Source organism: Clostridium estertheticum (assembly GCF_018861295.1).
Classification (GTDB): domain Bacteria; phylum Bacillota; class Clostridia; order Clostridiales; family Clostridiaceae; genus Clostridium_AD; species Clostridium_AD estertheticum_D.
This window is the reverse complement of sequence record NZ_JAHLDM010000014.1, coordinates 1-115,343: the sequence shown is the minus strand read 5'-3', so window position 1 is coordinate 115,343 and position 115,343 is coordinate 1. Positions and strand designations below refer to the sequence as shown.

At 31.0% G+C, this 115,343-nt stretch carries 106 protein-coding genes, 3 pseudogenes and 2 riboswitches (1 of these 111 running past the window's edge); of the genes and pseudogenes, 19 read left to right on the top strand and 90 right to left on the bottom strand.

The window, feature by feature from the left end:
• The 6 genes from KPL54_RS14665 to KPL54_RS14640 all read right to left on the bottom strand — a co-directional run.
• Positions 1-1,350, bottom strand: partial view of a glycoside hydrolase family 13 protein gene (locus tag KPL54_RS14665; RefSeq protein ID WP_216107256.1) — the 5' portion only. The gene continues 336 nt to the left of window position 1, outside the view; 1,350 of the gene's 1,686 nt are visible here — the first part of the coding sequence; it begins with the start codon at positions 1,348-1,350; its stop codon lies beyond the left edge, outside the window.
• Between the two features lie 15 nt (positions 1,351-1,365).
• Positions 1,366-2,193 (bottom strand): carbohydrate ABC transporter permease, encoded by an 828-nt coding sequence (locus tag KPL54_RS14660; protein ID WP_216107255.1) that lies wholly within the window; start codon positions 2,191-2,193, stop codon positions 1,366-1,368.
• Positions 2,193-3,041, bottom strand: coding sequence for a carbohydrate ABC transporter permease (locus KPL54_RS14655; protein ID WP_216107271.1), 849 nt, complete (start codon positions 3,039-3,041; stop codon positions 2,193-2,195). Before KPL54_RS14655 ends, KPL54_RS14660 begins: the two co-directional genes overlap by 1 nt.
• 114 nt (positions 3,042-3,155) lie before the next feature.
• On the bottom strand, positions 3,156-4,406 hold the full coding sequence (locus KPL54_RS14650; protein ID WP_216107254.1) for an ABC transporter substrate-binding protein: 1,251 nt from the start codon (positions 4,404-4,406) through the stop codon (positions 3,156-3,158).
• A 96-nt stretch (positions 4,407-4,502) separates the two neighbouring features.
• Positions 4,503-5,519: a LacI family DNA-binding transcriptional regulator gene (locus KPL54_RS14645; RefSeq protein WP_216107253.1), complete on the bottom strand. Its 1,017-nt coding sequence runs from the start codon at positions 5,517-5,519 to the stop codon at positions 4,503-4,505.
• A 215-nt stretch (positions 5,520-5,734) separates the two neighbouring features.
• The gene (locus KPL54_RS14640) at positions 5,735-5,953 is read right to left on the bottom strand and encodes an aminotransferase class I/II-fold pyridoxal phosphate-dependent enzyme (RefSeq protein ID WP_375372995.1); all 219 of its coding nucleotides are present in this window, start codon (positions 5,951-5,953) and stop codon (positions 5,735-5,737) included.
• A gap of 75 nt (positions 5,954-6,028) precedes the next feature.
• Between KPL54_RS14640 and larA the strand changes: the two genes are divergently transcribed.
• Entirely contained in the window at positions 6,029-7,327 is a 1,299-nt protein-coding gene (larA, locus tag KPL54_RS14635) for a nickel-dependent lactate racemase (RefSeq protein WP_216107252.1), read from the top strand.
• 56 nt (positions 7,328-7,383) lie between these two features.
• Here larA and larE read toward each other — a convergent pair whose 3' ends face one another.
• The 6 genes from larE to KPL54_RS14605 all read right to left on the bottom strand — a co-directional run bounded on the left by larE (position 7,384) and on the right by KPL54_RS14605 (position 15,813).
• Positions 7,384-8,223 (bottom strand): ATP-dependent sacrificial sulfur transferase LarE, encoded by an 840-nt coding sequence (gene larE / locus KPL54_RS14630; RefSeq protein WP_216107251.1) that lies wholly within the window; start codon positions 8,221-8,223, stop codon positions 7,384-7,386.
• Between the two features lie 195 nt (positions 8,224-8,418).
• Positions 8,419-9,702: an O-acetylhomoserine aminocarboxypropyltransferase/cysteine synthase family protein gene (locus KPL54_RS14625; RefSeq protein WP_216107250.1), complete on the bottom strand. Its 1,284-nt coding sequence runs from the start codon at positions 9,700-9,702 to the stop codon at positions 8,419-8,421.
• Between the two features lie 148 nt (positions 9,703-9,850).
• Positions 9,851-9,962, bottom strand: a riboswitch (SAM riboswitch).
• Between the two features lie 241 nt (positions 9,963-10,203).
• Entirely contained in the window at positions 10,204-12,276 is a 2,073-nt protein-coding gene (locus tag KPL54_RS14620; RefSeq protein ID WP_216107249.1) for a penicillin-binding transpeptidase domain-containing protein, read from the bottom strand.
• A gap of 135 nt (positions 12,277-12,411) precedes the next feature.
• A complete protein-coding gene (locus tag KPL54_RS14615) occupies positions 12,412-13,569 on the bottom strand; it encodes a DUF4041 domain-containing protein (protein ID WP_216107248.1) in 1,158 nt (385 codons plus the stop codon).
• A gap of 177 nt (positions 13,570-13,746) precedes the next feature.
• Positions 13,747-14,004 (bottom strand): hypothetical protein, encoded by a 258-nt coding sequence (locus KPL54_RS14610; protein WP_216107247.1) that lies wholly within the window; start codon positions 14,002-14,004, stop codon positions 13,747-13,749.
• A gap of 60 nt (positions 14,005-14,064) precedes the next feature.
• Positions 14,065-15,813, bottom strand: coding sequence for a GGDEF domain-containing protein (locus KPL54_RS14605; protein ID WP_216107246.1), 1,749 nt, complete (start codon positions 15,811-15,813; stop codon positions 14,065-14,067).
• A gap of 216 nt (positions 15,814-16,029) precedes the next feature.
• Between KPL54_RS14605 and KPL54_RS14600 the strand changes: the two genes are divergently transcribed.
• Positions 16,030-16,230, top strand: a complete 201-nt coding sequence (locus KPL54_RS14600) for a DUF1450 domain-containing protein (protein ID WP_216107245.1) — start codon at positions 16,030-16,032, stop codon at positions 16,228-16,230.
• A 49-nt stretch (positions 16,231-16,279) separates the two neighbouring features.
• Here KPL54_RS14600 and KPL54_RS14595 read toward each other — a convergent pair whose 3' ends face one another.
• Positions 16,280-18,412, bottom strand: coding sequence for an RNA degradosome polyphosphate kinase (locus KPL54_RS14595; protein ID WP_216107244.1), 2,133 nt, complete (start codon positions 18,410-18,412; stop codon positions 16,280-16,282).
• Positions 18,413-18,426: 14 nt separating this feature from the next.
• A complete protein-coding gene (locus tag KPL54_RS14590) occupies positions 18,427-19,968 on the bottom strand; it encodes a Ppx/GppA phosphatase family protein (protein ID WP_216107243.1) in 1,542 nt (513 codons plus the stop codon).
• A 225-nt stretch (positions 19,969-20,193) separates the two neighbouring features.
• Here KPL54_RS14590 and ppx point away from each other — a divergent pair, with 225 nt between their 5' ends.
• Positions 20,194-21,696: an exopolyphosphatase gene (gene ppx / locus KPL54_RS14585; protein ID WP_216107242.1), complete on the top strand. Its 1,503-nt coding sequence runs from the start codon at positions 20,194-20,196 to the stop codon at positions 21,694-21,696.
• Between the two features lie 96 nt (positions 21,697-21,792).
• Here ppx and KPL54_RS14580 read toward each other — a convergent pair whose 3' ends face one another.
• The 13 genes from KPL54_RS14580 to KPL54_RS14520 all read right to left on the bottom strand — a co-directional run bounded on the left by KPL54_RS14580 (position 21,793) and on the right by KPL54_RS14520 (position 39,165).
• Complete coding sequence (locus tag KPL54_RS14580; protein ID WP_216107241.1) at positions 21,793-22,809, bottom strand: LacI family DNA-binding transcriptional regulator; 1,017 nt, start codon at positions 22,807-22,809, stop codon at positions 21,793-21,795.
• A gap of 170 nt (positions 22,810-22,979) precedes the next feature.
• The gene (locus KPL54_RS14575) at positions 22,980-24,401 is read right to left on the bottom strand and encodes a glycoside-pentoside-hexuronide (GPH):cation symporter (RefSeq protein ID WP_253203481.1); all 1,422 of its coding nucleotides are present in this window, start codon (positions 24,399-24,401) and stop codon (positions 22,980-22,982) included.
• A gap of 459 nt (positions 24,402-24,860) precedes the next feature.
• Positions 24,861-28,289: a pyruvate carboxylase gene (locus KPL54_RS14570; protein ID WP_216107240.1), complete on the bottom strand. Its 3,429-nt coding sequence runs from the start codon at positions 28,287-28,289 to the stop codon at positions 24,861-24,863.
• A gap of 158 nt (positions 28,290-28,447) precedes the next feature.
• Entirely contained in the window at positions 28,448-29,488 is a 1,041-nt protein-coding gene (locus tag KPL54_RS14565) for a threonine aldolase family protein (protein ID WP_216107239.1), read from the bottom strand.
• 59 nt (positions 29,489-29,547) lie between these two features.
• Positions 29,548-31,248 (bottom strand): ABC-ATPase domain-containing protein, encoded by a 1,701-nt coding sequence (locus KPL54_RS14560; protein ID WP_216107238.1) that lies wholly within the window; start codon positions 31,246-31,248, stop codon positions 29,548-29,550.
• Between the two features lie 119 nt (positions 31,249-31,367).
• On the bottom strand, positions 31,368-33,077 hold the full coding sequence (locus KPL54_RS14555) for a sulfate adenylyltransferase subunit 1 (protein WP_216107237.1): 1,710 nt from the start codon (positions 33,075-33,077) through the stop codon (positions 31,368-31,370).
• Between the two features lie 18 nt (positions 33,078-33,095).
• Positions 33,096-33,896 carry a sulfate adenylyltransferase subunit CysD gene (gene cysD, locus KPL54_RS14550; RefSeq protein WP_071612711.1) on the bottom strand — a complete coding sequence of 267 codons (801 nt, stop codon included), beginning with the start codon at positions 33,894-33,896 and terminating at the stop codon, positions 33,096-33,098.
• A gap of 12 nt (positions 33,897-33,908) precedes the next feature.
• Complete coding sequence (locus KPL54_RS14545; RefSeq protein ID WP_216107236.1) at positions 33,909-34,223, bottom strand: 4Fe-4S dicluster domain-containing protein; 315 nt, start codon at positions 34,221-34,223, stop codon at positions 33,909-33,911.
• The gene (locus tag KPL54_RS14540) at positions 34,213-35,892 is read right to left on the bottom strand and encodes an adenylyl-sulfate reductase subunit alpha (protein ID WP_216107235.1); all 1,680 of its coding nucleotides are present in this window, start codon (positions 35,890-35,892) and stop codon (positions 34,213-34,215) included. Before KPL54_RS14540 ends, KPL54_RS14545 begins: the two co-directional genes overlap by 11 nt.
• Positions 35,893-35,936: 44 nt before the next feature.
• Positions 35,937-36,533 carry an adenylyl-sulfate kinase gene (gene cysC / locus KPL54_RS14535; RefSeq protein WP_216107234.1) on the bottom strand — a complete coding sequence of 199 codons (597 nt, stop codon included), beginning with the start codon at positions 36,531-36,533 and terminating at the stop codon, positions 35,937-35,939.
• A 28-nt stretch (positions 36,534-36,561) separates the two neighbouring features.
• On the bottom strand, positions 36,562-37,338 hold the full coding sequence (locus tag KPL54_RS14530) for an ABC transporter permease (protein WP_216107268.1): 777 nt from the start codon (positions 37,336-37,338) through the stop codon (positions 36,562-36,564).
• The gene (locus tag KPL54_RS14525; RefSeq protein ID WP_216107233.1) at positions 37,268-38,107 is read right to left on the bottom strand and encodes an ABC transporter ATP-binding protein; all 840 of its coding nucleotides are present in this window, start codon (positions 38,105-38,107) and stop codon (positions 37,268-37,270) included. Before KPL54_RS14525 ends, KPL54_RS14530 begins: the two co-directional genes overlap by 71 nt.
• Before the next feature lie 14 nt (positions 38,108-38,121).
• Positions 38,122-39,165 (bottom strand): aliphatic sulfonate ABC transporter substrate-binding protein, encoded by a 1,044-nt coding sequence (locus tag KPL54_RS14520; protein ID WP_216107232.1) that lies wholly within the window; start codon positions 39,163-39,165, stop codon positions 38,122-38,124.
• Between the two features lie 532 nt (positions 39,166-39,697).
• Here KPL54_RS14520 and KPL54_RS14515 point away from each other — a divergent pair.
• The 3 genes from KPL54_RS14515 (at position 39,698) to KPL54_RS14505 (ending at position 46,672) form a co-directional block, all read left to right on the top strand.
• The gene (locus KPL54_RS14515) at positions 39,698-40,414 is read left to right on the top strand and encodes an SGNH/GDSL hydrolase family protein (RefSeq protein WP_216107231.1); all 717 of its coding nucleotides are present in this window, start codon (positions 39,698-39,700) and stop codon (positions 40,412-40,414) included.
• Positions 40,415-40,627: 213 nt separating this feature from the next.
• Positions 40,628-45,148 carry a glutamate synthase large subunit gene (gltB, locus tag KPL54_RS14510; protein ID WP_216107230.1) on the top strand — a complete coding sequence of 1,507 codons (4,521 nt, stop codon included), beginning with the start codon at positions 40,628-40,630 and terminating at the stop codon, positions 45,146-45,148.
• 90 nt (positions 45,149-45,238) lie between these two features.
• Positions 45,239-46,672 carry a glutamate synthase subunit beta gene (locus tag KPL54_RS14505; protein WP_216107229.1) on the top strand — a complete coding sequence of 478 codons (1,434 nt, stop codon included), beginning with the start codon at positions 45,239-45,241 and terminating at the stop codon, positions 46,670-46,672.
• A 102-nt stretch (positions 46,673-46,774) separates the two neighbouring features.
• Here KPL54_RS14505 and KPL54_RS14500 read toward each other — a convergent pair whose 3' ends face one another.
• From KPL54_RS14500 to KPL54_RS26525, 11 genes are all read right to left on the bottom strand, one after another.
• Entirely contained in the window at positions 46,775-48,808 is a 2,034-nt protein-coding gene (locus KPL54_RS14500) for an alpha-amylase family glycosyl hydrolase (RefSeq protein WP_216107228.1), read from the bottom strand.
• Positions 48,809-48,978: 170 nt separating this feature from the next.
• A complete protein-coding gene (locus KPL54_RS14495) occupies positions 48,979-50,211 on the bottom strand; it encodes an O-acetylhomoserine aminocarboxypropyltransferase/cysteine synthase family protein (RefSeq protein WP_216107227.1) in 1,233 nt (410 codons plus the stop codon).
• A 16-nt stretch (positions 50,212-50,227) separates the two neighbouring features.
• A complete protein-coding gene (locus tag KPL54_RS14490; RefSeq protein WP_216107226.1) occupies positions 50,228-52,528 on the bottom strand; it encodes a sulfurtransferase TusA family protein in 2,301 nt (766 codons plus the stop codon).
• A 72-nt stretch (positions 52,529-52,600) separates the two neighbouring features.
• The gene (locus KPL54_RS14485; protein WP_216107225.1) at positions 52,601-53,008 is read right to left on the bottom strand and encodes a M67 family metallopeptidase; all 408 of its coding nucleotides are present in this window, start codon (positions 53,006-53,008) and stop codon (positions 52,601-52,603) included.
• 5 nt (positions 53,009-53,013) lie between these two features.
• Positions 53,014-53,844: a HesA/MoeB/ThiF family protein gene (locus tag KPL54_RS14480; protein ID WP_216107224.1), complete on the bottom strand. Its 831-nt coding sequence runs from the start codon at positions 53,842-53,844 to the stop codon at positions 53,014-53,016.
• Complete coding sequence (thiS, locus tag KPL54_RS14475) at positions 53,834-54,049, bottom strand: sulfur carrier protein ThiS (RefSeq protein ID WP_216107223.1); 216 nt, start codon at positions 54,047-54,049, stop codon at positions 53,834-53,836. The genes KPL54_RS14480 and thiS overlap by 11 nt, the downstream gene beginning before the upstream one ends.
• 483 nt (positions 54,050-54,532) lie before the next feature.
• Positions 54,533-55,444: a PLP-dependent cysteine synthase family protein gene (locus KPL54_RS14470; protein WP_216107222.1), complete on the bottom strand. Its 912-nt coding sequence runs from the start codon at positions 55,442-55,444 to the stop codon at positions 54,533-54,535.
• Positions 55,428-56,078 (bottom strand): class I SAM-dependent methyltransferase, encoded by a 651-nt coding sequence (locus KPL54_RS14465; RefSeq protein ID WP_216107221.1) that lies wholly within the window; start codon positions 56,076-56,078, stop codon positions 55,428-55,430. The genes KPL54_RS14470 and KPL54_RS14465 overlap by 17 nt, the downstream gene beginning before the upstream one ends.
• Positions 56,079-56,515: 437 nt before the next feature.
• Positions 56,516-57,694 (bottom strand): trans-sulfuration enzyme family protein, encoded by a 1,179-nt coding sequence (locus tag KPL54_RS14460; RefSeq protein WP_216107220.1) that lies wholly within the window; start codon positions 57,692-57,694, stop codon positions 56,516-56,518.
• Between the two features lie 216 nt (positions 57,695-57,910).
• Positions 57,911-58,681 carry an alpha/beta hydrolase gene (locus KPL54_RS14455; RefSeq protein WP_216107219.1) on the bottom strand — a complete coding sequence of 257 codons (771 nt, stop codon included), beginning with the start codon at positions 58,679-58,681 and terminating at the stop codon, positions 57,911-57,913.
• Positions 58,682-58,730: 49 nt separating this feature from the next.
• Entirely contained in the window at positions 58,731-58,871 is a 141-nt protein-coding gene (locus tag KPL54_RS26525; protein WP_309245389.1) for a DUF2325 domain-containing protein, read from the bottom strand.
• Positions 58,872-59,272: 401 nt separating this feature from the next.
• Here KPL54_RS26525 and KPL54_RS14445 point away from each other — a divergent pair, with 401 nt between their 5' ends.
• Entirely contained in the window at positions 59,273-59,644 is a 372-nt protein-coding gene (locus KPL54_RS14445) for an ABC transporter substrate-binding protein (RefSeq protein ID WP_253203479.1), read from the top strand.
• 270 nt (positions 59,645-59,914) lie between these two features.
• Here the strand turns inward: KPL54_RS14445 and KPL54_RS14440 are convergent, their stop codons facing one another.
• The 8 genes and pseudogenes from KPL54_RS14440 to KPL54_RS14405 all read right to left on the bottom strand — a co-directional run bounded on the left by KPL54_RS14440 (position 59,915) and on the right by KPL54_RS14405 (position 65,728).
• Complete coding sequence (locus tag KPL54_RS14440; RefSeq protein WP_216107218.1) at positions 59,915-60,817, bottom strand: fumarylacetoacetate hydrolase family protein; 903 nt, start codon at positions 60,815-60,817, stop codon at positions 59,915-59,917.
• Between the two features lie 145 nt (positions 60,818-60,962).
• A complete protein-coding gene (locus tag KPL54_RS14435) occupies positions 60,963-61,325 on the bottom strand; it encodes a P-II family nitrogen regulator (protein WP_216107217.1) in 363 nt (120 codons plus the stop codon).
• Between the two features lie 32 nt (positions 61,326-61,357).
• Positions 61,358-61,696 carry a hypothetical protein gene (locus KPL54_RS14430; RefSeq protein WP_216107272.1) on the bottom strand — a complete coding sequence of 113 codons (339 nt, stop codon included), beginning with the start codon at positions 61,694-61,696 and terminating at the stop codon, positions 61,358-61,360.
• A pseudogene (locus KPL54_RS14425) lies at positions 61,650-61,766 on the bottom strand (P-II family nitrogen regulator); the annotation flags it as partial. The gene KPL54_RS14430 and the pseudogene KPL54_RS14425, both read right to left, overlap by 47 nt.
• A 17-nt stretch (positions 61,767-61,783) precedes the next feature.
• On the bottom strand, positions 61,784-63,367 hold the full coding sequence (locus KPL54_RS14420; protein WP_216107216.1) for an ammonium transporter: 1,584 nt from the start codon (positions 63,365-63,367) through the stop codon (positions 61,784-61,786).
• A gap of 30 nt (positions 63,368-63,397) precedes the next feature.
• On the bottom strand, positions 63,398-63,658 hold the full coding sequence (locus tag KPL54_RS14415) for a hypothetical protein (protein WP_216107215.1): 261 nt from the start codon (positions 63,656-63,658) through the stop codon (positions 63,398-63,400).
• Between the two features lie 448 nt (positions 63,659-64,106).
• Positions 64,107-64,469, bottom strand: coding sequence for a P-II family nitrogen regulator (locus tag KPL54_RS14410; protein WP_216107214.1), 363 nt, complete (start codon positions 64,467-64,469; stop codon positions 64,107-64,109).
• A gap of 23 nt (positions 64,470-64,492) precedes the next feature.
• Positions 64,493-65,728: an ammonium transporter gene (locus tag KPL54_RS14405; protein WP_253203478.1), complete on the bottom strand. Its 1,236-nt coding sequence runs from the start codon at positions 65,726-65,728 to the stop codon at positions 64,493-64,495.
• Between the two features lie 588 nt (positions 65,729-66,316).
• Between KPL54_RS14405 and gdhA the strand changes: the two genes are divergently transcribed.
• From gdhA to KPL54_RS14380, 5 genes are all read left to right on the top strand, one after another.
• The gene (gdhA, locus tag KPL54_RS14400) at positions 66,317-67,654 is read left to right on the top strand and encodes an NADP-specific glutamate dehydrogenase (RefSeq protein WP_216107213.1); all 1,338 of its coding nucleotides are present in this window, start codon (positions 66,317-66,319) and stop codon (positions 67,652-67,654) included.
• Between the two features lie 198 nt (positions 67,655-67,852).
• Complete coding sequence (locus KPL54_RS14395; protein ID WP_216107212.1) at positions 67,853-68,650, top strand: amino acid ABC transporter substrate-binding protein; 798 nt, start codon at positions 67,853-67,855, stop codon at positions 68,648-68,650.
• A gap of 12 nt (positions 68,651-68,662) precedes the next feature.
• The gene (locus KPL54_RS14390) at positions 68,663-69,346 is read left to right on the top strand and encodes an amino acid ABC transporter permease (RefSeq protein WP_216107211.1); all 684 of its coding nucleotides are present in this window, start codon (positions 68,663-68,665) and stop codon (positions 69,344-69,346) included.
• A 13-nt stretch (positions 69,347-69,359) separates the two neighbouring features.
• A complete protein-coding gene (locus KPL54_RS14385) occupies positions 69,360-70,103 on the top strand; it encodes an amino acid ABC transporter ATP-binding protein (RefSeq protein WP_216107210.1) in 744 nt (247 codons plus the stop codon).
• Positions 70,104-70,151: 48 nt separating this feature from the next.
• Positions 70,152-71,288: a trans-sulfuration enzyme family protein gene (locus tag KPL54_RS14380; RefSeq protein WP_216107266.1), complete on the top strand. Its 1,137-nt coding sequence runs from the start codon at positions 70,152-70,154 to the stop codon at positions 71,286-71,288.
• A 72-nt stretch (positions 71,289-71,360) separates the two neighbouring features.
• Here the strand turns inward: KPL54_RS14380 and KPL54_RS14375 are convergent, their stop codons facing one another.
• The 3 genes from KPL54_RS14375 to KPL54_RS14365 all read right to left on the bottom strand — a co-directional run bounded on the left by KPL54_RS14375 (position 71,361) and on the right by KPL54_RS14365 (position 74,591).
• Positions 71,361-72,527 carry an amidohydrolase gene (locus KPL54_RS14375; RefSeq protein WP_216107209.1) on the bottom strand — a complete coding sequence of 389 codons (1,167 nt, stop codon included), beginning with the start codon at positions 72,525-72,527 and terminating at the stop codon, positions 71,361-71,363.
• A gap of 170 nt (positions 72,528-72,697) precedes the next feature.
• The gene (locus tag KPL54_RS14370) at positions 72,698-74,110 is read right to left on the bottom strand and encodes an aspartate ammonia-lyase (protein ID WP_216107208.1); all 1,413 of its coding nucleotides are present in this window, start codon (positions 74,108-74,110) and stop codon (positions 72,698-72,700) included.
• A 22-nt stretch (positions 74,111-74,132) separates the two neighbouring features.
• Positions 74,133-74,591: an Lrp/AsnC family transcriptional regulator gene (locus KPL54_RS14365; RefSeq protein WP_171297850.1), complete on the bottom strand. Its 459-nt coding sequence runs from the start codon at positions 74,589-74,591 to the stop codon at positions 74,133-74,135.
• 281 nt (positions 74,592-74,872) lie between these two features.
• Here KPL54_RS14365 and msrB point away from each other — a divergent pair, with 281 nt between their 5' ends.
• Positions 74,873-75,328 (top strand): peptide-methionine (R)-S-oxide reductase MsrB, encoded by a 456-nt coding sequence (gene msrB, locus KPL54_RS14360; RefSeq protein WP_216107207.1) that lies wholly within the window; start codon positions 74,873-74,875, stop codon positions 75,326-75,328.
• Between the two features lie 69 nt (positions 75,329-75,397).
• Here msrB and KPL54_RS14355 read toward each other — a convergent pair whose 3' ends face one another.
• The 16 genes from KPL54_RS14355 to KPL54_RS14280 form a co-directional block, all read right to left on the bottom strand.
• A complete protein-coding gene (locus tag KPL54_RS14355; protein ID WP_216107206.1) occupies positions 75,398-76,969 on the bottom strand; it encodes a hypothetical protein in 1,572 nt (523 codons plus the stop codon).
• A 210-nt stretch (positions 76,970-77,179) separates the two neighbouring features.
• Complete coding sequence (locus tag KPL54_RS14350; protein WP_216107205.1) at positions 77,180-77,884, bottom strand: ABC transporter ATP-binding protein; 705 nt, start codon at positions 77,882-77,884, stop codon at positions 77,180-77,182.
• Positions 77,877-78,650, bottom strand: a complete 774-nt coding sequence (locus KPL54_RS14345) for an ABC transporter ATP-binding protein (RefSeq protein ID WP_216107204.1) — start codon at positions 78,648-78,650, stop codon at positions 77,877-77,879. The genes KPL54_RS14350 and KPL54_RS14345 overlap by 8 nt, the downstream gene beginning before the upstream one ends.
• On the bottom strand, positions 78,628-79,593 hold the full coding sequence (locus KPL54_RS14340; protein WP_216107203.1) for a branched-chain amino acid ABC transporter permease: 966 nt from the start codon (positions 79,591-79,593) through the stop codon (positions 78,628-78,630). The genes KPL54_RS14345 and KPL54_RS14340 overlap by 23 nt, the downstream gene beginning before the upstream one ends.
• A 9-nt stretch (positions 79,594-79,602) precedes the next feature.
• Positions 79,603-80,481, bottom strand: a complete 879-nt coding sequence (locus tag KPL54_RS14335) for a branched-chain amino acid ABC transporter permease (protein ID WP_071612678.1) — start codon at positions 80,479-80,481, stop codon at positions 79,603-79,605.
• Positions 80,482-80,581: 100 nt separating this feature from the next.
• On the bottom strand, positions 80,582-81,727 hold the full coding sequence (locus KPL54_RS14330; protein WP_216107202.1) for an ABC transporter substrate-binding protein: 1,146 nt from the start codon (positions 81,725-81,727) through the stop codon (positions 80,582-80,584).
• A 405-nt stretch (positions 81,728-82,132) separates the two neighbouring features.
• Positions 82,133-82,681, bottom strand: coding sequence for a hypothetical protein (locus tag KPL54_RS14325; protein ID WP_171297846.1), 549 nt, complete (start codon positions 82,679-82,681; stop codon positions 82,133-82,135).
• Between the two features lie 93 nt (positions 82,682-82,774).
• Positions 82,775-82,921 (bottom strand): hypothetical protein, encoded by a 147-nt coding sequence (locus tag KPL54_RS14320; protein WP_216107201.1) that lies wholly within the window; start codon positions 82,919-82,921, stop codon positions 82,775-82,777.
• Between the two features lie 156 nt (positions 82,922-83,077).
• Positions 83,078-83,950 (bottom strand): hypothetical protein, encoded by an 873-nt coding sequence (locus KPL54_RS14315; protein WP_216107200.1) that lies wholly within the window; start codon positions 83,948-83,950, stop codon positions 83,078-83,080.
• Positions 83,951-83,966: 16 nt separating this feature from the next.
• A complete protein-coding gene (locus tag KPL54_RS14310; RefSeq protein ID WP_216107199.1) occupies positions 83,967-84,335 on the bottom strand; it encodes a response regulator in 369 nt (122 codons plus the stop codon).
• A gap of 235 nt (positions 84,336-84,570) precedes the next feature.
• Entirely contained in the window at positions 84,571-85,077 is a 507-nt protein-coding gene (locus KPL54_RS14305; protein ID WP_216107198.1) for an amidase domain-containing protein, read from the bottom strand.
• 34 nt (positions 85,078-85,111) lie between these two features.
• The gene (locus KPL54_RS14300; RefSeq protein ID WP_216107197.1) at positions 85,112-85,837 is read right to left on the bottom strand and encodes a VCBS repeat-containing protein; all 726 of its coding nucleotides are present in this window, start codon (positions 85,835-85,837) and stop codon (positions 85,112-85,114) included.
• A gap of 149 nt (positions 85,838-85,986) precedes the next feature.
• Positions 85,987-86,292: a LiaI-LiaF-like domain-containing protein gene (locus KPL54_RS14295; protein ID WP_171297840.1), complete on the bottom strand. Its 306-nt coding sequence runs from the start codon at positions 86,290-86,292 to the stop codon at positions 85,987-85,989.
• Positions 86,285-86,809, bottom strand: a complete 525-nt coding sequence (locus tag KPL54_RS14290; protein ID WP_216107196.1) for a hypothetical protein — start codon at positions 86,807-86,809, stop codon at positions 86,285-86,287. Before KPL54_RS14290 ends, KPL54_RS14295 begins: the two co-directional genes overlap by 8 nt.
• Entirely contained in the window at positions 86,790-87,239 is a 450-nt protein-coding gene (locus tag KPL54_RS14285) for a hypothetical protein (RefSeq protein WP_216107195.1), read from the bottom strand. The genes KPL54_RS14290 and KPL54_RS14285 overlap by 20 nt, the downstream gene beginning before the upstream one ends.
• Positions 87,236-87,748: an RNA polymerase sigma factor gene (locus KPL54_RS14280; RefSeq protein ID WP_216107194.1), complete on the bottom strand. Its 513-nt coding sequence runs from the start codon at positions 87,746-87,748 to the stop codon at positions 87,236-87,238. Before KPL54_RS14280 ends, KPL54_RS14285 begins: the two co-directional genes overlap by 4 nt.
• Before the next feature lie 199 nt (positions 87,749-87,947).
• On the opposite strand from KPL54_RS14280, the gene KPL54_RS14275 reads away from it, so the two are divergent.
• The gene (locus tag KPL54_RS14275) at positions 87,948-88,274 is read left to right on the top strand and encodes a hypothetical protein (RefSeq protein WP_216107193.1); all 327 of its coding nucleotides are present in this window, start codon (positions 87,948-87,950) and stop codon (positions 88,272-88,274) included.
• A gap of 107 nt (positions 88,275-88,381) precedes the next feature.
• On the opposite strand, the gene KPL54_RS14270 is transcribed toward KPL54_RS14275, so the two are convergent.
• From KPL54_RS14270 to KPL54_RS14250, 5 genes are all read right to left on the bottom strand, one after another.
• Positions 88,382-89,737 (bottom strand): PFL family protein, encoded by a 1,356-nt coding sequence (locus KPL54_RS14270; RefSeq protein WP_268037890.1) that lies wholly within the window; start codon positions 89,735-89,737, stop codon positions 88,382-88,384.
• 10 nt (positions 89,738-89,747) lie between these two features.
• A complete protein-coding gene (locus tag KPL54_RS14265) occupies positions 89,748-90,017 on the bottom strand; it encodes an ACT domain-containing protein (protein ID WP_216107192.1) in 270 nt (89 codons plus the stop codon).
• A 63-nt stretch (positions 90,018-90,080) separates the two neighbouring features.
• A riboswitch (glycine riboswitch) is annotated at positions 90,081-90,173 on the bottom strand.
• Between the two features lie 210 nt (positions 90,174-90,383).
• Positions 90,384-92,771, bottom strand: coding sequence for an endopeptidase La (lon, locus tag KPL54_RS14260; protein ID WP_216107191.1), 2,388 nt, complete (start codon positions 92,769-92,771; stop codon positions 90,384-90,386).
• Between the two features lie 49 nt (positions 92,772-92,820).
• Positions 92,821-93,384, bottom strand: coding sequence for a TetR/AcrR family transcriptional regulator (locus KPL54_RS14255; RefSeq protein ID WP_216107190.1), 564 nt, complete (start codon positions 93,382-93,384; stop codon positions 92,821-92,823).
• A 122-nt stretch (positions 93,385-93,506) separates the two neighbouring features.
• The gene (locus KPL54_RS14250) at positions 93,507-94,862 is read right to left on the bottom strand and encodes an MATE family efflux transporter (RefSeq protein WP_216107189.1); all 1,356 of its coding nucleotides are present in this window, start codon (positions 94,860-94,862) and stop codon (positions 93,507-93,509) included.
• A gap of 322 nt (positions 94,863-95,184) precedes the next feature.
• On the opposite strand from KPL54_RS14250, the gene KPL54_RS14245 reads away from it, so the two are divergent.
• Positions 95,185-96,303 carry an NADH-dependent flavin oxidoreductase gene (locus KPL54_RS14245; RefSeq protein ID WP_216107188.1) on the top strand — a complete coding sequence of 373 codons (1,119 nt, stop codon included), beginning with the start codon at positions 95,185-95,187 and terminating at the stop codon, positions 96,301-96,303.
• Positions 96,304-96,395: 92 nt separating this feature from the next.
• Here the strand turns inward: KPL54_RS14245 and KPL54_RS14240 are convergent, their stop codons facing one another.
• The 4 genes and pseudogenes from KPL54_RS14240 to KPL54_RS14225 all read right to left on the bottom strand — a co-directional run.
• Entirely contained in the window at positions 96,396-97,382 is a 987-nt protein-coding gene (locus KPL54_RS14240; protein WP_253203476.1) for a glycosyltransferase family 2 protein, read from the bottom strand.
• A 61-nt stretch (positions 97,383-97,443) separates the two neighbouring features.
• On the bottom strand, positions 97,444-97,848 hold the full coding sequence (gene tagD / locus KPL54_RS14235) for a glycerol-3-phosphate cytidylyltransferase (protein WP_216107186.1): 405 nt from the start codon (positions 97,846-97,848) through the stop codon (positions 97,444-97,446).
• Between the two features lie 29 nt (positions 97,849-97,877).
• Positions 97,878-99,038 (bottom strand): CDP-glycerol glycerophosphotransferase family protein, encoded by a 1,161-nt coding sequence (locus tag KPL54_RS14230; protein ID WP_216107185.1) that lies wholly within the window; start codon positions 99,036-99,038, stop codon positions 97,878-97,880.
• A gap of 446 nt (positions 99,039-99,484) precedes the next feature.
• Positions 99,485-100,027: pseudogene (locus tag KPL54_RS14225) on the bottom strand (glutathione peroxidase); the annotation flags it as partial.
• Positions 100,028-100,297: 270 nt separating this feature from the next.
• Here KPL54_RS14225 and greA point away from each other — a divergent pair.
• Positions 100,298-100,765 carry a transcription elongation factor GreA gene (gene greA / locus KPL54_RS14220; RefSeq protein WP_071612655.1) on the top strand — a complete coding sequence of 156 codons (468 nt, stop codon included), beginning with the start codon at positions 100,298-100,300 and terminating at the stop codon, positions 100,763-100,765.
• A gap of 99 nt (positions 100,766-100,864) precedes the next feature.
• Here greA and KPL54_RS14215 read toward each other — a convergent pair whose 3' ends face one another.
• Both KPL54_RS14215 and KPL54_RS14210 read right to left on the bottom strand, forming a co-directional pair.
• Positions 100,865-101,560, bottom strand: coding sequence for a hypothetical protein (locus KPL54_RS14215; RefSeq protein ID WP_216107183.1), 696 nt, complete (start codon positions 101,558-101,560; stop codon positions 100,865-100,867).
• Positions 101,561-102,011: 451 nt separating this feature from the next.
• Complete coding sequence (locus tag KPL54_RS14210) at positions 102,012-102,482, bottom strand: methylated-DNA--[protein]-cysteine S-methyltransferase (RefSeq protein WP_216107264.1); 471 nt, start codon at positions 102,480-102,482, stop codon at positions 102,012-102,014.
• Between the two features lie 189 nt (positions 102,483-102,671).
• Here KPL54_RS14210 and KPL54_RS14205 point away from each other — a divergent pair.
• Positions 102,672-105,063, top strand: a pseudogene (locus KPL54_RS14205) (GxGYxYP domain-containing protein).
• 90 nt (positions 105,064-105,153) lie between these two features.
• On the opposite strand, the gene KPL54_RS14200 reads toward KPL54_RS14205, so the two are convergent.
• From KPL54_RS14200 to KPL54_RS14175, 6 genes are read right to left on the bottom strand one after another with little or no spacing between them, the layout of a single operon-like run.
• Positions 105,154-105,351 (bottom strand): DUF1657 domain-containing protein, encoded by a 198-nt coding sequence (locus KPL54_RS14200; protein WP_071612653.1) that lies wholly within the window; start codon positions 105,349-105,351, stop codon positions 105,154-105,156.
• Positions 105,352-105,396: 45 nt separating this feature from the next.
• A complete protein-coding gene (gene spoVAE, locus KPL54_RS14195) occupies positions 105,397-105,750 on the bottom strand; it encodes a stage V sporulation protein AE (RefSeq protein WP_071612652.1) in 354 nt (117 codons plus the stop codon).
• 22 nt (positions 105,751-105,772) lie between these two features.
• A complete protein-coding gene (gene spoVAD / locus KPL54_RS14190) occupies positions 105,773-106,774 on the bottom strand; it encodes a stage V sporulation protein AD (RefSeq protein ID WP_071612651.1) in 1,002 nt (333 codons plus the stop codon).
• Entirely contained in the window at positions 106,775-107,254 is a 480-nt protein-coding gene (gene spoVAC, locus KPL54_RS14185; protein WP_216107182.1) for a stage V sporulation protein AC, read from the bottom strand.
• Between the two features lie 11 nt (positions 107,255-107,265).
• Complete coding sequence (locus tag KPL54_RS14180) at positions 107,266-108,126, bottom strand: DUF421 domain-containing protein (protein WP_216107181.1); 861 nt, start codon at positions 108,124-108,126, stop codon at positions 107,266-107,268.
• A gap of 13 nt (positions 108,127-108,139) precedes the next feature.
• Positions 108,140-108,346: a DUF1657 domain-containing protein gene (locus KPL54_RS14175; RefSeq protein ID WP_216107180.1), complete on the bottom strand. Its 207-nt coding sequence runs from the start codon at positions 108,344-108,346 to the stop codon at positions 108,140-108,142.
• Between the two features lie 156 nt (positions 108,347-108,502).
• Between KPL54_RS14175 and KPL54_RS14170 the strand changes: the two genes are divergently transcribed.
• Complete coding sequence (locus KPL54_RS14170; RefSeq protein WP_216107179.1) at positions 108,503-109,603, top strand: DNA alkylation repair protein; 1,101 nt, start codon at positions 108,503-108,505, stop codon at positions 109,601-109,603.
• A 193-nt stretch (positions 109,604-109,796) separates the two neighbouring features.
• Here the strand turns inward: KPL54_RS14170 and KPL54_RS14165 are convergent, their stop codons facing one another.
• Complete coding sequence (locus tag KPL54_RS14165; RefSeq protein ID WP_171297822.1) at positions 109,797-110,183, bottom strand: thioesterase family protein; 387 nt, start codon at positions 110,181-110,183, stop codon at positions 109,797-109,799.
• Between the two features lie 114 nt (positions 110,184-110,297).
• Positions 110,298-110,762: an Lrp/AsnC ligand binding domain-containing protein gene (locus KPL54_RS14160; protein ID WP_216107178.1), complete on the bottom strand. Its 465-nt coding sequence runs from the start codon at positions 110,760-110,762 to the stop codon at positions 110,298-110,300.
• A 266-nt stretch (positions 110,763-111,028) separates the two neighbouring features.
• On the opposite strand from KPL54_RS14160, the gene KPL54_RS14155 reads away from it, so the two are divergent.
• Entirely contained in the window at positions 111,029-111,985 is a 957-nt protein-coding gene (locus KPL54_RS14155) for an asparagine synthetase A (RefSeq protein ID WP_216107177.1), read from the top strand.
• Between the two features lie 55 nt (positions 111,986-112,040).
• On the opposite strand, the gene KPL54_RS14150 is transcribed toward KPL54_RS14155, so the two are convergent.
• From KPL54_RS14150 to KPL54_RS14125, 6 genes are all read right to left on the bottom strand, one after another.
• Positions 112,041-112,265, bottom strand: a complete 225-nt coding sequence (locus KPL54_RS14150) for an alpha/beta-type small acid-soluble spore protein (protein ID WP_216107176.1) — start codon at positions 112,263-112,265, stop codon at positions 112,041-112,043.
• Between the two features lie 188 nt (positions 112,266-112,453).
• Positions 112,454-112,657 (bottom strand): cold-shock protein, encoded by a 204-nt coding sequence (locus tag KPL54_RS14145; protein WP_216107175.1) that lies wholly within the window; start codon positions 112,655-112,657, stop codon positions 112,454-112,456.
• 214 nt (positions 112,658-112,871) lie between these two features.
• Positions 112,872-113,555, bottom strand: coding sequence for a hypothetical protein (locus KPL54_RS14140; protein WP_216107174.1), 684 nt, complete (start codon positions 113,553-113,555; stop codon positions 112,872-112,874).
• Positions 113,556-113,704: 149 nt separating this feature from the next.
• Complete coding sequence (locus KPL54_RS14135) at positions 113,705-114,088, bottom strand: DUF4280 domain-containing protein (RefSeq protein WP_216107173.1); 384 nt, start codon at positions 114,086-114,088, stop codon at positions 113,705-113,707.
• Positions 114,089-114,188: 100 nt separating this feature from the next.
• A complete protein-coding gene (locus KPL54_RS14130; protein ID WP_216107172.1) occupies positions 114,189-114,719 on the bottom strand; it encodes a hypothetical protein in 531 nt (176 codons plus the stop codon).
• Between the two features lie 16 nt (positions 114,720-114,735).
• Positions 114,736-115,343 (bottom strand): hypothetical protein (locus KPL54_RS14125; RefSeq protein ID WP_253203474.1); only part of this gene is annotated, 608 nt, incomplete at its 5' end.

The window sequence follows — 115,343 nt, the reverse complement described above, 5'->3', positions numbered from 1 at the left end:
ATTAATATATTTGTAGTTTGGGTTTACCTTTATCCATGGAGTTCCATCAGTAAACCCTGCATTATTTTTGACATTCCACTGAAATGGTGTTCTTGCATTATCTCTACCCCTTTTATAAATAGCATTCAAGATCTCATTATGAGTTTTTTTACCATTTTTAGTAAAACTTTTATAAGCATTTAGAGTTTCTATATCTTTATAATCATTAATGCTTTCAAATTTTACATTAGTCATGCCTATTTCCTCGCCTTGATAAATGTATGGAGTGCCTGTAAGCATATGAAGAAAGGTCGCTAACATTTTTGCAGATTCAATTCTATATTTATTATCATTGCCAAAACGAGAAACCATTCTTGGTTGATCATGGTTATTTAAATAAAGACTATTCCAACCCTTGCCTTGGAGCTTACTTTGCCATTTTGATATAATGGTTTTAAATTCACCAAGGTCAAAAGTTGTTTTGCCCCATTTCCCTTCAGGTCCATCCCCCACACTCATATGTTCAAACTCAAACACCATATTTAGCTCATTTCTATTTTCCCCAACATATTCAATTGCTTGCGAAGGTGTAACATTTGGAGCTTCACCAACAGTTATGATATCATACTTACTTAGTACTTCTTTGTTCATTTCTTGCAAATAATCATGAACTTTTGGATGGTTTCTACTTAAATTACCTGGATCTGCATAGACGCTAGTTTCATTAATAATACCATCAGGATAACTTTGCTCTTTTCCAATCATATTAATAACATCCATACGAAAACCATCAATTCCTTTTTCTAACCACCATTTCATCATACAAAATATTTCTTTTCTTAGAGTTTCATTTTCCCAGTTTAAATCAGGTTGTTTTTTTGAAAACAGGTGCAAGTAATACATTTGTGATTGCGGATCTAATTCCCAAGCAGACCCACCAAAACAACCGCCCCAATTGTTTGGTGGTAATCCATCTTTTCCGTCCCTCCAAATGTAATAATCTCTATATTTATTTGTTTTAGATTTCTTACTTTCAATAAACCATTGATGTTCATCAGAGCTGTGATTTATAACAAGATCCATCATTATCTTTATTTTTCTGTTATGTGCCTCTCCAAGCAATAAATCAAAATCTTTCATTGTTCCAAATTCTTTCATTATTCCCTGGTAGTTACTTATATCATAACCATTATCGTCATTTGGAGATTCATAAACAGGAGATAACCAGAGTACATCAATTCCAAGGTCCTTAAGATAATCAAGTTTTTCAATTATCCCCCTCAAGTCTCCGATGCCATCTCCATCACTATCTTTAAAACTTCTTGTGTAAATTTGATAAACTATACTTTCTTTCCACCAATATTTATTCATAAAATCTCCTTCTTTCTATTGTTTTATAGCTCCATTAGTAACACCGCTTATAATAAACCTCTGAGCAAATATATACACTATTATAATTGGTGCTAAGGCTAAGAGATAAGATGCAAAAGCTAAATTATAATTTGTGCTAAATTGTCCTTGAAAAACATACTGAACTAGAGGTAATGTTGCCTGTACAGGGTTACTTAATATAATAAGCGGAAGCATAAAATCATTCCAGGTTGATAAAAATGCTAATATTCCTATAGTAGCATTTATTGGTTTTAATAATGGAAATATTATCTTAAAAAATATTTGCCAAATTGAAGCGCCATCTATAGTGGCAGCCTCTTCTAACGACCTCGGAAGTGACTTTAAATATCCTACGTACAAGAAAATATTAAATGGTAGGCCATAAACGATGTACAGAACTATAATACCTGGTATATTATCTAGCTGAAATGAACTTACTTGTTTTACAAGTGGTAACATTATTATTTGAAATGGTACAAACATAGCACTTACAAAATAATAGTAAAGAATATTAAAGAACCTTAATTCTCTATTTCTTGCTATTGCATAAGATACCATTGAATTTGAAATTATAATAAATAGCACAGAAACGCATGTTATTATTGCACTATTCCCAAATGCACCAAAAAAATTAGTTATTTTGATTGCCTGCGTAAAATTATCAAAATGTAATTTCGTAGGTAATGAGAGTGTAGAATTAATCATATCTTGAGGTGATTTCAATGCAGTACTTAATAGAATATATAGTGGAAATAATATAAATATTGCTGCTAAGATTATCATTATTAAAGTAAGAACCTTACTAATTTTCTTTTTCTTCATTATAAATCAACCTCCCGTTTTGCAAGTACTCTCAATTGAAAAAGTGAAATTGCTACAATTACTATAAAATATAGCACTGCATTTGCAGATTGATATGCAAAATTGCCCCCTGAGAATCCAAAATGAAAAATCACATAAGAAATTGATTGAGTCGCATTACCAGGTCCTCCACCTGTCATTGCAATGATTTGATCAAATACCATTAAAGAATTCTTTAAACTTAATACCATATTTATTGTAAAGAAAGGAGCTATCAGAGGAAATGTTATTTTTTTAAATGTTTTCCATTTGCTGGCGCCATCAATTTCACCTGCTTCATAAATATCTTGATCAATTGTTTGAAGTCCTGAAATATATATTATAGTGCTAAATGCTATCGACTGCCATGATGCTACAAATACTATCCCAAGCCAAGCAAGATTTGGATTTCCAAGTATATTAGAACTTAAAATAGGAATGTTCAAGTACGTACCGAACTGTGGTAATAATTGAGCAAATACATAATTAAATATATAACCTACTATTAAGACTCCTAGTATATTAGGTAGAAAGTATATAGCCCTCAATACATTTTTGAATTTAATAGCTGAATTTAAAGCAATGGCTATAGCTAAGCTTATCACGTTAACAATTATAGTTGTAAGTATTGCGAATTTAAAGGTAAAGCCATAAGCGTTTCTGATAGTATCGTCTTGAAATACATTTATAAAATTTTTAAAGCCTATAAACTTCCAATCACTATAGCCATTCCAGTCAGTAAAACTATAAAAAATTCCTTTTATTAATGGTAAGGTATGAAAGGTAAAGAATAATATCAATGCAGGAATTGTCATAATATAAAAAGCCATTTTATTGTTCTTTTTCAAAAGAATTCACTCTCCTTTTTCTTTGCAGTACTTACACCGTACAACAATTATAATTATAGAGTAATAACATGTACGTTATTACTCTATAATTAATATCTACTTTTTATTATTTTTATTATACTCAGTATCAAGCTTCTTTAAAAAGGCTACTTTGTCTTTTTTGTTAAGAAAACCTTGCACAATTGAGGCTGTATCCAACCCAGTTGGATAATAGTGATCTGCAAAACTTCCAATTTCTCCTTTTTTAAAACCATCTGCTAAATCTGTAACACTATCATCCTTTTGTACAACATCTTTAACAGCTGAAAATGCAAACTGATTATTTATATATTTTTGTGCATTCTCCTTTTGCAACATGTATTCAATAAATTTTTTAGCTTCTGCAGGGTGTTTAGAGTTTTTTGTTATTGCTAGTGCTACATCTACACCTGAAGTAATCTTATTCTTAGCGATATCATTAGTTGCGGGTAACGCAAACATTCCCATTTTAATATTTGGATTTGTTTTCTTAATGTCTGAAATTGCCCAATTACCTTGAAGGTACATTACTGATTTTCCTTGAGCAAACGCTTTGTTACCATCGTTATACCCCATTCCATATATATCCTTTTGACCATATTTAATAATTTCTAGCATTTTATCTGCTATCTCTGAATGAGTTGCTTCAAATGTAGTTTTATCAGCTTTTCTATCAGCAAGAAATGTTTTTGGAGCAATATCCGAAGCTAATATATTCCAAAAACACATACCTGTCCATGCATCTTTAAGTGTTAGATAAAAAGGAGTCTCACCACTAGCTTTTATTTTTTCAGAAATCGTAACAAATTCATCCCACGTTTTCGGGATTTTTAAACCTAGCTTTATAAATTTTTCTTTGTTATACAAAACTCCGCCAGCATTTGTTGCATAAGGTACTCCATATGCGTTTTTATCTCCATTTGTTAAAAGATCATTCATTTGCTTGATGTAGGCCGTTTGTATATTACTCATAAAGCTTTCCTTACTAAGGTCTAGAAGAACCCCATTAGTTGCAAGTTCACCATATAAATTGTCACCGCCCATGCTTAGTATATCAGGCATATCATTTTTAGTAAGTCTTGTTTTTAAGACTGTTCCAGCATCTGGTGGAACATTAAGAACAATTTGAATATTTGGGTTTTTAACTTGGAAATCACTAACCATTTTTTGATATATATCCTTATTTTCTGTTTTTGTAGAGAATAGCTCTAATTTAACTTTTCCATTGGTACTAGAACTGCTATCTGATGATGAACAGCCTGCTAATAAAGAAGAACCTAATGCTATTGCAAGCACTATTGATAATAAAGTTTTTGAATTTTTAATCATTTTATACCCCCCTAAAATTTTTATTAATAATATTTATATTAATTATACTGTTTATTATCATTATGTTAATCGATTACGTAAACAATATAAAAACTATCATAGTTTTTTAACACTTTCTCTTTCAATAATTTCAAAAGGCATTATTATGCTCTCACTTTTTTTATTAGTTGTAATGGTTTTAATTAACATTTCAACTGATTTATGACCCATCTCATATAACGGTTGAGATATAGTAGTTAACGGTGGATAAGACATTTCTGATACTTTCGTGTTATCATAACCTATTATAGACAAATCATCTGGAATTAAAATACCCCGTTTATGGGCTATGAACATTGCACCAACTGCAATGTCATCACAAGACGTAAAAATTGCAGTAAATTTTTTATTTTCATTTAAAAGTGCCTCCATAGAACATTTACCTCCTTTAAAACTAAAATCACCATGTTTTATAAGAGATTCATCAATCTTAAGATTATATTCTTTTAGTGCCTGTCTATACCCTTTTAACCTCGGTATACCAGCAATTGGGTCCTCTTTCTCTCCACCTATCATTGCTATTTTAGTATGACCATTTTCTATTAAATAACTAGTAGCCGCATAAGCAGCTTGAAAATCATCCACTTTAATATATGGAATAGTAAAACGAGGAGAAAATGTTGATACAAGTATACACGGTATTTTAATGTCGTTAATGTTTTTATCATACATATCTTTAGGTGATAGACTACATGCAATAATACCGTCCACCTGTCTTTCAGATAATACATCTAGATAATAAGGCATTAAATGGGAACTAGCGCCTGTATTACAAATAAAAACGCTATAATTATTCTTATGTGCCATCTCTTCTATGCCATTTAGAATTTCTACATAAAAAGTAGTTTCAACCTTTGGTAACAATACACCTATAGTATGACTAGTTTTTGTCTTTAAATTTCTAGCAATAGCATTTCTTCGATATCCCATATTCTCAACGACAGTAGTTACCTTTTCCCTCGTTTCTTCAGAATAGCCACCTAGATCATTAAGAATTCTAGATACAGTAGCTACTGAGACATTAGCTTTCTTTGCAACATCCTTGATAGTTGGTTTTTTAATTGTTCTATCCATAACTTTATTTTCCCCTTCAGTAAACGATTAACATAAGCTTATTTTACCATATATATATTAGTATATGGTTTTAATGTATTTATAAGTATTTATACCTAATATTTCTATTTTTGTTTTGTAACTGTATTCCTTTCGCTTTTCCTTTTAGCAACTAAAAGATCCTCTTCTAAAGTATCCGTCTTCTCAGTATGCTTATAAGGAGCATACTTTATGTGTTAATAAACCTCATCTGTAATTACAAATACATCATATTTTTCTGATAAATCAGCTATCGTTTTAATGTCCTCGAATGTAAATGCTTTTTCAGTTGGGTTTGATGAATTAAAGAGTATTAGAGCTTTAGGATTTTGTTTAAAAGCTGCTTCTAATTCTAAAACATTAAAATCGAAACAAGGTGGCCTTAGCGAAACAAATATAGATTCTGCTACTGACAAAATAACATCTGCATTGACATAATTTAAAATTTCATGTTTAATGTATAGAAACAGAAAATATGGGAGGAACTAATCATGAAAGAGTTTGAATTAAAGCAAGGAAGACGCACTGTTAAGTTTTCCATTAACGAAAAAGATGTTATTGGAGTACTTGATAATACCCCTTCAACAAGTTCTAAAACTGAAGAAGAAGTAATAATAGAAGCTTTACAAAATCCTATATCAAGTTCTAAACTGAGTGAAATAGTACATACAGGTGAAAAAATTTGTATTGTTATACCAGATATTACTAGGGCGTGGCAAAAATCATCCCTATATCTTCCATTCATTGTGGCTGAACTTACTAAAGCTGGCATAGTTGATGAAGATATATTATTTATTAGCGCCACTGGTTCCCATAGAAAACAAACCGAAAATGAATACAAACAATTATTAGGGGACACCCTTTACGGTAAATATAATATAATTGATCATGATTGTAGAGATAAAGATAATTTAGTTTATCTAGGTAAAACTAGCTTTGGTACACCAGTATCAATTAATAAAAAGGCCATGGAATGTGACCATATTATAGTTGCTGGGGGAATAGTATATCATTTTCTAGTAGGATGGTCTGGTGGAAAAAAATCAATTCTACCTGGAATTGCATCATATGAAACAATAATGGCAAATCACGGTCTTTCGCTTAATGAAAGTTTAGGAGAAGGAACTAGAGGCGAAATCAGATGTGGAAATATAATAAATAACCCTGTGCATTTAGATATGGAAGAAGCATGTGCTTTTGTAAAACCAAGTTTTATGTTCAATGTGATCATAGACAGTCATGGAAATATATCTGCGGCAGTTGCTGGTGATTGCATTAAGGCACATGCGCAAGGAAGAAAATATGTTGATGAGTCTGACTGTGCATATATAAAAGAAAAAGCTGATTTAGTAATAGCTACCGCCGGTGGTTATCCTAAAGACATTAATTTTTATCAATCTTCAAAACTTCTCATGAATTCAAGAGAAGCCGCAAAAATTGGAGGGACTATCATTGCTTTAACGCAGTGCAGTGAAGGACTTGGTGGTGATGATGATGTTAGGGCTATACTCGCTAACTATGATAGCTTAATTGATCGAGAGAAATCATTAAGAGAGCGTTATACCATATCAAAACATGTGGGATGCCTTGCTTGTGAGACAGCACACAATTTTAATCTTATACTAGTATCAAATTTAGACTCTAAATTTTTTAAAAATACTGGGATAAAAATAGTTCGAACAATAGATGAAGCGCTAAATTTAACCTATACAGAAAAGGGCAAAAATTTAAAAACTTTTATAATGCCACATGGAGCAAACACCTTACCAAAACTTCTACCTCTTGATTAAGAACAAAAATTAACTCTTATCAAACAAAGTTGAAATAAGTAAAAAAGCTCTTGATTTTAATCAAGAGCTTTTACTGAATTCTTTTCTTTGTCGCTAAGTACCTCATTCATACTTCCGGTTCTATATCCTAACAAATCAAGAGTTACATATTTAAATCCAATGTTTTTTAATTCATTTGCAACCTTATCCATCATTTCTGTACTGAAAAATTTATTTCTTTCCTGGGCATTAACTTCTACTCTTGCTATATCTCCATGATGTCTTACTCTTATCTGTTTAAATCCTAAATCGAGTAAAAATTGTTCTGCTCTTTCAACCATGCTTAATTTCTCAACTGTTATTTCGTTGCCATATGGAAATCTTGATGATAAACATGCAAAAGCTGGTTTGTTCCAAGTTGGTAATCCAAGCCTCTTTGATAATTCTCTTATATTATCTTTTGTAAGTCCAGCATCCTTCAATGGGCTAATAACTTTTAATTCGTTTGCTGCCTTCATTCCCGGTCTATAATCTGAAACGTCATCAGCATTAGAACCATCCAAAACTGCGTTAATATTATTATCATCAGCAACTTTTCTAACTTTTGAAAAAAGTTCTTTTTTACAAAAATAACATCTATCAATAGGATTTTTAGCAAACCCTTCAATTTCTAATTCCTCTGAAATTATAACTATGTGTTTTGCTCCAATGTCCCCAATATATTTAACAGCTTCCTTAAATTCTCTTTCTGGATATGTTGTTGACTTGGCAGTAATTGCAATAACTTTATTACCTAAAACATCTGCTGCTACTTTTAATAGAAAAGTGCTATCAACACCTCCTGAATATGCTATTGCTACACTTCCCAATCCTTGAATACTATCCTTTAGTTTTCGAAACTTCATTTCTAATTCCATATTTATCCTCCTTGTCTTAAAAACTATTACTATTTATAATAAAAATCTTTAACATATTTAATGTAACATAACATTTAACTTTTGAACATAATAATATGCTTTAAAATAATATTATTATATGATTTTCTAAAAAAATTGTCAAAATAAAAGAAGGGCTAGTTATTTACACTAGTCCTTCTTTTATTCCCCTTTTTATTATATTGTCTTATCAAGTGCTTGCGTTAAATCATATATAATGTCATCTATACCCTCAACACCAATTGAAAGTCTTATTAAATCTGTACTAACCCCAGCAGCCTTTTGTTCTTCTTCATTAAGTTCTGCGTGAGTTGTACTTGATGGATGAATTACAAGTGATTTTGCATCAGCAACGTTGGCAAGTAATGAGAATAACTCTACACTATTTATAAATTTCTTTCCTGCCTCAAGTCCACCTTTTATTCCAAAAGTGAATATTGATCCAGCTCCCTTTGGTAGATATTTTTTAGATAATTCTTTGTATTTACTTCCTTCTAGCTCAGGATAATTTATCCAAGACACTTTTGGATGTTTACTTAAAAATTCAACCACGGCCCTAGCGTTTGTTATATGCCTTTCAACTCTTAATGATAATGATTCTAATCCTTGAAGAAATAAAAATGCACTTTGAGGACTAAGGGTAGCACCTGTATTTCTTAGTAACTGAACCCTAGCTTTTAATGCGAATGCTGGAGCTCCGAGTTCTGCATACACGAGACCATTATAACTTTTATCTGGAGTCGTAAAATCAGGAAATTTACCACTTGCAGCCCAATCGAATTTACCACCATCAACTATAATTCCACCAATAGTCGTTCCATGTCCACCAATAAATTTTGTTGCAGAGTGGATAACTACGTCAGCCCCAAACTCAATTGGACGACATAAGAAAGGAGTTGCAAATGTACTGTCAATAATAAGTGGTATTTTGTTTTCATGAGCAATATTTGCTACTTTTTCTATATCTAAAACGTTTATTTTTGGATTTCCTATTGTTTCACCGTAAAGTGCTTTTGTTTTGTTTGTTATAGCTTTTCTAAAATTTTCAGGATCATCTGGATCAACAAATATTACATTAATTCCTAGTTTTCTAAGTGTAACATTAAATAATTCGTAAGTACCACCATATAGTGTGCATGCTGCTACTATTTCATCACCGCAACTTGCCACATTTAGTATTGCATAAAATATTGCAGACATTCCTGATGCTGTAGCGAGTCCTGCAACTCCACCCTCAAGTGCAGCTACTCTCTTTTCAAAAACATCTGTAGTTGGATTCATTATTCTCGCATAGACATTTCCTGGTTCTTTTAGTTGAAATAAATTTGCTGCATGATCTGCATTTTTAAAAACGAAGGATGACGTTTGATAAATTGGAACTGCTCTTGAACCTGTAGTAGGATCAGCAACCTGTCCTGCATGTACTTGTAATGTTTCAAAACTTAATTTTCTCTTGCTCATATTAATTTCCCCTTTTAAATAATTATTTTTGTTGTTTACATTTACATGTTAAGAAACCCTTTAATTCAAAAAAAGCTGCTTCCTTATAAAGAAAGCAGCAATGGTAACTTTAATAAACAATATAATTGCATAATAAAATTTGCTAACATCCTTATCTTTCAGATTTTACAATCTGCAGGAATTGACACCATTGCACTCAAATAAAGAATGCTGGTTGTCGGGCTTCATCGGACCAGTCCCTCTGCCACTCTGGATAAGTTGTATTTAGTTGTTGTTATTTAGTATATTAATAATAAAAGGAATTGTCAATGTATTTTTCAGAAAATTGAGTTATTAGATGTTTTTTAATATCACAGCATCTTATTAATAGATTTATAAGTTTGTATTGCTAATAAGCAGAGTAGTATAAATTATATACTAAAATCACTATTCTTATAAAACCAAATAAACTAACAATCTCAATTATTTGAGATTGTTAGTTTATTTGGTAACTTGTTATTGCTATTTTGATGCTGTCTTTAAGTAATTTCCCATTACTCCTTTTACTATAGGCACCACATGGTGACTTCCACCTCTGTTTTTAACATTTTCCATAATCATTGATACTACTATTTTAGGATTGTCTGTATTCATACATACGAACCAACCATTTTCTTCTGCAGTAATATCCTTAGCGTCTTTTTTCAATTCTGCTGTTCCGGTCTTACCTGCAAGATTTACGCCACTAATTTTTGCCACATGACCTGTACCATTCGGATCTTCTATAACCTCCGTAAGATCATCTTTCAACGCTTTTATATTATTTTTAGATATTACACTAGACTTCCATACCTTAGATATTACCAATGTATTAAAATTTTCAAGTGTTGGAGACATAATATTACCTTCATTAACAACTGCACTATAAGCTAATGCAATCTGGAGTGGACTCATAAGAACTTCTCCTTGACCATAACCAGTATCAGCTAATGCTACATCATTTTTAATGACGTTATTATTAGCTACTTGTGATATTGCTATAGGGTAATCTATAGGAAGCTTTTCCCCTATTCCAAATCTATTGGATCCCTTAATAAACTCTTCCGTGCCTATCTTAAGTGTAGCTCGTGCAAAGTATATATTATCTGAATATACAAACGCATCCTTTAGATTAACGCTCTCTATCTTATCACTAACCCTAGTAACCATATTAGTTCCCCAAGATTTATCGGGTTGCCATTTTAACCCTGGTATATTTATAAGTTCTTCAGGTTTTATCTTTGCATTATCTAAACCCACTGCAGCAGTTATAAGTTTAAATGTAGATCCTGGAGAATATACCGCCTTGAATCTATTTTTAAATGGTTCTTTTTCTACTTTCCATGATGCTATTTGAGTATTAGATTTATAAGTTGTATATGCATTTGAGTCATATGATGGAGAACTTACTAAAGCCAACACCTCGCCGGTTTTGGGATTTATTGCGGCAGATGCTCCTGGCTCTTTGTTCATTCCCTTATATATATTCGCTTGAAGCTCTGAATCTACTGACAATGTTATATTTTCGCCTGCTTTAGATGCTTTACTAAGAATTATATCTTCTTTAATCTCTTTTCCATCCTTTTGTCTAGATATATAAATTGTTGCTCCACTTTCGCCCTTAAGTCTTTTTTCATATACTTGTTCAAGGCCTGCCTTACCTATTAGACTTGATGAGCTATACCCCTGCCCACTCATCTTTTCTAATTCTTCACCGGTTATCGGAGCAATATATCCAATTAGTGAACCAAATGCTTCCCCTCCTGGGTATATTCTACCTTTAGGACTCATGTGAATTACACCCTTAATCTTCATAACTTCAGCTATTTTTACTTTTTCGCTACTTAATATATTAATAATTGGTATAAACTCATCTGGGTTTTTATTTGCTTTTAGTTTATCTTTTATAGCCGAAGCATCTATATCTAGAATTTTAGCCATTTGTGTTATATTATTATCTTTTTCTTTTACAAAATCATTAAAGCTTATTCCAATGGTAACTATTGAAGCGTTTATTGCAAGTGGCTTTTTATTTTTATCATAAATTTCACCACGAATCGCTGGCAATGTAATAACCTTAATCTTATCGCCTACTCCCATACTAGGTAATATCATTTTTTCATCCCACACTATTGTCCACTGTTTTTTTTTATTAACTTTTTCTTTTATCATGGTTGCTTGGTATCCTGGCATTTTTAATTGCCCTGCAGTGGTATTCATAACTATTGAAAATGGTATTTCAATAGTTTTTTTATTACCATCTTTAATTTTCTCTTCATTATCAACCTTAATTACTATATCTTTAGCCTCTATTCCCTTATATATAGCATTATATTTATTTAAAAATTGTTTTTCAGTTATTGTTTCTTTAGTTTTAACTGAAAGCATATTATACATTGCTTTAAAATCCTGCTTTACCCACATAGTCTTATATGTATCAAATGTTTTAGTTGCACTATCCACTTTTGTATAAATAGTAAACAGAAATACTCCTCCAACTACTAAAACTGTACCTAAGATTGTAAAAATAGATACCTTTAAATATTTTCTCGACATATTTTTATCACCCCGTTCTTATTATATCACTTGAATACTTTATAAATAGGCGTAATTGGAAAAACAGCATATTTTATTTCATAAAAAAAGACCATTGATTTACCATCAACAGCCATAAACTAACTAATTATATTATTATGTAGTTTTGCTTTCTTTTTCTTCTTGGTCCTTTAATTTATATTCATAAGAAAGGTAAAGTTCTTCTAGTTTAGTATTAAAATATTTAGGTGATATTTTAACTTGTGTTATATTCCCAAGTTTATTTAAATCTTCAAAGAATTTTTTTATTCTATTTTCTATTGCTTCAATATTACTGAATTTCACCTTGTTAATTATAGAATCACACTCATCATTAAAAATTCTAACAACTAGCTTGATCATATCATCAGTCATATCTCCTGCTAATTGATTATTTTCATTTATATTTCCATTAATAATCCATTGCTTAAATTCTATAGCTTCTTTGGATTTAATCATCTCCACTTGCTTTTCCCTTATCTCTGCAAGCAGAGTAGAACATTTCACTGAATTCATTAAATTATATTCAGATTTATAAATACCGAAATCTTGCATCGATACATCATCATCTAAAGTAATTATTTGAGACTTTAGATTTTCTACAGAAGTTTTTGTATTATTATATTCTAAATTAAGCTCCTCGATAGATTTTGTCTTAGTCTCTATTAAAACCTCATATTCGCTAGACTTCTGCTCAAGTTCAATAGCCTTTTGTTTGAAAGTATTCTCGTACTCTTTGCTCTTGCTTTCAATAAATTCATCATATTCTGTTGATTTATCTTCAAGCTCTTTACCTTTTATTTGTATTAGATTATCATACTCTTCCTTTTTACCGTTTATTAAATTATCATATTCCAATGACTTATCTTCAAGTTCTTTAGCTTTTAAATCAATTAGATCATCATATTCTTTCTTTTTACTTTCAATTATATTATCATTTTCAATTGATTTATCCTCAAGTTCCTTATCTTTTAATTCGATTTTATGATCGTATTCATTAGATTTCTCTTCAAATTCTCTTGTCTGATAAGTAGCCTGATTACCATAGTCTATATTAAGTTCCTCTATAGCTTTTGTTTTGGTTAAAATTAGCTTATCATATTCTTCGAGTTCTGCCTCGAGTTCTTTTGTTTTAGATAAAATCCGACTCATTCCCATTTGAGTTGGAGTTAATTTTATATATTTTAAATTTTTATTTTCCTCGATTAATTTTTCAATCTCAGCTTTATATTGTTTCGCACTTAAAGCGTCTTTAATGGATGTAAGTATTGCCATTGATAACCCTCCTTATTTCTTCAACAGTCTACATTATACCACAAAAAATTCACTAAAAATGTAGAGATATTTTCAAAAACGCAGTAATTATTCAATAAATTTTAAAAACGCTTATGTTAATAACTAATTTTAATAATATTTTTCTAAACGCTTATTTATGTATGTATATTAGCAATTCTATACAAAATTTACCACTTTATCGTTTATAAAACTATTATTTCTATATTCTTCAATAAAAATGCGATACAAAACCCTTTCATTTATTAATGTTTGTACACAAATGCCATCAGAACAAACTATATAGTTATGACCCTTAAATTCAAATTCATGCTCCTTAGCCTTAATAGTATTAATCATAAGTTTATTAAAAGTATTAATTTCTTTAACAACATTTTTTTGTTCAATATCCTCTTTGTTTTCAACATCAATTATCATAATACAACTTCCTCTCTATATTATTTAGATCTTATTTAATTACCCTAATCCATTTAGTACTTATACTATATAACAACTTTTCATTAATTCCTTTGATTTTAATTTGCATTTTTTCTTGATTCTAGCTGCTTCTTCAGTCAATTCGAATATACTTGTATAAGACTTATTTTTATTGATTACAATGGCAATAGATATACTCATTAACGGATAATTTTCATTAATGTTATTCCTATTAAAAGATTGTATGTATTTATTTTCTCTATCATAATCATTGTAGAAATTTATTATGTTATTATCAAATTCATTTATTATCTCTTCACAAAGATTGTATGCATCATGACCTGGAATTATTGCAACAAAATCATCCCCACCTATATGTCCTAAAAAACTATCTTTATAGAGACATGTGTGTTTTTGAATAACACTTGATGTAAATGATAAAATCCTATCTCCGTTCTCAAACCCATATTTATCATTAAAAGCTTTAAAATCATTTATATCAAAATATAAAAGAGAGAACTTTTTTTTATCAATAATTAACTTAGTGATAAAATCTTCGATAACAACATTTCCAGGCAATCCCGTTAAGGGGTTGGAATATTTTGCTACATTTAATTCAAACTCCATTGTTTTTTCAAGTAACGAAATTACAGGAACCACACCAAAATATTTATCATTTTTTTTAACAATTATATAATCATATAGTTTATTCTCTTCTCTTGATATAACGATTTTTGATACTATGTCTAAGGTGGTATCATAATCAACAATAAGTGGGTTTGAATCCATAATTAAGTGGATAGGTCTTTTCATATATATTGACCATCCATATTGAGTTCCAACCTTTGAAAAAAAATCAGAATTCATTACTACTCCAATTATTGAATAGTTGTTATTAACTATTGAAATACCTCTTATACTGTGGTTACTCTTAAAAAGCTTGTCTATTTCGCTACATGTCGTTGTAGATAAAACTGGGCTCTCTTCTCTTGCAATTTCTCCTATTTTTACATTGGAACTTGGACTAAAACTATGTTTCTTCAAATTAATATTTTTATCAATAATCCTTTTTTTTATTATCTCAGATGTTTCCATTAAATTATCAGCTGGTCTATTTATTAAAAATCCTTGACCATAGTGTACACCTATTTCGATAAGAGTATAAAGATCATTTACATCTTCTATTCCTTCAGCAATAATTTTAGTATTGGTAGAATTTGCGAAATCAACAAAGGATTTAATTATTGCTTTTTTAAAATTGTCCCTAGTTACATTTGTTATTAAACTCATATCCATTTTAATATAGTTTGGTCTTGTCTTTGCAATAGTTGTAAGTCCAGAATAGCCTGTTCCTACATCATCAATAGCTATCTTATATCCCTGATTCTTATAATAATCTATCACTTCACTAAAATTTTCATAACAATCAATTGAGGTTTTTTCAGTAATTTCAAATATAAGTGAGGTTGGACTAATGTTATATTTTGCTAATAATTCCTTAGTAAAACCCTTAATAAAATGATCATCTTTTAAAACAGCAGGGTCTATATTTACAAACAAAAATTTATTAGAATTATGGCTACTAAATGTCTTTATCGCATTTTTTCTGCATGTGATTTCTAAGTCCCAGAGAAGATCATGTGTTTTAGCCGCTTCAAAAAGTATTTCAGGATTTATATACTTACTATCCTTAGGCCCCCTTGTTAGAGCCTCATATCCTATAACCTCTCCCGTTTGCATTGAGATAATCGGCTGAAAAACAGAGCGTAATCTATTACTATAAATAATTTCTCGAAGCTCATCTGACATATAGAATTCCCCCTTAAAATATACCATATAAAGTATATTATCATAATAGTGTTAATATTAGGTTAAGTTCTTTTATGTATACGTTAAAAATTTAAATGTATTTTGTATGAACATATGCTAATTCCTTGCGCAAATGACAAAGACAAGGTAATGTATTAATATGAAATGATTTTATCTTGTCTAATAATAAAAACAAATATAAGGATGTGATATATAATGATTAAAATATGTAAATCAAATGAAAGCTACAAAGAACTTAGTAAAGCCTTGAAAGATAATAATATAGAATTTGAACACAAAAAATGTTTAAGCAAATGTGGTCTATGCCATAAACATCCAATTGCTAAAAACCATGGTGAGTTTATATCTGCTGATAGCGTAGAAAAACTTATTAAAAAATTAAAACAAGACAAATAGTAATAGCGGATAGATTTAATAATCTATCCGCTATTACTATTTTTATAAATCACTCAATTTTATCTGATACTCTTGGTACAAAACCATTTTCTTTCCAATATTCTTTCATACTATGCATTTTTTCTTTAATTTTATCGTCTTTATTTAGTACAAAATTATAAAATTCTTCCTGACTATTAATTTGTTCCTTACCTCTTCTATCAATTCTCGTATAGATTCCATCTTTATTCAAAATTCTAGCTTTTATTGTATCTGATAAAGATATATACAAAATTTCTTTTATTCTATCCCTTGCCTGTTGATCTTCAATTGGAAATAAAAGTTCAACTCTTCGGTCTAAATTTCTAGTCATCCAATCTGCACTTGATAAGTAAATTCCTTCCTGTCCATCGTTATAAAAATAGAAAATGCGACTATGTTCTAAAAATCTACCAACAATACTTCTCACAGTAATATTTTCACTTACACCTGGTATTCCAGGTTTAAGGCAACAAATGCCCCATACTATTAAATCTATTTTCACTCCTGAAGTTGACGCCTTAAATAGAGCCTTAATAATCTCAATATCAACTAATGAGTTAACTTTTATAATAATTCTAGCCTTCTTACCTTTCCTCGCATTTTCAGTTTCCTCAATTATCATTTGTAAAAATCTATCTCTTAACTGTAATGGAGCAAGACTAAATTTATATAAAGCTGTTGGTCTAGAATTCCCAGATAACATATTAAATAGAGCAGATGCATCTGCCCCAAAATAAGGATTCGATGTAAACAGACCAATATCTGTATAAAGCTTTGCAGTGACATCGTTGTAGTTTCCCGTCCCCATATGAACATAACGCTTAATGCCATCTTCTTCACGCCTTACTACTAGCAATATCTTACAATGTGTTTTGAGTCCCACAAGCCCATAAATTACATGACATCCTGATTGTTCTAATTGCTTTGCCCAAACTATGTTATTACTTTCATCAAATCTTGCCTTAAGTTCAACGAGTACAGTAACTTGTTTACCCATCTCTGCCGCCTTTACTAAGGCTTCTATAATAGGTGAATTCCCGCTTACACGATATAATGTATGTTTTATAGCAAGAACGTCAGGATCAACAGCTGCTTGCCTTACTAACTCAACAATCGGGTCAAAGGATTCATATGGATGGTGTAATAAAATATCTTTCTCTGTTATCGCTTCAAATATGTTGTTATATTTTAAAAACTGTTTTGATGACTGCGGTTTTATTGGTTTATATTCTAGTTTCTCATAACCCTTAATCCTTCCAATTTTCATTAAAAAAGTTAAATCTATTTGTCCATTTATTATATACTCCTGATCTTTTGAAATTTCAAGCTCTCTCTCAAGAATTTCAAGCAGTTTATTATTCATACCCTTCTCTATTTCAAGACGCACAGCTTTGCCCCACCTTCGTTGCTTTAAAGATTCTTCAATTGCTTCAAGCAGATCTTCCGCACCTTCTTCATCCAGCGCCATATCTGCATTTCTTGTAATACGATAACAACTTGCATCAACAATTTCATGTCCATTAAAGAGTGACTTTAAGTTCATCTTAATAATATCTTCTAAAAATATAAAAGATAAAGCACCTTCATCTGGAATTTTTACAAATCTATCAAAAACAGAAGGTGCCTTTATTGTTGCAAAGACATTTTCACCCTTATCATTTTTAAGAAGAATTGCAATATTCAAACTCTTATTTGATATCAACGGAAAAGGACTGCTTTGATTAACTAGCATAGGTGTTAGTACAGGAAAAATGTTTTTTGTATAATAGTTTTCAACATAATTAATCTGATCTTTACTTAAATCATTAAATTTCAGAAATTTTATTTTTTCTCTTTCAAGGCCTTTTTTTAAGGACCGATTATAACAACTCGATAAACTAAAAACAAGTTTATGTACTAATATCCCTATTTGCTCCATTTGCTCTGTTGGCGTAAGTCCTGATGGTTCTTTTTCATCAAATTCAGCTGTAATTTGATCCGATAGTGAGCCAACTCTAACCATAAAAAATTCATCTAAATTTGAACTTACGATAGATGCAAACTTTAACCTTTCAAACAATGGATTTGTTGTATCCTGTGCTTCTTCAAGAACCCGTTCATTAAACTGAATCCAACTTAGTTCGCGACTTATAAAATACTTAGGTAATGAATAATCAATCATTTTTTATCCTCTCTTCATATTATTGGTTTAACACCAATTACTTCTTCAAAAAAATCTACATACTTTGAAAAATTCCATTCCTCTAAAATAATATCTCCCTTAGATTTTAAGTTAAAAAAAATATTATCCCTTGTTTCTAGTAGCTTGATTTCCTTTATTTTTTGCATATGTGATATATCTAAAGCTTCTGATAATTTTAATATTGCCGCTAATGTGGATACAATCATTTTATCAACATCACTTAAAGCCCTATAATTATTATGCGCCTTTATAGGAATTTCCTCTGAGTGGTACCTTGCTGCACTTGCAATAATTTCAATAGCAATATCGGAAAACCCAACAATACTCTGAGCTCTTATTATATTATAAGAATGGAAATTATGATTATTCGCACTTATAAAACCACCCACATCATGAAGTATTGCTGCAACCTGGAGATAAAGCCGTTCTCGTTCCCCTAACTTATGTAAGCTTTTTGTATGATCAAAAATTTCAAGCGATAATTTTTCAACAAAAGTCGCATGTTCTTTATCAATTTGATATTTTTCTCCTATATACCAAACGGAACTTATGATATCGTGTATTAATTCTTCTTTTCGTGGAATATTTAGTATTTCATCAGATAAATCATATAAAATTCCTTGCCTAAGTGATAATTTAGGAATTTGAATTACCTCTGCTTTAGTCATCTTAAGAAAGCAATAAAAAATAAGTATCGATGGTAGCAAAAGTTCTGCTGTCTTATTAGAAAGTCCAAAGGTGGTCTTAATTTGGAAATTATCCATGTTACTAATTTCCTTTGTAAGTGATAATAATGCTTCCTTTTTAATGTAATAGTCCTTCTTATTAGCTCCACTCTTTTTTCTTATAATTCCACAGATTGTATTTAACTCTCCTCCTAGTCCTAAAAAATGATTAATTTCAAATTTTTTAATTTGAGGCTTAAGTGTATATATTTTACTTTCTATATACTGCTGCATAGTCTCTGAAAATTCAATTGTCTTTGCTTCTAAATCAGATAAAGACTCTCTTATTTTTAAAGATCCAATTTTAACATGCTCTGTAAACTTTAATCTACCATCTTCATAAATTGATGTCTCCACTGCGCCAGAAGTAATATTAACAATTAGATATTGTTCTGATTTTTTAATATCTATTGAGTTTACATGGTTTCTAACCGCTTTTAACATATAAAATTGTTCTTCTGCTACGTTTATTGATTCAACATTTAACCCTGTTCTAAGTCGTATTTGTTCTAAGACATATTGTTTGTTTTCAGCTTCTCTCATACCACTAGTTGCTACTGCTTTGTAAAACTTAATTTTATAATCATTCATAAGTCTAACAAACCCATTTAAATCATCACAAGTCTCATGAATTGTCTTAACAGAAATTCTAGCTTTAGAAAATGTATCTTTTCCTATTTTTGTAGGTTTTACTACCTCATCTAAAATTATAATTTCCCCTTGCTTATTTATTTCTCCAATTGTCATTTTTAGATAGTTAGCACCTAGATCAATAGCCGCAATTATCTTCCATGCTTGTGATATACTCATAAAAAATCTCCTTTGTATAAAAAAATTCATATATAATGATACTACTATAATGCATGTTATTATACAATAATGTATATTATATTTAACGAAACTTTAACCTAACTTTAACCATAAAAAAACATTTATTTGTAGTGTCATATTTATTAACACTTGCAAATATTATAACTATTAATTATTATAGACATAAGTTGTATAATAAATCAATTTCAAAGGGGAATAATAAAAATGAAAAAAATAGCCATAATTGATATAGGATCAAATTCTATACGTCTAGTAATTGTTCAAATAAACAAAGATAATTCCTTTAGAATAGTAGATGAAATTAAAAAGAGTGTTCGCCTTGGCAAAGATATGACCATAAATGGAGAATTAAACCCCTCTAGAATTGATAATGCTATTTCTACTTTAGCTTTCTTTAAACGGTTGTGTTTTATTCAAGATATAAGTGAAATTTTAGCTGTTGCTACAGAAGCTGTCCGTAAAGCCACCAATCAAATTGAATTTTTAACCCGTGTTAAATCGGAACTTTCTATTGATATTCGCGTTTTAACTGGTATTGAAGAAGCTTATTATGATTATTTTGGGGCTATCAACAGTATGGATTTTTCTGATGCACTAATAATGGATATTGGTGGAAGTAGTTCAGAATTAATTTTAGTAAAAAACAGAAAATTAAAAGCTTCCATAAGTTTACCTTTTGGTGCCATAAATCTCACAGAAAAATTTTCACTTCAAAAGGTCATGAATGATAAAAGCGAAGCTGAAATTAAAACATTTCTTACTTCACTTTATAAAGATATTCCTTGGCTAAAAGAAGTTAAAAATATACCCATAATTGGGATCGGTGGTACCATAAGAAATGTTGGTAAACTCCATAAGAAAAAAACTAATTATCCTATAGATAATCTTCATAATTATATAATTCCTACAAATGAAGTTATAACCATCTATGATCAGGTTAAAGTTAAAGATTCTTATCAAAGGAAAAAGCTTAAGGGACTCTCAAAAGAAAGAGCCGATATTTTTGTTGGTGCTGCTGCATCTTTAGTTACCTTAATTGAATACCTCGATATAAAAGAACTCCATATTAGCGGAAGTGGTCTTCGCGATGGTGTTTTATATGAATATATCTTTAATAGTAAAATACCTTTAGATGATGTTCTTGATTTCTCTCTTAATAATCACTTACTTAATTATAAAATTGACATTAAACATCCGAGTCACGTATGGATGTTAACTAAAACCCTGTACAGTGAGATTAATGAAATTATCGACATACCAATAAACCCTTATAAAATTTTAAAAACTGCAGCAATGCTTCACGATATAGGGATTGTGATAAGTTATTTTGATCATCATAAACATTCTTCCTATATGATTGCAAACTCTAAAATTAATGGACTTACTCATAAAGAGCAACTAATGGCATCATACGTAGCTGCACTTCATAGAAAAAATGAATTTAAAATTGACTTGAAATTGCACCAAAATTTAATAACTAAACAAGATTTAGAGATAATAGATAAATTAAGCGTACTATTACGTATCAGCGAGAGTCTGGATAGTTGCTTAAATGGGAATATACAATTTATTAGTTGCAACATTGGATTAGATACTGTAACCATAACCGTTAACGCAAAAGCAGATCCACTACTTGAAATAAGTGCAGCAATGCAATGCTGTTCATCATTTGAAAAAACATATAATAAGAAATTGATAATAAAATAATATACACTACATGCATATAAAAAGGCACCTACTTTTTCGTAGATGCCTTTTTATATTAAGTAAACTTAGTTCCTTATTATTACTTATTATTTAGATCTAAAGTTTACTGCAACTATCTCTAATAATTAGTTTTGTGCTTAGTTTAATTCTGTTAACCTTTTGATTGTTATTATCTATTAAGTCCAAAAGCATTTTTGCAGCATTTTCCCCAAGTAAATACATATTTTGATCTACTGTTGTAATTTTGGGTTCAACTATATTCGAAATACAAATGTTATCAAATCCAATTATTGAAACCTCCTTAGGTACATCGAGATTCATTTTTTTACAAGCATTTAAAACTCCGAGTGCCATTAAATCATTACAGGCAAATACAGCAATAGGTGCTTTTAAGTTTTCTAGTTCTTTTCTCATTATATTCATTGTTCCATCAACAGTATCGTAACTATTGCCTTCACCGATATCTATAATTTTCTTTTGAACAGTTAATTTATTTTCTTCCATGAATTTAATATAAACGGTTTCTTTTATGTCATATGAGTAACTCCCTTTTCCTCGTACAAATATTATATTTTCATGTCCAAGTTTTAAAAGATACTCCATTGCTTGCATTGCACCATTTGCTTCATCATTAAGTACAAAATTACACTCTATGTCCTTATTATATCCATTGATTGATACAAGTGGTATATCTTTTCCTGCCATTTCATAAAACCCACTCCTCATATTTTCTGTTTTAGGGTCAATTACTATAATTCCATCTACTTGTCTTCCCATAAGCGATCTTATATATTTTATTTCTTCCGAAGCGTTATCAGCTGTATCACAAAGGTAAATTGAATAACCATTTATTCTAAGTTCATATTCGATAGCTTTAATTACAGTTGGAAAGAATAAATTGTCTATGCTTGGAACTAGAATTCCTATTGTTTTTGTGTTTTGACAAATTAGTGATCTTGCCAATGTGTTAGGACTAAAGTTCAATTTTTCTACAGCTTTTTCAACTCTAATTTTAGTTTCTTCTTTAACAGGATAATTTTTATTCATAACTCTTGATACAGTACTCATGGAAACATTAGCTTCCCTTGCGACATCTCGTATACTCGCTTTCATTTTTACCTCCTATAAAGTAAGGAAATTTACACATATTATATTAAATCAACTAATTAATCATATATGAAAATATTACTATTTAAATTAAAATTTTTAAAGAGAAAGCTGCCTCAATTTTTTGTCATGAGGCAGCTTTCTAGTATTAATAATGCTTTAATTATTAACTTAAATTAGTTTCCTTTTGCTAATGATGCTTCTAATTCTTTTACTATTTCAGCATGTTTCTTTTCTGTCAATTTAATTTTGAATAAAAAGATAACAGCGGAGATAATCATTAATGCTGCTGGTAAATAGAAAGCATACATTTTAAATGTTACAATACTTTGAGATGTTATATCACTTGCTTGTGCATTTCCAATCATACCACACGTTACTGATATAAAACCTACGATACCATTAGATAAAGCACCTGCGAGTTTATCTAATAATGGACGAAGAGATAAAGTTACTGCTTCATTACGAACTCCATTTTTCCATTGTCCGTATTCAACTGAGTCACTGATTGTCATAAGTACTGATAGAAAAATTAATTGATACGGGAAATAGAAGAATACTAGACCTATAATAATAACTGCCATTGAACTTGATGATACTACGGAAAGTATCAAATATCCAATTAACATTGATAAAATACCAATTATGTAAACATATTTTCTTGAAATAAATTTAGTGACAATTGGGTAAAGTGGAACGGATACAATGCCACAAATTGCAGCTACAATACCTACAATTGAAAAAGCTGATATATTACCGATTACATATTGGAAGTAAAGCATTAATACGGCTGTTGTAGCTACATACCCAATAGCAAATAAAAGATATGATAGTGCCAACCACATTAATTGATCGTTTTTAGTAAGTGCAGTAAAGACATCTTTAAATGAAGTTTTCCCTTGTTGCTTACGTAAAACACTTTCTTGTTCTTTTGTGCCAAGAGCTACAATCCAACTTGTAACACCATAGATTATTGCAGCTATTAAACCAAAAGCGAACCATCCGCTAGCTCCTTGACCAGACTTACCAGTAACTATTAATGTAAAGAATGAAACTATAGGAATTACTGCTAGTGTTGTTCCGTTTGCACCTAATGATGAAGCGAAACGTCCGAATGTTGCTAATTTTCCACGTTCTGCCGAATCATCACTAAGTGCAGGGATTATTGACCAAAATGCAATATCTTTAAATGAAAAAGAACAGTCTAATATGATGAAAACAATAATAAATAGAATTGTAAATAAAGTTTGGTTACTTGTTGCTAGTCCAAAGAAGTTAGTAAATAACATTGCTAAGCAAATTGCACTGATTGTTCCACCAATACAAAGCCATGGACGGAATTTTCCCCATTTAGTTTTAGTGTTGTCTATAACGCTACCAATAATTGGATCAAAGATAATTTCAATTAGTCTGATACCTACAACTAATGAGGTAACTAACCCTATCATTTTCATCTGAGTTTCCTTTGGAGCTCCTGCAAACATAGCTTTTGTAACGAAAATCATGAAATATGTTGATAATGCTTGGTAAAAAATATCATGGCCGAATGCACCTGCTGCAAATGCAAATCTTTGTTTCATTTGGTTCACTTGTTTCATTTTTATTTCCTCCTTGTATATTGAATAATGTTAACGCTATCTTTGTTTTATTTATACTTTCTTTTTACTTTTGTAGAAATAGTCCATCGGGGATATCATCTACTAAAATATCCATTTTTCAAGTAACATGTCCACAATATTACCTCCAAACTTTTTATAGGAAAACCTTTTCTGTACTGCTAAATTAAATACGCACTTTTACAAGTACGCTTATTTAGCTAAAAAAATTATGTAAAATTAAATAATTCCTTTTAGGAAAACCTTTTCTTTCTTTTTATATTCTAGCATATATTAGTCGTTTACACAATACTATTTTATTTTACAATTATATATTTATTTCATCAGCGTATAATTATATATTATTTAGTCATTCATTTTGCTTAGACATATAATCGTATAAATGTAAAAAAGATAGTAAAACCTTATTTAAAAGTTTTACTATCTTTTTCCATATTTATTTTATTTTAAATTTATTAAAAGTTCTCCAGCCTTTACCTGTTGTCCTTCTTTTACATTGATTAACTCAACTACACCTGCCTTTGAGGCAATTACTCTAGTCTCCATTTTCATAGCCTCGACTACCATTAATTGTTGATTTTCAGTTACTTTATCTCCCTCTGCTACAAGGATAGATATAACTGTTCCTGGTATTGGAGATCCAACCTCTAAAGGATTTGACGGATCTGCCATTTGTGACATTTGGTAATTTAACACAGCCTTGTTGTTTTTGTCTTTGATTTTTATTTCACGTCTATTTCCATCAACCTCAAACACAAGAACTTTATTACCTTCTAAATCTAATTTACTAATATGAAGCAATTTTATCATATGGGTTTTTCCATCCGCAATTTCAGCCTCACAGGTTTCACCCTCATTTAATCCGTGGAAGAAAATATCGCTTCCAATTCTGCTTAAATCTCCATACTCCTGAATATATTTAATATAGTTATCAAATACATCTGGATATAATGAATAACTTAATATATCTTTTTTAGTTGGAGTTATATTAAATTTTTCTATTAAGTGTTTCTCCACCATATTAAAATCTTCATCTGGCAATAATTCACCTGGTCTACCTGTAATTGGATCTTCACCCTTTAAAACTAATTTTTGAAGTTTCTCTGGAAATCCTCCCATTGGTTGACCCATCATTCCTTTAAAGTATGATACAACAGAATCTGGGAAGGACATTTTAATTGCTTTTTCATATATATTTTCTGGTGTAAGGTCATTTTGGACCATAAATATTGCAAAATCTCCAACCATCTTAGAAGATGGAGTTACCTTTACAATATCCCCTACCATATCATTTACAACTTTATATGTCTCTTTAATTTCATTGAATTTATGCCCAAGACCGAAACTCTCTACCTGTGGTTTAAGATTAGAGTATTGACCTCCTGGGATTTCATATCTATAAATTTCAGCTGAACCAGAATTCAAATCTGATTTAAATTGGTCATAAACTGGTCTTACAGCATCCCAATAATCTGAAATCCCCTGAATTCCTTTAAGATCTATTCCAGTATCTCTGTCAGTATTTTTAAGTGCTGCAACAACTGAGTTTAAAGCTGGCTGACTAGTAAGACCTGACATGCTATTAAATGCAGTATCTACAATATCAACACCTGCTTGAGCTGCCATTAAAACTGTAGCAACACCATTTCCTGTAGTATCATGAGTATGAAGATGAATAGGCATTCCTACCTCTTGCTTTAAGGCATTAATTAGCTTAAATGCAGCATGAGGTTTAAGAAGTGCTGACATATCTTTTATACCTAATATATGAGCCCCTGTTTTTTCAATTTCCTTTGCAAGTTTTATATAATAATCCAAATTATATTTATTCTTTTTATCATTTAATATATCGCCTGTATAACAAATACAAGCTTCTGCAACCTTCTCACTTTTAAGAACCTCATCTATTGATGTTTCCATTCCTTTAAGCCAATTTAGTGAATCAAATATTCTAAATACATCAACACCACTACTCGCTGATTCTTTAATAAATTCACGAACTATATTATCAGGATAATTCTTATAACCTACTGCATTCGCTCCACGAATAAGCATCTGAAAAAGTACATTAGGAATTTTCTTTCTAAGTTGTGTTAATCTCTCCCAAGGAGATTCATTCAAATATCTATATGCAACATCAAAAGTAGCTCCTCCCCACATTTCAAGAGAAAACAAATCAGTTCCATAAACAGAGGTAGCAGTTGCTATCTTTAACATGTCCTTTGTTCTCACCCTAGTTGCCATTAATGATTGTTGAGCATCTCTCATTGTTGTATCAGTTAATAACAATTTGTTTTGTCCTTTAATCCATTTTAAAAGTCCTTCTGTCCCCTGAAGATCTAATATTTGTTTTGTTCCACTAAGTTCATTTGGCATTATGATTTTTGGAACTACTGGTACATCATAAAGTTTTTTAATACCATTGTTTTCATTAACCATTTTTTCACCAATAAATTTTAAAACTCTACTTTCTTCATCTGCCTGAGGTGTAATAGATATAAGTTCAGGATTTTCTTCAATAAAATTTGTATTACATTCGCCCTTAAGGAAAGTAGGATGATTCAATACATTAATTAAAAAACCTATATTAGTCTTTACTCCTGTAATTCTAGTTTCCTCTACAGCTCTTATAGACTTCTTTATGGCATCTTTAAAAGTTCTAGACCATGATATGTTTTTTACAAGTAAACTATCATAATAAGGACTAATTATAGCTCCGGCGAAGCCATTACCTCCATCTAGTCTTATTCCAAAACCAGAACCTGTTCTATATTCTTCTATTTTCCCTGTATCTGGCGCAAAATTATTAGAAGGATCTTCTGTTGTTATACGACACTGAATAGAAAATCCATTAACTTGTACATCCTCTTGTGAATTAATTCCTATTTCGTGTGAATTTAAAGCATAATCTTCTGCTATAAGTATCTGACTTTGAACTATGTCAATACCAGTTACCATTTCTGTAACGGTATGTTCAACTTGAATTCTAGGATTCATTTCTATAAAATAATGATTTCCCTTAGTATCTACTAAGAACTCCAATGTACCAGCACTTCTATAATTTACTGATTTAGCAATTTTTAATGCATCATTACAAATTTCATCTCTTTTTTTCTGTGATATTGAAAATGCAGGAGTATATTCTACTACCTTTTGATGCCTTCTTTGGATAGAACAATCACGCTCATGTAAATGAACAATATTTCCAAACTTGTCTCCAAGAACCTGAACTTCTATATGTTTAGATTTTTCAAGATATTTTTCTACATAAAGGTGGTCTATACCAAAGGCTTTTTTTGCTTCATTTTTAGCACTTATATAAGATGATGCTAATTCACTGGCATCGCGTACAATTCGCATTCCTCGGCCTCCGCCACCAGCGACTGCCTTTAGCATAACAGGATATCCACATTTTTCTGCGAGTTCCTTTGCCTCGTCTATTGTTTCAACTTCTTTTTTATCTCCAGGTATCGTAGGAACTCCCACCGCATTTGCAACAATCTTAGATTTAATTTTGTCTCCAAGACTATCCATCATAACCGCCGTAGGTCCTATAAATTCAATACCTGCTTTAGCACATTTAATTGCGAATTCAGGATTCTCTGATAAAAAACCATACCCTGGATGAATAGCATCTACACCTTTTTTAAGCGCAATACTTATTATCTCCTCGATATTTAAATATGCCTCAACAGGACTTCTATTTTTCCCAATTAGATATGCCTCATCTGCCTTAGTTTTGAATAGAGAATATTTATCCTCATTAGAGTAAATTGCAACCGTACGAATTCCAAGCTCATTACAAGCTCTAAAAATTCTTATTGCAATTTCACCTCTATTTGCTACTAGTACTCTTTTAAACTTTCTCACTTTCATTACCCCCTATATAGCCTTTTGTCCATTATATTATTCATTAATCATTATTAACTAGAATACATGATTTTCACCTAAAATGCAATAAAATAAGTCTAATATTGCAATAAACTAATAGTATCCTACAATAATTTATGCTAGTTAAACGGAAATTATCATCTATTACCCTGCTTGCTAATTAGTTTTAAATCATCTATAAATGACTTAACAGGCTCGTCTTTAGTAGCCCAAGATGTTACTAAACGCACTGCAGAATTATCCTCATCAATTCTTTGCCATATAAAAAACAAATATTTTTCTTGAAGTTTCTCAATTGTTTTATTAGGCAATATTGGGAATATTTGATTTGTTGATGAATTTATTAAAAATTTATATCCACACTCTTTAATTCCTAATTTTAATGTTTCCGCCATAAAATTAGCATGTCTCGCTAAATCAAAATAAAGATCATTTTTAAATAGCTCCAAAAACTGTATACCTATTAACCTGCCTTTTGCAAGTAATCCACCCTTTTGCTTAATATGATATCTAAAATCCTCTTTAAGATCCTCTTTGCAAATAACAAGGGCCTCACCCAGTAATGCACCGTTTTTAGTTCCACCTATATAAAAAACATCAGCTAGTTTTGGCAAGTCTGAAATCTCTATATCATTTTCTTTTGAGCATAAAGCGGATCCAAGCCTTGCTCCATCAATATACAAAATTATATTGCTTTTCTTGCAATATCCATATAACTCTTCTAATTCTTTTTTCTTATATATAGTACCTATTTCTGTTGGGTTTGATATGTAAACCATTTTAGGCTTTACCATGTGCTCATCAGTATGTTCATCTATAACCATTTGTATATGAGTAGGTTTAAGTTTTCCATCCTCAACTTTTATAGAAATAACTTTATGACCAGTTGCCTCTATTGCTCCAGTTTCATGAACTAATACATGTCCTGTATTTGCTGATATAACAGCCTCATGCGGTCTTAAAAAAGCTGAAATGACTGTAAGATTTGTTTGAGTTCCACCACAAAACATATGAATATTGACATCATTACACTTTAATTTATCCTTTAATAATTTAATAGCACCTATTGAGTATTTATCTTCTCCATATCCCTCTGTTTGTTCCATATTTGATTTCATTAATGCTTTCAGTATATTTGGATGAGCGCCTTCACTATAATCATTTTTAAAACTATACATTTATTTTCCCCTCTCTACATCATTGGTTTATTTTAACTTTATGTTTTTGTTATAACTTTTTATATTTTGAGCTTTCTATATCTATTATAGGTCGCCATTATTTCTTGCTTTCTAGGCATTGCTAAACTACCGCTTCCACCTTTTAATCTATCCATGGATATTAACCCATCTCTATCTATTTGGCAAATTATATTATCAACCATGTCACCAAAATTCAAACCCTTATTCATAAGACTTACTTCTGCCCATTTCATAATAATTCCAATAGCATTTACTTGTTCACTGTCAACTATTTGTTCTACCGCCCTTAACTCTATATCCTCGCGATTTATACTTAAAACACTTAACCCTATTGTTTTCATCTTAATACCTTTATCCCCTTGTGTTATAGTTCCAGCTTTGACTACTCTATTAAAAACAACATTTGTTTTTAAATCTCTATCAATAATTCTTTGCATTATATTACCACGACTTAACTTTTTAGCCTCTTTTGTAACATCCTTTGCTTCATAGTTGTCCAATTGAATTACGCTGTCTGCTACATCGAAAAACTCTCCTGAACTTCCTACTACCATTATTGTTGAAATACCATTTTGCTTATGTAAAGGTCTTACTATTTCTATAAATGGTGTAATTGGTTCCTTTTCCTTTGAAACTAATTTTTGCATTAAATCATCTCTCATCATAAAATTGGTGGCTGAAGTATCCTCATCTATTAATAGTACCTTTGCTCCACTTTCTATTCCCTCTATTATATTCGCCGCTTGTGATGTACTTCCACTTGCATTTTCTGTAGAAAATTCTATAGTATCTTTACCGTTAGGTAGTTTACTAATAAATAGAGATATATTCGTTTTAGTTATGCATCTGCTGTCTTCTGCCCTTACCTTTAAGGCTGATTCATCTGTTATAACAAGTTCTCTACCATCACCTTCAATATGATTATAAACTCCAAGCTCTAAAGCTTTTAATAATGTAGATTTACCATGATATCCTCCACCTACTATAAGTGTTATACCATCCTTAATTCCCATGCCACGAATTTTACCATGACTCTTTGTATTAAATTCTACTTCTAGGTCTTTTGGTGATGCAAATGCTATACCACCTTTTAGTGCTTTTGTAGACACTCCACTCTCTCTAGGTAATATTGATCCATTAGCCACAAATGCAACTAACCCTCTACTCGTGAGTGACCTTCTTATATATTCTTGGTCTTCTACAAGGGTTACTCTACTTGTTAATTTTTCACTATCTATGTTTTTATATATTAAAGTTTTTTCAACAATATTTGGTATAACATTATATAAAATTTTCTCAAGTTCTCTGGCTAGTACACTTCTCCCTCTTGCTGGAAATCCAACATAAAATCTAGCTTCTATTTTATTTTCATCTATTATTATTGAAGTTCTATCTAATATTTCCTGTGGACATTTACTTATTGCTATTAATCCACTTTTTCCAGACCCAAAAACCTTTTCAGAACACTTATTTATATTATAATGAAATTCTCTTGTTAAAAAATCGGCTACTGCAATATTTTTGATTTTATTATCAAAAATTTCTTTTGGAAATTTAGAAATATTCTGATCTACTATTACTCTAATTCTTGATGGTGATGCAAAAGGATCTCCTTGAACATGATCTATAAAAAGCACAAAGCTTCCAAAATCATACTCTCCCTCTAAATTTTTATATAATCTATAGCTTTTCCCATCAATTTTATCTATTTCCATTTTCAAAACTTGTGAACTTTTCATATAACTCTCCTTTATTTAACATATCCAATATTTTATAACAAAAGAACCAATCGCAGAGACTACTACTCATCCCGATTGGCTCCTTATATTTTTTATTCAATTATAATCTCAAATTTACTTTATATCAAGTAATCTTGATTTTCTTCTACACTATCACTAAATCTTACAGTTCTATATTTAGTGAAATCCAACCATTTATTTGCAAACTTCTCATTCATATCTTTTTTATATTCATTAATGTATGAGGATAAATCTTTTTGTGATGTTAGTTTAATACCAAATCCTTTTTCATTTATAATAACTATAGATTCATATGAGTATTTTTCTACTGGTATAACATCTATTAACTTACCATTTCTTATTTTAGAGGCAAGACCAGCATTTAATGCAATTACATCAAAATCTTTTGTGTATTCATAACTTGATCCAAGAAAAGGAACATTATCTCCTATTTTATATTGGGTAGCCTTTATCAATTCCTTTTTGATTGCTAGTGCTTTAATATCAAAATAATATTCATCAAAACAATTAATAGTAAATTTAAGTTTATCTTTACTAAAGGTAGTTTCTATAATACTAGTAGACTCTACCACCCCTGAAATAATTCCACCACCACTAACATCATAACCATCTACTATTACAAATCTACCTGTATTTTGGTTATCTGCAAATTTATCAAAACATATTTTTTCCTTTGTCCTTATAGTAACTTCAGCTACATCATTAGTTTTTGCCTCAGTTGCATCTTCATAAGTTCCTATAGTACTTGCATCTATGACTTTATTAAAAGCTACAATTTCACATTCTACTTCTTGAGTTACAAGTTTTATCTTGTATTTTTTACCCTTTACTAAACTATTTTTTCCCATCCAAAATATATTAGTAGTAAAAAGATCAGCAATAACAGGAGCATTATCAATGTGTGAAATTATTTCTCCTCTTTTATTGAAAAACTCATCTTCAAAAGTAATTCCCACTGACATTCCTGCGCTTACTGTACTTACCCTGTCTTTTTCTACAAAGGCTTCTATACTTTTAACTTTTGTAGTCCTGTTTGATGGAGAAATAAGAATTTCATCACCAACCTTAAGCGTACCTGCTTCTATTCTACCTGCAATTATTCTCCTATTATCAAATTTATATACATCTTGAATTGGGAATCTTAGTGGTTTTGCGTCTAAGCCTTCTTCCTGAGTAAATAAATCTAATGATTCAAGAACAGTTTCTCCTTTGTACCAAAATAACTTATCTGATTTTGAAGTTAAATTTTCACCATAAAATGCTGAAATAGGAATATAACTCATTGGATGTACATTTAATTTTTTTAGAAAAGCATTCATTTCATTTTTTATAACATTAAATTTTTTCTGACTGTAAGCTATAAGATCCATTTTGTTAACTACAACACATACCTGCTTTATACCAAGTAGTGATAATATATAACCATGTCTTTTAGACTGTTCTTGTATTCCCTCTTTAGCGTCTATTATAAGTAGCGCGGCTTCAGCACTAGCTGCACCTGTAATCATATTTTTAAGAAATTCTATATGTCCTGGTGCATCTATAATTACGTAATCCCGTTTATCTGTATGAAATTGAAGTGATGTTGTATCTATTGTAATTCCCTGTTTTTGTTCTTCTTCAAAAGCATCTAATAGATACGCATATTCAAAAGGTTTACCTGTTTCTTTAGCAATTCTTTTAACTTTTTCAATTGCACCTTCTGGTAGTGATTTTGTATCATACAATAATCTTCCAATTACTGTAGACTTACCGTGATCTACATGTCCTACTGCAACTATTCTTAATTGTTCTCTTGTATTTTCCATTAGTAATAAACCCCTCCCTTACATGTAACCATCTTTACGAAGTTTTTGCATAGCATATGAATCTTCTTGATCTTGAGCTCTACCTGCTCTTTCTCCTGTTGTAGTATGTTTTAATTCTTCAATTATTTGATCAATCGTCACCGCATTGGACTTTATCTTACCTGTACACTCAGCACATCCAAGGCTTCTGTATCTCTCGCCGTTCTTTGCAAAATATAAATCTATAAGTGGTATATTTTCTCTTTGTATATAAGTCCATATATCTATTTCATTCCAATGAAGTATTGGATGAACCCTTATATGATTTCCTTTTGGAAAATCAGTTTTAAATTGATCCCAAAGTTCTGGTGCTTGATTAGTGTAATCCCACTCTGAATCCTTATTTCTTTCACTAAATACTCGTTCCTTTGAGCGTGAACCTTCCTCATCACTTCTAATTCCAAGAATTAATCCATCAAATTCATATTTTGTAACCACTTGTTGAAGTCCATCCGTTTTTAGTGCTTTGCAACAAACGAGTCTTCCTTTATCTGGCCCCATACCTGCGTCGATTGCTTCCTGATTTGTATGCACTATAAGGTCGATATTAAACTCTTTAGCAATTTTATCTCTATATTCGATCATCGCAGGAATTTTATGCTTTGTGTCTACATGAATAAACGGAAAAGGAGAATGTCCGAAAAACGCCTTCTTTGATAACCACAATAATACTGTTGAATCCTTACCAATTGACCATAACATTCCAAGTTTACCTAGTTTTTTATAAGATTCTCTTAATATGAAAATACTTTCTGCTTCTAATTCATCTAAATGATCCATAAATTAACCTCCCTAATATTTATTAGCTTCCGCTACATTTGTTGTAATAATTATCTCAACCTTATTTGGCTTATATATGTGCCAATGAAGAAGATTTTTTTCTTTTTTAGTGTTTAAATAAGTTCCTTTGCCACCAATATCAGCTCCAAGATAGTAATTTATAGCCTGGACTGGACATTCTTTAAGACACGCAGTACACCCCCAACATTCCTCAGAGTATTTTATAAAAGCTTTCGATTTATCATTTTTAAAAATGAGATTTCCCGGACACATCTGGATGCATTTACCACAACCCACACATTTTTGTAAATCTATTTTAATGCTCATAAACTTCATCTCGCTTTACTAAGTTTCTAAAGACAACTTGAACCGTGCCTTCCTTATATATAGTATTTACATACTTAAGTAAGTTTTCGTCTTTTTCCTTGAAGTCTGCATTTTCACCATAACATTTCCAACGGGTTTCTTTCCTTGCTAGAAGATGAACTATTAAAACTTTGCATACGTATAACCTATCAATAACTTCGTATATTTGAAGTAATTCTCTCATATCTTTAGCCCTTAAATCATTTGAAAGAACTAAAATTTCTTCTATTTTTTTACTAGCAATTTGTAACTTAGAAGAATTAAAAACATAATTTTTAGATATACCACCTGCATATTCATCCATTACCTTTTGCATAGCCTCTTCAATACCATTTATAGAAAATAAGCTATCATTCTTTTCAAGAAAAGTTTCTAATAATTTTACTTTAGCAGAAATTTCTTTATCATCAATTAGCTTGTTTTTCTTATTTTTTATAAACTCAGTTGCAGCATCTGCTGCAATTTCACCTTCTACGAAACAACCAGTAACGTATTTCTTAGGACTTCCACCAGCGACATCACCAGCTGCATATAAGCCAGAAATAGTTGTAGATCTTTTAGTATCAACCCAATATCCACTAGCCGCATGTCCACCTACTATATAAGGTTCTGTACCTTCTATCTCAAGGTTCTCCTTGCTAGGTCCATCTCCATCTTCAATCCACTTTAAAGTCTGAGCTGGTGCCATATTAAGATATGCCTTGTAAAGTTCTTCCTGTGTTCCACCCGAAATGCCTTTTGTTTTTAAATAACAAGGGCCGAGGCCCTTACCATTTTCCTCTACAGTTGCAAACAATCTTATAGTCGTCAATGGTTTGCCATATTTTTTTACATATTCATCTCCACTAGCATTAACTTGCCTTGCACCAATACCTTGAGCCACTGTACCTGTTGGTGCTATAGTATCCTTACACCTTAGAGCAATAAATCTCATTTCAAAAGAGGTCATTTCAGCTCCGGCTCTTATACCCATAGCATAACCTGCCCCAGTATTAAAGGGTGAATACCACATTTTATGTTTAGAAAAGCCAGGATTATTAGGTTTATAAAGGCCAGAGGCTCCGCCGGTAGTACAAATTACAGCTTTCGAATATATTACGTAGAAAGTATTTTCTTCTATATGAAAACCATAAGCACCAATGACTATATTATCTTTAATAATATAATCAATTATATTTACCTTGTTTAAAACATTTATATTTGTCATTAAATTAATCTCATTTGCAAGAAGTGGTTTTATGTTTTCACCGTTAATTTTAATACTTCTTTTTCCACGAGTTACATATTTACCATTCAAGTCCTTTAAAATAGTAAGACCTATACTCTCCATATTTTTTGTAACCTTATTTAAATTCTTAGCTATAGAATAAACTAAATCTTCTCTTACTATTCCCTCTGCTTCTTTTTTAACATAATCTACAAAGTCTTCTGGGGTATATCCCTCATTAATATATGCATTGATTGCATTAACACCTGCTGCTAAACATCCACTTCTTTTTATATTGGCCTTATCTGCTACAATAATATTAATATCTTGATTTTTACTTAAGGTTAATGCTGCATAACATCCAGCGGTGCCTCCACCAACTACTAACACATCTGTTTCTAATATTTTTGTTTCAAGCTTCATTATATCCTCCTAGCCAAGACATTTTAAAAATAATTATAAATACACTAGTAAATTTTAGGTACTAACTTCAAGTAGTCCAATATTTGATCTACACATTGATCTACTGTTTTCTCTTTTGTGTTTACAACAATTTCAGGATTTTCAGGTTTTTCATAGGGGGAAGATATACCTGTAAATTCTTTGATTTCGCCAAGTCTTGCCTTCTTATATAAATTCTTAGGATCTCTCTTTTCACATTCCGAAAGGGGGCAATCAACAAATATTTCAATGAAATCATCCCCAAGTGTAGAACGTGCCATCTCACGATTTGCTTTTAATGGAGAGATGAAGCAAGCAATGGTTATTAATCCTGAATCTACAAACAATTTCCCTATTTCGCTAATTCGGCGTATATTTTCATTTCTATCCTGCTTTGAGAACCCAAGATCAGAGTTTATACCTAGGCGAATATTATCTCCATCTAATAGATAAGTTGCTTTGCCCATTTCATTTAATCTTAAATCTAAAGCGTTTGCTACCGTTGACTTTCCAGAACCTGATAACCCAGTAAACCATAATAACTTAGATTTTTGCGATAATAAATTTTCGCGTAACTTCTGAGTTACAAACGTATCATGCCAAGTAAGATTTTCTATGCTCATTTATATTCACCTCCATTAATTTTAAAAACTAAGCCCTATCGAGGCCCCATTTATATCTCATATTTTTCTCAAGTCTTGAAAAAACAAGTTTATCCACAACTAACCCAAGAATTATTATTACTATCATTACAGCTACAACTTGGCTAATGTCGGCTAAGTCACGGCCTACCATAAGCACTTGGCCAAGCCCTTTTGTTGAAGATAACATTTCTCCTGCCATCAAAGCCCTCCATGCAAATGACCAGCCCTGCTTAAGTCCGCTAACTATATCTGGAAGTGCTGCTGGCAAAATTACATGGGTATAAACTTTACTACCCCTTGCACCCATTGTTTTTGCAGCTCTTATATATAATGGATTTACATTTTGTATTGCATATCTAACTGATATTGCCACAGCAAACGTTGAGCCAATTGCAATTACAAAAATTATTGAAATCTCACTAAGTCCAAACCAAAGAATAGCAAAAGGCAACCAACAAATACTAGGTAAAGTTTGAAGTCCTAAAATTAATGGTCCTAAATTTTCATCTAAATACTTAAATTTAGCAATTGTAAGTCCTAGAGTAACTCCTATTATTACTGATATAAAATATCCAACTACAATTCTCTTTAAACTTGCAACAATAGCTATTCCTATTGTGTTATCTTTTATAAGTGAAATCAAAGTACCAAAAACGTCAAAAGGTGATGGGAAAATATAAGGTTTCCAAATTTTCAAAACATCAACACCTAGTTTATAAATCCCCTCCCATATCACTATCAGGAGTATATAGAACAGTATTTTCTTCAATATTCCAATCACCATCGTATTCTGCTTTTGCAACCTTCTCCACCTCCTCTTTTAATGCTTTCATTATCTTAGATGTATAATAAGCTATATCACAACTTTCCATTTCTCTTGGTCTTGCAAGTTCTATCTTAAATTCTTGCTTTATTCTACCAGGATTCGCCGCCATCACAACAACTCTATTAGCTAAATAAACTGCTTCTTCTGCATTATGGGTAATAAAGATAATTGTTTTTTTTGTATTTACCCAAATTCGTTGTAACTCTTGTTGCAGCATCATTTTAGTCTGACTGTCAAGGGCTGCAAAAGGTTCATCCATTAACAGTATTTCAGAATCAAGAGATAGTGCACGGGCGAGAGCTACCCTTTGCTTCATTCCACCTGATAACTCATAAACATAAGAATCTTGAAATTTTGATAAATGTACCATTTTTAAATAGTGGATAGCCTTCTTATATCTATCTTCCTTTGGCATTCCAGCCATCTTCATTCCAAACTCTACATTATCTATTACCTTAAGCCATGGAAATAATGCTGCTTCTTGAAACATTACTGTTCTATCAGGACCCGGACCTGTTATTTCGTTACCATTAAGTAGAACAACACCTTTGGTTGCCTTTTCAAGTCCTGCTAGAATATTTAGTAAAGTTGATTTTCCACAACCAGATGGCCCTAATATGCATACAAAGTCGCCCTTTGTAATTTCTAAATTAAAATTTTCAAGTGTACTTGTTTTCTTATGCTTTGAAATAAACTCCTTACTAACATCCTTAACTATAAGACTCAAACGTGTCACCTCTTTTATTTGATTTGAACTTGATCTTTTTCTTTTAAAACCTTATTTAAAATTGTAAGGTTAAACAAATTCTTTGTGTCTGGATTTAATCTTAAGAACCCTTCTTGAAGTGAAAATTTAACAAAATCTAAAACAGAATCCTTTTCTGGATTATTTGTAATTGTTAACCTTTTAAACGCAGCATCTAAAACATCCTTTTCTATTCCTTTTTTTGTTAGTTCAGTAATCTGTTTATTAACTATTACCTTAGCTCTACCCGGATTCTTATTAATATAAGTAGTAACATCTACATGTGCTTTTATAAAATTTTCAACAATCAATGGATGCTCCTTTAAAAATTCAGTTCTTACAACTACTACAGCTGTTGTATATTTTCCTTGTCTGAATAATTCTTTATAATCCAGGATAATATTTGCTCCTGCCTCTTTAATAAGCCTTGAGCCCCAAGGTTCAGGTACTAATGCGGCATCTATGTCCCCTTTTTTTAGTAATGCTAAAATGTCAGCATTTGATGCTTGCCTTATTTCAACCGTTCCACCCTTTGTTTTATCCTTAAGTCCATTTTCAGACAATATGTTCCTAAGTGTTAAATCTTGAGTATTTCCAAACTGTGGGACTCCAATTTTTTTACCACTCAAATCTTTCAAATTCTTGATAACCATTCCCTTTTTAGATACAAATATTGCCCCAGCATCCGTTGCACCTGCTACGATTTGAATATCCCCTTTTGATTTTGAATATCCATTGATAGCAGGGCCAGGTCCAATATATGCAATATCAATAGCTTTTGCAAATAATGCTTCTACTTCTGCCGGTCCTGCATTAAATAATTTCCACACTACTTTGTTTTTCGTTCCTATAACCTTTTGAAAGTTACCTTGCTCTCGTCCTACAAGAGCCTGAGAATGGGTTATATTTGGGAAATATCCAACCCTTACATTAACATTCTCATTTACCACTTTTTTTGATGAACATCCTGATAATCCAGCGATAATTAAAAAGCCTGCTAGTATTGCCCCTGAAACTTTAAATCCCTTTGAATTTTTCAATGTGGGCCTCCTACTAAAATTAGTTTTAGTGAAATATTCAACACTATCTATATATTAAATAATACATGTCTTAAATATCTTTATACTCTACATTTTTTTAACTTTTAACTTTTAACTATTTTGTCAGAAGTATTTAATTATACTTTTAAAGTATTCATAGCGCTTAACCATACTTATCCTATAGGTTAGGTGTATATTATCATTAGTCTAATGAATTGTCAACAAAATTATTGCTATTATTATCCTATATATTTTTCCATACTTTTTTCGTCTATTTAAAATATTGCTAATAAACATTTTCTAATAAAACATTTATAATGAAAGAATTGGATCACTTATATAAGTTTATTATTTAGTATAGAATATACCAAATAATAATGGGAATAATATATTAAATAAGTAACTTAATAAAAATTTTAATGTTTTACGTAGTTTTGATAACTATGTATTGAAATGTTTGTATTCCTATGGTATAATGTTAATATAGAATAAGTAATTTGATTTATATAATTTAGTTTTATGGAGGTGTATTATGGAAGTTAAAGATAGTTACATTATAGTAGCATATGGAGATTCTATTACAAAAGGTATTATTTATGATGATAAAAAATCTAAATATGCAACTTTAAAAGAAAATTTTACAAGTATTATAGATAATAAAATAAAAGGACCTGTGTATAATGCAGGTAAATTTGGTAATACAATTATGCGTGGTGCACTTAAAATGTATAATGATGTGATTAAAAAATCACCTGATATAGTTTTAGTAGAATTTGGTGGTAATGATTGCGATTATAAATGGGATGAAATCGCCAAAAATCCTGAAATGGAATACAAACCCAACACTGATATATATACTTTTCGTGAAACATTACTTTCAATGATTGATACATTAAAAAATAATCACATAATGCCGGTACTTCTTACTTTGCCTCCACTTGATCCTTTAAAATATTTTAACTGGATTTCAAAAGAAGATTCTAATTCGGAGAAAAACATTTTACATTGGCTAGGAACAAAGGATAGACTTTTTACTTGGCATAATTCTTATAGTAAAATGATTACTCAGGTAGCTAATGAAACTGATACTGTACTTATTGATATTCGCTCAGAGTTTTTAAAACATAATGATTACACTCGTTTTTTATGTAAAGATGGGATACATCCAAACATCGAGGGCCAGTCACTAATAGCAACTGTTATATTAAATTTTCTAAAAGAAAATTATAATTTTTTATTAGAAAGTTAAAAAAACAAATTTACTTGGCAACAGTCATTGGAAATTATTTTCAATGACTGTTGCCTTTATTGTTAAATTATAACATTCGTTTATGTTGGTAAATTCCTTAGAAATAATCTGTAAATTGTTATTTTTGACTCATTTTAAAATCGAACTTGCAAAATTATAAAATCGTGGTACAATTTATATAATTACTTTATAAAATTAGAAGGGGGTAATATTGTGAATACTAGCATTGGTTATCCTGAAAAGCAGGGATTATATGATCCTGCTAATGAAAAAGATAATTGTGGCGTTGGCTTTGTAGTGAATGTCAGAGGTGAAAAAACCAACGATATTATAAAAAAAGGGCTAAAGGTTCTCGTGAATTTAACCCATAGAGGTGCAGTAGGGGCAGACCCTAAAACTGGCGATGGCGCAGGAATACTTGTTCAAATTCCTGATGAATTTTTTAGAATTAGCTGTGACAATTTAGGACTCGAATTACCTAGAGTCGGAAAATACGCTGTAGGAATGATTTTTTTACCAAAAGAACCGGCATTGAGATTTCAATGTGAAGGCATATTCGAGAGAATTGCAGAAGAAGAAGGACAAAAAATAATCGGCTGGAGATCTGTTCCTATAGATAGTAGAAACATTGGTGACACAGCAAAAGGAACCGAACCTATTATAAGACAGATATTTATAGGGTCAACCTTTAAGGATGAATCACTTTCCGAAGATGAACTACAAGAAGAATTTGAAAGAAGACTTTATATTATAAGAAAAAGAGCTGAAAGCGAAGTAATCAAATTGGTTAATAGAAGCACAGAATATTTCTACATATGTAGTCTTTCTAGCAGAACAATTGTTTACAAGGGACTTTTACTTGCTGAACAAATAAAAGGCTTTTACATTGATTTGCAAGACATAAATTTTAAAAGTGCTCTTTGCCTTGTTCATCAAAGATATAGTACAAACACCTTTCCAACTTGGGATTTAGCACAACCTTTTAGATATTTGGCTCATAATGGTGAAATAAATACTATTCGTGGAAATAGAAACTGGATGAATGCTAGGGAAGGAATAATAAAATCTAATGTGTACGGAGAAAATCTTAAGAAGTTATTCCCAATCATTAGTCCTAATGGTAGCGACTCAGCTTCCTTAGATAATATGTTGGAACTATTAAAAATGGATGGAAGATCTCTACCTCATAGTTTAATGATGTTGATTCCTGAAGTTTGGACTACAAATGATGATATGAAAGATTATAAGAAATCATTTTATGAATATCATGGATCGCTTATTGAACCTTGGGACGGCCCAGCTGTCGTTGCATTTACGGATGGAATTAGAATAGGTGCAACTCTGGATAGAAATGGACTTAGACCTGCAAGATATGTAATAACAAAGGATGGTTTTGCTGTTCTTGCCTCTGAAGCTGGAGTTCTTAAATTTAAACCAGAAGATATCAAAAAAAAGGGCAAACTTCAACCAGGAAAGATGTTCCTAATTGATACAAATGAAGGACGAATAATTACAGACGACGAAGTTAAAAAAACAGTTTGTACAAGTAAACCTTATGGCGAGATGGTTTTAAAAAACAAACTATATCTAGAAGATTTTGATGGTGTAGTTGATGAAGTTATAATAGATAAAGATATTTTAAAGGAAAAACAGCAAGCCTTTGGTTATACTCTAGAGGATTTAAAACTTATCTTATCCCCTATGGCGAAAAACGGTAAAGAGCCCATTGGTTCTATGGGAAATGATACTCCGCTTGCTGTTTTATCTAACAAACCACAGCTTTTATTTGCTTATTTTAAGCAACTTTTTGCACAAGTTACCAATCCTCCAATTGATTCAATTAGAGAAAAAATGGTAATGTCATTAATGAACTATGTGGGCTCTCAATATAATGTTTTAAATCAGGATTCTAATGATAATCCATTTATTGAAATAAGCAGACCCCTTCTAACGAATTTAGAAATGGCTAAAATTAAGAATTTAAAAGATAATGCTTTTAAAACTACAACAATCCCTATAACTTTTAAGGCAGACACTGGGGTTGAAGGTTTCAAAATGGCACTTGATAAAATTTGTGAAAGAGCCTCTACAAGAATTAAAGAAGGATATAATATTATCGTTCTTAGTGACAGATTAGTAGACTCTTATGATGCTGCAATTCCAAGTTTGCTTGCGTTATCTGCTGTTCAGCAGCATTTAATACGCGAAAAAACCAGAACTTTTGTTTCTATAATAGTTGAAACAGGAGAAGCAAGAGAGACAATGCATATGGCCTTATTAATTGGTTATGGTGCAACTGGTGTTAACCCATACCTTGCATTTAAATCAATTGATAATATTATAAATGAAGGTGATATAGAAAATATTTCTATAGAAAAAGCTCATGAAAACTATATACATGCAGTATCACAAGGTCTTCTAAAAATATTATCAAAGATGGGAATATCAACTATTCAAAGTTATCACGGGGCACAAATTTTTGATGCTGTTGGCTTAAATTCGGACTTTCTACAAAAATATTTTGGAGAAACACCATCTAGAATTGGCGGAATTGGTATAGAAACTGTGGCAAAGGAAGTATTAATTAGACATAAAAATGCCTTTAATAAGTTAAGAAAACCTATAGCAGAACTCGATGTTGGTGGATTATATTCTTGGAGAAAAGATGGAGAATATCACCTATTTAACCCTGATACAATATATAAACTTCAAGTAGCTGCAAGGACTAATGATTACAACTTATATAAAGAGTATTCAAAAATTATAAATGAACAAGACAAACATTTATGTACAATTAGGGGATTATTCGAACTTAATTATGGAAATGAAATTCCAATAGAGCAAGTTGAACCAATAAGTGAAATAGTTAAGCGTTTCTGCTCAGGTGCAATGTCATTTGGATCTATCAGTAAAGAAGCTCATGAAACTATGGCTATAGCTATGAATAGACTTGGTGGAAAAAGTAATACTGGTGAAGGTGGAGAAGATCCTGAAAGATTCAAGGTTGATCAGAATGGAGATTTAAGGCGAAGTGCAATTAAACAAATAGCTTCTGCTAGATTTGGAGTTACAACTGAATACCTTGTTAATGCAGATGAATTACAAATTAAGATAGCTCAAGGTGCGAAACCTGGAGAAGGCGGTCAACTACCTGGTAAAAAAGTAGATGTTAATATAGCAAGACTTAGGCATTCAACGCCTGGAATTGATTTAATATCACCACCACCTCATCATGATATATACTCAATTGAAGATTTAGCTCAGCTTATTTATGATTTAAAGAGTGTAAATCCTCATGCACGAATTAGTACGAAATTAGTTTCAGAATTAGGAGTTGGAACAATCGCTGCTGGAGTTGTTAAAGCACATTCTGATGCTATAGTAATAAGTGGTCATGATGGTGGAACAGGAGCTTCCCCACTATCATCTATTAAGCATGCAGGACTTCCTTGGGAGCTTGGACTTGCTGAGACTCAGCAAGTACTTCTACTAAATAATTTAAGAAGCAGAGTAACAGTTCAAACTGATGGTCAGCTTAAAACAGGCCGTGATGTTGTTATCGCTGCACTTCTTGGAGCTGAAGAATTTGGATTTGCAACTACAGCTCTTGTAGTACTAGGTTGTACTATGCTAAGAAATTGTCATTTAAATACTTGCGATATGGGTATAGCTACTCAAGATCCAGAACTTCGTAAGAATTTCAAAGGTAAACCTGAATATGTTGTAAACTTCTTTACCTTTATTGCAATGGAAATAAGAGAGCATATGGCAAAACTTGGTTTTAGAACTATGAATGAAATGGTAGGTAGAGTAGATAAGATTAGCCCTAAAAAAGCAATCACTCATTGGAAAGCAAAAAATCTAGATTTATCAAATATTTTATATAAACCAGATATGCCAAAGAGAATTAAACGTTACTGCGTTATTGCTCAGAATCATGGTTTAGACAATTCTTTAGATTATAAACTTATTGAAATGGCAAAAGAATCTTTAGAAAATGGAATGAAAAGTACATTTAACTTAGAAATTGAAAATGTTAATCGTTCTGTTGGTGCAATGTTAAGTGGAAGAATTGCTATGAAATATGGCGCTACTGGTCTTCCAGATGACACAATAACATTAAATTTTGTAGGAGCTGCAGGTCAAAGTTTTGGAGCCTTTGGTGCTAATGGATTAACATTGAAATTAGTAGGAGATGCAAATGATTATGTTGGCAAGGGATTATCTGGTGCTAAGATTATTGTAAAAACACCAGAAAATTGTACTTTTGTTCAGGATGAGAACTTCATTGCTGGTAATACAATTCTTTATGGAGCAACTTCTGGTAAATTGTTTATAAACGGACTCGTAGGTGAACGTTTTGCAGTAAGAAATTCAGGAGCCCAAGCTGTAGCTGAAGGAATTGGAGATCACGGTTGTGAATACATGACTGGCGGAGTTGTAGTTATCATAGGAAGAACTGGTAGAAACTTTGGAGCTGGAATGAGCGGTGGTATAGCATACGTTATAGATGAGAATGAAACTTTTAAATCAAAATGTAATATGGAAATGATTGAAGTAGAATCAATAATCTCAAAATCAGATTTAGATCAACTTTATTCAATAATAAAAGAACATTTTGAGGCTACTAACAGTAACAAAGCAAATAAGATTTTAAACAATTGGAATGAATATAAATCAAAATTCAAAAGAGTAATACCAACCGCTTACAAAGCAATACTAGAAGGAAAATAGAATAGAGATAAAATGCAATAAGAAGATATAAGACTGTTCTCTCAAATTTTTGAGAACAGTTTATACTTTTCAATTTTGGAGGTGTTAAATTTGGGAAAATTGCAAGGTTTCAGAGAATTAAAAAGAGAAACTGCAAAAAAACGCCCTGTTAAAGATAGAATTAAGGACTCTAAAGAATTATTCATAAAATTTCCAGTTGATAAATTACGTCAGCAAGGTGCAAGGTGCATGGAGTGTGGTGTCCCTTTTTGTAACTGGGGCTGCCCACTTGGGAACTTAATTCCAGATTGGAATGACATGGTATATAAAGAGAAATGGGAAAAAGCATATGACAGATTAACTCTTACAAATAACTTTCCAGAATTCACCGGCAGAATTTGCCCTGCCCCTTGTGAAGGTTCATGTACATTAGGTGTTAATAGAGATCCCATTGCAATAAAGGAAATAGAATTAAATATTATAGAAAAAGCATTTGAAGAAGGATGGACAAACCCACAAGAACCTAGAGTAAGAACGGGTAAAAAGGTTGCTATAATTGGTTCAGGTCCATCAGGTCTTGCAGCTGCTGCTGAGCTTAATTCTGTAGGACATGATGTAACTGTATTCGAGAGGGACGACGAAATAGGCGGACTTTTGCGATATGGTATACCAGACTTTAAATTAGATAAAAGTATAGTTGAAAGACGTGTGAACTTTATGAAAGAAGAAGGCGTTAATTTTAAAACTAACGTAAATGTTGGCATAGATTATAGTGCAAAAGATCTTTTAGCTCAGTTTGATGCTGTAGCTTTAACCGGTGGAAGTACAATCCCTCGTGATTTGAAAGTTGAAGGACGCGAGCTTAAGGGTGTACACTTTGCTATGGATTATCTAAAACAACAAAATAGAAGAGTTTCAGGCAAAGAAATAGAAACTACAGAAATAAATGCTAAAGACAAAGTAGTACTAGTTCTAGGCGGCGGTGATACAGGTTCTGATTGCATTGGAACAGCTATTAGGCAAGGCGCTAAGAGCGTATATCAGTATGAGATTATGCCAAAACCTCCGGCCAACCGTGATGATTCAATGCCATGGCCAACATATCCTAGAACATTAAAAACTACAACTTCACATGAAGAAGGTTGTAACCGTGATTGGAATGTTACTACAAGAAAATTCACTGGTGAAGATGGCTTTGTTAATACTCTCCATGCCACTAAAGTGGAATGGACACATACTGAAAAAGGCATGCAAATGGTTGAAATACCAGGCTCAGAATTCGAGTTAAAAGTTGACCTAGTTATTTTGGCTATGGGCTTTCTACATCCACAACATGAAGGATTGCTTACCGATCTAGGTTTAGACTTTGATATCCGTGGCAATGTAATTGTAGATGATAATTATATGACTAAGACTAAAGGTGTTTTTGCTGCTGGTGACATGAAAAAAGGTCAATCACTAGTTGTTTGGGCAATATATGAGGGTCGCTTAGTTACTAAAAATATTGATGAATATTTAATGGGAGAAACTTCGTTAAGAGGATAAAAAATAGTAAAACTTAGGGACGGTTATCTAAAAATATCCTCGTGATTAACGAGATTTTTTAGACTGCCGTCCCATTTTATAATTTATTTTAATATTTAATATTTAATGTGTATTATTGTCTATTTTCTTTAAAACTAGAACAGTTCTACTTGGTGTGTTTATTGTGACCCCTGTTTTATTATCCCTATGCTTTAATACTTTGGTGTGATAAATATAATTCGTATCAATTCTACTTTGTCCACCAAACATAACTTCATCACTGTTAAAAACAACCTTGTAATCACCATTTTCTGAAGTTGGAAGCTCATATTTAGGGAAAGAGCAAGACGGATTAAAGTTAAACAGAAACACAAGACCTCCTTTTCTAAAAGTAAGCAGTTTAAGTTTTTCATCAGTCCAAAGATTTTGCACGTCACTAGCACTTAAGACTTTATTATATTTTATAAACTTTATCATTTCTCTATCAAAATTTGATAAGTACTCATACTTGAGATCCTTGTTTTCCATAAGACTCCATTGTCTTTTTGCATATTTATAACTCCAATTGTTACCTTCTCTTGGAAAATCAATCCATTCTGGATGACCAAATTCATTCCCCATAAAATTTAAATATCCCTCTCCACCTAAAGTTATAGTAATAAATTTAATAAGCTTATCCATTTCTATTGCACGATTTATTATTAAGTTATCATCATCTTTGAGCATATGAGAATACATTTCCTTATCGGCTAGCCTAAACATTAATGTCTTATCACCTACAAGGGCCTGATCATGTGATTCAGAATAACCTATGTTTTTCTCCATAGGCCTTCTACTAGTTAATTCATACCATAATTGATTCATACTCCAATTTTCATCAGATAACTCTTTTAGTATTTTTACCCAAAGATCAGGTACCCCCATAGATAAGCGGTAATCAAAACCCAGACCACCAAAGCTTACCGGTATACACATTCCTGGCATTCCACTCATATCTTCAGCTATTGTTATCGCTGTAGGATTTACTTCCCTAATTAAATCATTTGCAAATTGAAGGTATGTAATTGCCTCTATATCCGTCTCCATGCTAAAGTATTTACTGTAATCTGTAAATGCTACTCCTAGTCCTTGGTGATGATATAACATGGATGACACACCGTCAAATCGATAACCATCAAAATGGTATTCTTCGAGCCAAAACTTAATATTCGATAATAAAAAATGAATAACCTCTGGTTTTCCGTAATTAAATAGCTTTGTACCCCAAGCTGGATGATTTCCTTTAACACCAGTATGAAAGAATTGATAATCAGTTCCGTCAAACTCATTAATACCCTCAGCTATGTTTTTAATTGAATGAGAATGTACTAAATCAAGTAACACTGCAATTCCCATTTGGTGAGCAGTATTAATTAATTTTTTTAAATCCTCTGGGGTGCCAAACCATGATGAAACGGCGTAAAAATTAGATACTTGATAACCAAAAGAGGCATAATAAGGATGTTGCATGATTGCCATAAGTTGCAGCGTATTATAACCATCAGCTTTTATTCTTGGAAGTATATTTTCTGTAAACTCATTAAAAGTACCAATGCCCTCTTTTTCCTGTGCCATTCCTACATGAGCCTCATATATAAATAATGTTTCCTCACTTTTAATATGAAATTCGCTATCCTGCCACTTGAAATCATGATTTGGCTGCCAAATTTGTCCTACAAAATCATGTGTAATAGTATCCTGCACTGTTCTCTTAATATAAAGTGGAATTCTATCTCTTGATATTCCTTTAGCTACTACCCTTACCTTAACGCGTGACATATGCTTAAGAGCTTGCAACCCTTTCAAGAAAATTTCCCAATTTCCATTTTCTGTTTTTTGCATTGGATGTGTATGTGGATTCCAATAATTAAAGTCACCGATCAAATAAAGAGCATCAGCATTAGGAGCCCATTCTCTATAAATCCAACCATCTTTCATTAAATGAAAGCCATAATATAATTCACCATTTGCAAAAGATTTAAAGTCTTGATTATAACCTAGTAATTTTTTCTTAGAAGATGAATAAGAATTCATTCTAAGGTTAATATCGCTTTCATATGGTTTAAGGTATGGATCAATATCCATTATTTTAATATGTTCATCTTTATTATCTTCCATAAAAAAGCACTTCCTATTCATAATTTTTTATAAACAAAATATGTTATCACTAATATATTAAATTCGACTAAATATTGTAAAAATCCTTTGTTTTTAAAAAAATAAATAAGGAAACTTAAAAAGAGTAGCTTTACGTGATATAACATCATGTAAGCTGCTCTTTATAACTATTAGTTAATGGAGTTCATAGCACTCTCAATATCAAATAGTATATCTTCAATATCTTCTATTCCAACAGAAAGCCTTAGCAAATCATCGAAAACTCCCATTTGCTCTTTTTCATCATTAGTATTACTAGAACATATTGTTGAAGCAGGATGAATAATTAGTGTTTTAGTATCACCAATATTGGTAATATTCAATATCATTTTTAAATTATTAATAAATTTAAAAGCATTCTCTTTACTCCCAAGCCTAAAAGTTAAAACCCCACTAGCTCCATTTCTATAATACTTTTGAGTTACATTATAGTATTTAGAAGTTGGAAGACTCGGATAATTTACTGATGTTACCTTACTATTGTTACTTAAAAATTTTGCTACTGAGAGAGTATTTGAACAATGCTCTCTCATTCTAAGTGACAATGTTTCAATTCCAGTTAGATTTAGAAAAGCATTAAAAGGTGCAAGTGACGCTCCAATATCCTTTCCTACTGTATTTCTAAGCTTTGCAGTGTAGGCCATTTTACCAAACTTTTTACTATACTCATTAAAATTCTTATATTTGATATCCTTATATTTACTACTTCCTCCATCTACTATGATTCCACCGATAGAATTTGAGGTTCCGTTTATATATTTAGAAGTTGAATGGATAACAATATCTGCTCCATATTCAATTGGTCTTATAAGGAATGGAGTTGTTATCGTAGAATCTACAATAAAAATAACATTATGTTTATTACAAACCTTAGCTACTTCCTCTATATCCAATACATCTAGCTTTGGATTACCTAATGTTTCTCCAAATACAATTTTTGTATTTTCATTTATAACCTCTTCTAAACTCTCTTCATCTAAATTTTCTAAAAACTTAACATTTATACCATAACTTTTCAGATTTTTAAGAAGTGCATAAGTTCCCCCAAAAAGGCCACTAGATGCTATTATTTCGTCTCCACACTCAACGATATTCATTATTGCAAGATATATAGCACTCATACCAGAGGCAGTAGCAGTAGCTGCTAGTCCACCCTCGATACTTGCAATTCTTCTTTCAAACGAAGTAACAGTAGGGTTTGAAATCCTAGTATACGCATATCCCATACTTGTACCCTTCATTATACCCTCTAACTTCTCTGCCGTATTATGGGCAAATGCATTTGATAAATGTAGTGGCGTATTAGTTGCTCCTGTTTCATCAGTTTTTAGATTCCCATGTATTAATTTAGTGTTGAATTTCATATTTACACCTCTGACGTTATTTTTTCTCAACTACAAGTAAATTGTAGCCTTCATAATTATTATCTATTAATATTATCTTGTTACCTTCTTTTGAAACACTTAATGGAACATTTTTTATAGGATCACCATCGTCTAAATAAAAACCTCTTTTTTCACCAGACTTTATTTTAGATAGTTGAATTTTAACCTTTACAAAGTTCATTGGACACGTAACTCCTCTAAAATCGATAACTTCATAATCTTTAGTTATTGGTGATTCCTCTGATACAGTAATAATGACTTCCTTTGGAAGTGTTATTTCTAACTGCCCATTTAAGGATCCATACATTTCTTTTACTTTATTAAAGAGATATTCAACTTCAACTGCTTTACTTGTTATATCCACTACGTCACCAAGTTTATAATCAAGAAGTGTATCAAAAAGCTCTACAACAGATTTATTAACAAAACCTGTTTCAACAAAATTTATATTAAATTGTTTGAATATTTCTCTATCTTTTGCTGTATCTATACCCTTTAATACTAAAAGAGTTCGCGCAGATGACACTGCAGTATCATACAAATCTTGTGATTTTTTACTAGATTTATACTTTAAAAGAGAACTTTCTGCATTTGATAAATCAAGTTTTATAACATCAAATACCCCTGTACTACACTCACCTGGTCCACGTCCTTCAATAGAGAATTTTTCACTTGCTCCAAAGTCATAATAAAGGTCAGAATTTTCTTTAAATGTTTCCAAAGCTTCATATTTATTAGTTAACTCTCTTATATCTTTCTGGGTATTATTTAAAAATTCTTCAAAAGACTCATAATCGGATGTTTTTTTAAGCTTAGCAAGCGCTACAAGGTAATTTGGTACCTTCTTTGCAGGAATATCACCATAGACTTCGCCAATTTTAGCTTGGCCATGCCCAACACTACCACCAAATGATACAGTATACGTAGGCATTAGACCATCTTCTGTTCTTTTTGCTCTCCCACTTAAACCTATTTTGCCTATTTGATGACGCCCACAGGAATTAGGACATCCAGATATAAATATTCTAGGAAGTGATGCTTTAATATCATCGCTACATCCTTCAAATTCTGCCTTTATAGCTTGTAATAAATTTTGTGATAAGCAAAGTCCTAATTGACAAGTTGATGCTCCAACACAAGTTACTGAATTATAGATGTTAAAATTTGATGAAAAAGGTGCTATTATTTTTAATAATGTTTTAGCATCGTTATATTTCAAATCTCTTACAAAAAAACTTTGAGTATTTGCAAGTCTTATAGATATTGTATAATCCAATTTACTAACAAAATCTAATATTTCTTGAAGATTTTCTGCTTCTAAATTTCCTCCTTGAGGATGTACATATATGCTGCTATACCCTGCTTGCTTTTGAGGGAATAGAACACTTTCATTAGCCTTATCAATTTCAGACCCTTCAGCAATTTGCTCGTATTTTTCACCTGCGTCATCATCTATTATTAAATCAAGATTTCTATCCTCCCTTATTCTTTTTAGCTCTTCATTAAACCTTAGTTTGAATTTTTCTTCACCTAGTCTTTCAACAATATACCTTATTCTTGCCTTATGTTTATTATTTCTATCTCCTTCTTTTTCAAAGAGTTCCTTCATAGCCTGAACATAATACAAAACATCTTTTGCATTAATAAAATCCTCAAGTTTTAGTGATACTTTTGGATTTCCACCAAAACCTCCACCACCATAAACCTCAAAACCTTTATTTCCATCAGCTATCCTTGCTATAAATCCCAAATCAGATATTGTAGCGTTTCCAGTGTCGCTGAGAGTATTTGAAAAACCTATTTTATATTTTCTTGGGAGATTCATAGTAGTAGGATCTTTAAGTAAATAATTAGTAACTTCACTCATATAACTAGTTACATCAAATACATCATTTATAGACACTCCAGAAAGAGGAGAACACTCAACATTTCTTACTGTATTACCACCAGTTCCTTTAGTAATTATACCTACTTCTATAAGGTCCTTCATAATACTATATACATCTTCTAATTCAACACTTTGAAACTGAATATCCTGCCTAGAAGTAAAACGCAATAAACCTTTTGCATATTTTTTTGAGATATCACTTATCTGCTTAAATTGTTCTAATGTAATTACTCCACCAGGAATCCTAGTCCTTACCATATAAGCATCTGAAGTTCTTTGTTCATAAACTCCCATAGAAACTCTAAATGCTTTAAATCTAGTAGGATCAAGTTTGCCATTCATATATAAATCTGCTTTTTCTTTGAAATCCTCTATGACTTTGTAACTTTCCTCTGTAATATTAATCATCCTAAACCACTTCCCTTTGTATTAATAAAAACATTTGTTTATTAAAATTTAAATTAAATATAAATTAATATATTAAATAATTTTGTACTCAAGTTTAAGAACGCCATCTTTATTTATCTTAAACAAGTTAAATACTGGCTCTTCTTTTTCAAGTGATAAAATGCCATATATTATCTTTGGATCATACGCCAGTCTTATATCTTCTTCTGAAGGCCTTGAGGGTGTATATGGATGGGAATGATAGTTTCCAATGAATAACATATCATGACCTCTAATAATTTTTATTGTATTAAATTGTTCTTTAGGATCCATTGAAAAATGTTCACTACTTTTATCTAAATTGGTAAGTGGATATGCCTTTTTCACATTAATTATACCTTCGCTTTTAGTTCCTGATAAAAACCCACAACATTCATTAGGAAATTCCTCTTTTGCCTGATTTATTATTTTATCTATCTCCAATTTATCAATATATATCATATTAATCACCCATTCAACTTTCCTGTTTTTAAATCACAAGATGGATTTGCATAGTCTATTAAAGCTGTTATAGTTGGATGATCCCCACAAACTCCACATCTTTTATTATGACTTATTTTTATTTTCTTAAATTCCATCTTTAGTCCATCATAAGTTAGTAAATACCCAGCTAGAGTTTGTCCAAGTCCTAGTATATATTTAATAGCCTCAGTTGCTTGGAGTGTTCCCACAACTCCACCCATTACTCCAAGTACACCAGCTTCTCTGCATGTTGGCACCATTCCCTCCGGTGGTGGTGTTTGGAAAATACATCTATAACAAGGCGTATTGTTACCTGGAATATAAGTAGTAAGTTGTCCCTTAAACCTTATTATTCCAGCATGAGAAAATGGTTTTTTAGCAAGTACACAAGCATCATTTATTAAAAATTTTGCAGCAAAATTATCTGTTCCATCTATTATAAAATCATAATCTTGATCTTTTATAATATTTAGAATGTTTTCAGATGTAGCAAATTCATTGTAAGTAATGACATTTACATCTGGATTAAGTTCATTTATTGTTTCTTTTCCAGATTCAACTTTAAGCTGCCCCAAATTCTTAGTTTGATGTATAATTTGTCTCTGAAGATTCGATAAATCCACAACATCACCATCTACAAGTCCTATTGTACCTATTCCTGCAGCTGCCAAATACATAGCAGCTGGTGCGCCAAGACCTCCTGTTCCAATAATAAGAACTTTTGAATTTAGTAATTTTTCTTGTCCTTCAACTCCAACCTCAGACAATAATATATGTCTTGAATATCTTTCTATCTGCTCCTCACTAAAGTCCAAAACTTCCACCTCCCATAAAATATAAAACTTCTATTTCGTCATTTTCTTTTAATACAGTTTTTGCAAATTGATCTCTATCCACAAATTCACCATTTAATTGAACTGAGACCATGTCTGGCATTTCCACATCTTCAATTTTTAGCATTTCAGTAACCGTAACACCATCTTTAATATTTTTTGCTTCGCCATTTACTTTGATATTCATATTTATTCCTCCAATATTTTCATGATTTATTTTAATTTCTCTTGTAATAGCAGTTGTTTTTGTTGAATTCATTTCAAACAAACACTCACAATTTGCAATATTCGGACTTTATCTCTCATACCAAACCTGTATGTTTAGTTAATAATATTACATTAGTAAAAACATGTCAATGTTTTTTATGTTTTAAGCATATATATTATCTATACCTTATTTGTTTTCAAATATAATAAATTTTTGCTATTTCTTTATTTTGTTAGTATTATTCATTAATTAAAAATAGGTTTACATTTTAGGATTAGTTTACATAATCATCAGTATGTAAACTAATTAATTTATATTCTTTCAGCCAAAATAATTTTATTTATACTGCCTAATGATATTTTCCAAAAAAAAAATTATGCAGCAAAGGTGTTATCTTTGCTGCATATTTTCAAATGTAATTTTCTACTTTTGGGCTGCTAAATTATTAATAAATATCAAGCATTAATCATAAATGTTTTTGCTAAAATATCTATCACCTCTGTCAGGCAATATTATAACAATGTTTCCCTTATTAATAGCAGCTGCAAGTTTTATTGCAGCTGCTATTGCAGCTCCAGAAGAACTTCCTACAAACAATCCTTCACGAACAGCAATTAGCTTTACCTTGTCTTTAGCCTCGTCATCATTAATCTTAATAACACTTTCAACTAGGTTTAAGTCCATAGTGGTTGGAACAAAATTATTCCCTATCCCCTCGATATCATAACAATGTTCCTCTCCACCACCAATGGTTGATCCATAAGGGTCTACTAATATACCCTTTATATTTTTATTCCTTTCCTTTAAATATTTCATAACACCACTAAATGTTCCACCACTTCCTGCTCCTGCAAGAAAATAATCAATTTCACCATCTAATGCATCATATATTTCTGGTCCTGTAGTTTCATAATGTGCTTTTGGATTAGCATCATTTTCAAACTGTTGTAATGAAATAGAATTAGGGATTTCAGCCAATAGTTCTTTCGCCTTATTGATAGCACCTAACATGCCATCTTCCCTTGGGGTATTAACAATAGTTGCACCTAATGCTCTCATCAAAGTTAACTTTTCTACTGAGAACTTCTCTGGAACAACAAATATTATATTATATCCTTTGTTTATTGCTGCAAGTGCCACACCTATCCCAGTATTTCCCGCGGTAGCTTCAACAATTGTATATCTCACTTTAAGGATGCCCCTGTCTTCTGCATCCTTAATCATGTAAACTCCAACTCTATCTTTTACGCTACCACCTGGGTTCTCACCCTCAAGTTTTGCGAAAATATTCACCCCTTCTTTTAATCCTAAATTATTTAATTTTATGAGTGGTGTATTTCCTATATTCTCGAGTACACTATTTATATATTTCACTATTTAGTCCTCCCTTATTTGCTACTGCAATAAAAATGCCAGTCTGCGTAAATTCTCCTTTGCTAGAATAGCCTTTACATAATAAATCTGTATTCTCAATATTAACAAGATTAAAACCGGCAGATGTTACCCACTCTTCCATCTGATTATTTGAAAACCCAAGCCATTCGTCAAACATCTCAGCCTTTGCCCATTCGCCATTATGCTCTTGTACATCTGATATTATTAAAGTTCCATCTTTTTTTATTATTCTAAACATTTCCTCTATTGCTTTTTTAGCATCCTTAACATGATGAAGTGCCATATTAATAAAAACCACATCTACAGATTCATCAACCAAAGCCAAGTTGTCTATGGATGATTTTATTGGATACACATTATCAAATTTTTTAGTCTCCATTAATTTTCTTGTTTCTATTAACATATTTACAGATTGATCTATAGAAAATACAATACTTGCATCTAATGCCAGTGCTAATGATAAAAATCCAGTTCCACATCCAAGATCAGCCACAACCTTGTCTTTAATATTTACTTTAGATAAAACCTTGTACTTCAATCTCTCATCAAAATATTCACTTCTTATTACATTCCAACTTTGTGCTATTTCGTTAAAATAATCTACTGATCCCATAATATTACCCCCATATATCTGTTTTAAGTTAAATTCAATAGTATTCATATCGGATTAGTTTTATTTCTATTATATGCCATGTTTTATCTTTGTCAACTCTTCTTTTAACTATTTATGTTTTGATTTATTAAGGGATAATTAATAATTATTCTAGCTAAACAGTGATGGTTCATATGGATACTTACCATATTTTATTGCTGCTTGCCGTAGGCTTTACATTACCCTACCCTTTGGTATTGTAAGTTGATATAACCCCCATTTTATTATTGGTGCTTTATTACTATATTTCCCAGAAAATATATTTTCAAAGTCAAAAAAGCAATCCCCTCTGTTATAGAGGCGTCGCTGATTATAAATATGAATTAAATCCAAGCACAAAATGCTTTATTGCTTTAACGGGCGAACCCGTAGTCCCCTACTTTAATTTCAGGTCCATACTACAATTTACTTTTTTTAAGTGCTTGTTCTATATCAGCTATTATGTCATCTGGATCTTCTAGCCCAACACTAAATCTTAGATGTCCATTTTGAAATTTCTTTGGATAGAAATGATTTCTTTCATCCGTTGGTCCAGTATAAACTATAAGACTTTCATCATGACCTATAGAAACCGCAGAAATTATGAGCTCTAAAGAATTTACAAACTTATTATGGGTTGTAACATCTGCCTTAAGTCCAAAGGACATTACTCCGGAGAATGCGCTCATCTGTTTCTTTGCTATTTCATGCTGAGGATGGCTTTTTAGTCCCGGATAAGCCACAAAACTTATTGATGGATGTTCTTCAAGAAATTTAGCTATTTTTAAGGCACTTTCACTATGTTGCCTCATCCTTAGAGATAGTGTCACAGCTCCTCTCATTATTAACCATGCATTGAATGGACTTATGGCACCTCCTATGTTTACCATAGCCTCACGTTTTATTTTATCTATTAATTCTTTTTTCCCTATTACCGCACCACCCATAGCATCTCCATGTCCATTAATATATTTTGTAAGACTATGAATAACTAAGTCCGCTCCGAGTGCCAATGGCTGCTGCAAATAAGGTGTTCCAAAAGTGCTATCCACACTTAAAAGTACTCCAGCCGCTTTTGCTATTTTCGCTATTTCCTCTATATCACTTACTCTGGTAGTAGGATTTCCAGGTGTTTCTATATGTATAAGCTTTGTATTTGGCCGTATAGCTGCTTTAATCTCCTCTAGATTTGTTGTATCTACAAGACTTACTTCTGTACCATATTTCTCTGGAAAATATTGATTTAGTAGTCTGTAGACAGCTACATAGGAAACATTTGTACAGATTATATGTGAGTCTGATTTAAGAAAAGTAAGGAATACTCCTGCAAGGGCCGCTACCCCCGTAGCTAAAACCACACAATCTTCTCCTCCTTCAAGCGTAGCTAATTTTTCCTGTAAATATATTTGATTTGCAGATGTAGTTCTAGTATAGATTAATTCATCCGTACCACTCCAATTAAGCTTAGATGCATCATCTGGAAGCCTGTAGCTGTTTGCCATAGTTAATGGTCTTCTAATAGCTCCTGTTTCTTTGTCAATCCCATTGCCAGCATGAACACAATTTGTTATAAATTTTGAATATCTTTTATTAGTCATTACAATTCCTCCTTGGAAATTATGTTTGAAACATCTCGTACCACATTTCTTATACTCATCTTTGTTTACTTTCATTAAAACATATTTACAATCCAATAAAATTTGCAAGTAATGAGAATAATTCTACACTATTAATAAATTATTTTTAATTTTAATATTTTGTATGATAAAATACCGCTTTTTTAACGGAATATTTTTTTATACTTTCGCGACCTATTATAACTCTTTTTCTATAAATTCTATTGTATTATTAATTACCTGTTCTTCCCACTCACGTTTGTCAAAGGTATGATTTGCTCCACTAATCACTTTTAATAAAGAGGAATCTCCCCAAAAATCAATATACTTTTGCGATGCACTTAATGAAACTACATCGTCTTTATCTCCATGGATTATAAGAGATTTTTTATCATATTCAGCTGCTTTTTCATATATTTTTATATTTTTAACATTATCCACAAATTTCGTCCCAACAAGTAATCCTTCAACATCAAAATAACCATTTTGCGTAAATTCCTCAAAGCCCCCACCAATATAATGTTTATCTAAAATTATTTCATCCATATTTCCTGCTGGTGCCCATAAGCACAATGTTTCTATATCACTTTTCCTGACCCCTGCAAGCATGCTAGCAATTGCACCTCCCATGCTTAATCCTACAATCCCAATTCTGTCATTATCTACAAACTCTAATGTTCTTACATAATTTAAAATGTTATTTGCATCTTTTAACTCGGTATCCATAGTCATATCTATAAAATCTCCATCACTTTCACCACTTCCTGCGAAATCAAACCTTATACATGCTATTCCAGCCTTTTCAAGTAATCTAGATAACTTTACAAATATGAAGTGTGGACCCATTTTATCACCACAAAACCCGTGAAATATTATAACTATCGGTACTTTATTATTTATATTTTCAGGAATATGGAGCATGCCCCTAAGCCTTAAATTCTCACTATCAATTTCAACTACCTTCTGCATTCAAGTATGCCCCCTTTTATTGTTATATTTTTATGTATTTAAACTCTGCTTATACTGCTAATGAATTTTCAACACAGGACCATGAGCATTTTGAATATATAGTCTTTATACCAAGCCTTTTAGACTCTTTTTTTATATGATTACTTACTCCATGGCTAACAAAATCGGTTAAAACTAAAATTAAATCAATATCTTTAGGAATTTCGATCTATTTATGTTTATTCTTACGACCACTTATGTGTTTAGATACACAATATCCATATTTACAAAGATTACAATTTATTACTTCAATATTATCCCCACCTACAATTAACATACTCATAGCCCTCGCCATTCAAGAATCCTCTAACCCAATATTCTCAAATAGTTTTCACCGCCTTCCTCTTACTGTTATATTTTTTGAACTTTCAAACTATTCAATACATACCATTCCAATTACATTACTATGTTTAAATCAAAATTGCAACATATTTATAAAAAAATAAACTATTGACATATTTTTATTTAGGAACTAATATATTAACTATTATATATCATATTAAACATACCTCAATACTAGGATTTTAAAACAATTAAAATAAGGGGGACAAAATGAAGAATTCAAAAGTTTTCAAATTTTCAATCGCATTACAGGCAAAGAACGCAGATATTTTAGCCTTACTACAAAAGGGAGATATAGATGCAGCTTTAGTACCTGAACCTTGGGGATCAAGGCTAATTAAAGAGGCAAATGCAAATATTATTTTAGATTATAAAGATGTATTTAGAGAAGGAAAATATACTACCGCTGTAGTAGTTGTTAGAACTGAATTTTTAAAGGATCATCCACAAATTGTTGAAGCTTTTATAAAAAATCACGTAGAGACAACTGAATATATTAATAAGAACTCAGCTAAAGCTAAAGAAATAGTTAATAAACAAATCACTGAGTTAACTAAAAAATCAATATCTAATGATGTTTGAGATGCTTCTTTTAAAAGATTAACAATTACAAATGACCCTGAAAAAGATTCAGTACTTGATTTTGTTAGATCATCAGTTAAAGAAGGTTTCTTAAAATCCGAACCCGATACTAAGGATTTATTTAATCTTACTGTTTTAAATAAAATTTTAAAAGAAAAGGGTCTAACTCAAATAAAATAATCCGGGTAATAAATTTAATACACATTAAGTTAAAGGCATTCTTTTCTAAACAAAAGTATGCCTTTAGCTTATATTTTAAAATTTCTGTATCTATTCATTAACAACTGTTACTTTATTAACTAATTTACCTATATTTTCAATATAACATTCCACAACATCACCATTTTTTAAAACTTTAGGTGGGTCAAATCCTAGACCAACACCACTTGGAGTTCCTGTACTAATTATGTCACCTGGTTTTAAAGTAAGCCCTTTTGACAAATCACTAATGATATATGGTATATCGAAAATCAAATTTCTTGTATTGGAATTTTGCCTTAATTCTCCATTAACGCTACATGTTATATTTAGCTCTGTAGGAAATTTAATTTCACTTTTATGGACTAAACATGGTCCCATAGGACAAAATGTGTCTAAACTTTTCCCTTTAAACCACTGAATATGCTTTCCTTGCAAATCTCTAGCTGAAACATCATTAACTATAGTGTAACCAAAAATGTATTCGCTAGCATTCTCTGGTTTAATATTGATTCCTTCTTTTCCAATTACTACCGCGAGCTCTACTTCATAATCTACTTGAGTTGTAACTTTCGAAGAAAATTTAATAAAGTCACCACTTCCAATTGCAGGTGATGCTACTTTAGTAAAATATATAGGGTATTCTGGAATGCCAGTACCTGATATTTTAGTTTTTTTAATTTCTTTTACATGATCTACGTAATTTTTGCCAAGGCAAAATATATTTCTTTTAGGATTTGGTATTGGAGCAAGTAATTGAATTGAATCTAATGATACATAATTAAAATTATTACTACTAATAGCATTTTTAATTTTTTCCACTGTGTTTTCTTCAAAACTTTCTATTAGTTCAGTCATAGAACTAACACTAGCTTTACCTAATGCATTGTATATTTCATTGATATATATAACCTTTTGTCCAATAATAATTCCTACACTTTCCTTACTTTTGTTAATATACGTAACAAATCTCATAATTAAATCATCTCCTGTGGAGCTGCAATATTTTTTGAAATTTCAACTCACTTTTAATAAAATTATATCAATAAACAGCAAAAAAGTCTTTTTTTTATAAAAAAAGACCAACTTAATGTAATTAAGCTGATCTTTTAATATTAAATTATTTATTATACCGTAGGGCATCTCGACCTTCAGCACCATTGCTGATTCTTATAATATTTTTAACATCATAAACAAATATTTTTCCATCACCCATTTTCCCTGTATGAAGTACCTTCTTTGCCGTTTCTACAACTAATTCTACAGGAATATCGCAAACTATTACTTCTACTTTTATTTTAGGTAGAAGATTAATGTCTAAGGCAAGCCCACGATAAAATTCTTTATGGCCCTTTTGCATGCCACATCCTAAAACGTTAGATACAGTCATTCCACTAACCCCAATTTCATTTAAAGCATCCTTCAACTCATCAAATTTACTCGATGATGTAATAATATCTATCTTTGAAAATTTTTCTTCCATACCCGTACCCCCTTTTATATTAACTTATTTCATTAAATATCTATTCCACCATAAGCCTCTTCACCATGTAGTGAAACATCTAGTCCTTCCATTTCTTCTTCACTTGTTACTCTTAAACTCATAAATATACTTATAACTTTTAATATTATAAATGTCATTATTGCTGAGTATGCAATAATTACTACAATTACAATCAGTTGAATTCCTACTAATTTAATATTACCATATATTAATCCATTTTCGCCAGCAGAATTTATTGCTAGTGCGCTCCTAGCATTAAATCCAAACCACAAAATTCCAGCACCTAACATTGTCATAGGGATATTATGAGTGGTAATTGTTTTTAACATCATAAACAAATATCTTTCCATCACCCATCTTACCTGTGTGTAGTACTTCTTTTGCTGTTTCCACAACCAAGTCCACAGTAATATCACACACATTATAAACATTTTCATCTATTTTTTAGAATGAATCATTCTTTCCTTTATAGAACTTGATATTTCAATATTATCAGGATTTAATGCGAAATCTGGGTACGCAAGCATTCCCATTTCTGGAACATCTAACCCATCTATTTCTACTTGTGCAGATACTCTAAGCCCCATTGTTTTATCAAGCACCTTATAAAACAAATAAGATAATCCAAATCCCCAAACAATCAATACTACAACACATATAAGTTGAGCCTCTAATTGTTTGAATCCACCACCGTAAAATAAACCAATAACTCCACCTTTAATTCCATTTAAACCATCACCGTAGGTCCCATCTGCAAACAACCCTACAGCAAGTACTCCAAATACACCGTTAACACAATGAACAGATATTGCACCTACAGGATCATCAATTTTGAATTTATCTTCAAACACCCTTACTGATATACATACAAGTATTCCTGAAATAATTCCAATTATAAAAGATGATATTCCATTTACAAATGCACAAGGAGCTGTTATTGCAACAAGTCCTGCTAAAGCTCCATTACACATCATTGACGGATCAGGTTTACCATATCTTAACCACATATACATCATTGCGGTAAATCCACCTACAGCTCCTGCAATCATTGTATTGGTTGCAACTACTGCTAGTCTTAGATCGGTAGCATTAGTTGTACTACCTGCATTAAAAGCAAACCAACAGAAAAACAAGATTATAGTTCCGATTATTGCCATTGGTATATCATGTCCAGGAAATGCAACTGCTGTTCCATCTTTTCTAAATTTACCAATTCTAGGTCCTATAACAATTGCACCTGCAAGGGCCATCATACCTCCCACCGAATGTACTACTGCCGATCCAGCAAAATCCACTGCACCATGTCCCAGTCCTAGCTTTACACCCATTTGAGAAAGCCAACCTCCACCCCACATCCAATTACCAAATAAAGGATAGAATATCATTGAAACGAAGAAAGAATTTATTACAACTACTGAATATTTAACTCTTTCCGCCATAGATCCAGTCGGTATTGTACAAGTTGTATCCATAAATACCATTTGGAAGAAGAATAAAGCATACACCCCTACATCATAAGTTCCTCCACTTGCAAGTGCCAATCCTTTTGTACCAAATATACCCCAACCTGCTATAGATACTTCATGATTTAGTGTTGCTACTCCAGATCCAAGTGATGCCCAACCTCCGACCCCTCCAAATTGAATTGCAAATCCAACTAAGAAATATCCTATTGCACCAACTATAAATACCATAAAATTCATTGCCATTGTATGCAACGCATTTTTAGATCTACAGAAACCTGTTTCTACCATTGCAAATCCACACTGGAAGAAGAATATTAACATTCCCGTCATTAGAACCCATACATAATTAACACCCAATGTATTTTTTGCAATTTGTGTTGTTATTTCACTAGATGTTGGTTTACCAGCAATTTCTGCTGTTATCTGGTTAAGCGTAGCCGCTTTTACCCCTGTCGGATCTCCGCTTGCCCCTTCTGCAAATACAACAACTGAAAAAATGCTTATAAATAATACCGTTAACAAAGTAATTATAGAAATTTTTGTCACTTTTTTCATTTATTATCCCCCCTATCTTCATTGTGTTTATCATTTTTTTATTCGTTTAAAATTTGACCAAGAAAAAGTATTTCCCTTCTCATTAATTTCACCCTTTAGTTTTAAAATCATTTTATAATAGCGTGATGAAAAATATAAAACTGTTAGTCCAACAATTGCACCTGGAATATTTGTATTAATAACTTTGAAAGTTATCTTAAAATAAATGCTGTATGCAATAAACATGCATCCTGAAAGTAATATTAAAGTATTTAAAACCATTAATACCATAATAGAATATTTTTTTTTCATACAATTCCTCCCCTAGATTATTGTATTGTTAGTTAGTTTTATATAACCTCCTCTTTTCATTTACTTAATTTTTCATCTTATGATTATAATTACTATTTATACAATAAATAATATAATATGTATAATATCATTATTTTCAGATAATTGCAATATATTTTTTATTATAAATCGTTTTATTCTATATCAGTTTGAATTAAACGTATAAAATGCAGACTTTTCTCAAATAAGTATATTCAAAATGATTTTAAGTCAGTATAAATCCCTCAAATATTTGTTTTTTTATTATTTATAACAACAAGTATCCATTATGACACCAATATAGCTCATTAAAATTATATTTCAATATAAATTTGCTTAAAAACAAAAATGCTTTCTACGATTTAATTAAATCGTAGAAAGCACTTTTATATTTTTTAGAATTAAATTAATCTATTACTTTTTAATATTATCATTTGTTATATCGTAGAGCATCTCGCCCTTCAGCACCATTGCTTATTCTTATAATGTTTTTCACATCATAAACAAATATTTTTCCATCTCCCATTTTCCCCGTGTGTAGTACCTTTTGTGCTGTTTCCACAACCAAGTCTACTGGAATATCGCACACTATTATTTCTACCTTCAATTTTGGTAAAAGATTAATATCTAAAGCGAGTCCTCGATAAAATTCTTTGTGCCCCTTTTGAATTCCACATCCTAAAACGTTAGATACAGTCATGCCGCTGACACCAATTGCATTTAGAGCTTCTTTTAATTCTTCAAATTTATTTGAAGATGTAATAATATCTATTTTTGAAAATTTTTCTTCCATAATAGTACCCCCTTTTTATTTTATTAAATATCTATACCACCATAAGCTTCCTCACCATGTTGAGAAACATCTAATCCATCGCTTTCTTCCTCTGTTGTTACTCTTAAGCTCATAAATTTACCAAGTACCTTCAATATAATAAATGTCATTATTGCTGAGTATGCAATTGTTGCTACAATTGCTATTAGTTGAATTCCAAGCAATTTAATATTGCCATGAATTAAACCATTTGCACCAGCAGAATTTATAGCCTTTGAGGCAAAAATACCAGTAGCTATTCCTCCCCAAATTCCTCCAATTCCGTGACAACCAAAAGCATCTAATGCATCATCATATCCGAATTTCTGTTTAACTACAGTTACGCTAAAGTAACATATTATGCCCCCAATTCCACCTATCAATATGGAAGACATCGGACTTACGAAACCTGCACCAGGTGTTATAGCAACTAATCCTACAACTATACCACTTGCAAGCCCAAGCGATGTGACTTTTTTTCTAATAATTAGCTCACATGTACACCAAGCTAGTGCAGATGCCGCAGCAGATGTATTAGTTGTAATAAATGCATTAAGTGCTACACCATTTACAGCGAGTGCACTTCCTGCATTAAATCCAAACCATCCAAACCACAAAATCCCTGCTCCGAGAAGTGTCATCGGAAGATTGTGTGGAGTAATTGATTTTAATTTTTTTCTCTTTCCTATTACAAGTGCTACAACAAGTGCAGATATACCTGAACTTATATGAACTACATTTCCACCTGCGAAATCTAGCGCTCCCAAATTTCTAAGCCATCCACCTGCACCCCATACCCAATGTGCAATTGGATCATAAACTAATGTTGTCCATACTAAAATGAACACTGCAAATGCAAGAAATTTCATTCTCTCAGCAATTGCTCCTGAAATTAAAGCAGGTGTAATTATTGCAAACATTAACTGAAATAACATAAATACTGATTGTGGTATCGTAGTTGCATAGTCTGCATTTGGAAGAAAGCCTACACCATGCAATCCAAGAAACTGAAAATTACCAACAAAACCAGCAAAATCTTTTCCAAAACATAAAGTATAACCAATTAAAACCCATTGAAGTGATACAATTACCATTGCTGTATAACTGTGTACTGTAGTACTAAGTACATTTTTTCTTCTCACCATTCCACCATAAAATAAAGCAAGTCCCGGTGTCATTAACATTACTAATACCGTTGCAAAAATCATAAATGACGTATCTGTCGTATTTATTGCATTCATAAAAATTCCCCCTAATTAAATATTATTATTCCTAGCTTTTAAAAATTCGTATTGTAGTCACAATGAATTTTTGCTTACCGTTAGAAATCATTTTACTAACTTTTGAAGTATAAGTCAAGTATTTTAATATTCTGTTAATTCTATTTTTTTCACTATAACCACGTCGCTTCTAGGCGTATTAACGCAAAAACAACATATAAATTCGAATGTAAACATTCACATTTATATATTAGATTTAATTTAAAAAACTATATTATTGCATGTTATTATTAAAATTAATTCATTTTTTTATAAAATCACTTCTAGAATAATCCTATATTTCACTTGTACATAAAGTTTAATATGGATTTATGCTTTATTTAACATATAAAACCAATCTCAAATAATTTGTTATGGCGCAGCTATTACCACAAGTCATTACCACTGCTCACTGTTATCAAAACTAGCTTTTAAAAAGTTGAAAAATCGTTCTATAAATGGTAGAATATATAATAGATAAATGCAATTTTTATAAAATTGTATATATTGATAACTATTAATTTTAAAATTCAACATATATTTATATATTATATTTGAGGAGGCCATAAAGTGAGTTTATTATCAAGTTTAACTCAACAAGTTATTAAGAAAAACCCAAACGAGCCAGAATTTCAACAGGCTGTAAAAGAAATACTAGAATCTCTAGAGCCAGTTGCTGCAGCTCATCCTGAATGGATGGAAGCTGGTATATTTGATAGAATTGTAGAGCCTGAGAGACAAATTATATTTAGAGTTTCCTGGATAGATGATAAGGGAGTAGTAAATGTAAACAGAGGTTTTCGTGTCCAATTCAATAGTGCTATTGGACCTTACAAAGGTGGTTTAAGGCTTCATCCTTCAGTTAACCTTAGTATTATTAAATTTCTTGGATTTGAACAAACTTTTAAAAACTCCTTAACAGGTCTACCAATTGGTGGTGGTAAGGGTGGAAGTGACTTTGACCCTAAGGGAAAATCTGATAGAGAAATTATGAGATTTTGTCAGAGTTTTATGACTGAGCTTTCAAAACATATTGGAGCTGATACCGATGTACCCGCTGGTGATATTGGTGTTGGCGGCAGAGAGATTGGTTTTATGTATGGTCAATATAAAAGGCTTAGAAATGAATTTACAGGTGTATTAACAGGTAAAGGACTCTCTTATGGTGGAAGTCTTGCTCGTACAGAAGCCACTGGATATGGTATGTGTTACTTTGTTGAAGAAATGCTTAAAGCTACAAAAAATTCCTTTAAAAATAAAACAGTTGTAATTTCTGGTTCAGGTAATGTTGCAATATACGGAGCCGAAAAAGCTATACAACTAGGAGCAAATGTAGTTGCATTAAGTGATTCAAATGGATACATATATGATTCTACTGGAATTAAACTAGATACAGTTAAAAAAATTAAAGAAGTTAATAGAGAACGAATAAGCGAATATGTTAAATACCATCCTACTGCAGAATATCATGAAGGTTGCTCAGGAATTTGGAAAATAAAGTGTGATATCGCACTTCCTTGTGCTACTCAGAATGAAATAAATGAATCATCTGCAAAAACTCTTGTAGCGAATGGATGTATAGCAGTTGGAGAAGGAGCAAATATGCCTTCCACTTCAGAAGCAATTAGTGTATTCTTAAAAAGCAAGATTCTTTTTGGACCTGCTAAAGCAGTTAATGCAGGTGGCGTTGCTACTTCAGCACTTGAAATGTCACAAAACAGCATAAGATACTCATGGACATTTGAAGAAGTTGATAATAAATTAAAGGCTATAATGTCAGATATTTATATTAAAGCAAGTAGTGCTGCAAAAGAATATGGATTTGAAGGTAATTTACTTGCCGGTGCTAATATCGCAGGGTTCATTAAAGTAGCTGATGCTATGTATTCTGAGGGAATAGCTTATTAATATTTACCTTAATGATTTTTAAAAAATAGTTTCACCGAATGAACTAAAATAAAGGATGGCCATTAGCCACCCTTTATTTTAGTTGTTTTTTAAAGCACTTTTTAATTTCGAACGTATATTGACAACAACGGATTAATTATGGTATTATTAATTCAATACCTTACTAAAACAGTAGGATTACTTCAAGGGGGAAAACAAATGAAAAAATTATCTATATTAATTACCACTTTATTAGTAGCATCAGTAGGTCTTGTAGGATGTGGTAACAGTACCAGTAAAACTGCAACATCAAAAAATTTGTTAGAAACAATAAAGAGTGAAGGTAAAATACAAATCGGTACTGAGGGTACTTATGCACCTTATACTTTCCATGACAAATCAGGAAAATTAACTGGATTTGATGTTGATATTGCAACGGAAGTATCTAAACGTCTTGGAGTTAAACCAGAATTTGTAGAAACAAAGTGGGACGGTATGCTTGCTGGGCTGGGTGCAAAGAGATTTGACATGATAGCGAATGAAGTTGGAATCAATTCAGATAGAAAACTAAAATACGATTTTTCAACCTCGTATATAGTTTCGAAAGCTGTTCTAATAGTAAATAGTTCTGATAATACTATCAAAAAATTTGCTGATTTAAAAGGCAAGAAATCTGCTCAATCATTAACTAGCGACTTAGGCAAAATTGCAAAAGCTAATGGTGCGGTGCTCCAAGCAGTTGATGGCTTTAACCAGTCAATTGATCTCTTAGTTTCTAAAAGAGTAGATGCCACAGTTAATGACAGTTTATCTTACCTCGATCTAAAAAAACAAAAACCAAACCTTGCTATAAAGGTTGTTGATACAAAAGGAGATGCACAACCTAGTGGATTTATGTTCAATAAAGGAAATAAAGAATTAGTAACCGCAGTTAATAAAGCATTAGCTGACATGAAATCAGATGGCACTTACTCAAAAATTTCAAATAAATATTTTGGCAGCGATGTATCAAAATAAAAGGGTGATAAAATGAATTTAGACGCAGATACACTAAGAATACTCGGCATAGTTAAAGATTCTTTCTTTCCTTTATTAATAGCAGGTGTGAAGTTTACAATTCCAGTAGCTGTAATTTCCTTCGTACTTGGTTCAATTTTAGCTATGGTAACGGCTCTTGCTCGTATATCAAAATATAAATCACTAAACCTAATATCAAGTTTATATGTTTGGATAATAAGAGGAACTCCTCTTCTCGTACAATTATTTATATTATTTTATGGATTACCAGCAGCCGGTATAACAATAGGAGCACTCCCTGCAGCAATTATAGGTTTTACATTAAACGTGGGAGCTTATAATTCAGAAGTAATTAGAGCTTCCATTTTATCTATACCTAAGGGGCAATGGGAGGCCGCAAGTTCAATTGGTATGACTCATACTCAATCGCTCCTTCGTATAATTTTGCCACAGGCAGCTAGAGTATCTGTACCGCCACTGTCAAACTCCTTTATAAGTCTTATTAAAGATACATCACTTGCAGCGGCTATTACTTTAGCTGAAATGTTCCAAGTTGCACAGCAAATAACCGCAACAACATATGAGCCACTTGTGTTGTATTGTGAGGTAGCTTTTATTTATCTGATGTTTTGTACAATATTAACTATAATTCAGCAAAGAATAGAGAAAAAACTTGAAAGATATGTAGCTAGGTAATTGGAGGAATTTCATGATTAATATAAAAGATTTACACAAAAGTTTTGGCAATAATGAGATATTAAAAGGTATCAACTTAAATATAAAAAAAGGTGAAACAACCATTGTAATAGGGCCTTCAGGTTCAGGTAAAACAACCCTTCTTAGATGTATAAACTTATTGGAAATACCGAACATTGGAACCATAAGCATTGGAGATATTGAATTGGTTTTTGGTGGAAATAAAGAACCAACTGATAAAGAAATGCTAACACTAAGACGAAATACAGGGATGGTATTTCAAGGATTTCATTTGTTTCCTCATATGACTGTAGTTGCAAATATTATGGAGGGACTCACTACTGTGCTTAAGCAACCTAAAAAAGCTGCACATGATAAAGCACTTAACCTTCTAGATAAAGTTGGACTTTTAGATAAGGCTGATAGTTACCCTCATGAACTCTCAGGTGGGCAACAACAAAGAGTTGCTATAGCACGTGCTATGGCTATCGAACCATTAGTATTGTTATTTGATGAACCAACCTCTGCACTAGATCCAGAACTTGCAGCCGAAGTGCTTAAAGTTATGAAGGGGTTATCTCTTGAAGGCATGACTATGGTAGTCGTTACTCATAATATGAACTTTGCAAGAGATGTAGGTGACAATATAATATTTATGGATAACGGGATTATCCTTGATAAGGGAACTCCAGAGGAATTATTAAGTAACACAAATAACGCACGAATAAAACAATTTTTAAGTTTAGATTTTAATTAGTTATTATATATAAAAATTTATTCGAGGAGGAAAAATATGAAGAAAGATATGAAATTCGAATCATTATTAATACATGGTGGAATAGATGGTGATGCTAATACTGGAGCAGTAAATGTTCCCATTTATCAGACATCTACGTTCAAAAAAGGTAAATTTGATGCTGATAATGCTTATGAGTATTCAAGATCAGGAAATCCTACACGCGAAGCTCTTGAAAGACTCATTACAGATCTTGAAGTAGGTTATGCAGGTTTCGCATTTGCTTCAGGTATGGCAGCTACAACTGCTACATTATCGTTATTTAAAACAGGAGATAGAATTCTAATATCAAATAATATATATGGTGGAACCTTTAGAGTTATAGACAAATATTTTAATAATTTTGGTATAAATTATACTGCATTTGATTCATCTGATATAACGTTATTAGAAAATAAAATTGATGATAGTGTAAAAGCTATTTTTATAGAAACACCAACAAATCCATTAATGGGTATTACAGATATTTCAGCAGTTGCAAAAATTGCTAAAAAAAATAACTTACTCTTAATTGTAGATAACACATTTATGACTCCATATCTACAAAGGCCACTTACCCTTGGTGCTGATATAGTTATTCATAGTGCTACAAAATATCTAAGTGGACACAGTGATTTAATTGCGGGCCTTGTTGTAGTAAATAACAAAGAACTTGCAGAAAGAATTGGATTCATACAAAATTCAACAGGTGGAGTTTTATCACCATTTGATTCCTTCTTATTAATACGAGGTATTAAAACTCTAGCTTTAAGAATGGACAGACACAACTCAAACGCAAAAATTGTATCTGAATTCTTAAGAGATAGAAAAGAAGTGGAAAAAGTATATTATCCTGGTTTTGAAGATCACCCAGGACATAAAATACAAGAAAAACAAGCAAATGGATATGGCGGTATCATTTCCTTTGTTCTAAAAAAAGATTATGATTATAAAAAATTCTTAGAAAGTCTTCAGTTAATAACTTTTGGAGAAAGTCTAGGAGGAGTAGAATCATTAATCTGCCATCCTGCCACAATGACACATGCTGCAGTTCCATATGAAATTAGACAAGAAATTGGAATAACCGATCATTTAGTAAGATTATCAGTAGGTGTTGAGAATGTTTCTGATATAGTGGACGATTTAAAAACAGCATTAGAATTATAATTATATAATAACAAAGAAGCACATTCCTATATTTTCTAGGGATGTGCTTCTTTGTTATTATATTTATTAAATTTATTTTTCTTTAAGTATTACCAAAGCGCGCTTAGCAAGTTCTGAAAAATAATTGGCAGCTGGCAAAAGTGCAGCATCATCTACCTTAAATTTGGGATGATGAAGTGAGTATGACACACCTGTACCAATATTTACAAATGCACCAGGTATTTTCTCTTGGTAAAAAGCAAAATCTTCACCAATTAGTGTATCCGGAAGTTTTTTAATAACATATCCTTGCTTTTGCGCAACTTCTAATGCAACCTCTGTCCAATCTTTCGTGTTATTTGTTGCTGGTGGTCCACTATACCATTTAAGCTCAGCAGTTGCTCCAAATGAGTCAGCCATACCTTTAATTATTTGTCTCATTTTGCTTGGAACAAACTCACGCATCTTAGCATTAACAGTTCTCACTGTTCCTTCAATATAAGCCTTATTTGGGATTACATTCCATGTGTTACCACTTTCAATATGAGTAACACTAATAAGTACTTGATCAAAGGTGCTAACGCTTCGACTAACAATTGTCTGAAGCGCTGTAATTATATTAGCTGCAACAATAATTGGATCAATTCCCTTTTCTGGAGATGACGCATGAGTACCAATACCATCAATTTCAATTTCAAAACGATCAACGGCTGCAGTCATAGCTCCCACCTTTGTTCCAAAGCTTCCCACTTCTAACTCTGGTGCACTATGGAGTCCGAAAATTGCAGCCACATTAGATAATGCTCCACATGCTAATACGTCTTCCGCGCCGTGTCCTAGCTCCTCAGCTGGCTGAAATATAATCCTTACTGTTCCTTCTAGTGTTGATTCTTGCTGCTTTAATAAATAAGCTGCACCTAAAATAACACTTGCATGAAAATCATGACCACAAGCATGCATTTTACCATTGACTTGTGATTTATATTCTAAATCTGTTTCTTCGCTAATAGGCAATGCATCAATATCTCCTCGAATGGCGATAATTGGTCCTTCCCTATCTCCTGTTATTTCCGCAACAAGTCCTGTTTCTAGCGGCAAATTAAGTATACGAATTTGAGCCTCATCTAGTAACTTACGTAAAGTTTTAGTTGTTTCAAATTCTTCATTAGATAACTCTGGATGTTTATGGAAGTTATGACGTACCTCTATAAGTTTTTTTTCTAAATTATTAATATTCTCTGATAATTTCTCATTTCCCATAATATTATACCCCTTAATTTTTTTTAAAATCTGTATTATCATTATATCCTACTAATAGGACTTTCTTTGCTTTTTTTAAAAAAAGTATATGCATCATACTCTATAAAATAAACCCACCAAATGGACATAACTATTTATTAGTTATGTCCATTTGATGGGGATCACATATTTTAACCTACCATTAGTTCTTTTGCTAATATACCAGGCTTCGTCATTAATTCTATATCTAATATATCATTAAGTTCCTTTTCACCTAAAAGGCCTTCTTTTAATATTAATTCTCTTACTGATTGTTTAGTGTTTAAAGCTGCTTTTGCGATTTCAGCAGCTTTTTTATAACCTATATGTGGGCAAATTGCTGTAATAATCCCAATACTATTTTCTACCAATTCTTTGCATCTTTCTCTATTTGCAGTTATCCCTAAAATACAGTTAACTACTAAGGTGTTTACTCCATTAGTTAAAGTCTCTATAGATTGAAATAAATTATAGAATATAACCGGTTCAAAAGCATTTAGTTCTAATTGGCCAGCTTCTGCAGCCATAGTTATTGTTATATCATTTCCTATAATATTAAAAGCTACTTGACTTATTACTTCCGGTATCACAGGATTTACCTTCCCAGGCATCATAGATGAACCATTTTGTTTCGATGGAAGATTAATTTCACCAAATCCTGCTCTTGGTCCTGATGACATAAGTCTTAAATCATTGGCTATTTTTGATAAATTTACTGCGCAAGCTTTAATAAGACCAGATACTACTACAAAAGCATCTAAGTTTTGCGTTGCATCTATTAAATCTGTTGCTTGTTTTAATTCTATATTTGATATTTTTGAAATATTTGGTACTATCTTATTAAAATATTGTATATCAGCATTCATACCTGTTCCGATTGCAGTACCACCCATATTTACAACTTTTAATTCTTCCTTAGCTTTTTCAAGTCTTGAGATATCTCTCCTTATCACTGAACTGTAAGCTTTAAATTCTTGTCCTAACCTAATTGGAACTGCATCTTGCATCTGAGTTCTTCCCATCTTTATAACATCATCAAATTCTTTTGACTTTTCGTTAAAAGCATCATAAAGTTTAGATAATTCTTTTATTGCCTTTGGCAGAAGTTTTAATGATGTCATTTTACCTGCTGTAGGAATAACATCATTTGTAGATTGTCCATAATTTACATGGTCGTTGGGGTGAACTATACTATAATTCCCCTTTTCTCCTCCAAGTATTTCTATAGCTCTATTCGCAATTACTTCATTAGCATTCATATTCATGCTTGTACCCGCACCACCTTGAATAGGATCTACTATAAATTGATTTTGTAATTTACCATCTATTATTTCATCACAGGCCATTACAATAGCTTCTTCAATCTTTTTATCTAAAAGCCCGACTTCATTATTAGTTATTGCTGCTGCCTTTTTTATTTCTACAAGACTTTTTATAAATTCTACGCACATTCCAAGTCCTGTTATTTTAAAATTCTCAGCACACCTTAAAGTCTGTACCCCATAATAGGCCTCCATTGGTACTTGTTTTGATCCAATTGAATCGCTTTCTAATCTAAAATTCATTTTAGTAACCTCCCTTTATAATCTAGTTAATAATCTCACTTGGTATAATAGAATAATTATTTTTTATTGTAGAAAGAGAAACTGTAGTCTTAGTTTTTTGAACACCTGGTATATTTTTTATTTTATTTAAAATTTTCTCTAAGCTCTCTGTACTCCCTGTAATAATTTTCAAAACATAGTCGTAATCTCCAGCTAAGTAGTGGCATTCTACGATTTCATTATCTACTTGAATCGTATTAATAAATAAATCCGTAAATTTAGGTGATTCAAGTGATACGAACATTATTATCATTAGATCCTTATTGAACTTTTTGGCACTTAATATTATAGTATATTTTTCAATAATGCCAGCATTATCAAGTTTTTTTAATCTATCACCTACCGCAGGTACGGATAAATTAATTCGAGTACTTATTTCAGAAGCGGTAACTCTAGAATTTTGTTGCAAAAGTTTAAGTATTTTAATATCGATATTGTCCATACAAAATCACCTCTTAAATAATATTATTAGGTATATTATATCATATGATTTAATATATTAAATATATAGCTTATATTTAGATATTTATTTAGTTAATTATGGATTTTATCCTTATTTTTTTAATTGATTACGTTTACTAATATTAATTAACCTAAAAAAATTAGGCGCTTATCAGTATATACTAACTATAACTTGCTTAAATTCTGTAAAATGGTTAAGCTTTATATATATCTAAAATTATTTAGAAAAAATAATATATATATTTTAAGGAGGTTGTTGTTATGGATAAAAAAATATACACTAAAAAAAGTAAAGAACAGTTAAAAAAAGAACTAACACAAATTCAGTTTGAAGTAACTCAGGAAAATGCAACTGAAAGATCTTTTGACAATGAATTTTGGAACAACAAAGAAGAAGGAATATATGTAGATGTTAATAGTGGCGAAGCATTATTTACATCTCTTGATAAATTTGACTCAGGCTGTGGATGGCCTAGTTTTACTAAACCTGTTGATAATAAGAATGTTAAAGAAAAGAAAGATATGACCCTTGGAATGATGAGGACAGAAGTAAGAAGTTCTTATGCTGACAGCCATCTAGGTCATGTTTTTAATGATGGTCCTTGTGCTGAAGGTGGCTTAAGATATTGCATAAATAGTGCATCATTAAAATTTATACCAGTTCACAAACTCAAAGAGGCCGGTTATGAAGATTATTTGAAACTATTTAAGAAATGAGTGATTTCGACCATGCTGGGCGCACAAACAAAATTAGACTAAAGCATTTGCTTTAGTCTAATTTTGTTATTATAAACCATCTTTTAAATTAATATATGTTTTGTAATTAGGTGAGTCTTCACTAATTAGTTTATTTAATTTCCAATTGTATCCACTAGAATCATCATAAACTAAAAAATAAACTGCTACAATAGAAACGCTCCTATCTTTACTTTTATTATTTTTATCATCTTTATACGTAATATTTCCATAAACATATTTTATATTTTTTAAACCCTTTGTAGATAAGGTCTTATCAGTTTTAAAAGTCTTCGCTTCTTCCCCTGTTACCTTGTGATTATTAGACCACCAAAAAAGTAGATTACTTCCTTCAATTTCACCATTAGTAATAGAAGGTATAATTAACGACTCAGGAATATTGCTTATCACTGCACTATCAACTGTAGTTTCTGATCCACTTAATAAAGCTATATCGCTTAAAGATATCGAGAAAGTATAATTAGTTGATAATATCGTCTTTATTTCACCTGCTATATTTTCCCTCTTAGCAATAAGCTTTAGTGTTCCTTTTTTTTCATTAAACGTTTTTCCTGATATATTAATGCTCTTAGTATACCCATCCTTTACAGTAAATCCTTTGCCTCCAAAAAAATCAGAATAGGATACTGTTTCCGCAAGTCCTTGCTTTTTTATAATTTGAATAGTTTTTTCATCTGAAAAATCTGGCGATAGTGTTAACTTAAAATCATCAGAACTATTTGCATCTATAGAATTAATACTCCATGTTTCATCCTCAAAAACAAGACTACACTTTATTTTCCCTGAGGCCCTAAGAAGTCCACTATCTATAGTCGTTTCCACTAAAATTTCTTCTTTTCCATTTTGAAAATCTGGTGTCCTTAATGTTATACCAAGCTTTTTAACATTTTGTCCATTTAATGCTTCCTGTGTATTCCCCATAGTCATTTTTAATCCTTTTAATTTGGCTAAAAATATTTTGTCATTCATTCCCACTACCGGTTTCACTGAAGTAATATTAAGAGTTACTGGTTTGCCATTAGTTTTCCATTCATTTTTGCCTTCTTTAAGATAAACTACTGATACCAAAACCTTTGCCTCAAGAGCATCATTGTTTAGAGTTAATGCTACTTTTATCTCATCTTTACTTTTTTGCGTATTCCGATTGCTTATAATGAAACTTTTCATGTTATCTTTATTGATTTTTATGACTGTACCCTTAGGAAGTGTTACAACTGATCCTATCAGGTCTGCCTTTATTCTAGCATCATCAATAGGTCTAACAATAAAAAATGAGTATGCAAATACTGATACTATAATTACAGAAATAATTGCTATCATAGGTATAATTACTTTCTTATGTATAAATGTTTTCTTAACCGAAGCAAAAATTTTATCTCTTTTATACTTTCTTATATCCTTATCTGATATTACAGGCATTGCTGAGGTATCTTGCTCTTTTTTCTCATTTAATGTTGGTTTAGCTTTATTTTCTCCATCCTCATTATTAAGAACCGTTTCACCTTGCATTTCTATTTTTCCATCTATTTGCTCTCCACAATATGGACAAAATTTTAATCCATTAATATTACTAAATTCATTATTACAGTTGTCGCAACGCATTTGTTACCTCCAAATATTAATATAAGTCTAAAAACAAACAAAATGTCATCTTTAATATAATATAGCTTGTTTACATATTACATTATAACTTGAATGCTTCCTATATTCAAACATATTCTTAACATCTTTTTATTCTTAGGCGAACAAAAACTCACTCCAAAATAGAAGTGAGTGAATAACTATAGTATCAACATCTTAGTATAAAGAATCTTACTCGCCAAGATATGCACTTCTTATAGAATCATTAGTTAATAATTCTTTCGCACTACCTTCTAAAACTATTTTACCAGTTTCTAAAACATATGCCTTATGTGCAATAGATAACGCCATATGAGCATTTTGTTCTACAAGCAAAACCGTAGTTCCTGACTTATTTATTTCTTCTATTATAGAGAATATATTTCTTACTACAAGTGGTGCAAGTCCCATAGATGGCTCATCTAATAATAATATTCTTGGTCTTACCATAAGGGCTCTTCCCATAGCAAGCATCTGCTGTTCCCCACCACTTAATGTTCCAGCCATTTGTTTTATTCTTTCCTTAAGCCTTGGAAATTTGTCAAAAACCATCTCATAATCTTTTGCTATATCTTTTTTATCTTTTCTAATATAAGCTCCAAGTTCAAGATTTTCCATAACTGACATATTTGCAAATATTCTTCTTCCCTCAGGTACATGTGCAATTCCTAGCTTTGAAAGTTTATAAGCAGCAGTGGTATGAATTGGTTTGCCTTCAAATAAAACACTTCCTGACTTTATAGGAATAAGTCCTGAAATAGCTCTTAATATTGAGGTTTTTCCAGCTCCATTAGCACCTATAAGTGTAACTATTTCTCCTTCCTTTACGTGCAAACTAATATCATGTAATGCATGTATTGCGCCATAATTTACATTTAACCCATCAATTCTAAGCATCAGTTACCTCCTCTCCAAGGTATGCCTCAATTACCTTAGGGTTATTCTTTATTTCATCAGGCGTCCCCTCGGCAATTACCTTACCGTAATCTACTACTATTATTCGCTCGCAAACTCCCATAACCAGTTTCATATCATGCTCAATTAGTAATATAGCTATTTTAAATTCATCTCTTACCCAATTTATGAGCCCCATTAGTTCATGAGTTTCTTGTGGATTCATACCAGCTGCCGGTTCATCGAGTAACAATAATTTAGGTTCTGCAGCAAGAGCCCTCGCTATTTCAAGTCTTCGTTGCTCTCCATAGGGAAGATTACATGCAAGTTCATTTCTTTTACCATCAAGCTTAAACACCTTAAGAATCTCAAGTGCTTTCTCTTCAATTTCAGCTTCTTCCTTTTTAAACTTTGGGAGCCTTAATATTGAGTGAAATAAATTATATTTAACATTATAATTAAATGATATTTTAACATTATCAAGAACTGTTAAATCTTTAAATAATCTTATATTTTGAAATGTTCTAGCAATTCTTTTTTTAGTAATATCATAAGGTTTTATGCCTTGTATAAATTCTCCATTAAATTCTATAGTTCCAGATGTTGGGGCATAAACACCTGTCAACATATTAAAAATTGTAGTTTTTCCCGCCCCATTAGGTCCAATCAAACCTACAAGATCATGCTCAGAAAGGTTAAGTGCGAAATCAGAAACAGCTGTTAGCCCCCCAAACTTAATCGTAAGATCATTTACCTTTAAAAGCTGCATCTTTATCACTTCCTTTTGAAAATTTATCAAATATTTTCATAGATAATTCTTTTGTACCCATTAGACCTTGAGGTCTAAATCTCATAATAATTATAAGTGCTAGTGGATAAATAATCATCCTATAATCGTTTAGGAATCTTAGCCCTTCTGGAAGAACTGTTAGTATACCTGTTGATAATACACTACCGGTTAAACTTCCCATTCCACCCATAACTACGTACGTAACTAAATCTACTGATTTTAAGAAACCAAATTGTTCTGGCTTAATATACATTAGATAATGTGAAAATAATCCACCTGCAATACCTGCGAAGAAGGACCCGATAACAAAAGCCATAATCTTATACTTTGTAGTATTAATCCCCATAGCTTCTGCGGCTATTTCATCTTCGCGAACTGACATCATAGCCCTACCTTGCGAAGAACGTGCTATATTGTAAATTATTAAAATGGTAAAGACCATTATAAAAAATACCCAAGCAAAAGTAGTTTTAGGAGGTATTCCCGAAAGTCCACGCCCACCTCCAAGCTTATCCATATTTGTGATAACAACTCTTATTATTTCTCCAAAACCTAAAGTAGTTATAGCGAGATAATCCCCTTTTAAACTTAAAGTAGGAAGACCAATAAGATATCCGATTAACCCAGCAACTACACCACCAAGAAGAAGCGCTATAGGGAACGGCATATTTAATTGAATTGTAGACATTGCTGCTGCGTATGCCCCTATAGACATAAACCCTGCATGTCCTAGTGTTAACTGTCCTGTAATTCCTATAATAAGATTTAAACTTACTGCAAGAATAACATTTATGCAAATTAATATTACTATTCTTCCATAATATCTATTTAATATTTCAGTATCCATTAGAAATGATAAAATAAAAAACAAGATAACTCCAATAACAAGTAAAATAATAGTATTTCTAAATTCTTTTTTCATTTTTATCACCTACACTTTCTCTCTGGTTTTCTTACCAAGAAGTCCAGAAGGCTTAACAATTAAAATAATAATAAGGATTGAAAATGCAATGGCATCTGAGTAACTAGATGATATATATACTTTACTAAACGTTTCAACTAGTCCCATTATTAGTCCACCCCATAGAGCACCTGGGATTATACCAATTCCACCGAGAACTGCTGCAACGAAAGCTTTTAGCCCCGGCATTATACCCATGTATGGATCTATACTCGAATACAAAATTCCAAATAGTACACCTGCAGCTCCTGCGAGTGCTGAACCAATTGCAAATGTTATAGATATAACAGAATCCACATTGATACCCATAAGCGCCGCCGCATCCTTATCAAAAGAAGTCGCTCTCATTGCTTTACCTGTTTTAGTTTTGAAAACTATAAATTGAAGTATTACTACAAGCAAAATTGACATTCCTATAATTATAAGTTGACGATTATCAATACTTAAGCCAAGGAAATGTATTACCTTCGATGGCAAAAGAGTCTCTGGATATGTTTGTGGATCAGTAGTCATCTTGAGCCTTACTAAATTCTCAAGCAGTACTGACATTGCAATAGCTGTTATTAGTATAGATAATTTCGGTGAATTTCTTAAAGGCTTATATGCTATTTTTTCAACAACCACACCTGTTAATGCTGCTCCACCCATTGCAATTAATAATGTAGGTATAAAACTTAAATGTAGCATGGTTGCAGCGAAAAATCCAAAATATCCTCCAACCATAAAAACATCACCATGCGCAAAATTTATAAGTCCGATTATTCCATATACCATTGTATAACCAATTGCAATTAATGCATACACAAAACCTAATGATAAGCCATTAATAATCTGCTGTAAAAATTCCATTTATTTTCCCTCCATTTCTCATAATTTATATTTTAAAATACAGACATACTGCCATTTATTAATGAAGTATGTCTGCTAACTTTATTTTTTTGTTTTCTTATTAAGGAACAAGCTTTTTAACAAAATTGAACTTACCACCATCAACCTTTAAAATTACGGCTCCTTTAATTGCATCTCTATTTGCATCAAAAGATACTTTACCAGATACTACTTCAAGATTAGTTTTTGCGAGTGCCGCTTTAATACTTGGTCCATCCGTTTTACCAGCAGTTCTTATAGCTTCTAACATTATCTTTGCAGCATCGTAATTTAGAACTGCCATAGCATCTGCATTCAAATTGTATTTTGCTTTATATTCCTTTTGGAATGCGACAACTATAGGTGCTGTATCATCAGCTGAGTAATGATCAGATAAATAACATCCATTAACTGCAGTTCCACCAACTTTAAATAATTCAGCTGAATCCCAACCATCTCCACCAAGTAGTGGAGCAGTTATTCCAATAGCCCTTGCTTGCTTTGCAATATTACCAACTGTTCCATAATAATCAGGAAGCAATACTACATCTGGTTTTGTTGGTTGCATTTTTGTAAGCTGTGCCTTAAAATCTTTGTCTCCTGTAGCATAAGTTTCTTTCGCAACTATTTTTCCGCCTGCTGCAACAAAACCTTTTTCAAAGAACTCAGCCAATCCTTTAGAGTAATCATTACCATTATCATAAAGAATAGCCGCTGTCTTTGCCTTTAAATCTCCTGAAGCAAATTTTGCTAAAACACTGCCTTGGAAAGGATCTATAAAACATGACCTATAAACATATTCTCCACCTTTTTTAGTAACATCTGGGTTTGTTCCTGATCCTGTTATCATTGGTATTTTACTTTGAGTAGCTATTGGTCCAAGGGCTATAGCCGATCCGCTAGTTAATGGTCCAACTATTGCTACAACATTATCACTACTAATAAGTTTTGTACCAACGGTTGTTGCAGTATCTGGTTTACCTTCATCATCTTCATAAATAAACTTAATCTTACGTCCATTAATTCCACCAGCTTTGTTCACTTGATCTTCTAACAATTTTATACCATTTTGTCCAGATTTTCCAAAAGATGAAACTGAACCAGTAAGTGGTAATACAACTCCAATTTTTATATCTCCTGTAGTTGATGCACTTTTTGCACCGCATCCTGCAAGTAACCCTATAGTCATAGCCATAGATAGTAATAACGACATTTTCTTTTTAAACATTTAATAACCCCCCTAAAATCATATTTAATTTCTGATAAATACTACTTACACATTTTCAAATAATTGTGTACCAATATCCCATAAAACAATTACCACATAATTGCATTTTATGAATAAATATTTTTTATATTATTCATAATTCGTAATTTTTATTAATAATATCATATATTTTAACGCTTATCAATACTTTTTTGATTAATTTAAAAATAAATATTTCAATTTATTCATTTTTTAAATAATTGCATGTTTTATGTTTTATGATTCATAATTATAAATTCCTTTATAAAAAGATAGCTGCAATTTCTGCAGCTATCTTTTATCTTATGTTTTTATGTTATAAAGGTTAATGATTTATTTATAATATATCCTTCACGAAAAACCAAGTGGGAACAAAGTTCCCACTTGCTAGTTATCCGAATATGAAACTGGGACATTATTTATTCCAAGTTCCTGTGCTGCTGCATATTGATCATGTCCTGACACAATAACAAGACTTCCTTTTTTAACAACGATTGGTTTATTAAACTTATTATTATTTTTCATGTAATTTAATGCCTTGTTTTTTGATCTTTTTAAAGACATACCTTCATTTTCATTTACTAACTTTGTTATATCCATTATTTCATCAGTTCCAGTTGGCATTTCATAATTTAAATCTATTTGTCCATTTTCATCTTTTAACAAGTGAAATATTTTTATTGATGTTGCTTCTACTGAAATAAACGGTGTACCTGTACGATTTACACATGCTTTAAGTTCACCTTTAATAACAAAATAATTTACATCTTCCATACCTACTACCGCGTCTCTCCAATAATCTTTTTTCACAACTACTCTATAAACCGATTCCATATCATCATAAGTTCCTATTTTAAAGAGTAAATTAACATCTCCACTCTCTAGCCTATTTGTTTTTACAGGTAATCCCTTAATTATAATCTCGCTCTTATTCATAAATTAATTCTCCTTTTAATTTCTTTTTTTTTAAAACATAATATAATACTTAATTATCTCTTAAGAATTTCACAAATTCCAAAAATAAAACACCTAGGAAGCGCATACCGCTTCTAGGTGTTTTCTAACTAAATTATATTTTAATCCCATATTAATTTTAACGCAAGTGAGTTTATCTATGGCTATGTTAGATAATGTTTCCAGTTCTTTAGTTTGAGAAATTTTAATACAAGCTAACACAGACCTCACCCCATTTATCATTTAATAATATTTTTTCTTTACTTATAGGTTCATTGTATCATTTTACAGATAAAATTACAATTTTAATATTATCTTTTTATATTAACCTTTATTACTATAAATACATAAAAGCATATAATTTATACTAAACATCTTCTACACATGAGACATAATAAGTTCCATTGTGCCAAAAGGTAATTCTATTGGGATCACGTATGTTGAATATATTGTTTTTCCAAAAAACTCCGTCTGAGGCTCCATGTCAAGTTCTATGCCTATATTAGACATTCCTACAAGATATAACCCATTGTTTAAATTCAAAAATTCACCCACAGAGTCTTTAGCCATTTCATCTACAATTAATAACTCTTCCTCTGCATATCTAGATGCTAATAATGCAAAAACATCTTCCTTTGCATTAATATAAGTTAAAAAATTAATTGAGTTTTTTATTCTTTGACTTACGCAGCATTCTGTTTTGAATTCTTTAACCTTCATAATTTTATTAGTATAAACCTGAGAATCAATAAAACGAATTACATTCCTCATAAATAAAGCTATGTAATTTTTGATTTCTGTACCATATTTATCATTTTCTAAATTTACATAAATATCTATAATCTCATCTACATCATCTCTTTGCAATTTATCAAACTGAGCTTCCGAAATATTGTATTTTTTCTTATACTCATAAATTGCCTCTTCAAACTTTTCTAGTGACATGTAATTTTTGTCAATTAGTGCTTGCGCAAGTAGAAGATGCCCAAATCTTTGAGATGAAAGCAATTCCTCTACTTGTTCTTCTTTTAAATATTCCATATCAACAGCTATTTCGCCAAACCGTCTATCAAGTTTTGTTTGCATTGAATGTACCTTACTTGCTTGATTCGCATTCATATATCCTGCATTTACTGCTAAAACCCCTAGTTTTAATCGTACTGATTGTTGATATTCTACTGCCATCTTTAATTGCTGAAAAGTTAAATATTTTTCATTTAATAAATATTGGCCAAAATACTGACTAAACATTGCATGACCTCCTTACTTATTTTAAACTAAGAAGAATTTTATTAATTTGTTCCTTTTCCCAAGGCTTTTGAACAAATTCAAATGCTCCTGCTTTTATCGCAACCTTTACATGTTCTTTTGTTCCAGCTGAAGATGCCATTACTACCTTTGCATCATTATCAAATTCTATTATTTCTTTAACAGCTTCAATTCCATTTTTAAAAGGCATAATGATGTCCATAAATACTAAATCTGGATTATTCTCTTTGTAACTATCTACGGCCTCTTGCCCATTAGATGCTTCTAAAATATTATTACAACCACAACTTTTTAATACCTCTTTCAATTTTTTTCTAATTAGCATAGAATCATCACAAACCAATATTTTAAGCAAATTTTCTATCACTTTAACCCCTCCTAATATAATAACAATACACTAAATTTCTATTTCTCTATTTACTTTCGTCATTTTTCCAAAAAAACCTTTTTATTACTGTATATTTTATTAAAAACAGTAATAAACATATATTACTACAATGATGATGCATGGGAGATCGTACTTAATTCAAGAAAATTTGTTAAAGTGCTACCAATTGCGACCATATTAACAATTGTAATATTTCAAACAGTTTGATTACTTATCAAAAAGTAATTTTAAGAAAACGTGCTTTTTTATAATCATAATTTTTTACATATGTTTCATTAATCTGATTATATGAATGTTGAGATATACGAGGTTCAAGAATTCCAGACTCGTCTATAAACGATGTTATTATTGCTGCATGAAAAATAGAATTACTATAGTTTTCGTAAAATACTACATCCCCTATTTCAAGTTTGCTTAAGTCCTCTACCTCTAAACCCTTAATAACATTTCTATTTAGTTTTTGATTCGTTTTTAAATACCAAAACAGTGAATTAGCAACAGCCCAACAAATTGATGCTTTACCTCTCCCATCATACCACCAAGGTCTAACGTTATTGTAATCCATTGTTGCTCCCCCTGCTATTAAACACTGAGAAACAAAATTAGTACAATCCCCCCCATTTCCATTAACAAATTCATAGAACTTATATCTTTTGTTTGGCTCAAGAGCGTACTTAACCGCATAACTTGTTGCTAGTTTTCTATCATATTTGCTTAACATACTATTACTCCTTTAAATTTATATCAAAATATAGCTATATTTGTGCTCCAAAAATAGCTATATTCTGATTATACAAATCAAACTTATTATTTTCCCATTTTAAAGTATTTAAAACATACCCTAAAGCGTCTGCATTATATCTACCAGCAATTTTTTGATATACCAATAGCTCATACACTCCATTTGAATCGAAATCCACAGGATATAATCCACTTATCGGATTTACAAACCCGTTGATTGGGCTCTTTAGTTTTCCATTTACATAATATATTTCATTTAAATAATCAAATCCCCTATTAGAGATATCAATAATGTATTTTTGTTTATTTGTTTTACTAATAACTTCAACCTTATAATTATCTTTATATATAACATCATATTTGTATAAATCGTTATATTCATTAAAGTCTAACAGTACTTGAACTTTGTTATTAATAAAAGAATAAATATAATAATACATTATCCCACCACTACCGCCTGAATTAATACCTATCAAAATATCATCTACATGGTTACCTGTAAAATCCCCCAAAAATATTGTAGGGTTGTATCCATAATTATCACTGAATGTTATATTAGTAAACTCACCTGTCATGCCATTTTGTATTTCAAGTGTTATGTTTTCAATAAATTGACTGCCATATTTTTTTATACCAGTTAAATACACATTATCAGGTATTCTATCCCCACTTACATCTCCACTTGCATAAGCTACAATTGTTGGTTTTATTATATTATCTCTAGAATAATTATTATACATAACGGCTCCTTTGTTTTATAAGCTTTATATAATATCTTATGATACTTCCTTTGAAAATTTACAATTATTTATTAATAAAAAACTATTAGCTATAGAATAAACATATTAAAAAGTGTTTATCCCATAGCTAATTTTTCATAATATAAAACTTACAATATAGTTCTTAACTGTTGAATATGAGTAATTACATATTCCATACATCCCATACCCATTGAAAAAACAGCCAAGATTATTATTAGAATTATTGCAGCAAAATCATACTTCATTATCTCATCCTTGTTTATCAAATAGCCTACAATAATTTCTACTCCAAGAAGAACTAAAATTACTGGCCACAGTGATGCTAGTCTTAAATAATTAATACTTGGATATATTAATCTGAGCAAAAACATTACCCCAAACATAACTAAAACTATTCCCGTAGTAAAAGTCCCAACTCGGCGTCCCTTAATCATTCATATCACACTCCTTTTTCTTACCTATAATAAGTTTTGCACCTATAACAACTATTACTACACCTATTATTATCTGAGGAGCCATCCTTGTTACATCACTGATAACATTATATACATCTCCTGGAATATATCCAGCTAAGCTGTTAATAATATTGTTAAATATTAAGTATCCACCAAGAAGTACTAATAATATTCCTGAAAACAATGCATGTTTTTTTAATATATCTTTATCTACTTTTACCAGTTCATCAAGCGAAAATAAGTAGTTATCCTCTAAAAGTAAAAATTCTTCATCAGTTGCATACCTCTTGTTTAAGCAATCAAAAAATGAATAAAACCATATCAACGGTGCAACGAAAAGAATTGGTCCTATAGAAAGAAAACTCGAAAGGAATATTATGAAGAAAAACATTGTCATTAGTGATAATCCCATCTTCATAAATCCCATATACATGTGACCAGCCCCGGGCAAAAGTGAAAAACCAAAAGTTAAAAATTTATTTTTTTCCTTTTTCATTATTAAATACCTCCATATTAATTATTTTTTGCGAAAAACTGTTAAGGCTTGCATTAATTGTGTTTATTGAGCTTAAACTTATAGGGTTTACATCCAATGGTTTATTAGCTATAAAATTTAATGAATTTGAAAAAACAAATATTAATGCTATACTTGCTGCAGTTATCACCCTAAGAGAGTAAAATATAAACTGAGTATTACTTTCTTTTTTCTTTTTTATTTTGCTTATCACCTCTTCCTCAAATCCTAAAGGAGCATCCGCAAGTTCATTATTATTAAAACTATCTGCTAAAACATCTGCGCAGGTTTCGCACAAACATATATGTTCTGACATTAAAACTAGTTCATTATCACTTAGGGAACCCTCTTTAAACCTTTGTATCAATATCTTAGTTATATGTCCATTTTCATTGAATAATGTACCACTCACATAAACTCCTCCTTCCATAAATTTTTAAGAAGTTTTTTTGATCTATAAAGATGGGTTTGCAATGTTTTTAAACTTATCCCTGTATCTTTTGCCATATCTGAGAGTTTAATAGCTTCACAAAAGTAATTTACTGCAACAGATCTATAAGGCTCTTTTAATCTTTCACATAAATTGTGTATTTTTTTCTTACTACATCTTTCTAAAAGCATATCTTCTGGAGTACCACCCTTATCTTTCAAACACTCAAAATTTTCATCAGATAAGCTATAAATTACTCTTGCAGGACTTTTAAGAAAGTCTTTACATTTATTTATAGCAATTCTTGTAATCCAGGCCTTAAAATTAACCCCATCAAATTTACTATAATTAGTATAAGCAGACAAAAATGTTTGTTGTGCCAAATCTTCTGCATCAAAATAACTCTTAGTAAACGATAGACAAATAGTGATGATTAAACGTTCATATTGTTTTATATAACTTGAAAATTCTTCCTCTTGAATAACCATCATCCCCCCCTTTTGTCCCTACTATAATATAACGATTAAAAAATAAAAAACACTTCAAATATAAAATAATATACTTTATATTTATTATTAATTTTAAAATGGCTTGTCCATAAAATTAGCATTAGTACATATAAAATATGCACAAATTTTATTAATATTCATACTATATTAGTAGATATTAATACTATAGGAGTTAAACATAATGAGTAAAAAAGTATCAATTACTCTACCAGATCATGTATATAGCCTTGCGTTAAAAAAATCCAAATTAACTCATGGAGAAAATAATTTCTCCGCTTATTTACGTGAGATAGTATGCAAAGAATTTACATCGGATGAGCTTAATATAGAGCTAACAAAACTTAGTGAACCACTATGGCTTGGGATTACAAAGACTGCTGATTATAGATCTACTTGTCAGGTATGTAAAAATCAAATTTCCCCTGGAGACGTGATTTGTTATACAGACTTAGGATTTCAAGATGTCTATAAAAACTGGGTCCATAAAAATTGTTGCAGAAAAGAATAAAATGGCTATATCAAAATAATTCAAATAATTATTTTGATATAGCCAACCTTTTATTTTTATTGAAGTCAGATCAAATTTCCGTTTTCCAACTAACGTGTATTAGCTTTCTAATTCTTAAAGCTATGTATAGGTGCGGGAATTCTTCCACCACGATTTATAAAATCGTTACTTGAGAATTCACTTACCTTCATAACTGGAGCACGTCCAAGAAGTCCACCAAATTCTACTGAGTCCCCAACTTTCTTACCTGGAGCTGGTATTAACCTTGTTGCAGTAGTTTTATTATTAATCATTCCAATTGCACACTCATCTGCAATAATTGCTGATATTGTTTCTGCAGAAGTATCTCCTGGAATAGCGATCATATCAAGGCCTACTGAACAAACGCAAGTCATAGCTTCGAGTTTCTCAATGTTTAAAGCTCCCTTTTCTACGGCTTCAATCATTCCCTCATCCTCACTTACTGGTATAAATGCGCCACTTAAACCACCAACGCAGCCAGAAGCCATTATTCCTCCCTTTTTAACTGCATCATTGAGCATTGCTAGTGCACAAGTTGTGCCATGAGTTCCACATACTTCAAGTCCCATTTCCTCAAGTATCCTAGCAACACTATCACCTATTGCAGGTGTTGGTGCCAATGATAAATCTACTATGCCAAAAGGTACATCTAACCTTTTGGCAGCTTCCATTCCAACTAATTGACCCATTCTTGTTATCTTAAATGCAGTTTTCTTTATTACCTCAGCTACAACGCCAAAGTCAGCACCTCTTACTTTTTCGAGGGCAACTTTTACTGTACCAGGGCCACTTATTCCTACATTTAAGGTACACTCAGGTTCTCCAACTCCGTGGAAAGCTCCTGCCATAAAAGGATTATCATCTACCGCATTAGCAAAGACTACGATTTTCGCGCAACCAAGCCCATCACGATCGGCAGTAAGCCTTGCAGCCTCCTTAATAACTTGACCCATTTCGCGAACTCCATCCATATTAATTCCAACTTTAGAACTTGCAACGCTCACAGATGAGCATACTCTCTCTGTAACTCTCATAGCTTCTGGTATAGAAGATATGAGTCTATGATCACCAGTAGTATACCCCTTATGAATCAATGCAGAAAATCCTCCAATAAAGTTTACTCCTAGTTCATTTGCAATTTTATCAAGCATTATTGCATACTCTACATAATTCTCATCATTAGATGCTCCTGCAATCAAAGAAATTGGAGTAACTGAGATTCTTTTGTTTATTATTGGTACTCCATATTCAAGAGCCAAATCATCTCCTACCTTAACTAAGTTTCCAGCAAGTCTCATAATCTTTTCATAAATTCTAGCTCTAGCCTTTTTACCATCAGAATCACAACAGTCGAGTAAAGATATTCCCATTGTAAGTGTTCTAATATCTAACTTTTCATCCTCTAACATTTTTACTGTTTCCATTATTTGATTAATATTCACTTTCTACCTCCTATACAAGATGCATTGAATTAAATACATCCTCATGTTGCATTTTTATTGAAACTTTTAAATCTTTACCCATCGTAATTAATAATTCAGTTAGTTCTTTTGAAGAAATATTAATATTACCTAAATCCACAAGCATTACCATAGTAAAAAATTCTTGCATAATAGTTTGACTAATGTCCAAAATATTAGCATTTTTTTCAAATAATAAATTGGATACATTTGCAATGATACCTACTCTATCTTTCCCAATTACAGTTAATACAGCCTTCATTTTTCTCCTCCTTTTTTAATCACAAAAAAAAGCCGAATAGATAATACTCGACCCTTGAAATCAATATTATCCCCTGTCCTTTTACCTGAGAGTTTCACTAGTTTTCACAAGCTTGCTCCTTCGGTGCTCAATTCGAGTCTCTCCAAGGGCTCGTCCTATAACAGTCATATCCGTGCGGTACCTAAAAGATTTACTTTTTGGGTGTATAGATATTCTATACTCTTCTGCTATAATCATCCGAACTATTTAGTTGTAAGTTATTATTGTTATAATAACAGTTTTACTAACTAATATCAACATATTATATTAATTTCTCTATTTAAGACATTAAAAAAGATGCCTCTAAAGGCACCTTTTAAGCATATCTTATATTTGATTTGCTTTAATCTTTATTTCCGACGAAATACTCGGATTAAATACATGTTCTATTCTAGGTAGTGATATTCCTAGTGTTTCACGAAGAACATCCTCTACTGTTTCTACCGTTTTAATAGTTAACAAACTTCTAACTTCTTCAGGCACATCCTTTAGGTCAACTAAATTCTCCTTAGGAATTAATATTTTTGTTATACCTGCCCTTTGAGCTCCAATTAACTTTTCCTTAAGTCCACCAATTGGTAGTACTGCTCCTCTTAAAGTTATTTCTCCTGTCATTGCAAGTTTTGGATCCACCTTTATTCCTGTAACTAATGAAGCAAGTGCAGTGAACAATGTAATTCCAGCTGATGGACCATCTTTAGGAACAGATCCTGATGGAACATGAATATGAAGATCTCTTTCCTTAAAGTTTATAGAATTCATTGGTAACCTTGATTTAAGTAAACTTAAAGATATCCTTGCAGACTCTTTCATAACATCTCCTAGTTGTCCTGTTAATATAACTTGTCCACTTCCTAACATGTCCGTAGCTTCAATGAAAAGTATTTCTCCACCTACAGATGTCCATGCAAGGCCTGTAACTACTCCTGGTGGATTATCCTTTTGAGCCTTATCATGACTTGAAACTTTTCTACCAAGTAAATCGTCTAACTCACTTTCAGTAACAATAAATGGTAACTCTCCTTTATGTGATACAATTTTTTCTGAAGTAATTCTTGCAAGCGTAGCTAGTTGTTTTTTCAATCCACGAACACCAGCTTCCATGGTATATTCACTAATTATCTTTTGCAAAGCTCCATCTTCAATAACTAACTGTTCTTTATTTAACCCATGTTCTTCAAGTATTTCAGGTATTAAATGGTTTTTTCCAATATGGAATTTTTCATTCATAGTATAACTAGATATCTGGATTATCTCCATTCTATCAAGTAATGGCCTTGGAATGTCACCAATCGAATTAGCTGTTGCTATAAAAAATACTTCAGATAAATCATAAGGTAAATCCAAATAATGATCTGTAAAGCTGTTATTTTGCTCTGGATCTAATACCTCAAGTAATGCGCTGGCTGGATCTCCATTATAACCAGTCATTAGCTTATCCACTTCATCTAAAACAATAACTGGATTTATTTCTCCTGCTTTCTTTATGCTTTGAATAATTCTTCCTGGCATTGCACCAATGTAAGTTCTTCTATGTCCTCTTATTTCTGCTTCATCACGTATTCCACCTAAACTTAATCTTATATATTTCCTATCTAATGCCTGTGCAATACTTTTACCTAAACTAGTTTTACCAGTACCTGGAGGTCCAACTAATAATAAAATAGAACCTTTTTTATCTTTTTTAAGCTGCATAACCGCTAAATGTTGCAAAATCCTATCCTTAACCTTATCAAGTCCATAATGCTGCTCATCTAGTATTCGCCTTGCTTCTCCTAAATTAATAACTTTCGGTTCAGACTTTTTCCAAGGTAGTTTAACTAATAAATCTAAATAATTGCGTACAATATTATATTCAGCACTATTTTCGCTTTGTCTTTCTAACTTTTCAAGTTCATCTAAAGCAGCGCTTTTTATTTCAGCCGGCATTTGAGCCTCTTCAATTTTATCTATATAAGTTTTATCTTTCTTCGCACTCTCACTTTTTCCTTCATCTAATTCTGTTTGAATCGCCTTTAATTGATCTCTTAATACTGATTCTCTATATCCTTTATTAGCTTTCTGAGTGAATTTTTCTGCCATCTCAAGTTGCAACTTGAGAGCTTCCTTTTGTTTTAAGATGTAATCCATAAACTTAAGGCTTCTATTTTTTAATGACTTAATTTTAATTAACTCATACTTTTCTTCGTTTGTTAGTGGCATAAATTGAGTAAGATGAGCCATTAGTGCATTTAGCTCCTTTTGATCTTCTATCATCTTCATAAACTGGTCTGATCCCTTAAATCTTTCACTAACCTCACGAGTAACCTTCTTAATGCATTCAATCATTTCTTCTTGACCTTTTTCATTAAGATCAATAATATCTGGTATTACCTCAAATTCTACACGTATAAAACCACTTTCAATAATAAGTTCATTAATTTCAACCCTGTCTAAAGTTTTAATTTTCACTTGATATCCTTTTTCTGTTTTCTCAACTTCATTTACATGAAATGAAACGCCAACTCTATGGAAATCTTCTTCTTTTAACTGGTTCTGGTTAAAATTTTGTTTTAAAGGTAAAGCGATACTAAATTGTTGCTCATCGTCTAAATTTTTAAGTTCTTCTTCACTAATTTTATTTAGCTTTAAAGTATACTCCATTCCTGGTAATAAAACTATATCTGCTACAGGAATTACCATTCCCTCTTTATTTTTTTTATCTAAACTCATCATTATAATCATCCTTCCTTTCAAAAATATTCATAAGTGAATGTTCGTTTAATTAAGCTAACAAAGCATCCTGTATTATTGTAATCAACTCTTTTAGTAAATCATCCCTTTCAACTTCTCCAATGCATTGGTTACTCGCAATAGCCTTTATTGGAAAAAAAAGTATTGCTATCAAATTATCATTTTGAATATCCTTAAGCACTCTTTGCTGTTTCATTTCCTCAAACAAATTATTAAGATTTTTTATGCCCTTTCTATCTAAGCAATGGCAAGCTAAGGCTGGACAACTGGAAAATTGATCTACAAAATGAAATATCTCTCCATTCTCTTTGATGTAAGTATAATATCCTCTGACCAGTATTTCAATAAGTTCATGTCCATCCATATTCTTATAAACCATACTAAGCAAATAATCAAATATTTCTTCAGAATATTCATAATATATATCTTGAAACATAATTTCTTTATTCTCGTAATAAATATAAACAGTAGCTGGGGAAACCCCTGCCTCTTTTGCGATTTTTGAAATAGAAGTACCATGAAAACCTAATTCAAGTATTAGTTTAACAACTGCTTCCTTTATACTTTTCTCTTTTTCATCATCTTTTCTTCTCATCTAAACACCTCTACTAATTTCTATAATAAACGATCATTCATTTATTGTCAAGTAACATTTTATTATTATTGTGTATTTTTAAAAAATTTTATTATATTCTAGGTATACTGTCAAGAATATTTTTACAATACAGAACTGTTCCTTAATTTTTTAATACTCTTTGCAAGAAAAAATGCAGTAAGTGCTGTTGCAATCAAATCAGCGCAAGGTTGTGAAAACCATAATCCATCCAATTTAAGAAATAATGGGAGTATAAGGATAATGGGTATTAACACTATGACTTGTCTTAAAACACTTAAAACCATTGATGTTTTTGCCTCATTTATGGCTTGAAAATAACTTGCACCTAAAATTTGAAATCCTAAAATAGGTAAAACCATTAAGTCAATCCTAAGTCCATGTGCACCTAGTTTTATTAATTCAGGATTATTACCTACAAATATTGTTATAAGTTGATTTGCAAATAGTTGAACAACAATAAACCCAATTACAGCAATACAAGTTCCAAAAATTATGGCGAGCTTTAAAATTTTAAAAACTCTATCATACAATTTAGCCCCATAATTATATCCTATTATAGGCTGTATACCTTGACTAATACCAACTATGGGCATAAAAATTAACATTGATATACTATTTAATATCCCCATTGCAGCAATTGCAAGATTCCCTCCATAAGTATAAAGCCCTTTATTATACAAAATAGCTACAAGACTTGAAGCTATTTGCATAGAAAACGGTGCTACGCCAATAGCAAAAATATCATTTACAATATATTTATTGAGCTTTAAGTTAATTTTCTTTAATTTAAGTACGCTTCCACTGTTTTTTGCTGTAAAATACCTAAGTACTAATAAAGTATTAAAAACTTGAGAAATTACAGTTGCTATTGCAGCACCTTGAATTCCCATTTTAAATACAAATATAAATATTGGATCTAATATAATATTAATAATTGCGCCAAACATCATTGTAAACATTGCCATTTTAGGATTACCCTCGGCTCTAATTATATTATTAATGCCAAATCCTATATTTTGAAAAACAGCTCCCATAAGTATGATTTGTATATATGCTTTTGCATAAGGCAGATTATTTTGATCTGCACCAAATAATATTAAAATTTTATTCAAAAATAAAACTCCAAAAATTCCAAGTACTACTGATATTATTGTTAAAAGCATCACAGCATTCCCCAAAATATTATCTGCTGCCTCGACGTTTTTTTCTCCAAGTCTTATTGATATCACTGAACAAGCACCTATACCAATAAGCATTCCAAACGCCATTATAATGACTGATATTGGAAATGTTATAGCAAGTCCGGATAATGCATATGATCCCACCCCTTTAATATGTCCTATATATATTCGATCCACAATATTATATAAAGCATTCACTACCATTCCCGTTATAGCTGGCACCGAAAACTTAAAAAGTAATTTGCTTATACTTTCCGATCCTAATTTTCCATTCATAAATTTCCTCCATATTAAAAATAATATAATCTTGTAACATCCTTACTTATTTTACATTATAACGTCAGCTATATATTATATCATACGTTTTATGATTTAAACTGTCTTATAAATATAAATCCATCTAATCTAATTTAGAAATTTAAACTTCTAAAAATTACTTTATAATAAATGTTTTATAATAATTATTATCATTTACATTCTTATGCAACTATAGTATTATAATATATAAGAAATAAATATATAATTTAAACATAGTATTAAATATAACTAGTTTTTAAAACATCATAATTATAATATGTTTTATAGAGGAGAGATTAAATTGAAAATTGAAAATTTACTTAAACAAAAAACATTAGATTCAACTATAAATGTAAAAAACTCTATAGTTATGGCACCTATGACTACTTTTTCTGCAAATCCTGATGGAACAGTATCTGTGGCAGAATTAGGTTATTATAAAGCAAGGTCAAAGGGTGTAGGCATAGTAATTACTGCGGCAACCAATGTACAAGAATCAGGCAAGGGATTCCCTGGACAATTTGCTGCCTACAACAATAGCTTTTTACCAAGTTTAAAAAAATTATCACAAACCATAAAAGAAGAAGGTGCCTTAGCAATTCTTCAAATATTTCATGGTGGTAGAATGGCAATTCCTGCCGAAATACCTGGTGGTCAAACTATTAGTGCAAGCGCTATAGCAGCTGAGAGAGAAGGCGCAATGACTCCACGCGAAATGACCCAAGCAGAAATTCAAGATACTATTAAGGCTTTTGGTGAAACAACAAAACTTGCAATAGCTGCTGGTTTTGATGGTGTAGAAATTCATGGGGCCAACACATATTTATTACAACAATTTTTTTCTCCTCATTCAAACCGAAGAGACGATATGTGGGGTGGAAGCATAGAAAAAAGAATGAATTTCCCACTAGCTGTTATTGCGCAGGTTAAGAAAGTAATAAAAGAAGATGCCATAAAGAATTTCATAGTTGGCTACAGGTTTTCACCAGAAGAACTAGAAAACCCCGGTATAACTTTAGAAGACACTCTTTCATTTATAGACGTTTTATCAAATCAAGGATTAAGTTATTTGCACAGCTCCATATCTGATTTTTGGCAAAGTTCAATACGTAATGCTTCCAATACTAATCCTATTATTTGCAGTATACTTGACAAAATACATGGCAGAGTACCTTTTATTGGTGTTGGCTCTATCCACACACCTGAAGATGCTATAAAGGCATTAAACAGTGGTGCCACATTTATATCTCTTGGTAGAGAGCTAATCATGGAGCCCGACTGGGTCAGTAAGGTTCAAACTGGTGATTTTTCAAAAATACGTACTACTTTAAATAAAACTCAAAGAAAATCTTTAGATATTCCCGAGCCACTTTGGAATACAATTATAAATACACCTGGTTGGTTCCCAATGTCAAAATAATTACTTTATACTATTAAATACTTAACACATCTTATATAACAAAAGTACCAGATATGAAATAAAACATATCTGGCACTTTTCATTTTGATTACTCACTTTTTAAAAATCCTATATAAAAAATTCTTTCTGCGCCTAATATACTCTTTAGTTTTATAAAAATAAATAATAAAATGCAAAGATTTATTCTTTATCAGCTTACCGACTATTTTTTTTTGAAAACCTCCGAAGTTAAAATACTTTAAATTCTGACCTAAAATGTTGTCTTCAATAATTCGTGATATTTGCTTCTTAATTTCTAATTTATCGCAATCTGAATCTTTATAAAATAAATTGTTTAAACTCATTATAATGCTATCTGTGAATTTCAATTCTACTATATCTTTGTTTGTATCTGTATATGCATTATTATTAATTAAAAATTTCCTTACTGATTTGTACATGTTATTTTGATTATTATATAATTCTTTATTAAATGTAGATGTAATAGAATTATCATTATAATTTACATAATTATAGAGTTGTTTATCAATTATAGTGATGTTACCACAATGTTCTAAATATTGGAGATTGAATATAAGATCCTCCCCCCAATTTATTAAACTATCAAATTCAAGATTATATTTTTTTATAATATCAGCAACATATAACTTATTCCAAAGATAGTTAATATAATAATTTTTAAAAAGAATACCAAATTCATTCAAGAATGTTTTTTTTGTAATATTAACTTGCTTGTTTAAACTGATAGCCTTAACATTTATTTTACCATTTTTATCCTTAGAAACTCTTGTATATCCACAAAACACCACATCAATGTTTCTATTTATTTCATTAGTTAAAGTTTCAATCATATTAGGTTCAATATAATCATCAGAATCAACAAATTGAATAAATTTTCCTGTGGCTGCTTTTATACCTTTATTTCTAGCAGATGACACTCCTAAATTTTTTATATGTTCTACTTTAATACGATTATCCAGTTTTGCAAAGGTATCACACAAATGTCCACTGTTATCAATTGACCCATCATTAATAAGAATTAATTCTATATATTTATATGTTTGATTTAAAATGCTCATAATACATTTCTCTATATATTTTTCTGAATTATATACAGGAACTATTATACTAACAATCCTATTATGATACACTTTCTTCATCCAATCCTAAATCTTTTTTTATTTTAGTGGTTGATATTTTTGGCGTTCTTGATAGATATACTACATCACAATATTCTTTTAAAAAATCAAATTTTCCAGACCAATCGTTCCCAATAGTAAACACGTTAACATTAAATTCCTTAACATCATGAACTTTCTGTTCCCAACTATCTTCAGGTATAACCAAATCCACATAACGTATAGCTTCAATAAGCTTCTTTCTTTGATCATACGAGAAATAGCACTCTTTACCCTTTATAGCATTAAATTCATTAGTTGACAATGCTACTATAAGATAATCCCCCAGTTCTCTAGCTTTTTTTAATATATTTATATGACCATAATGTAACAAATCAAAAGTCCCATATGTAATTACTTTTTTCATTAGTTTTGTCCTCCCTTAACGATATCATTCTATAAACCTAATTCATTAAATAGCCTTTTAGTATTGTTAAAGTTTGAATAGCTATTAGTTTTATTATTAACTTCTTCTCTAATATCTTTAAAATCGTCTATATCATTGTTTACATTTTTTATGTAAGTTTTTAACTCAGAGACATCTTTAATAATTGGTCCTGGAATCCAATCATAAATATCTTCAAAAACAAACCCTCGGCTACTACTATATTCTTTTAAATCGTCCATTACAAAGCCAATAGGTTTATTAAGCAACATAAAATCAAAATAGACTGATGAATAATCGGTAATAAAAGCATCGAATTCTTGAAATAATGAATATAGTTGCTCACCTATATTTTTAAAATCACAATTTGTAACTATCTTAATATTACTTAATTTACTAAAGTCCTTTTTTTTAAGATAATCCATAGGATGTAACTTAATTACAAGTAAATCATTATTATCCCTTAAATATTTATTAAACTCTTCTAATTCTTCATTAGATAATAACGGTAATTTTCTATTTTTGTGTTTACCATCATTTCGTATTTCTGCCATAACTGATTTTCTAAATGTCGGCATCCATAATATTTTCTTATTATAAATTTCCCCATTTATCTTTAATTTAGATAATATATTTTTAAACTTATTTATTTCATCATTTCTAGGTAATCCAGTAATTAATACTTTACTCTTACTTACCCCAAAAACCTTGGATATGACATTTTGAAATTCATCAGATGTAGCTATAGTATATGTAAAATGAGGAATATTCTTCTCATCTTTATTGTCTAGATATCCTATGTTTTTAAGTGGCATACCATGCCATAAATTAATTACAATTTGCTTTTTAAGATTTTCTACCCCCTTAAAAGGTGTATGAGTATAAAATATATACTTCGAAGTCATATAATTTAATAACCCCAAAAGAGAATTCTTTTTTACAACCTTAACCTTAAATGAAAGTTGTAATTCACTAATTTTATCTGGAATAAATAAGTCATTTACTAACCACACAATTTCATATTGAGTCAAATTTTCTTTAATTATATAATTGAATACAGCCATACAGTTATCAGAAAAATCTGGAAAACTAACTAAACAAATCTTATTTCTTTTCTTTTTTAACATCTTATTTAATAATGAACATATTTTTAAAATACATATATTTATCAAAAAACCATTCCTTTTTTAAATATTTATTGTTTTATATAATATTATCGGTAACTATACTATATTTCTAACATTCGAAGTCTATCCTTATATTAACACACTAATCGTTTTTTGTCGTTTGTTGTCGACTAGCATTGTCTCATTAAAAAAACTATACAAAAAAATAAAGAAATGTTTAGAGATGTAAATTACACTTTACTTCTCCATTCATTTCTTTAAAATTATTTTTATATTTGTATATATTATAATTTTGCCTATTCTACATTATAGTTTTTATGAATAAGTCAAAATAAGTAACTTAACCATAAGTATATATCTATTCCTTACTAATTTTCATTTTTATCATCATATACGAAGTTACAAGGTCCTCCTTCACAATTTAAAACCTCTTCATCATCTTCGCCAGTATAAATTTCTTTATTAGTTACATCGCTTCCAGTTGCTGTTCCAAGCAATTTTTCAATGTCTGTTGATATATCTTCTGGTGTAGTTGTTGGTTCAAATCTATATTCTACATTACCATCTCTACCAATAAGGAACTTTGTAAAATTCCATTTTATTGAATCTCCTACTAGTAATTCTGGGAATTTTTTCTCAAGCATATCATTAAATTTTTTTTCATTAGGCTGATTCAAATCAAATCCTTTGAATTTTGCTTTTTCTGTAAGGTATTTAAAAATCGGATGAGCATTATTTCCCCTTACATCAGTTTTCTCAAACAATGGGAAACTCACTCCATAATTAATTTCACAGAAATTTTTTATTTCACTACTTTCACCAGGTTCCTGAGCTGCAAATTGATTACTTGGAAAACCCAATATTTCAAAGCCCTTGTCCTTGTACTGCTCATAAAGCTTCTCTAAGCCCTTGTATTGTGGAGTAAATCCGCACTTGCTTGCCGTATTAACTATAATAAGTACCTTTCCCTTATATTGTTTTAGAGAAACCTCTTCCCCATCTATTGTAATTGCATTAAAATCATAAATTGACATTTATTATCCCTCCATTTTTATTAACCATAGTTTTTATATAAAAATTAATATTTCTTAATAGTTATTATTATCTATAAATCTATTATAGCACAAAAAAAATAAATTACAATAAAGTTTAGCCTTTATTTATAGTATTATAGATATAAAAATATTTAAATATTCATTAACTTAGATATGGAATTTATTATATTAGCTAAAAATGTGATATAATAATTCTTTATGTATGTCTAATACCATTATAAATGGAAAATTTGTTAGGAGTGAAAAAATATGAAAAGTACAATATTAACACCTAGTGGGGTAATAAAATTAGAAGAAGAATTAACCCTACGAACCGGAGAAAAAAGAAGAGAAATAACGGCAGCAATTAAAGAAGCAAAGGGGCATGGCGATCTAAGTGAAAATGCAGAATATGATGCAGCTAAAGATGAGGAAGCTACTAATAATGATAGAATAATTGCAGTACAAGAATTGCTTCGAAACTCTACAGTAGTAGATGACGAGAGCAGTGATGAACACTTAGGTCTTGGTGGTCAGGCTGACATTAAATTTCTTGATACAGATGATATTGTAAAAGTACGCTTAGTATCCACAGTAGAGACCAATCCAGACCTTATGAATATAAGTATTGAATCACCACTTGGAATTGCAATCTATAAAAAGGCACTTGGAGAGAAATGCACAGTTTTAGCCCCTGAAGGGAATTACGAAGTAAGTATAGAGAAGATTTACGAATAGTAAAAAATATTAAGACTACTTAAATCTTTTTTATAAATTTTTTTGATCAAAGTAAAAATTTAAGCAGAGAGTAATCACTACTTAAATTTTTTCATATTACTAATGAGCTTTGTCAGTTGACGAAGCTTTAAAACTTTTTTCAATCATTTCTACAACTTTAGTATATTTATTCTTTTGATTAGTTGGAAATTTAAAAATAAAAGTATCAATTGAACCTTTTCCAACTACTTTCTTTTGGTATACTATTTTGTCGCCCTCGATATAAGATATTACAAACCAATTGCCATTTTTTACTTTATAATACATATCATTGTTTTTTATAGCTTTGTTGTATATTGAATCAACTGTATCGTGTGATATATTGTTAGTTCCATAAATCTGAAGTGATATACTCTCATCATCGGATTTAAGCATATTCCCATTAGCAGTTTCTTTAACTACTTTTAGTTCACTAGGATACTTAATCGAACATAAAAACTTTGCATTAAGATACTTTTTATATTCAACTTCTTTAGGTAACTCACTTTGTGACTTAGTATTTGATGTTTTTTGGTCCTCAATTGCCTTTGCATCTGACAATTTTTTATCTGCTATTATTTTTGCATCTACTATTTTCTTATCTGCTATTATTTTAGCATCTAAAATTCTCTGGTCTGCTACCTGCTCCGGTGTCCCTATTGTAGATTTGGCATTCTCTGCTGACAGCGACGGTGAAAGTATTTTATATATAACCCCTATTACAATAAGTAGTCCTATAACTGATAAACCTATAATGACTTTTATTGACCTTTTCATTAGTTTTCCTCCTAATATATTCATTTTTAGTAACAATTCTATGCTTTAATTTTTTACCTGAATAATATATTACCCCCCTAACTGTCACTGATATATCTAACACCATAATAACATTGCTTAAATGTGTTCAAATTTATTATCTTTGTTACTTTGTAAATGTATATCCAAGCTCAGTATACATTAATCTGTTGTCTTTCCAAAGTCAATAAGTTACATTTCCACTTGGTCGCCTCTGATTGATATGATTGATTCATAATTTTGTTATAAAATCCGTTTTATATTTTATTGCCTTTAGTTCCACTGAGGATAATTCTAACTCCTCATAAAAACCATTGTCGCTATCCTCTTCTTCATCTCAAATCTATTTTCATACAGCATCTCCAACATTATACCATCGATGTAATAAAATTCTCGTATCACTTTCTTTTTACCCTAGGGAATATACCTTAAATTAGTTATTTTCATTTTGTTTTTCTATTTCTAAAAGTTTTTCTTTCACACTCAACCCACCTGCATAACCAACCAATTTACCATTAGCACCAATGACACGATGACAAGGGATTAATATAAAAATCGGATTTTTACTATTTGCCATTCCTACTGCACGAGCTGCATTTATATTACCAACATTTTTTGCTATATCCTTATAACTGTTAGTTTTTCCATAAGGGATTTCTAGCAGTGAACTCCATACTTTTTGCTGAAATTCTGTCCCACTAGGAGCAAGCGGTAAATCAAATATTTTTCTTTTTCCAGAAAAATATTCTTGAAGTTGCATGTTTGCTTTTTTCAGCAAAACAGTCTCATTAATATTTATACCTTCAGGCATTTTTCGAGCAAAATTCATCTGAGTTATAGCTATACCATTCTCAACAATTCCTATTTTCCCAATTATTGTTTCATAATAAAATATGTTATTAATATTACCACCTCGATTTTTAGTTTCTTTATAATATATACTACTATATTCTTTTATAACTGTCTGCCTGAATATCATTTTAATATTTCATATATTCAAATACTTTAATTATACATATAAAACTGCACTTAGTAACAAAGCAGTTATATATACATAATATATATTGAAAACTATTTTTTATGGAGGATATATATGTACCAGTGCCCCTATTTTTATAATATGATTATGTTCAATAGAAATGTACAGCTCAACGATAGTATAAATCTTGTTTTAGATTCTCAAAATTACTATAACATACCAAAAAACTTTCGTAAGTCATCAACTTTATTAAATACGCAAAACAATAAAAATTTAAATCTTAATGGACTAAACACATTAAACATTTCTGGCAGTCAACAATTTTCAAAGGATAATTTACCTATTGTAATAAATAGTATAAACACATCATTACCAATTACCTTCATTGACCTAAGACAAGAATCACACGGATTTATTAATGGGTTACCTGTTAGCTGGGCTAATGCAAAAAATGATGCTAACATAGGCCTAACTAAAAATCAAGTATTACTTGATGAATACAACAAACTAAGTAATATAAAACTAAATGTCCCTATTACATTTTATAATCATAAAAATATAACTATAATTCCAACAAAAGTCGAAGATGAACAATATCTTGTTAATTCTAAATCATTATCCTATAACCGCATTACCGTTACCGATGGTAAGATACCTAAAGATGATATGGTTGATTACTTTGTAGCGCTTGTACTATCACAGCCTAAAAACAGTTGGTTTCATTTTCACTGTAAACAAGGTATAGGTAGGACCACTACCTTCATGATTATGTATGATATGATCAAAAATTCAGCCAAAGTTACAGCTGAAGACATTATAGAACGACAATTACTATTAGCTAATTTTGATGAGAGTCATATCAAGTCTTTTAATAATAATGAAAGAGTTAACTTCTTAAATAATTTTTATAAATACTGTAGGAAAAATAGTAATGAGTTTTATTAAATGGAGTGAATTTAGAAAAAATCTAGATACTAATAATTATATAAAAAATCCTATAACTCCAACTTACTTATATGTTATATCTCAAAATGCAATGACGCCAGCTGAAGCAGCAATGATAGCTACCCTTCAAGGAATTGTTAATAAACAATCATCTATTCAAATATATACGCTTAGTTACTCACAACCTGATTATCAAACATGGCTTGATAATTTAAAAGAAGAATATGGAATTCCATACGAAAATGTCTCAGATCCGTGGCGCTTATTAGACGTATTTAAAGATTATATTAATGGATATGTGCTTTACAATAATAAAACACTAAAAGATCCTTCAATAAATAATGCTTGTTCACTTGCCTCCTTAAATAATTGCATTGCGATTGATGAAGTTATCCAAGGCAAAACACGAATCTATGGAATTACAAAGATTATAGGCGACTGTAGAAATACTGCTGAGAGCTGGGCCTTCGATAATTTATGGAACTCTGGTCTAAATCATTCCATAGTAATTCAGTTATCACCAGACAAATCTTGTGCATTAAGAGACTATGGCATAATGAGCAAATCTCTAATTTTTTATGAAGATAAAATTGACGTCACAACCCTACGAGATAAAATATTTTCAGCCCTAGATAAGGACTCCATTTGCCTAGGTTGGGGCCCTGATGAATTTATTAATGTAAGTACAACTTCGAAATATGGTGTTAGTATGGTTGCTGCAGATTGGTCTTATAATTTAACTGTATTAAGTTCATTTCCTTCATTACCTATGAATCAAAAAACATCAGTTAAAATACTTACTAAAGAAAATGTTCATCATGTAACATTTATTATGTCTGATGGAGATAATCAGCAGTGGGATCTTGGAACTAATTATGGTTCTCATAAATGGTATGGTTCCCCTTATAAAGGAAAATTCAATTTAGGTTGGTCATTAAGCCCCTCTTTATATTATCTTGCCCCTACCGTATTTAAACTATATTATGAAAGTGCATCTCATGGATCTACCAATGACTATTTTATAGTACCACCATCTGGGAACGGCTACATGTACCCAAGTAAATTTGATAAGAAATCACTATCTATATATATTAATAGATTAAATGATTATATGGAAAAAGTAGATGAGAAATATGTATCAATTATTGACGGCTCTTCTTTTCATAATAACGAACTTTGGGATAGGTTTACTATAAAACCTAATATACACGGATTATTTTATCTTGACTATCATAAACACGACAACTACCACGGGGAGATTATTTGGTCAAATAATAAACCCATAGTTTCTTGTAGAGATTTACTTTGGGATAATATTGAAAGTGAAGATGAACTTATTAAAAATATTAGTCATCGAATTGATTCTGGTAAAGTGGATATTAATAATTCTAATAGTTACACTTTTGTTTATGTTCATGCTTGGAGCAAAGACCTTAGCAATATTGAAACAGTAGTAAATAAATTAAAAGAAAATCCTAAAGTTGCAATAGTAACCCCTGAAACATTTATGAAATTGATAATGAATAATGTTAAAAATAAAAATCAAAAGGCCAGAACATAATGTTCTAGCCTTTTGACTCATCTTAATTTGTTTTAAGCACTGTAACTTTATATCTCATAAAAATTTTTACTATATATGTAAAAATTAATATTAATATTGAGGTTCTTGATTCTGAATATATTTTTGTCTTCCTTTTAAAATATCCATAGCAGAATCAAGTTGTACTGCGATTTGTTCAAAATCATTTTTCGCTTTCTCGTCCTCTGTTTCTAGAGAAAAAGTCTTCATTGTAGCTGAAGCGCTTTGTATTCCAGCAATTGCTTGTTGCATTTGTGTTCCTACAGTCATGTTTTCACCTCCTTTAAATATATATAATAGCTCTTGCAGAGATGATTACCCCTTGGGCTTAAATATTATTGCACCAATAAAGCCAAAGATTATTGCAGCAGATATTCCAGAACTCGCCGCCTTAAAAACGCCAGTAAATACTCCTATAAATCCTGTTTGCTCTGCATCTATTAGAGCTCCTGCTACAAGTGTATTTCCAAAACTACTTATTGGTACAAATGCACCTGCTCCTGCAATTTTAACCAAAGGATCATATAGTCCAAGCCCGCCTAATATTGTTCCTATCACAACTAACGTACATGTAGTATGTGCAGGTGTAATCTTTAAAATATCCATTATAAGTTGGCCAATGACACAAATTAGACCACCTACTATAAATGCTAAAATAAATTTTTCCATAAATAAACTCACACCTCTTTTTTTACATTTCTATGGAAACTGCATGAGCAATACAAGGTATGCTTTCCTTTTGTTGATAGGATATCGGAGACATTAATGCACCAGTTGCAACAATCAATATCCTCTTTAATTCCCCTTTACGCATACGGTTAAGAAAATGCCCATATGTTACAGTAGCTGAGCACCCACAACCACTACCACCCGAAAAAACTGGCTGATCTTTTTTATATATTAAAAGTCCACAGTCGGTAAATATATTAGGCATCATTTCTATACCATGATCTTTTAATAAACTGATAGCAATTTCGTGTCCTACCTTGCCTAAATCTCCAGTGGCAATTAAATCATAATATGAATCATCAATATTTAAATCTCTAAAATGCGCCTCTATAGTATCTACGGCAGCCGGTGCCATAGCAGCTCCCATGTTATATGGGTCTGATATCCCCATATCTATTACTCTTCCCATGGTAGCCGAAGTTACTCTAGGACCAACTCCTTCGCCACAAAGTACTGCAGCTCCAGCCCCAGTTACTGTCCATTGAGCAGTTGGAGGTCTTTGACCACCATACTCTGTAGGATATCTATATTGTTTTTCTGCAGTTGCATTATGGCTACTTGCAGATGCCATAACGTATTTAGCTGACTTACTATCTATTAATTGAGCAGCTAATGCTAATCCTTCCATTGAACTAGAACACGCACCAAAAATTCCCAAATATGGCATTCCTAATGTCCTCGCCGCAAAACTACTAGATGTGATCTGATTCATCAAATCCCCGCTTATAAAAAAATTTATATCCTCTTTTTTTATATTTGATTTTTCTATTGCTCTTGCACAAGCATGTTCTAGCATAACCTTTTCCGCTTTTTCAAAGCTATCCTGTCCAACCCATAAATCCTCATGAATTATATCAAAGTCGCTGGCTAGTGCACCATTACCTTCGAATGGCCCACCAACTGCTGCAGAGCCTAATATTATAGGTTTAGAATTAAATATCCATGATTGATGTCCTTTAAGCAACTACATCGCCCCCAACCATTTTATTGTGATTTTTATTGTAGCTACAACAAAAGCAGAAAAAACTCCAAAAACAATGATTGCTCCAGCAAGTCTAAACATATTTCCAGCTACACCAAGTACAAATCCTTCACTTCTATGTTCAATTGAAGCAGAAGCTATTGAATTGGCGAATCCTGTAATTGGAACAGCAGACCCAGCTCCAGCCCATTGTCCAAGATGGTCGTAAATTCCAAGTCCAGTAAGTAAAGCTGCAGCAAAAATTAAAACTACTAAAGTCGGACCAACTGATGTTTTTTCATTAAAATTAAAATATGTTATAAAAATGGACTGCAACCCTTGGCCAATAGAGCATATAATACCGCCTACAAAAAAAGCTTTAACACAATTTTTTAAAATAGGTCTTTTGGGTTCTATGCTTTTTACAAGCGCATCATACTTTTGCTCTGTTGGGGTTAATTTTTTCTTTTTCATATTGGACATTATTTCACCTTCTAACGTAATAAATATGGTTCTAATTTTTTCATGACTTTATCTAATTCTCCAGCATTTCTTAAATACATAGATTTTGCTGATTCATTTTTAGTCTCTAATGCAAAAGTCATAAGATCTGCCTGGCTCTTTTGAATACTAGCATATAACATCTCTTTATTCTGCGATTTTGGAACTTGTATAACATCATCAAAGAGATCCAAATATAAGTCACCGGAGGAATCTACCTCAGCAATAAAGACATTATCAAGTACTACTCCCTTATTTTCCAATTGAATCTCAAGCCAATTTCGATTAAGTCCACTATTGGTAAGACCTTCATTTAATATATTTCCATCTAATATAACTGTCTGCGGTTCCGACCTTGATGCTACTTTTATTCCTAAATCATGTGAGGTAACAGGCTTTTTATCAGCTTTTAAACTAACATTTATATCCCCTGTTGTTTCCATAACAGCAAACTCAACATCCGCTAAATTAAATGATTTTTTAGAACGTAATTCTTGTAGAAACTCCTGCCCAGTCATTCTTTCTTTAGCTAAGTTATCTTCCATAACCTTGCCATCCTTAATTAATACTCTTTCCTTACCATTTATCATGTTGTAAATCCATTTACTTTTCATGGAGGCGTAGTCTAAAATAATAGGCATCAGTGACCAAACAGCTAGTGCCGTTAGTCCAAAATAGATGTTTGCAATGATGTCTAATGAAATTAAACTAACTATAAGAGCAATAACTACATACGAAATAAACTCGAATGGAGTAACTTTAGATAAGTTTCTTTTTTTCATAAATCTTGTAACAACTAACGTTAAAAAAAATAATATTATTGAGTTGAATAATATTATAAGCCAACTATTCATTATCTCACCTCACTCAATTACCTTTGTATTGTGGCTCTTCAAATTCTATAGAGCTTACTCTTTTTTCTAAACTTGTTTTTATTTTACTTATTTCCTCAAATGCTTCTTTATAAATGAGCCTAGCTTCTTTATCTCGCTCCTGTAATGAATATAATCTTAAAGTAGCTTCACATCCTTTTAGAGAAGCTACTGTTTGTTTTACTTTAGAACCAACAGTCATATGAACCTTCCTCTCTTTATTAATCTTCATATAAAATAGTTTGCCTAATATGCCTAAATTTAATTCATTTAATATTTAAAAACATTAATATTATTCACAGTTGTCAAGTTATGATTGTTATAATAATGGTATATAGTTAAAAAGGAGGAATAAGATATGGCAAAAGCTTTAAAAAATATGTATAACAAAGAATTCCTACAGCAATTTGGTGAGCAAATATATAATGTCTATAATTCTTTTGATATTAATGGATTTATAGCAACTATAATAGATGATACTTGGGATGAGCTAAAACTAATGGAGAGGATGGACCGAATTACTAAAACCCTTGGGGTCTTTTTACCCAAAAAATATGACGAAGCATTGGAAATACTATTTAAAATTGATGAGTATTGCGTTGGATTTCCATACCTGTTTTTTCCAAACTTTGTTTGCGTGTATGGTTTATCAGATGAGAATTGGGAACTTTCTATGTTAGCTCTTAAACGATTTACTATTAGATCCTCCTCTGAATTTGCAGTAAGACCGTTTATTATGTCTGATCCAGATCGGATGATAGTTAAAATGCTAGAATGGTCAAAAGACAATAATGAACATGTAAGAAGGCTCGCAAGTGAAGGCTGTCGTCCGCGTCTTCCCTGGGGAATGGCACTTACTATGTTTAAGAATGATCCCACTATGGTATTATCTGTACTTAATCAACTAGTAGAAGACCCTTCTATTTATGTGCGTAAGAGTGTTGCTAACAATTTAAATGACATTTCAAAAGATAATCCTTCTGTAATTGTGGAAACAGTAAGACGTTTAAAAGGAATAAATAAGTATACTGACTGGATACTAAGACATGGCTCTAGAACATTGATTCGCAAAGCAAATCCAGAAATAATGAAGTTATTTGGATATGGTGAATCTATAGATAGACATATTACCAGATGGGCTACTTTGTCTATAGATCCACCTAATCTAAAAATTGGTGAAAGTTGTAAAATCAAATATGAACTTTGCATTCGTGAAGGTGACCCTATACATATACGAATTGAATATGGAATTTATTTTGTACGATCAAGAGGAAAAACATCCTGTAAATTATTTCTTTTGTCTGATAAAATAGTGACTGGAGGACAGTGTCTTACTGGAACCAAAATACACAAATGGGTAGAACTCACTACAAGAAAACATTACCCAGGAGAACACAAAATAGTGATCCTGATTAATGGCTCGGAAGTAGCCTCTTCAGTTATGGATTTAATTTTTTAGTCATATTCTTCTTATATTTATTATTAACTCAACTTACATATTTATGTATTCAAAAATTTACAAAAGCACTCTCACTAACAATTTAGTTAGAAGAGTGCTTTTTACGTTACCGCGAGTTACCTGAAATTACTTTAAAATTACTTTAAAATATGTAATTCTTTAATTTAGATCATTGTTTAATAGATAAAATAATTTAACGTACTATTTTTTTAATAAATTCTTCTGCTTTTACCACATACCTTATATGAGTTCCTTCCCCTATTTTACCCATATCATCAAATGCTTCTACTTTAAATGTTAATTTTTTACCTTCTGCCTTTTCAAGTATCGCCTCAGCCCTAACCTTAACTCCAACAGGCGTTGGCTTTATGTGCTTAACACTAATTTCTATACCAACTGTTGTATATCCAACGGGCAGTTCCTTTTTAACACCATTTTTTGCTGCATTCTCCATAAGAGCTGTCATAGCAGGCGTAGCATAAACATCTAAATCCCCTGATCCATAAGAATTCGCTGTATCACTTTTTCCTACTATCTGCTCAATAACAGATTTCAAACCTTCATTAAAATTAAATTCCATTTTCATCACTCCAATCTTTTATTATTTATAAATATACAAGTACCTTATTATACTAATATAACATCATTATGAAAGTGTATCAAGTGATTTGACATGCTTATTGTTAAAAATATATCAAAAAGATATATTTCTGTCTATAGGTTGAGACAAGGTTATAAATGTATCTGTACTTTGTACTCCTGAGATCACCTGAAGCCTATTCATAAGTAAGTCCTGTAGATTAGAAATGCTCTTGCACATGACTTTAATAAAAATAGAATATGCACCTGTTGTGTAATGTAGCTCTACTATTTCTTTTATTTCTTTCAATTGTTCTAATACATCTGGATATGAAGATGCCTTGTTAAGATAAATTCCAATAAAACAACATACGTCATATCCAAGTTTGCTTGTATCTAATATAAGCCTTGCCCCTTTAATTAATCCCATTTCTTGCATTTTATTCATTCTAACATGAATTGTACCACCACTTACATGACAATTCCTTGCGATTTCAAGATAAGGTATTCTAGAGTCTTTAATTAAGATTTCTAATATTTGATAGTCTAATTCATCTAAACCTGGAACATTTAAATCCATACCATCAGCTCCTAATAAATTATTATATGTACCTAAAATCAACAATATTGTATACTTTATATCATTATATCAAATCAATTAACAAATTAGCAAAAAAACAGCAAATAAATTTATTTCTTTAATAATATCATACTAAATACACTTGCAAATTCACAATTTGATAAATATAATAAATATTCATTAAATATATTGCAATAAGTTATCAAAAGTATTATTATATTATCAATGGATCAAACAAAAATAAAGATTTATCAGGGGGAATTACAATGACAGAATTAATAAAAGCAGAAAAAAAATTATTGGATGTAGCGGTGGCTAAAATTAAAAATAAAAAAATAAAAGATATATTATTCGTTCAACAGTCAATTTTAAAAGCTGTAGATGAATTTATGTATAAGAGAAGAATAACTAGAATATTACCTCTTATGATGTCTCCCATTACAGATACTTTAAACCATAGCGTTGAGGAATGTGAAATAAGTTATAACAATCAAACTTTCAATGTTATGAAATCAATGATATTCCACAAACAAATGACCATGTTAAACGCAGATATTGATAGCCTTTATATCGTATCTCCAAATATAAGACTCGAAAAAGCAACTAGAGGTGATTCGAGACATTTATTTGAATTTACTCAAGTAGACTTTGAATTTAAAGAAAAAACTATGGAAGATATACTTAAATTCATAGAAGAAATCATAACTGCCATATTTAAATTTGTAAAAGAAAACTGTATTCCAGAATTAACAAGACTTGGTGTTGGTACAGATCATTTAAATATAACTGGACCATTTAAAAAATATACAACAGATGAGATGCAAGCAAAATATGGCGATGATTTCGAAGCAGAAGCATCAAAAGCTGCTACAGAACCTTTCTTCTTAACAAACCATAAAAGAGAATTCTATGATGCAGAAGATTTAGATAACTTAGGTACTTATAGAAATTACGACCTTATTTGGCCATTAGGATTTGGTGAAGGTTTAAGTGGAGGAGAAAGAGAATTTAAACTAGATAGAATACTTTTGAGGATGAGAGAACTTGCAACTGATGAGAAGGCATTTAGATATTACATTGAGCTTGCAAAACAAGGAGAGATATTTAAAACTGCAGGAGCTGGATTTGGAGTAGAAAGAATAACAAGATTTATTACTCAGCAACCTGAGATTAGTGATGTTACATTATTCTGCAGAAAACCTGGTGAACAATATATATTCTAATTTTTGCTCCTAAGAAAATGAAAGATGATGGCTACTTTAATTAGCCATCTTTTTTTTATATTTTATCAACCATATTTTTTTCTGCTGCTTCTACCATTCGTCTCACCATTTCTCCACCAACATTACCTGAATTTTTTATTTTATTTACAATGTTACTAGGCACATCTCCCATATCTGCATTGTTATTTTGAATATTATCTAGTCCCATATCATTTGCTACTTCCATCTTAAACTTTTGAAGTTTTCCCATTGCTTCTGGTACTAATACTCTTCTAGACATTTTGCTACCTCCCTATAATTTTATGTTATAGATAACCAAAAATAATTTCGATTTCTACCCTATATAACTATATTTAGTATTTTATAAAACAGACTTTTTATTCATTGATTTAACTTTAAAATTATTCTTTATTTTTTAAAATACAAAAAGCCACCTTAATAAAGGCGGCTTTTTGTGCTATAAATTATTTATATTGCAGTAACTTCAATTGCTTGAAGTCCCTTAGGTCCTTCTTCTGTTTCAAATTTAACTTTTTGACCTTCTTCTAGACTTTTTTCTGATTCATTACCTTGAATTGCGGATATATGAACAAAAACATCTTTTTCGCCTTCAATTTCAATAAATCCAAAGCCTTTTACTGTATTAAACCATTTAACTGTTCCGATTTTCATTAATAAACCTCCAAATAGAAAACACCATTACTTATGATACATTAATTTTGCATCAATAATGTCACTCTTACAATATACCATAAAATTGGTATATTATCAATTATGTTAATGATAGAAATAGTAAGGGCAAGATAAAAACACCTACCTTTGGTATTATTGCCATAGGTGGGTGTTTTTATTAAATATTTATTCTAGTTATTCTTATCACCAAAATTTAATTAAATTTCATTGATTTCATTATACTATCCAGGTCAGCATCTGCTTGTTTATCTCCAGAGTATGTATTAATAAAAGTCAATGCATATCCTTTATCAATATAGCAATAATATGTTTGATTAATTTTAGCACCGTTCTTTAAAGTGATTGCTGCTTTTAAAGTATAAAAATCTTTACCTGCGATTTTTTCAGCCTTTGTATCCTCAAAAGTATATTTCATATTAGTTAATTTACTCATATTAGTTTTAGTAATTTCAAGATATTCTTTACCTGTTTTTACTACTACATTTCCTGCTAATCCAAGATTTTCTGTCTGAAATATAATGTTTGATCCTGAAGGCACATTTGCGGAATAATGTTTTTGTGAAACAAAAAACATAAACACAGATTTTTCTTTTGATAAATCCAATGTTTTTTTAGCTGCCTCATCTTTAGCAATGGCTTTCATACCTGCATTGTATAATGAATTTCGTGTTTTGTCATCCATTACACTCCACTTTTCTGGAATATTTAGTGACATCCCAAAAGTTGGTTGTGTATACTTAGTTCCTGCAAAAGAACCAAACTCTAATGTGTTTTTTTCAGCAATAACTGCCTTTTGTTTTGCGGAACACCCCACAAGTATTAGAGTTAATAAAATAAAAATTGTTGATACTGAAAGTGCTTTTTTTAATAATTTCAAGTAATCTCCCCCTATATAATGTACATTTGCTAATATTACATTATATAGAAGCAATTGTCAACATTTTATAGCTTAGGTAGCAATTTATTGGAATGATCTGCTTTTTTCTTTTACGTCCAATTCAAAACTTGATGTAAGTGCTTGTATTTCTAAGTAATCACGAATTTTATTTTTCCTTGATGTAAAGAACATATAAGCACAGATTCTGCTGTAAGTGCTGGTTTCCCATCAACCAATGTATCCTCTTTTACCTTCATCCAATCCCCTAATATTTTCACAAGACACTTTTTCCCTGGTGGAAGTTGCTTTCCATCTTCACCAATTAAATAAATATCTTCACCTTCCTTGCATTCCCTGCAAATTCCAAAGTAACTAATATTTTTATTTACCACATTATCGCTTTTATTCATCATAGGTTTTTCTGTTGCATATGCTCCATGACTTTCAGGTAGATTTATTTTTCTTGCATGCGTACCTTTGTCACATCTCATTTTTGCGCCTCTTACTATATAATACTTATCTCCGTCGCTCATATTGTTTCACTTCCCTTATTTAAAGCATCTTCTTCGAAGCTGTAATATTATAGAATGTAACTCCCTTATATAAGTAGGAGTCTTTCTTTCTAAAATATCGTTAAATTTCCTCCACCTGTAATCTCTCAAGTTTTATTCCTTTAAAATCGCGTCTTAAAAGACTCTCAGCAACATCAAGTCTTACTACTATCAATGGTTTTGTACTTTCTTTTATTCTAAATATCTTTTTGCCTTGAATCTTCTCTTTACTTAGGATTATGTTTTTAATTATTCTCTTATCTAAACCTAGTTCTGTTTTATCACTTAGGGCTTCTATTTCTTCAAATATAGGTAAAGAATAATTTTCTTGTCTATCATGTAATCCCTCAATAAGTGGTAAGCTAATAAACAAAATATCACTATCATATTTTTCAATGATTTTTTTCATTTCATCTGATATCAAAAATAATTGACTATCTAAAACATCTAAAAATTCACAATTATCATCTGCATTCACATTAAATATTATCATGTCTTCAATTTTATGAGCATTTAGAAGATTAAGATTTTTCATGTTAATTTTCTTAAATACATCTATAAGCCTTGGCGTATTTGTATATCTTTCATCTTGTTTTAATAAAAAATAATCCATGCTTTCTCCTTTTTAATTATTTTTCTTCAGGATATATTATCTCTGCCTCATCCATATATTCTCCAACAAATATCCTGATATCTTCTGCTTTCTTCATCTTTTCATAAGAAGGTGTTCCTATAAATTTTTCTATAAGTCCTTTTAAAAATTCTACTGCTAAAACATGATATTTATCAGTTTCATCAAAAATCATACTTTCTATATCCATATCAGTTATACTTCTTCCATATTCTTTTTTCTTTTCCTTGAGTTCTTCCATGTACTTAAAAATTGAAGCGAAAATAAAATTCAGATCTATATTAATAAAACATTCCTGCTTATCTAAAAACCAATTTTCATCATATAAATCAACCCTATATTCTCCTTTATTTTCAAGAAGACTAGTTCTAAGAAGAGAAAAATATATATACCTTATTTCTCCTTTTAATTGTTTTTCTTGAAGATCTACAGCCTGTTTACATACTTCATTAAATGCTGAAACTAAATTTGCATCTATAACATCATTATCACTTTTATATATTTCATCAATTTTGAGGAAATCATTAATCCATCTATTAGCTACATACTTTTCATAAAATTCTGCTAAGAGTTCCTCTTTATTTTCTTGTATTATCACGCTTGCTT

Coding starts and splice junctions, on each gene's coding strand:
- KPL54_RS14660 (WP_216107255.1), bottom strand. CDS start 2,193: ATGAAGAAAAAGAAAATTAGTAAGGTTCTTACTTTAATAATGATAATC.
- KPL54_RS14655 (WP_216107271.1), bottom strand. CDS start 3,041: ATGGCTTTTTATATTATGACAATTCCTGCATTGATATTATTCTTTACC.
- KPL54_RS14650 (WP_216107254.1), bottom strand. CDS start 4,406: ATGATTAAAAATTCAAAAACTTTATTATCAATAGTGCTTGCAATAGCA.
- KPL54_RS14645 (WP_216107253.1), bottom strand. CDS start 5,519: ATGGATAGAACAATTAAAAAACCAACTATCAAGGATGTTGCAAAGAAA.
- larA (WP_216107252.1), top strand. CDS start 6,029: ATGAAAGAGTTTGAATTAAAGCAAGGAAGACGCACTGTTAAGTTTTCC.
- larE (WP_216107251.1), bottom strand. CDS start 8,223: ATGGAATTAGAAATGAAGTTTCGAAAACTAAAGGATAGTATTCAAGGA.
- KPL54_RS14625 (WP_216107250.1), bottom strand. CDS start 9,702: ATGAGCAAGAGAAAATTAAGTTTTGAAACATTACAAGTACATGCAGGA.
- KPL54_RS14620 (WP_216107249.1), bottom strand. CDS start 12,276: ATGTCGAGAAAATATTTAAAGGTATCTATTTTTACAATCTTAGGTACA.
- KPL54_RS14615 (WP_216107248.1), bottom strand. CDS start 13,569: ATGGCAATACTTACATCCATTAAAGACGCTTTAAGTGCGAAACAATAT.
- KPL54_RS14610 (WP_216107247.1), bottom strand. CDS start 14,004: ATGATAATTGATGTTGAAAACAAAGAGGATATTGAACAAAAAAATGTT.
- KPL54_RS14605 (WP_216107246.1), bottom strand. CDS start 15,813: ATGTCAGATGAGCTTCGAGAAATTATTTATAGTAATAGATTACGCTCT.
- KPL54_RS14600 (WP_216107245.1), top strand. CDS start 16,030: ATGATTAAAATATGTAAATCAAATGAAAGCTACAAAGAACTTAGTAAA.
- KPL54_RS14595 (WP_216107244.1), bottom strand. CDS start 18,412: ATGATTGATTATTCATTACCTAAGTATTTTATAAGTCGCGAACTAAGT.
- KPL54_RS14590 (WP_216107243.1), bottom strand. CDS start 19,968: ATGAGTATATCACAAGCATGGAAGATAATTGCGGCTATTGATCTAGGT.
- ppx (WP_216107242.1), top strand. CDS start 20,194: ATGAAAAAAATAGCCATAATTGATATAGGATCAAATTCTATACGTCTA.
- KPL54_RS14580 (WP_216107241.1), bottom strand. CDS start 22,809: ATGAAAGCGAGTATACGAGATGTCGCAAGGGAAGCTAATGTTTCCATG.
- KPL54_RS14575 (WP_253203481.1), bottom strand. CDS start 24,401: ATGAAACAAGTGAACCAAATGAAACAAAGATTTGCATTTGCAGCAGGT.
- KPL54_RS14565 (WP_216107239.1), bottom strand. CDS start 29,488: ATGTATAGTTTTAAAAATGATTATAGTGAAGGCGCTCATCCAAATATA.
- KPL54_RS14560 (WP_216107238.1), bottom strand. CDS start 31,248: ATGAAAAGTTCACAAGTTTTGAAAATGGAAATAGATAAAATTGATGGG.
- KPL54_RS14555 (WP_216107237.1), bottom strand. CDS start 33,077: ATGGAAAATACAAGAGAACAATTAAGAATAGTTGCAGTAGGACATGTA.
- cysD (WP_071612711.1), bottom strand. CDS start 33,896: ATGGATCATTTAGATGAATTAGAAGCAGAAAGTATTTTCATATTAAGA.
- KPL54_RS14545 (WP_216107236.1), bottom strand. CDS start 34,223: ATGAGCATTAAAATAGATTTACAAAAATGTGTGGGTTGTGGTAAATGC.
- KPL54_RS14540 (WP_216107235.1), bottom strand. CDS start 35,892: ATGAAGCTTGAAACAAAAATATTAGAAACAGATGTGTTAGTAGTTGGT.
- cysC (WP_216107234.1), bottom strand. CDS start 36,533: ATGAGCATAGAAAATCTTACTTGGCATGATACGTTTGTAACTCAGAAG.
- KPL54_RS14530 (WP_216107268.1), bottom strand. CDS start 37,338: ATGGTGATTGGAATATTGAAGAAAATACTGTTCTATATACTCCTGATA.
- KPL54_RS14515 (WP_216107231.1), top strand. CDS start 39,698: ATGGAAGTTAAAGATAGTTACATTATAGTAGCATATGGAGATTCTATT.
- KPL54_RS14500 (WP_216107228.1), bottom strand. CDS start 48,808: ATGGAAGATAATAAAGATGAACATATTAAAATAATGGATATTGATCCA.
- KPL54_RS14495 (WP_216107227.1), bottom strand. CDS start 50,211: ATGAAATTCAACACTAAATTAATACATGGGAATCTAAAAACTGATGAA.
- KPL54_RS14490 (WP_216107226.1), bottom strand. CDS start 52,528: ATGATTAATATTACAGAGGAAAGTTACAAAGTCATAGAGGATTTCAAA.
- KPL54_RS14485 (WP_216107225.1), bottom strand. CDS start 53,008: ATGATATATATTGATAAATTGGAGATAGATAAAATAATAAATCAGGCA.
- thiS (WP_216107223.1), bottom strand. CDS start 54,049: ATGAATATCAAAGTAAATGGCGAAGCAAAAAATATTAAAGATGGTGTT.
- KPL54_RS14465 (WP_216107221.1), bottom strand. CDS start 56,078: ATGGGATCAGTAGATTATTTTAACGAAATAGCACAAAGTTGGAATGTA.
- KPL54_RS14460 (WP_216107220.1), bottom strand. CDS start 57,694: ATGACTAATAAAAGATATTCAAAATTTATAACAAATTGTGTTCATGCT.
- KPL54_RS14455 (WP_216107219.1), bottom strand. CDS start 58,681: ATGCAGAAGGTAGTTGAAATTGATAGTGAGAATTTAAGGCTTAGGGGC.
- KPL54_RS14445 (WP_253203479.1), top strand. CDS start 59,273: ATGAAGAATTCAAAAGTTTTCAAATTTTCAATCGCATTACAGGCAAAG.
- KPL54_RS14440 (WP_216107218.1), bottom strand. CDS start 60,817: ATGAGATTTGTTACGTATATTAACAAAAGTAAGGAAAGTGTAGGAATT.
- KPL54_RS14435 (WP_216107217.1), bottom strand. CDS start 61,325: ATGGAAGAAAAATTTTCAAAGATAGATATTATTACATCATCGAGTAAA.
- KPL54_RS14430 (WP_216107272.1), bottom strand. CDS start 61,696: ATGGAAAGATATTTGTTTATGATGTTAAAAACAATTACCACTCATAAT.
- KPL54_RS14420 (WP_216107216.1), bottom strand. CDS start 63,367: ATGAAAAAAGTGACAAAAATTTCTATAATTACTTTGTTAACGGTATTA.
- KPL54_RS14415 (WP_216107215.1), bottom strand. CDS start 63,658: ATGAAAAAAAAATATTCTATTATGGTATTAATGGTTTTAAATACTTTA.
- KPL54_RS14410 (WP_216107214.1), bottom strand. CDS start 64,469: ATGGAAGAAAAATTTTCAAAAATAGATATTATTACATCTTCAAATAAA.
- KPL54_RS14405 (WP_253203478.1), bottom strand. CDS start 65,728: ATGAATGCAATAAATACGACAGATACGTCATTTATGATTTTTGCAACG.
- KPL54_RS14395 (WP_216107212.1), top strand. CDS start 67,853: ATGAAAAAATTATCTATATTAATTACCACTTTATTAGTAGCATCAGTA.
- KPL54_RS14390 (WP_216107211.1), top strand. CDS start 68,663: ATGAATTTAGACGCAGATACACTAAGAATACTCGGCATAGTTAAAGAT.
- KPL54_RS14385 (WP_216107210.1), top strand. CDS start 69,360: ATGATTAATATAAAAGATTTACACAAAAGTTTTGGCAATAATGAGATA.
- KPL54_RS14380 (WP_216107266.1), top strand. CDS start 70,152: ATGAAATTCGAATCATTATTAATACATGGTGGAATAGATGGTGATGCT.
- KPL54_RS14375 (WP_216107209.1), bottom strand. CDS start 72,527: ATGGGAAATGAGAAATTATCAGAGAATATTAATAATTTAGAAAAAAAA.
- KPL54_RS14370 (WP_216107208.1), bottom strand. CDS start 74,110: ATGAATTTTAGATTAGAAAGCGATTCAATTGGATCAAAACAAGTACCA.
- KPL54_RS14365 (WP_171297850.1), bottom strand. CDS start 74,591: ATGGACAATATCGATATTAAAATACTTAAACTTTTGCAACAAAATTCT.
- msrB (WP_216107207.1), top strand. CDS start 74,873: ATGGATAAAAAAATATACACTAAAAAAAGTAAAGAACAGTTAAAAAAA.
- KPL54_RS14355 (WP_216107206.1), bottom strand. CDS start 76,969: ATGCGTTGCGACAACTGTAATAATGAATTTAGTAATATTAATGGATTA.
- KPL54_RS14350 (WP_216107205.1), bottom strand. CDS start 77,884: ATGCTTAGAATTGATGGGTTAAATGTAAATTATGGCGCAATACATGCA.
- KPL54_RS14345 (WP_216107204.1), bottom strand. CDS start 78,650: ATGCAGCTTTTAAAGGTAAATGATCTTACGATTAAGTTTGGGGGGCTA.
- KPL54_RS14340 (WP_216107203.1), bottom strand. CDS start 79,593: ATGAAAAAAGAATTTAGAAATACTATTATTTTACTTGTTATTGGAGTT.
- KPL54_RS14335 (WP_071612678.1), bottom strand. CDS start 80,481: ATGGAATTTTTACAGCAGATTATTAATGGCTTATCATTAGGTTTTGTG.
- KPL54_RS14330 (WP_216107202.1), bottom strand. CDS start 81,727: ATGTTTAAAAAGAAAATGTCGTTATTACTATCTATGGCTATGACTATA.
- KPL54_RS14325 (WP_171297846.1), bottom strand. CDS start 82,681: ATGAATAAGAGCGAGATTATAATTAAGGGATTACCTGTAAAAACAAAT.
- KPL54_RS14315 (WP_216107200.1), bottom strand. CDS start 83,950: ATGTTTAGTCAGTATTTTGGCCAATATTTATTAAATGAAAAATATTTA.
- KPL54_RS14305 (WP_216107198.1), bottom strand. CDS start 85,077: ATGTTAAGCAAATATGATAGAAAACTAGCAACAAGTTATGCGGTTAAG.
- KPL54_RS14300 (WP_216107197.1), bottom strand. CDS start 85,837: ATGTATAATAATTATTCTAGAGATAATATAATAAAACCAACAATTGTA.
- KPL54_RS14295 (WP_171297840.1), bottom strand. CDS start 86,292: ATGATTAAGGGACGCCGAGTTGGGACTTTTACTACGGGAATAGTTTTA.
- KPL54_RS14290 (WP_216107196.1), bottom strand. CDS start 86,809: ATGAAAAAGGAAAAAAATAAATTTTTAACTTTTGGTTTTTCACTTTTG.
- KPL54_RS14280 (WP_216107194.1), bottom strand. CDS start 87,748: ATGATGGTTATTCAAGAGGAAGAATTTTCAAGTTATATAAAACAATAT.
- KPL54_RS14275 (WP_216107193.1), top strand. CDS start 87,948: ATGAGTAAAAAAGTATCAATTACTCTACCAGATCATGTATATAGCCTT.
- KPL54_RS14265 (WP_216107192.1), bottom strand. CDS start 90,017: ATGAAGGCTGTATTAACTGTAATTGGGAAAGATAGAGTAGGTATCATT.
- lon (WP_216107191.1), bottom strand. CDS start 92,771: ATGATGAGTTTAGATAAAAAAAATAAAGAGGGAATGGTAATTCCTGTA.
- KPL54_RS14255 (WP_216107190.1), bottom strand. CDS start 93,384: ATGAGAAGAAAAGATGATGAAAAAGAGAAAAGTATAAAGGAAGCAGTT.
- KPL54_RS14250 (WP_216107189.1), bottom strand. CDS start 94,862: ATGAATGGAAAATTAGGATCGGAAAGTATAAGCAAATTACTTTTTAAG.
- KPL54_RS14240 (WP_253203476.1), bottom strand. CDS start 97,382: ATGAGCATTTTAAATCAAACATATAAATATATAGAATTAATTCTTATT.
- tagD (WP_216107186.1), bottom strand. CDS start 97,848: ATGAAAAAAGTAATTACATATGGGACTTTTGATTTGTTACATTATGGT.
- greA (WP_071612655.1), top strand. CDS start 100,298: ATGAAAAGTACAATATTAACACCTAGTGGGGTAATAAAATTAGAAGAA.
- KPL54_RS14215 (WP_216107183.1), bottom strand. CDS start 101,560: ATGAAAAGGTCAATAAAAGTCATTATAGGTTTATCAGTTATAGGACTA.
- KPL54_RS14200 (WP_071612653.1), bottom strand. CDS start 105,351: ATGACTGTAGGAACACAAATGCAACAAGCAATTGCTGGAATACAAAGC.
- spoVAE (WP_071612652.1), bottom strand. CDS start 105,750: ATGGAAAAATTTATTTTAGCATTTATAGTAGGTGGTCTAATTTGTGTC.
- spoVAC (WP_216107182.1), bottom strand. CDS start 107,254: ATGTCCAATATGAAAAAGAAAAAATTAACCCCAACAGAGCAAAAGTAT.
- KPL54_RS14180 (WP_216107181.1), bottom strand. CDS start 108,126: ATGAATAGTTGGCTTATAATATTATTCAACTCAATAATATTATTTTTT.
- KPL54_RS14175 (WP_216107180.1), bottom strand. CDS start 108,346: ATGACTGTTGGTTCTAAAGTAAAACAAACAGTAGCTTCTCTAAAAGGA.
- KPL54_RS14170 (WP_216107179.1), top strand. CDS start 108,503: ATGGCAAAAGCTTTAAAAAATATGTATAACAAAGAATTCCTACAGCAA.
- KPL54_RS14165 (WP_171297822.1), bottom strand. CDS start 110,183: ATGGAATTTAATTTTAATGAAGGTTTGAAATCTGTTATTGAGCAGATA.
- KPL54_RS14160 (WP_216107178.1), bottom strand. CDS start 110,762: ATGGATTTAAATGTTCCAGGTTTAGATGAATTAGACTATCAAATATTA.
- KPL54_RS14155 (WP_216107177.1), top strand. CDS start 111,029: ATGACAGAATTAATAAAAGCAGAAAAAAAATTATTGGATGTAGCGGTG.
- KPL54_RS14150 (WP_216107176.1), bottom strand. CDS start 112,265: ATGTCTAGAAGAGTATTAGTACCAGAAGCAATGGGAAAACTTCAAAAG.
- KPL54_RS14145 (WP_216107175.1), bottom strand. CDS start 112,657: ATGAAAATCGGAACAGTTAAATGGTTTAATACAGTAAAAGGCTTTGGA.
- KPL54_RS14135 (WP_216107173.1), bottom strand. CDS start 114,088: ATGAGCGACGGAGATAAGTATTATATAGTAAGAGGCGCAAAAATGAGA.
- KPL54_RS14130 (WP_216107172.1), bottom strand. CDS start 114,719: ATGGATTATTTTTTATTAAAACAAGATGAAAGATATACAAATACGCCA.